At 56.6% G+C, this 115343-nt stretch carries 92 protein-coding genes, 8 pseudogenes and 1 riboswitch; of the genes and pseudogenes, 34 read left to right on the plus strand and 66 right to left on the minus strand.

Annotated elements, in window-relative coordinates:
* Nucleotides 1-376: 376 nt before the first annotated feature.
* The 9 genes from ACSQ36_RS41170 to ACSQ36_RS41210 form a co-directional block, all read right to left on the minus strand.
* Nucleotides 377-571 carry a hypothetical protein gene (locus ACSQ36_RS41170; RefSeq protein ID WP_436186649.1) on the minus strand — a complete coding sequence of 65 codons (195 nt, stop codon included), beginning with the start codon at nucleotides 569-571 and terminating at the stop codon, nucleotides 377-379.
* Nucleotides 572-815: 244 nt separating this feature from the next.
* A complete protein-coding gene (locus ACSQ36_RS41175; RefSeq protein WP_436186650.1) occupies nucleotides 816-1859 on the minus strand; it encodes a porin in 1044 nt (347 codons plus the stop codon).
* 235 nt (nucleotides 1860-2094) lie between these two features.
* A complete protein-coding gene (hpxZ, locus tag ACSQ36_RS41180) occupies nucleotides 2095-2511 on the minus strand; it encodes an oxalurate catabolism protein HpxZ (RefSeq protein WP_436186651.1) in 417 nt (138 codons plus the stop codon).
* Nucleotides 2501-3268, minus strand: coding sequence for a hypothetical protein (locus ACSQ36_RS41185; RefSeq protein WP_436186652.1), 768 nt, complete (start codon nucleotides 3266-3268; stop codon nucleotides 2501-2503). Before ACSQ36_RS41185 ends, hpxZ begins: the two co-directional genes overlap by 11 nt.
* A 72-nt stretch (nucleotides 3269-3340) precedes the next feature.
* Nucleotides 3341-4699: an amidase gene (locus ACSQ36_RS41190; RefSeq protein WP_436186653.1), complete on the minus strand. Its 1359-nt coding sequence runs from the start codon at nucleotides 4697-4699 to the stop codon at nucleotides 3341-3343.
* Nucleotides 4700-4768: 69 nt separating this feature from the next.
* Complete coding sequence (locus ACSQ36_RS41195) at nucleotides 4769-5761, minus strand: WD40 repeat domain-containing protein (RefSeq protein ID WP_436186654.1); 993 nt, start codon at nucleotides 5759-5761, stop codon at nucleotides 4769-4771.
* A 12-nt stretch (nucleotides 5762-5773) separates the two neighbouring features.
* Nucleotides 5774-6778: a CobW family GTP-binding protein gene (locus ACSQ36_RS41200; protein WP_436186655.1), complete on the minus strand. Its 1005-nt coding sequence runs from the start codon at nucleotides 6776-6778 to the stop codon at nucleotides 5774-5776.
* A 109-nt stretch (nucleotides 6779-6887) separates the two neighbouring features.
* Nucleotides 6888-7820: a cyclase family protein gene (locus ACSQ36_RS41205; RefSeq protein WP_436186656.1), complete on the minus strand. Its 933-nt coding sequence runs from the start codon at nucleotides 7818-7820 to the stop codon at nucleotides 6888-6890.
* On the minus strand, nucleotides 7817-8128 hold the full coding sequence (locus ACSQ36_RS41210; RefSeq protein ID WP_436186657.1) for a Dabb family protein: 312 nt from the start codon (nucleotides 8126-8128) through the stop codon (nucleotides 7817-7819). The genes ACSQ36_RS41205 and ACSQ36_RS41210 overlap by 4 nt, the downstream gene beginning before the upstream one ends.
* A gap of 328 nt (nucleotides 8129-8456) precedes the next feature.
* Here ACSQ36_RS41210 and ACSQ36_RS41215 point away from each other — a divergent pair, with 328 nt between their 5' ends.
* Entirely contained in the window at nucleotides 8457-8996 is a 540-nt protein-coding gene (locus ACSQ36_RS41215) for a MarR family winged helix-turn-helix transcriptional regulator (protein ID WP_436186658.1), read from the plus strand.
* A 70-nt stretch (nucleotides 8997-9066) separates the two neighbouring features.
* Here the strand turns inward: ACSQ36_RS41215 and ACSQ36_RS41220 are convergent, their stop codons facing one another.
* From ACSQ36_RS41220 to ACSQ36_RS41255, 8 genes are all read right to left on the minus strand, one after another.
* A complete protein-coding gene (locus ACSQ36_RS41220; protein ID WP_436186659.1) occupies nucleotides 9067-9366 on the minus strand; it encodes an antibiotic biosynthesis monooxygenase family protein in 300 nt (99 codons plus the stop codon).
* A 101-nt stretch (nucleotides 9367-9467) separates the two neighbouring features.
* On the minus strand, nucleotides 9468-10343 hold the full coding sequence (locus ACSQ36_RS41225) for an ABC transporter permease (protein ID WP_436186660.1): 876 nt from the start codon (nucleotides 10341-10343) through the stop codon (nucleotides 9468-9470).
* Nucleotide 10344: 1 nt separating this feature from the next.
* Nucleotides 10345-10446 (minus strand): hypothetical protein, encoded by a 102-nt coding sequence (locus ACSQ36_RS41230; protein WP_436186661.1) that lies wholly within the window; start codon nucleotides 10444-10446, stop codon nucleotides 10345-10347.
* A gap of 225 nt (nucleotides 10447-10671) precedes the next feature.
* On the minus strand, nucleotides 10672-12111 hold the full coding sequence (locus ACSQ36_RS41235) for a sugar ABC transporter ATP-binding protein (protein ID WP_436186662.1): 1440 nt from the start codon (nucleotides 12109-12111) through the stop codon (nucleotides 10672-10674).
* Nucleotides 12112-12200: 89 nt separating this feature from the next.
* On the minus strand, nucleotides 12201-13283 hold the full coding sequence (gene torT / locus ACSQ36_RS41240; protein ID WP_436186663.1) for a TMAO reductase system periplasmic protein TorT: 1083 nt from the start codon (nucleotides 13281-13283) through the stop codon (nucleotides 12201-12203).
* 115 nt (nucleotides 13284-13398) lie between these two features.
* Complete coding sequence (locus ACSQ36_RS41245) at nucleotides 13399-14883, minus strand: 4-hydroxyphenylacetate 3-hydroxylase family protein (protein ID WP_436186664.1); 1485 nt, start codon at nucleotides 14881-14883, stop codon at nucleotides 13399-13401.
* Between the two features lie 44 nt (nucleotides 14884-14927).
* Nucleotides 14928-15431 carry a flavin reductase family protein gene (locus ACSQ36_RS41250; protein WP_436186665.1) on the minus strand — a complete coding sequence of 168 codons (504 nt, stop codon included), beginning with the start codon at nucleotides 15429-15431 and terminating at the stop codon, nucleotides 14928-14930.
* A gap of 415 nt (nucleotides 15432-15846) precedes the next feature.
* Nucleotides 15847-16404, minus strand: coding sequence for a hypothetical protein (locus ACSQ36_RS41255; protein ID WP_436186666.1), 558 nt, complete (start codon nucleotides 16402-16404; stop codon nucleotides 15847-15849).
* A gap of 251 nt (nucleotides 16405-16655) precedes the next feature.
* On the opposite strand from ACSQ36_RS41255, the gene ACSQ36_RS41260 reads away from it, so the two are divergent.
* The 4 genes and pseudogenes from ACSQ36_RS41260 (at nucleotide 16656) to ACSQ36_RS41275 (ending at nucleotide 19675) form a co-directional block, all read left to right on the plus strand.
* Complete coding sequence (locus tag ACSQ36_RS41260; protein WP_436186667.1) at nucleotides 16656-17540, plus strand: adenylyltransferase/cytidyltransferase family protein; 885 nt, start codon at nucleotides 16656-16658, stop codon at nucleotides 17538-17540.
* A 192-nt stretch (nucleotides 17541-17732) separates the two neighbouring features.
* A pseudogene (locus ACSQ36_RS41265) lies at nucleotides 17733-18272 on the plus strand (SDR family oxidoreductase); the annotation flags it as partial.
* A gap of 180 nt (nucleotides 18273-18452) precedes the next feature.
* Nucleotides 18453-18926: a hypothetical protein gene (locus ACSQ36_RS41270; protein ID WP_436186668.1), complete on the plus strand. Its 474-nt coding sequence runs from the start codon at nucleotides 18453-18455 to the stop codon at nucleotides 18924-18926.
* A gap of 503 nt (nucleotides 18927-19429) precedes the next feature.
* The gene (locus ACSQ36_RS41275) at nucleotides 19430-19675 is read left to right on the plus strand and encodes a hypothetical protein (protein ID WP_436186669.1); all 246 of its coding nucleotides are present in this window, start codon (nucleotides 19430-19432) and stop codon (nucleotides 19673-19675) included.
* A gap of 337 nt (nucleotides 19676-20012) precedes the next feature.
* On the opposite strand, the gene ACSQ36_RS41280 is transcribed toward ACSQ36_RS41275, so the two are convergent.
* The 11 genes from ACSQ36_RS41280 to ACSQ36_RS41330 all read right to left on the minus strand — a co-directional run bounded on the left by ACSQ36_RS41280 (nucleotide 20013) and on the right by ACSQ36_RS41330 (nucleotide 30730).
* Nucleotides 20013-20738, minus strand: a complete 726-nt coding sequence (locus tag ACSQ36_RS41280) for an ABC transporter ATP-binding protein (protein ID WP_436186670.1) — start codon at nucleotides 20736-20738, stop codon at nucleotides 20013-20015.
* Nucleotides 20735-21526 (minus strand): ABC transporter ATP-binding protein, encoded by a 792-nt coding sequence (locus ACSQ36_RS41285; protein ID WP_436186671.1) that lies wholly within the window; start codon nucleotides 21524-21526, stop codon nucleotides 20735-20737. The genes ACSQ36_RS41280 and ACSQ36_RS41285 overlap by 4 nt, the downstream gene beginning before the upstream one ends.
* Complete coding sequence (locus tag ACSQ36_RS41290; RefSeq protein ID WP_436186672.1) at nucleotides 21523-22512, minus strand: branched-chain amino acid ABC transporter permease; 990 nt, start codon at nucleotides 22510-22512, stop codon at nucleotides 21523-21525. Before ACSQ36_RS41290 ends, ACSQ36_RS41285 begins: the two co-directional genes overlap by 4 nt.
* A gap of 1 nt (nucleotide 22513) precedes the next feature.
* The gene (locus ACSQ36_RS41295; protein WP_436186673.1) at nucleotides 22514-23386 is read right to left on the minus strand and encodes a branched-chain amino acid ABC transporter permease; all 873 of its coding nucleotides are present in this window, start codon (nucleotides 23384-23386) and stop codon (nucleotides 22514-22516) included.
* Nucleotides 23387-23407: 21 nt separating this feature from the next.
* Nucleotides 23408-24619, minus strand: a complete 1212-nt coding sequence (locus ACSQ36_RS41300) for an ABC transporter substrate-binding protein (protein ID WP_436186674.1) — start codon at nucleotides 24617-24619, stop codon at nucleotides 23408-23410.
* 154 nt (nucleotides 24620-24773) lie between these two features.
* On the minus strand, nucleotides 24774-25907 hold the full coding sequence (locus ACSQ36_RS41305) for a porin (protein WP_436186996.1): 1134 nt from the start codon (nucleotides 25905-25907) through the stop codon (nucleotides 24774-24776).
* A 235-nt stretch (nucleotides 25908-26142) separates the two neighbouring features.
* Nucleotides 26143-26781: an isochorismatase family protein gene (locus tag ACSQ36_RS41310; RefSeq protein WP_436186675.1), complete on the minus strand. Its 639-nt coding sequence runs from the start codon at nucleotides 26779-26781 to the stop codon at nucleotides 26143-26145.
* 11 nt (nucleotides 26782-26792) lie between these two features.
* Nucleotides 26793-27836: a 2,5-dihydroxypyridine 5,6-dioxygenase gene (locus tag ACSQ36_RS41315; RefSeq protein ID WP_436186676.1), complete on the minus strand. Its 1044-nt coding sequence runs from the start codon at nucleotides 27834-27836 to the stop codon at nucleotides 26793-26795.
* 45 nt (nucleotides 27837-27881) lie between these two features.
* On the minus strand, nucleotides 27882-28712 hold the full coding sequence (locus ACSQ36_RS41320; RefSeq protein WP_436186677.1) for an alpha/beta fold hydrolase: 831 nt from the start codon (nucleotides 28710-28712) through the stop codon (nucleotides 27882-27884).
* Nucleotides 28713-28716: 4 nt separating this feature from the next.
* Complete coding sequence (locus tag ACSQ36_RS41325; protein ID WP_436186678.1) at nucleotides 28717-29472, minus strand: maleate cis-trans isomerase family protein; 756 nt, start codon at nucleotides 29470-29472, stop codon at nucleotides 28717-28719.
* A 46-nt stretch (nucleotides 29473-29518) separates the two neighbouring features.
* Nucleotides 29519-30730 carry an FAD-dependent monooxygenase gene (locus tag ACSQ36_RS41330; RefSeq protein ID WP_436186679.1) on the minus strand — a complete coding sequence of 404 codons (1212 nt, stop codon included), beginning with the start codon at nucleotides 30728-30730 and terminating at the stop codon, nucleotides 29519-29521.
* Between the two features lie 268 nt (nucleotides 30731-30998).
* On the opposite strand from ACSQ36_RS41330, the gene ACSQ36_RS41335 reads away from it, so the two are divergent.
* Entirely contained in the window at nucleotides 30999-31760 is a 762-nt protein-coding gene (locus ACSQ36_RS41335) for a TetR/AcrR family transcriptional regulator (protein ID WP_436186680.1), read from the plus strand.
* Nucleotides 31761-31777: 17 nt separating this feature from the next.
* Here ACSQ36_RS41335 and ACSQ36_RS41340 read toward each other — a convergent pair whose 3' ends face one another.
* The 5 genes from ACSQ36_RS41340 to ACSQ36_RS41360 all read right to left on the minus strand — a co-directional run bounded on the left by ACSQ36_RS41340 (nucleotide 31778) and on the right by ACSQ36_RS41360 (nucleotide 37637).
* Nucleotides 31778-32005: a hypothetical protein gene (locus tag ACSQ36_RS41340; RefSeq protein WP_436186681.1), complete on the minus strand. Its 228-nt coding sequence runs from the start codon at nucleotides 32003-32005 to the stop codon at nucleotides 31778-31780.
* A gap of 334 nt (nucleotides 32006-32339) precedes the next feature.
* Nucleotides 32340-33503: a porin gene (locus ACSQ36_RS41345; protein WP_436186997.1), complete on the minus strand. Its 1164-nt coding sequence runs from the start codon at nucleotides 33501-33503 to the stop codon at nucleotides 32340-32342.
* Nucleotides 33504-33533: 30 nt separating this feature from the next.
* Nucleotides 33534-34631: an NAD(P)-dependent alcohol dehydrogenase gene (locus tag ACSQ36_RS41350; protein ID WP_436186682.1), complete on the minus strand. Its 1098-nt coding sequence runs from the start codon at nucleotides 34629-34631 to the stop codon at nucleotides 33534-33536.
* 11 nt (nucleotides 34632-34642) lie between these two features.
* Nucleotides 34643-36094 carry an aldehyde dehydrogenase gene (locus ACSQ36_RS41355; RefSeq protein WP_436186683.1) on the minus strand — a complete coding sequence of 484 codons (1452 nt, stop codon included), beginning with the start codon at nucleotides 36092-36094 and terminating at the stop codon, nucleotides 34643-34645.
* Between the two features lie 127 nt (nucleotides 36095-36221).
* On the minus strand, nucleotides 36222-37637 hold the full coding sequence (locus ACSQ36_RS41360; RefSeq protein WP_436186684.1) for a purine-cytosine permease family protein: 1416 nt from the start codon (nucleotides 37635-37637) through the stop codon (nucleotides 36222-36224).
* A gap of 395 nt (nucleotides 37638-38032) precedes the next feature.
* Between ACSQ36_RS41360 and ACSQ36_RS41365 the strand changes: the two are divergent.
* Nucleotides 38033-38182: pseudogene (locus ACSQ36_RS41365) on the plus strand (IS110 family transposase); the annotation flags it as partial.
* A 12-nt stretch (nucleotides 38183-38194) separates the two neighbouring features.
* Here the strand turns inward: ACSQ36_RS41365 and ACSQ36_RS41370 are convergent.
* A pseudogene (locus ACSQ36_RS41370) lies at nucleotides 38195-38521 on the minus strand (helix-hairpin-helix domain-containing protein); the annotation flags it as partial.
* Nucleotides 38522-38870: 349 nt separating this feature from the next.
* Nucleotides 38871-39776, minus strand: a pseudogene (locus tag ACSQ36_RS41375) (IS4 family transposase); the annotation flags it as partial.
* A gap of 619 nt (nucleotides 39777-40395) precedes the next feature.
* Between ACSQ36_RS41375 and ACSQ36_RS41380 the strand changes: the two are divergent.
* Nucleotides 40396-40629, plus strand: coding sequence for a hypothetical protein (locus ACSQ36_RS41380; RefSeq protein WP_436186685.1), 234 nt, complete (start codon nucleotides 40396-40398; stop codon nucleotides 40627-40629).
* 908 nt (nucleotides 40630-41537) lie between these two features.
* Here ACSQ36_RS41380 and ACSQ36_RS41385 read toward each other — a convergent pair.
* On the minus strand, nucleotides 41538-41828 hold the full coding sequence (locus tag ACSQ36_RS41385) for a DUF1330 domain-containing protein (protein WP_436186686.1): 291 nt from the start codon (nucleotides 41826-41828) through the stop codon (nucleotides 41538-41540).
* A 216-nt stretch (nucleotides 41829-42044) separates the two neighbouring features.
* Here ACSQ36_RS41385 and ACSQ36_RS41390 point away from each other — a divergent pair, with 216 nt between their 5' ends.
* From ACSQ36_RS41390 to ACSQ36_RS41410, 5 genes are all read left to right on the plus strand, one after another.
* Nucleotides 42045-42212: a hypothetical protein gene (locus ACSQ36_RS41390; protein WP_436186687.1), complete on the plus strand. Its 168-nt coding sequence runs from the start codon at nucleotides 42045-42047 to the stop codon at nucleotides 42210-42212.
* A gap of 325 nt (nucleotides 42213-42537) precedes the next feature.
* Nucleotides 42538-42942 carry a type II toxin-antitoxin system HicB family antitoxin gene (locus ACSQ36_RS41395; RefSeq protein WP_436186688.1) on the plus strand — a complete coding sequence of 135 codons (405 nt, stop codon included), beginning with the start codon at nucleotides 42538-42540 and terminating at the stop codon, nucleotides 42940-42942.
* 1141 nt (nucleotides 42943-44083) lie between these two features.
* Complete coding sequence (locus tag ACSQ36_RS41400; RefSeq protein WP_436186689.1) at nucleotides 44084-44329, plus strand: hypothetical protein; 246 nt, start codon at nucleotides 44084-44086, stop codon at nucleotides 44327-44329.
* Between the two features lie 5 nt (nucleotides 44330-44334).
* Complete coding sequence (locus ACSQ36_RS41405; protein ID WP_436186690.1) at nucleotides 44335-44676, plus strand: hypothetical protein; 342 nt, start codon at nucleotides 44335-44337, stop codon at nucleotides 44674-44676.
* Nucleotides 44677-44789: 113 nt separating this feature from the next.
* On the plus strand, nucleotides 44790-45005 hold the full coding sequence (locus ACSQ36_RS41410; protein ID WP_436186691.1) for a hypothetical protein: 216 nt from the start codon (nucleotides 44790-44792) through the stop codon (nucleotides 45003-45005).
* Between the two features lie 347 nt (nucleotides 45006-45352).
* Here the strand turns inward: ACSQ36_RS41410 and ACSQ36_RS41415 are convergent, their stop codons facing one another.
* Nucleotides 45353-46951, minus strand: coding sequence for a SagB/ThcOx family dehydrogenase (locus ACSQ36_RS41415; RefSeq protein WP_436186692.1), 1599 nt, complete (start codon nucleotides 46949-46951; stop codon nucleotides 45353-45355).
* Nucleotides 46952-47142: 191 nt separating this feature from the next.
* On the opposite strand from ACSQ36_RS41415, the gene ACSQ36_RS41420 reads away from it, so the two are divergent.
* A complete protein-coding gene (locus ACSQ36_RS41420; protein WP_436186693.1) occupies nucleotides 47143-47799 on the plus strand; it encodes a DUF7713 domain-containing protein in 657 nt (218 codons plus the stop codon).
* Nucleotides 47800-47841: 42 nt separating this feature from the next.
* On the opposite strand, the gene ACSQ36_RS41425 is transcribed toward ACSQ36_RS41420, so the two are convergent.
* The 3 genes from ACSQ36_RS41425 to ACSQ36_RS41435 form a co-directional block, all read right to left on the minus strand.
* Complete coding sequence (locus ACSQ36_RS41425; RefSeq protein ID WP_436186516.1) at nucleotides 47842-49338, minus strand: hypothetical protein; 1497 nt, start codon at nucleotides 49336-49338, stop codon at nucleotides 47842-47844.
* 161 nt (nucleotides 49339-49499) lie between these two features.
* Nucleotides 49500-50960, minus strand: a complete 1461-nt coding sequence (locus tag ACSQ36_RS41430) for a MutS-related protein (protein WP_436186694.1) — start codon at nucleotides 50958-50960, stop codon at nucleotides 49500-49502.
* 86 nt (nucleotides 50961-51046) lie between these two features.
* Nucleotides 51047-52582 (minus strand): MutS-related protein, encoded by a 1536-nt coding sequence (locus ACSQ36_RS41435; RefSeq protein ID WP_436186695.1) that lies wholly within the window; start codon nucleotides 52580-52582, stop codon nucleotides 51047-51049.
* Nucleotides 52583-52987: 405 nt separating this feature from the next.
* Nucleotides 52988-53051: riboswitch (Fluoride riboswitch) on the minus strand.
* Between the two features lie 205 nt (nucleotides 53052-53256).
* On the opposite strand from ACSQ36_RS41435, the pseudogene ACSQ36_RS41440 reads away from it, so the two are divergent.
* Both ACSQ36_RS41440 and ACSQ36_RS41445 read left to right on the plus strand, forming a co-directional pair.
* Nucleotides 53257-53425 (plus strand): annotated as a pseudogene (locus tag ACSQ36_RS41440) (IS6 family transposase); the annotation flags it as partial.
* 72 nt (nucleotides 53426-53497) lie between these two features.
* Nucleotides 53498-53632, plus strand: coding sequence for a hypothetical protein (locus ACSQ36_RS41445; RefSeq protein WP_436187013.1), 135 nt, complete (start codon nucleotides 53498-53500; stop codon nucleotides 53630-53632).
* A gap of 114 nt (nucleotides 53633-53746) precedes the next feature.
* Here the strand turns inward: ACSQ36_RS41445 and ACSQ36_RS41450 are convergent, their stop codons facing one another.
* From ACSQ36_RS41450 to ACSQ36_RS41465, 4 genes are all read right to left on the minus strand, one after another.
* Nucleotides 53747-55027: a porin gene (locus ACSQ36_RS41450; protein WP_436186696.1), complete on the minus strand. Its 1281-nt coding sequence runs from the start codon at nucleotides 55025-55027 to the stop codon at nucleotides 53747-53749.
* 1258 nt (nucleotides 55028-56285) lie between these two features.
* Nucleotides 56286-56591, minus strand: a complete 306-nt coding sequence (locus ACSQ36_RS41455) for a DUF4148 domain-containing protein (protein WP_436186697.1) — start codon at nucleotides 56589-56591, stop codon at nucleotides 56286-56288.
* A 932-nt stretch (nucleotides 56592-57523) separates the two neighbouring features.
* Nucleotides 57524-57868, minus strand: a complete 345-nt coding sequence (locus ACSQ36_RS41460; RefSeq protein ID WP_436186698.1) for a BON domain-containing protein — start codon at nucleotides 57866-57868, stop codon at nucleotides 57524-57526.
* A 471-nt stretch (nucleotides 57869-58339) separates the two neighbouring features.
* Complete coding sequence (locus ACSQ36_RS41465; RefSeq protein WP_436186699.1) at nucleotides 58340-59530, minus strand: porin; 1191 nt, start codon at nucleotides 59528-59530, stop codon at nucleotides 58340-58342.
* A 2374-nt stretch (nucleotides 59531-61904) separates the two neighbouring features.
* Here ACSQ36_RS41465 and ACSQ36_RS41470 point away from each other — a divergent pair.
* A complete protein-coding gene (locus ACSQ36_RS41470) occupies nucleotides 61905-63185 on the plus strand; it encodes a porin (RefSeq protein WP_436186700.1) in 1281 nt (426 codons plus the stop codon).
* Between the two features lie 442 nt (nucleotides 63186-63627).
* Here the strand turns inward: ACSQ36_RS41470 and ACSQ36_RS41475 are convergent, their stop codons facing one another.
* Nucleotides 63628-64107 (minus strand): hypothetical protein, encoded by a 480-nt coding sequence (locus ACSQ36_RS41475; protein WP_436186701.1) that lies wholly within the window; start codon nucleotides 64105-64107, stop codon nucleotides 63628-63630.
* A 1584-nt stretch (nucleotides 64108-65691) separates the two neighbouring features.
* Nucleotides 65692-66870, minus strand: coding sequence for a porin (locus ACSQ36_RS41480; RefSeq protein ID WP_436186702.1), 1179 nt, complete (start codon nucleotides 66868-66870; stop codon nucleotides 65692-65694).
* Nucleotides 66871-67396: 526 nt separating this feature from the next.
* Here ACSQ36_RS41480 and ACSQ36_RS41485 point away from each other — a divergent pair.
* Both ACSQ36_RS41485 and ACSQ36_RS41490 read left to right on the plus strand, forming a co-directional pair.
* The gene (locus ACSQ36_RS41485) at nucleotides 67397-68320 is read left to right on the plus strand and encodes a LysR family transcriptional regulator (RefSeq protein ID WP_436186703.1); all 924 of its coding nucleotides are present in this window, start codon (nucleotides 67397-67399) and stop codon (nucleotides 68318-68320) included.
* A 27-nt stretch (nucleotides 68321-68347) separates the two neighbouring features.
* The gene (locus ACSQ36_RS41490; protein WP_436186704.1) at nucleotides 68348-69022 is read left to right on the plus strand and encodes a response regulator transcription factor; all 675 of its coding nucleotides are present in this window, start codon (nucleotides 68348-68350) and stop codon (nucleotides 69020-69022) included.
* 140 nt (nucleotides 69023-69162) lie between these two features.
* Here ACSQ36_RS41490 and ACSQ36_RS41495 read toward each other — a convergent pair whose 3' ends face one another.
* Entirely contained in the window at nucleotides 69163-69411 is a 249-nt protein-coding gene (locus ACSQ36_RS41495; RefSeq protein ID WP_436186705.1) for an IS4 family transposase, read from the minus strand.
* A gap of 70 nt (nucleotides 69412-69481) precedes the next feature.
* On the opposite strand from ACSQ36_RS41495, the gene ACSQ36_RS41500 reads away from it, so the two are divergent.
* Nucleotides 69482-70927 carry an IS1182 family transposase gene (locus ACSQ36_RS41500; RefSeq protein ID WP_436186706.1) on the plus strand — a complete coding sequence of 482 codons (1446 nt, stop codon included), beginning with the start codon at nucleotides 69482-69484 and terminating at the stop codon, nucleotides 70925-70927.
* Between the two features lie 78 nt (nucleotides 70928-71005).
* On the opposite strand, the pseudogene ACSQ36_RS41505 reads toward ACSQ36_RS41500, so the two are convergent.
* Nucleotides 71006-72142, minus strand: a pseudogene (locus tag ACSQ36_RS41505) (IS4 family transposase); the annotation flags it as partial.
* 281 nt (nucleotides 72143-72423) lie between these two features.
* On the opposite strand from ACSQ36_RS41505, the gene ACSQ36_RS41510 reads away from it, so the two are divergent.
* From ACSQ36_RS41510 to ACSQ36_RS41520, 3 genes are all read left to right on the plus strand, one after another.
* Nucleotides 72424-72696: a DUF4148 domain-containing protein gene (locus tag ACSQ36_RS41510; RefSeq protein ID WP_436186707.1), complete on the plus strand. Its 273-nt coding sequence runs from the start codon at nucleotides 72424-72426 to the stop codon at nucleotides 72694-72696.
* A gap of 692 nt (nucleotides 72697-73388) precedes the next feature.
* Nucleotides 73389-73673, plus strand: a complete 285-nt coding sequence (locus tag ACSQ36_RS41515) for a DUF4148 domain-containing protein (RefSeq protein ID WP_436186708.1) — start codon at nucleotides 73389-73391, stop codon at nucleotides 73671-73673.
* 258 nt (nucleotides 73674-73931) lie between these two features.
* Nucleotides 73932-74108 carry a hypothetical protein gene (locus ACSQ36_RS41520; RefSeq protein ID WP_436186709.1) on the plus strand — a complete coding sequence of 59 codons (177 nt, stop codon included), beginning with the start codon at nucleotides 73932-73934 and terminating at the stop codon, nucleotides 74106-74108.
* A gap of 270 nt (nucleotides 74109-74378) precedes the next feature.
* On the opposite strand, the gene ACSQ36_RS41525 is transcribed toward ACSQ36_RS41520, so the two are convergent.
* The 3 genes from ACSQ36_RS41525 to ACSQ36_RS41535 form a co-directional block, all read right to left on the minus strand.
* Nucleotides 74379-74699, minus strand: a complete 321-nt coding sequence (locus ACSQ36_RS41525; protein ID WP_436186710.1) for a hypothetical protein — start codon at nucleotides 74697-74699, stop codon at nucleotides 74379-74381.
* A 674-nt stretch (nucleotides 74700-75373) separates the two neighbouring features.
* Nucleotides 75374-75661: a DUF4148 domain-containing protein gene (locus tag ACSQ36_RS41530; RefSeq protein WP_436186711.1), complete on the minus strand. Its 288-nt coding sequence runs from the start codon at nucleotides 75659-75661 to the stop codon at nucleotides 75374-75376.
* A 251-nt stretch (nucleotides 75662-75912) separates the two neighbouring features.
* Nucleotides 75913-77058 carry a porin gene (locus tag ACSQ36_RS41535; protein WP_436186712.1) on the minus strand — a complete coding sequence of 382 codons (1146 nt, stop codon included), beginning with the start codon at nucleotides 77056-77058 and terminating at the stop codon, nucleotides 75913-75915.
* Nucleotides 77059-79162: 2104 nt separating this feature from the next.
* Here ACSQ36_RS41535 and ACSQ36_RS41540 point away from each other — a divergent pair.
* The 4 genes from ACSQ36_RS41540 to ACSQ36_RS41555 are packed head-to-tail and all read left to right on the plus strand — an operon-like array spanning nucleotide 79163 to nucleotide 86003.
* A complete protein-coding gene (locus ACSQ36_RS41540; protein ID WP_436186713.1) occupies nucleotides 79163-82324 on the plus strand; it encodes an efflux RND transporter permease subunit in 3162 nt (1053 codons plus the stop codon).
* 50 nt (nucleotides 82325-82374) lie between these two features.
* Entirely contained in the window at nucleotides 82375-83604 is a 1230-nt protein-coding gene (locus tag ACSQ36_RS41545; RefSeq protein ID WP_436186714.1) for an efflux RND transporter periplasmic adaptor subunit, read from the plus strand.
* Entirely contained in the window at nucleotides 83604-85100 is a 1497-nt protein-coding gene (locus ACSQ36_RS41550; RefSeq protein ID WP_436186715.1) for an efflux transporter outer membrane subunit, read from the plus strand. The genes ACSQ36_RS41545 and ACSQ36_RS41550 overlap by 1 nt, the downstream gene beginning before the upstream one ends.
* Before the next feature lie 33 nt (nucleotides 85101-85133).
* Entirely contained in the window at nucleotides 85134-86003 is an 870-nt protein-coding gene (locus ACSQ36_RS41555; protein WP_436186716.1) for a universal stress protein, read from the plus strand.
* Between the two features lie 264 nt (nucleotides 86004-86267).
* Here the strand turns inward: ACSQ36_RS41555 and ACSQ36_RS41560 are convergent, their stop codons facing one another.
* The gene (locus tag ACSQ36_RS41560; protein ID WP_436186717.1) at nucleotides 86268-86540 is read right to left on the minus strand and encodes a hypothetical protein; all 273 of its coding nucleotides are present in this window, start codon (nucleotides 86538-86540) and stop codon (nucleotides 86268-86270) included.
* Nucleotides 86541-86759: 219 nt separating this feature from the next.
* On the opposite strand from ACSQ36_RS41560, the gene ACSQ36_RS41565 reads away from it, so the two are divergent.
* The 3 genes from ACSQ36_RS41565 to ACSQ36_RS41575 all read left to right on the plus strand — a co-directional run bounded on the left by ACSQ36_RS41565 (nucleotide 86760) and on the right by ACSQ36_RS41575 (nucleotide 89530).
* On the plus strand, nucleotides 86760-88181 hold the full coding sequence (locus tag ACSQ36_RS41565) for an ATP-binding protein (RefSeq protein ID WP_436186718.1): 1422 nt from the start codon (nucleotides 86760-86762) through the stop codon (nucleotides 88179-88181).
* A gap of 382 nt (nucleotides 88182-88563) precedes the next feature.
* Entirely contained in the window at nucleotides 88564-88890 is a 327-nt protein-coding gene (locus ACSQ36_RS41570; RefSeq protein WP_436186998.1) for a winged helix-turn-helix domain-containing protein, read from the plus strand.
* Between the two features lie 301 nt (nucleotides 88891-89191).
* Nucleotides 89192-89530, plus strand: a complete 339-nt coding sequence (locus ACSQ36_RS41575; RefSeq protein ID WP_436186719.1) for a DUF4148 domain-containing protein — start codon at nucleotides 89192-89194, stop codon at nucleotides 89528-89530.
* A gap of 836 nt (nucleotides 89531-90366) precedes the next feature.
* Here ACSQ36_RS41575 and ACSQ36_RS41580 read toward each other — a convergent pair.
* Both ACSQ36_RS41580 and ACSQ36_RS41585 read right to left on the minus strand, forming a co-directional pair.
* Nucleotides 90367-91932 carry an efflux transporter outer membrane subunit gene (locus ACSQ36_RS41580; protein ID WP_436186720.1) on the minus strand — a complete coding sequence of 522 codons (1566 nt, stop codon included), beginning with the start codon at nucleotides 91930-91932 and terminating at the stop codon, nucleotides 90367-90369.
* A 395-nt stretch (nucleotides 91933-92327) separates the two neighbouring features.
* The gene (locus ACSQ36_RS41585) at nucleotides 92328-92462 is read right to left on the minus strand and encodes a hypothetical protein (protein WP_436186721.1); all 135 of its coding nucleotides are present in this window, start codon (nucleotides 92460-92462) and stop codon (nucleotides 92328-92330) included.
* Between the two features lie 1785 nt (nucleotides 92463-94247).
* Here ACSQ36_RS41585 and ACSQ36_RS41590 point away from each other — a divergent pair.
* On the plus strand, nucleotides 94248-94487 hold the full coding sequence (locus ACSQ36_RS41590; RefSeq protein WP_436186722.1) for a hypothetical protein: 240 nt from the start codon (nucleotides 94248-94250) through the stop codon (nucleotides 94485-94487).
* Between the two features lie 1727 nt (nucleotides 94488-96214).
* On the opposite strand, the gene ACSQ36_RS41595 is transcribed toward ACSQ36_RS41590, so the two are convergent.
* From ACSQ36_RS41595 to ACSQ36_RS41645, 11 genes and pseudogenes are all read right to left on the minus strand, one after another.
* Nucleotides 96215-97636 carry a sensor histidine kinase gene (locus ACSQ36_RS41595; RefSeq protein ID WP_436186723.1) on the minus strand — a complete coding sequence of 474 codons (1422 nt, stop codon included), beginning with the start codon at nucleotides 97634-97636 and terminating at the stop codon, nucleotides 96215-96217.
* Between the two features lie 1762 nt (nucleotides 97637-99398).
* A complete protein-coding gene (locus tag ACSQ36_RS41600) occupies nucleotides 99399-100082 on the minus strand; it encodes a response regulator transcription factor (protein WP_436186724.1) in 684 nt (227 codons plus the stop codon).
* Nucleotides 100083-102604: 2522 nt separating this feature from the next.
* A complete protein-coding gene (gene istB / locus ACSQ36_RS41605; RefSeq protein ID WP_436186725.1) occupies nucleotides 102605-103378 on the minus strand; it encodes an IS21-like element helper ATPase IstB in 774 nt (257 codons plus the stop codon).
* Complete coding sequence (gene istA / locus ACSQ36_RS41610; protein ID WP_436186999.1) at nucleotides 103368-104885, minus strand: IS21 family transposase; 1518 nt, start codon at nucleotides 104883-104885, stop codon at nucleotides 103368-103370. The genes istB and istA overlap by 11 nt, the downstream gene beginning before the upstream one ends.
* Nucleotides 104886-104983: 98 nt before the next feature.
* On the minus strand, nucleotides 104984-105121 hold the full coding sequence (locus tag ACSQ36_RS41615) for a hypothetical protein (protein WP_436187000.1): 138 nt from the start codon (nucleotides 105119-105121) through the stop codon (nucleotides 104984-104986).
* Between the two features lie 134 nt (nucleotides 105122-105255).
* On the minus strand, nucleotides 105256-106125 hold the full coding sequence (locus ACSQ36_RS41620) for an ADP-polyphosphate phosphotransferase (protein WP_436186726.1): 870 nt from the start codon (nucleotides 106123-106125) through the stop codon (nucleotides 105256-105258).
* 155 nt (nucleotides 106126-106280) lie between these two features.
* Nucleotides 106281-106421, minus strand: coding sequence for a hypothetical protein (locus ACSQ36_RS41625; protein WP_436186727.1), 141 nt, complete (start codon nucleotides 106419-106421; stop codon nucleotides 106281-106283).
* On the minus strand, nucleotides 106418-108652 hold the full coding sequence (locus ACSQ36_RS41630; protein ID WP_436186728.1) for an HAD-IC family P-type ATPase: 2235 nt from the start codon (nucleotides 108650-108652) through the stop codon (nucleotides 106418-106420). The genes ACSQ36_RS41625 and ACSQ36_RS41630 overlap by 4 nt, the downstream gene beginning before the upstream one ends.
* Nucleotides 108653-109300: 648 nt before the next feature.
* A pseudogene (locus ACSQ36_RS41635) lies at nucleotides 109301-110031 on the minus strand (IS6 family transposase).
* 146 nt (nucleotides 110032-110177) lie between these two features.
* Nucleotides 110178-111500 carry an ABC transporter substrate-binding protein gene (locus ACSQ36_RS41640; protein ID WP_436186729.1) on the minus strand — a complete coding sequence of 441 codons (1323 nt, stop codon included), beginning with the start codon at nucleotides 111498-111500 and terminating at the stop codon, nucleotides 110178-110180.
* Between the two features lie 413 nt (nucleotides 111501-111913).
* Nucleotides 111914-112887, minus strand: a pseudogene (locus tag ACSQ36_RS41645) (IS3 family transposase); the annotation flags it as partial.
* Between the two features lie 224 nt (nucleotides 112888-113111).
* Between ACSQ36_RS41645 and ACSQ36_RS41650 the strand changes: the two are divergent.
* The 3 genes from ACSQ36_RS41650 to ACSQ36_RS41660 all read left to right on the plus strand — a co-directional run bounded on the left by ACSQ36_RS41650 (nucleotide 113112) and on the right by ACSQ36_RS41660 (nucleotide 114757).
* Entirely contained in the window at nucleotides 113112-113615 is a 504-nt protein-coding gene (locus tag ACSQ36_RS41650; protein WP_436186730.1) for a GNAT family N-acetyltransferase, read from the plus strand.
* A gap of 414 nt (nucleotides 113616-114029) precedes the next feature.
* The gene (locus ACSQ36_RS41655; RefSeq protein WP_436186731.1) at nucleotides 114030-114497 is read left to right on the plus strand and encodes a hypothetical protein; all 468 of its coding nucleotides are present in this window, start codon (nucleotides 114030-114032) and stop codon (nucleotides 114495-114497) included.
* Between the two features lie 41 nt (nucleotides 114498-114538).
* Complete coding sequence (locus ACSQ36_RS41660; protein WP_436186732.1) at nucleotides 114539-114757, plus strand: hypothetical protein; 219 nt, start codon at nucleotides 114539-114541, stop codon at nucleotides 114755-114757.
* 76 nt (nucleotides 114758-114833) lie between these two features.
* Here ACSQ36_RS41660 and ACSQ36_RS41665 read toward each other — a convergent pair whose 3' ends face one another.
* Complete coding sequence (locus ACSQ36_RS41665) at nucleotides 114834-115109, minus strand: HU family DNA-binding protein (RefSeq protein ID WP_122181174.1); 276 nt, start codon at nucleotides 115107-115109, stop codon at nucleotides 114834-114836.
* Nucleotides 115110-115343 lie beyond the last annotated feature (234 nt).

The following is a 115343-nucleotide window of genomic DNA, read 5'->3' on the forward strand; positions in this document are numbered from 1 at the left end:
TTTACATCAAGGGCTTGTCATTTTCCATACCAACGAGATGATACCGGAGACGCGGAGTTTTGGAGCGGATGCCGAACGCATTTTGACAGCGATTTCACATCATCAAGTCTGCCGTTACATGGAGTGCCACTAAACTTCGGGGATAGAGCGCAGAGCGTCCGGGAATCCGCTCAAAGGCCCGCGCACACGGCATTGTGCCTTGTCCCGCTTCGCGCCCGAGCTCGTCACGCGGCGTGGTTCATAAACCGTGCTTTTTGCGTTACACGGCACTGCCGCTGCGCGCACGATAGCGAACAGCGCATGACGCGTTGCCAGATCAGGGCCCGCCAGTGCCAGGACGTCGCGCTCCAGCCAACGGGCAAGCGTCCGAAGGTCCTCAGCGAGCTGATGCGCCCGTGGCTTCGAGGCAAAGCAGTTCGGCAAGCCGGGCGATGAGCAGGCTGTCCTGAGAGCGTTGACGGGGGTTGGCGAGGCGGGCTTCGAGTGTTTCGCGTTCCGAGCATACGCCGCTGGCGATGCGTGCCCAGATAGTGACGAGGGTACTGCTGATGGATGTGGAACACGTCGGCATGACACGGAGCACCGGGCCATGCGAGTTTCTGGCCGGCGCAGACCCGTGCCGGCGTCGGCAATTGTGTAATCGGGGTTCAGTCCCTGCGCCTGAAGATCCAGCAGATGGACAGCCCAGGCGCCGCCTGTCGCGATGCTCTTCGGCGGCAAGCAGATAGCAATAGGTCGCGGCGGCGGCGATGCCGGCGAGCACGGCCAGCGGCCGTGACACCTTCCCCCGATTGCGAGCGGTCAGAGAATTTAGCCTAGAAAAGCTGATTCAAACCGATCATGACGCCCGTTTGATCAAAGCCCCCCGGCGAATTAAAGTCATAGGTATTGAGCGTGAATGACGTCCCTCCGTGATTCTTGAGAACGCCGCCATAGGCATAGAGGCTCGTTCGCTTAGATATCGAATAGGTCGCCCCGGCTATAAACCATGTGGGCTGACCTTGGTTGTCATTCGTATGATAGTGGGCAGCTTCACCGATCAGGGCCAGCGCCGGAGACAGGCGATACTGCAAGCCGCCGTAGTAGGTGTAACCAGCCGGCGAGAGATGCAGGTCACCACTGATGTCCGTATAGCCGCCGTAGACGGTAGCAGCGCCGATCGAATAACGCAGTGCGGCATTGACGCGGCGATCGACTTCCGACGATAGATCAGCGCTCGTAGTCACCGACCCGCGACTCTGTTCAAAGACAACGTGCGCGCCGAATGAATTGTTCTCGTACAACAACGCCCCGCTGGTGAAGCGGCCCGCGGTTGCGTTGCCGGCCACTTGCTGCCCGAAGCCATACATCAGTATGCTGGAAAAGCCGCTGTAGACCGGACTTGACCATTTAACCGAGTTGTTCTGATTCAAGCTCGAAACTGGAATGTAATTGGTAGATTGCGATGAGTATTCGGCCAGATAAGTCGGGTCATAAAACAGCGATTGCTCGAACAATATGCTCCGCTGACGGCCGAGCGTAACAGTACCAAAGTTCTTGGTGCTCAATCCCACGTATGCGTATCGGTCGAACGGTGTTCCAGGAATAGTGTAGTTGCCGGTGCCCAAATTGAAGCCGGACTCGAGCTTGAAAACCGCGGCGTACCCCTCTCCCAGATCCTCCGTTCCGGTAATACCGAAGCGGCTCGGCTGCTCGTTACCTGACTGGAGGCCGATCGTTCTTTCGCCGCCGCTACCCGCGTGCGTCAGATACTGAATCCCAAGGTCGACGTCCCCATAAAGGGTTACGGACGATTGCGCGTGTGCTGACGCGACAAGCGAAAGGGAAAGAAGCGCAAGAGTGCATGTAGAAGTTTTCATCTTCGTATGTCTTGATCCATATTTAAGGGCTTGATAGACGATGTTTGATGTCATGGATTCTAAAAAAAATTAAATTGGATTACTAAATAAATATCCCGCTTGCTTTAACTTCAAATGCGCTGTCCGCTGCGACCATAATTCGGTCGCGCGGTCAGTCACAAACCTTCGGCTGGTTATGAAATTCGCCTTCTCATTGAGGCGTGTTTACCGCGGCAGAACCCCGAAGCATTCTTGATCATTCTTCTTTCATGACTTGCTCGGCCAGAAACGAAACATGCGCCGAAACAATCTTCCAACCTGCGAGGGTGCGCACCCATGTTTGGCTCTGACGTCCGAGGCGGCTTTCGTTCTCGTTACGGAACTCAGCGTTCACAGTCGCAAAATCCCGTCCATAGGTCGTAGTCACAACGCGAAGCAGTTCTCGCGGCCGCGGTCCTTTTGGACGGCCAGCTCGAAACGAAGCAATCTGCGCGGCGCCGTAGAGATTTTCGGTATCGCCGTATCGTAAGGTTAGCGGATCATTCCAAAAGAGCTCCGTCAATGTAGGGACGTCGTTCTCGACCAGGGCTTGCTCGTAACGTGCGAACACCACGCCCACCTCGTTTAGTACCTCACTGAGATTGATATCGAGCACTGGCGACCTAGAGCGCATCGCGCTCTAACCACTCGATATGACGCCGCACTGACGCATCGAATGCGTGCTCGCCGTTTTTTGCAATGACCCGGTCCCAAAAGGCACCATACACGGCATCGAAGTGCCAAGGTTTAATACGATCTGCTATCTGCTGGACCGCCTTTACACCAAGAGGAATAAAATTCGGGTAGCTTCGCATGAAGCCAAGATGCTTACGGTCCGCGACCACTTGCAGGATATCGCCCGAAAGCAGTGCGCCCTTGCCACCGGCGCCCTGCGCCCAGTGCATCACGGTTCCACCTTCGAAATGACCGCCGGCCCGCAGCAGAGTCAGGCCCGGCGCAATTTCCTTCGTGTTGCCGTCCCAATACTCGATGCAGGAATCGCGGTGCATAACCCATTGTTGGTCCGCCGCGTGAAGATAGACAGGTATGTCGCCGAAGGCTCTGCTCCACTCGACCATTGTCGCGTAGTAGTGCGGATGGGAAATGGCAATTGCCTGCACGCCTCCCAAACCGTTCAACAACTCAACCATCGTGTCATTGACCAGACTGACGCAGTCCCATAGGACGTTGCCATGCGGCGACCGAACCAGCAATGCACGTTGGCCGATTGCAAAGGATGGACTCGTGCCAATTCCAAGCAACCCCGCATCGTCACGAAACGTGATCTGGTGACTTTGACTGAGCTTGGGAAGCGTCGTCCAGCTCTGCCCGGCCGGCAGAACAAATTGACGCTCTTCCTCGCAAATAACACAGGCCTCGGGCGGATTCACCGAAGGCGAATATTGCGATCCGCACGTTGTGCAGATATATGAGTTCATCGAATGCAGCCTCCATGGAATGTGTTAAGCGGATACGTCCGGATCCATCGCTGCCTCGATCGCGGCGGCAAGGTTGAGGATCGATTCGTCTTTTTTGCCAATACCGGCGACTGTCAGACCGACCGGTGCATCACCCGCGCGATGAACTGGAATTGATACCGCGCAGCCATCGAGGAAGTTGATGACAGTCGAGTTTCTCAACACCAGCAAGTTAGTCGACGCAAAAAGGTGGTCATCCCTTTCCAGCGCGGAAATACTGGGCGCGATAATCGGCACGGTGGGGAAAAGGACCGCGTCGTAAGGCGCCAGATCGCGTTTCATCGCGCGGATAAATCGTTTCCTGTTCTCGGTCAAATCGAGGTAATCGGCGGCGGACTGCTGCCCGCCTCTAAGCAGGCGCGAGCGCACGCGCGGGTCATAAGCGTCGCCGCTCGTCTCCAGCCATTCGCGGTGTGTAAAATATCCTTCCGCTGCTGGAAAACCACCCTTGGAATTATAGGTACCCAGGTTCTCTAGTGCTGGAAGCTCTCCTTCAACCAGCGTCGCTCCGGCGCGTGAGAGGCCGCTAAGCACCGTTGCAAACGCTTCGCTTACCTGTTTGTCCATATCGTCGACAAGATAGCGGCGAGGGACGAGCAGGCGCACGGAGCGCAGATCAACCGGCGTCCGGATAACTCGCGCGGAAGCCATGACGGAAACCAGGGTAGAGCAACAAGCAACGCTGTTGCCTAGCGAACCGATGGAATCCAGAGAGTGGGAAAGCGGCATGACTCCGCTGCGCGGAATGCGCGAGGCAGTAGGCTTGAATCCTGCGATACCGGTGAACGCCGCGGGAATCCGGCATGAGCCGCCTGTGTCCGTGCCGATCGCCCCAAGCGCCATGCAGTCCGTGATAGATATTGCTGCGCCCGAACTGGAGCCGCCAGGAATGCGGCCGGTTGCGCGGTCCCACGGATTCTTTGGCGTGCCGTGGTGCGGATTCAGGCCGAGTCCCGAAAAGGCGAACTCAGTCATGTTCGTACGCCCAATGACAATGAAGCCTGCGCGGCGCAGACGCCTTACCGCCATGGCATCACGTGTCGCCCGCGCTGCTGATTGAAGGAAAGCAGAACCCGCCGTCGTTACCTGGCCTGCTACGTCGAGAATATCCTTGACCGAGATAGGGATACCCGCGAATTCGCTGCAATGGACACCGTGCGCGCGGGCTGCATCGACGGAGTCCGCCTGCGCCCGAACCGCGTCCGGCTCCACATAAATGAACGCCCGGGCGCCTTCGCCTGACTTATCGCTGATTCTCTCCAGGCAGCTTTCGACCAGTTCCCGGCTCCGGATCTTGCCGTTGTTCAACTGTCGTGCAACCTGCGCTATGGTCGTATGTGGCATGTCGGAAAGTTGATATTAACTAAATGACTGAATGCGCTCAGCACGTCGACGTCGGGCACATTTCGCCGGTCATCGAAAGAACAGTAGTTGCGCCTTCCCGTCGCTTGTCACCACCGCTAGGCGCACGCCGTCCCGATCCCATGCAAGCGAACAGACTGAGCTTCCCCGCGGAGTGGCCAGAACAATCTCAGCGCCATCCCTGACCCTGACGAGCAGCAGCAGTCCGTCCGCATAGCCCGTTGCGACGATTTCTAGTACAGGGTTGCAGGCGACGATCGTTACCCTCTCCGAGTACGGTGCCCACAGTAGCGGCATGGTGGGGCCACGAATGCTTTGATCGACTTGCAAAGGCCACAGCATCAATCGCTCGGCACCGGAGGTCGCCAGCCAACGTCCGTCGCATGTCCAATCCATGCTTCGCACGCGCTCGCTGTAGCCCGCAAATCGAATCGACTTTTTATCGGCGAGATGCCATCCGTTGACGACCGATTCCTGCATCGCGCTCACGAGAAACCTGCCATCCGCACTAGCCAGGAGTTCCGTGTGCACGCCCGGCTTCTCGAGGGTTTCCGGAGGGCGATCGGGCGACCACAACGTTATCCCGCCAGAATGCGCGACCGCGAGGCGCGCATTCTGGCCAAGAAATGCCATGCCACCGCCTGCTGAATCGACCTGAAACGACGCTTCGCTACCGGCCTCGCTTCTTACGGTCACATCCTTGCCCGCTGACCACGCGACGAGCGAGGAAGAACCGAGTGCTACACGCTCGATCCATCGCCGCCTTGCATCTTTCCCGATGACATCGCTCGTCCGCAGATCCGAACTCGATACAAGGAGCCCGTTGTCGCAACCTGCCACCAGTCTCGAGTCATCCGCGGTGATGCAAAGAATCGCGCCGGGACCGCAATTCAGTTGCCACTGATCACCCCGCTGCCCGATGCATTCGGCGCCGCCGCTTGCACGCGTGAACACGGCATCGCCGCGAAAAAACGTTGCGGCGACGATTGCATCGCTACTTTCGACGGTTCGGACGCTGTCGACGAAAAACTCAGTCTCTAACATGTGCGGGCGCCCCTAGCCGCTCACTAAGCATTCATCGAAGGCGCTTTGAATCACAGCCACGGGAAGATTTCGTCCTATAAAAACTGCCCGGCTCGAACGCGGTTCACCATCACGCCACCGACGTTGGTGGTTCGCTTCGAGAATCATATGGACACCTTGGAAGACAAAGCGTTCGGGATCGTTGACGAGGGAAAGAATACCCTTGCAACGCAGCACGTTCCGCCCTTGCGCGGCAATGAACGGCTCGAACCAAGCCATGAATTTCTTGCCGTCGACGGGGTCGTCGGCGAAAATACTCAAAGACTGGATGTCGTCGTCGTGAGCATGATGATCGTGGTGATGGTGGCCGTGGTGATGAGTGCCGGTAGGCTTCCGGGCGGGCACATCCGGCTCTATATCTTCGATGCGGGCGACGTCGAATGCCCCCAACCCGATCACGTCCGACAACGCCATCGAGCAGCGTTGCGTCCGGTGAATCTTTGCCAGCGGGTTGATCGCGCGGATGCGGCGCTCTGTCGCTTCAAGCGAAGCGGGTGTGACCAGATCGGTTTTGTTGAGCAACACTACATCGGCCATCGCAAGCTGGCTTCGCGCTTCGGGCGCATCATCCAGCCGGTCGGACAGCCAGCGCGCATCTGCGACGGTAACCATTGCGTCTAGCCGGACGAGGCTGCTGATTGCATCATCGGCGAAGAAAGTTTGAGCAACAGGCGCAGGATCGGCAAGACCCGTCGTCTCCACAATAATGGCGTCGAACTTGCCCTTGCGGCGCATGAGACCTTCAATGATGCGTATGAGATCGCCGCGCACATTGCAGCAGACGCAGCCGTTGTTGAGCTCGAAAACTTCCTCGTCCGCTCCCACGACGAGGTCGCCGTCGATACCGACCTCACCAAACTCGTTCACTATGACGGCGTAGCGCTGGCCGTGCGGTTCCGTGAGAATGCGATTCAACAGCGTTGTCTTGCCCGCGCCAAGGTAACCCGTGAGCACGGTGACCGGAACTCTCTCATCCATTTACTTGACCCTCGTAAGCCGGACTCTGCCCGCATTAGACATTCCCGGATGCTGACTGCCGCGGCGCCTGAAGCGCGCGGGCAGGCTTCAGATGGTGACAACGCTTGAGCTAAGCACGAAGCGGGAAAGCTAAAGGGCGAATAGGCGAGCCGGTTGCGCCACGAAGGCGAATCGGCGCTCCGACGAATGCAAATTCGTACACCTGATCACGAGATAGGCTTTCGAGGTCGAGACACTCGATCTGTGGAACACCCGCTTCGGTAAGGAAATGGATGTGACCCGGCAGCCATAGATTGTCGTTGTTAGCGGGGGTGCGTTCGACTGCCTCATTGTCCGCGCCGACGACCACGGCCTTTTGAGCGGTGATCCACCTTGCTGTCTCCACGGTGACGCCCGGGCTATCCCCGAATACCTTGGAACCATCGGGCCAATATCGCATACGCCCGGTTCTCAGCAACACGACATCTCCTTCCCGCACTGGCGTGCCCTGCCGCTTTACCGCTGCCTCGCAATCGTCGACGGTAATGCCGTAGGACGGCGGTAAACAGTCGACGCCCTTGAGTGCGGCGATATCGAGCAGCACGCCGCGCGCAACGATAGGGCTGATTTGCTCGCTACCGCCTTTCTGCCAACCGCGGCTGCCGAGATGCGTGTCCGCATCGAAACCGTTGTAAATTTTGCGGCCATAGCCGAAATGATTGAGCGCATCGATGTGGGTACCGGTGTGCGTATACATCAAGACCACGTCGCCCGAATATCCACAGCACCTGTTGAGTCGCTCGCCAGCGCCGTTCAGATTGTCGACGACCGTCCCACCCGGCGTGTGCGTCATCCACATCTGATATGCGGGATCCCCGGCAGCCTGAAAGCTGGGCATGCCGAGGAAGTAGTCGACGCTCAGGTCATAGACACGCGAAGCATCGACACGCGACATGATGGCGTTGCGCGAGTCGGCGGTCATCAGATTCAACGCGCCCTGCTGGTCTTCCGGTCCCCAGGGACTCATTCCCACCGAAGGAGTTTCGTTGGCCGTTGTGCTCACGAGGCTTCTCCTTCGGGCGCCAAAACGTAATCACACACAGCACGCGCTGCGAACATGGGCAGCAAACGTTCGACCGCTTTAGTATGAGCCGGATGGTTGGAGTATCGTTCGAGATCCTCGAACGAATCGAAGTCGGTAGTCAACCCGTAGTCCCACAGATCTCCGGACGCGCCCGGCGCGCCTTCATGCTTGCCGATGCTCCACCCACGCGTGCCTGGAATGACACGCGGCAGTTCGTTCAGGATTTGCACGACTTCTTCCGGGTCCGCACCCTTAACGACATTCCACAGGAAAATATGACGAATCAATTAAACACCTCACTAAATTATCCAAGCGATCACGCCCGTGGGCTCCGAGTACATGGGCGCCAGAATTGCGCCGTCTGTCCGCCGCAGAAGTTCGAGTCGGCATGGTCGCAGGCCCCACTCGCGACACCTGCTTCCGCATGAACAAAACTTCAGACCACTATCTCCATGTACCTTCGTAACATAGCTATCTATAATATCTTCGTCAAGGCGTTTATACGACAGCTCGCGGTTACTTCCGAATGTATTTTGACGCGTGGACGCGAGGGTTGCGCGGGGTCGGGAAAGCGTTTCATAATAGTTAATTTACATCGCTAGGAAAGGAAAACGAATGGCCAGAAAGTCAACTCCAACGGTGACGCGCGAGGAACTGCTAGACGAGGGAGCGGATGCGGAATTCCGCGTGCTCGTACATGACTTGCTTGCATTCTCTGCACGGATAGGCGCCGTCGAGTCGGGTTTGGGAAACCTTATCGGAATGACGCAGACGCAGTTCCGGATCGTAATGTCAACTGCATATCTGCAGGCATCTCACGGCGTCGGCGTCAATGCGCTGGCGGAACATCTTCATTTCAGCGGGGCTTTCGTCACGAGCGAAGTCAACAAACTGGTATCGAACGGTACCATCGAAAAAACGAACGATCCGGTGGATCGGCGCCGGGTACGCCTCAAGTTGACGGCCGCCGCTCGCCGCCACCTGGAGGATCTGAAGAAGTTTCAGGCACCCGTGAACGACGTGCTTTTTTCGAGCATTACGCGAGATGAATTTGTCATGCTCCGCTCGGTGATGAGCCGGCTCGTATCGCATGGCGACGAGGCGCTTGCGCTCCTGGATTTCTATTCGAAGACGGAGCGCAAGGAAGCTGTCTGAGGGATCGGCAATCGCACTGTCAGGGGACCAATCCGGCGAGGCGCCGGTCCGCATCCGTGCAATCCGACGATTAGAAGCCGCTCACTTTCTCCACCGTATGCTCCACAGCCGGGGCGCCATCAATCAAATGGCCGATCAAACCGCGCAACGCCTGGAAGTCGGCAGAGTTGCGGAACGTCGCGAGGTGGTCGTCGACGTGCTCCCACTTGACCATGAAACGATATCGTCCCGGCCGCTCTATTGATCCGCGCAATTCCATGCCCCTGCAACCGGCCGCACGCTGAAAGAAAGGCACGGCCTTGGCAACCGCCGCTTCAAACTCTGCTTCAAGGCCTGGCTTGATATCCATCTGGCAGATTTCTAAAAACATCCTGTGATTCTCCAAAGACAAGGATTGCAAACGGGGCGTGAATCCGCTGAACTGCTGCGCGACTTTAAAGGCGCTCGTTCAACGCTCGGCCTCAAAAAAGTTCAGCGAGCAGCAGCACGCGATGAAGTCTGATAGCGGTCGAGGAGCACCGCGCCGACCAGTACGAGTCCGATGAGAATCATTTGATAATTCGACCCAAATCGCAGCAAGTCCATACCATTGGCCAGGATTGTCACGAAGAGCGCGCCCAACACAGCGCCTATGACCGTCCCTTGGCCACCTCGCAAGGAGCAGCCGCCTATAACGGCTGCAGCGATGGAGCGCAACGGGAATTCCGCGCCAAGCTGCGGTTCTCCCGACGAAACGCGAGCGGTGAGCAAAAACCCCGCATAAGCCGTGATCACCCCGCACATGATGTAGGTGACCGCCAGCGTCCCCTTGACCGACACGCCGGCAACGAAGGCCGCACGCGGATTCGATCCGGTTGCAAACAGGAAGCGTCCATAGCGCGTCATGTTGACCGCGAAATAAACGAGCAGGAGCACGGGCAATGCAAGCAGCACGGCAACCGGCACTCCGCCAATAAAGCCCGAGCCGATTGTGTACACGAAGGGATCCGGAAGGCCTCCGACCTGCACACCCTGACTGATAATCAACGTAATGCCCGACAAGATGGAGGCGGACGCGAGCGTGACGATGAACGGATTGACGCCCAGCACGCTGACCCCGATCGCGTTACACGCGCCGGTGAACAACCCGACCACGACGGCAGCGCCGCCACCGGCCCAGACGGCCAGGATCGGGCTTCCCGGCATCCATGTTTGCACAGCGACCATGGCCGTTGCGCTAACGATACTTGTCAGTGCCACACCTGCGCCGACGGAGAGATCGAAGCCGCCCGAGACTAGGACCAGCATCTGGGCGACGGCAATCAACATAAGATAAATGCTCTGCTGAAAGATATTGAGGACGTTCACCTCACTCAGAAAGCGCGTGTTTCCCAATTGAAAAACCAGAATCGCAAGCAGGATCAGCAACGGCAACACGCCTACTTTTCCAACGACGCGCTGTAGATTCCAACCGCTTCCCGATTGACTCTGGACCCCGGGCCCGACGGGCAATACCGACCGTTTCTTCATTTTCTTCCCCTTATCAACTCACCTGACTCGGCACCGTGCGCGTTAAGCACTTCCGGCGAAGCCACAGCCAAAAAATGTTCATCAGGCTGAACGCCGCCCAATTCCCGCTGTTGAAATACTTCGGTATCTATATTGAAATACCGACATATCCCCTCTCTCAAACTGGTCAGGCGGCTACTGCTTCATCACCGAACGCATAGCGGACGACAGTCTCTTCCGTACATTCATCGCCAACGAGTTCGGCTGCGATCTTGCCCCCATGCATCACATAGATGCGGTGTGACAAATGAATAAGCTCCTGCAGATCCGACGTAATCAAAAGGACAGCGGCGCCAGCTTCACATAACAGCTTGATCTGGTTATAGAAATCGAGCCTTGCGCTGACATCGATACCGGAAGTAGGTTCGTCGAAGATGTAAACGTCACGGTTCAGCGTGAGCGCACGCCCGAGAACGACCTTCTGTTGATTCCCCCCGGACAGGCTCTCCACGTTGACGCGCCCATTGGTCGGACGAATATCGAGCCGCTGGATGATGCCTTGCACCAGTCGTTCCAATGGCTTTGCCCGCAACCAGCCGAACACGCTGTAATCGCGCGAACGAACCACTTCGAGCACAATGTTCTCGCCGATGCTGCGATTGAGAGCCAATGCCTCGCCGCGCCGATCCTGCGGCAAATACACGACACCCTTCGCAAGCAATTGTGCTGGCTTCTGTCCCGCGACCGATTCGCCTTTTAGTTGGACGACCCCGCCTTCGGGCTTGATTAGCCCGAAGGAAACACGGCCAAGCTCGGCCTTCCCGCATCCGACCAGCCCACCGATGCCGACTACTTCACCGCGGCGGACGCGGATGCTGGCGCCGTCGAGTTTTCCGTCGGACGTGCGCACTTCGTTTAGTTGAAGCGCAACCTCGCCCGGATTCGCGATGATTTCCGGATAAAACGTCGTCAGCGGCCGTCCCACCATTTCCCGGATCAAATGCTCATCGTTGACACTCGCTATGTCATGGACGCCGATGAGTTCGCCATTGCGCACCACCGTCACCCGGTCGCCGAGTCGACGCATCTCTTCGAGCCGATGAGTGATGTAGAGCACTGCCCATCCGTCGTGCCTGAGCTGATCGACAATCGAGAAAAGGCGCTCGCTTTCCCCGTGACTCAGGGCAGCGGTGGGCTCATCCAAAATGAGCGCACCGGGGACCCCGCCAACCGCACGCGTGATTTCCAGAAGCTGCTGTTCCGCCCTGCTCAGCGCCGAAACGGGTTTGTTCACATCAAGATCGACACCAAACTTGATCAGCCTTTCGTTCACGAACCGGCGCATTTCCGCCTTCTTCAACACGCTGAACCGTGTTGATTCGCACCCCAGAAAGTAATTTTCCGCAACCGTCAGGGACGGCGCAAGACTGAAGTCCTGAAGCACCGCGTTGAGTCCCAGACGACGCGCATCGGTCGGCGAAAAATGTTCTACCCGGCGGCCGCGAATCGTCAGGGAGCCTTGGTCGAGCGAGTGACTGCCGATCAGCGCACCCACGATAGTGGACTTGCCAGCGCCGTTCTCGCCCAGCAGCATATGGACCTCGCCGCTTCGCAGGGAAATGTCCATACCCCTCAGCGCCGCGAAGGAGCCATAGTATTTCCATGCGCCTTGGAGAGAAGCAATCTCCTCCCCTTTAATCGCCTGTCCGGACCCACTCATTTTCCGTCAACCGAAAAGACCGCCTTGAAGCCCACCGGGGCAAACATTTCTTCACGCGGAATTGAATTAATGTTGTCCTTTGTCACGATGGTGAGACGCGGGCCGGAATAGGTCGAAGGCAAGGGTTGATGTTCTAGCGTGCGTATCGCCATATCCACCGCCATGCGGCCCTGCATGGCGGTGAAGTCGGTCACGGCAGCCTCTGCCGTACCGCGAGCAATAGCGTCGTACACCGGCGGGATGATCACGTACGAGGCGATTTGCACCTTGCCGGTCAAATTCGCGTTGCGGGCTGCCACGACCGCGGCTTCTGCGGCAATATCGACACCCACCAGATAGTTGATGTCCGGATAGGCCTGCAGTGCGTTCTGGATCATGTCGAGCTGCACATTGAGGCTTGTATCTCCACGACGTGTCACAGCTACCTGGACATTGGTCGCCGGCTTGAGCGCGTCCGCGAGACCCCGCACTGCATCGTCTGAGAAGCCTGCGCCTTGAGGGCCCGGAAACCATCCCACCACCACCTTCTTGTCCTTGTTGGAGTTGGCAATGTACTTGCCTAACGCGTTGGCCGCCTGATACCAGCTGACGAGTGCATGCGCGGAAACCAGCTGGCTCTTGATGCCGTTACTGACATCGATAACCGGAATGTTCGCCTTCGACGCCTTCTCCACCAGCCCTCCGACCCCGTCTGAACTGATGGCGCCAATCACGATAGCGTCCGCACGCTGTGCGATGCAGTTGTCCATTTGGTTTAGCTGCGTCGACAGATTGCCGTAGCCTCCCGCCTCGTACACCTGCATGGTGGCGCGATCGCGTGACGCCTCGGAAGTCACGCCGTAGTCGACTGCCATCCAATACGAATCCTTGAGGTGCGGAAGCAGCACGCAGAGATGCCACGGCCTGGTGATCTTGTTCTTGGCGATCGGCGTCCAAACCCCGTCGACCTGCGCGCCATTGATAGTATTCGTCACTGGAATCGACCAGTCTTCGCTGGTCTTTGCCATCGCGGTATCGCCAAATGCAAGCAAGAATCCTGCGAACAGCAGGCTGCATTTCAACAAGTTCCTCAGAAACATTGCATTCCCCTTCGATAGGTGTGGTTTGGAAAAGGCGGTCACTACTATTCACAATTTTTTATAAGCATAACTTACCAACAAACTTGATCCATATTCGAAAACATTTTGCCCGCGGTCAGGGTGCGGCACGCTTTGCGAAGGCACTGGGCGTCGGATAGCTGTTGAGCAAGCGATTCAGCAACGCGGCGCCGTTGGTCCAATCAAACGTTCTATAGGCATTCGCGCGAGTGACGAAATTCGCGCCGTTATAAAACATCTCGTACTGCAAATGGCGAGATCCGAATTCAGAGCCAACGGCGTCCCACGCAAGCTTGAAGAATTTGACGCGCTCTTCCGGAGATACGGAGGAAGACTTTTGAGTCTTGTAAATGATTTCAGCCAGCATTGGGTTTGCGAAGTCTTCGACGCTCGACGGCAACATGATCATGCCGCCGCCCGCCAGTTCGCGCAGCACATGAATGACCTTTGGGTACAGCTGTTGCGTCAGGACCTGCGCGGAATAAAGCAACGCCCGGTCCGGCATGAAATAGCCGCTCGCCATCTGGCCTTTCGCTTCCATCCCGTACATCAGACCTTCTACGAGTCCCACTTCCGCAGCAAGCTGGCCAAGTGTCTCTTTCACTTGCGGAAAGTTGTTTGTGCCATTCACTTCAGTCATCTTTTTACCAAGTGCCGCCAGAAAGCGCATCTTGACAAGAAGCCGAATCTGGCACTGATAGTTTTGATAGACATGTACCGGGATATCGTGGAACTGCTTGTGCGTCATCTCGATGTCCTGATTGACGAACACGCGGTCCCATTCCACCTTGACATCGTCGAAATAGACGATCGCATCGTTCTCATCGAAGTGACTGGAGAGCGGATTGTCGAACACAGAGGTAGCCGACTCCTCGTAGGACTTGCGTGAAACGATCCGCAGGCCCTTTGTGTTCATCGGCACTGCAAATGAAACCGCATACCGTTCGTCGCCCGCCCGCATCGGTTGAACGCAACCGACAAACAGCTCATTGGACATGATTCCGGCTGTGGCGAGCATTTTTGCTCCGCGCACGGTAATGCCCTGCGCGTCTTCATCGACCACGCCCAGCGTGAGATACGGGTCCGCTTGCTCATGCGTGGCGCGTGACTGATCCGCTTGGGGATTGACGATCACATAGCTGAGGTACAGGTCATTGTCGCGGGCGTACCGATAATATTCACGCACCGCCTGTGCGCGTCTCTTGTCGTATTGCTCGAACAGATCAATTCCCATGTACATCCCGCTGATGCAGCATGCAACATGATCTGGCGAGCGTCCCAGAAACCCGAAATGTACTTCGGACCATTGCTCGAGGGCATTTCTGCGCTCAACCAGCTCACGGTAGCAGGTCGGCAACTGCCACGCGCGATTGACCCGGTCGTGGGTATCCGGACTGACATAGGTCATCAGGTCGATATTCTCGGGCGCTGCCTGAAAATCGTACAGCGATGCCGCGGTCTGCACGGAATTGCGGAACGCTGCGTGAGTGGTGACATCGTCAACGCGACCACCATTGATGTAAACGTCGCGGCCGTCCTTTAAACTTGCCAGATGCCTGGAACCATCCTTAACCCTAACCATAGCGAACTCCGTTGTCGGCGCACAATGACGGCGCCGTGTTTGATTTAACATTCAGCGATTGCGTGGTAGCCGCCACGAAAGAACAACAGGGGCCGGCGACCGCCGTTCTTCACAAATCGGCTGACTCGACCCACGAAGATCACGTGATCGCCCCCGTCGTATTGTGCGAATTGCGTGCATTCGAAGACCGCCAGCGCATCCGGAAAAATCGGGCTTCCATTTGCAGAACTAGTAATCTCGAGTGATGCCCATTTATCGGCCAGTGCGCGTGCAAACCGAGAGGAAACGTCCACCTGCTCGGCATGCAGCAGATTCACCGCATACCGTTCAGCGCGCGCGAATGCGGACAAACTGAACGCACTACGAGCAATACTAAACAATACGAGCGGGGGCTCCAACGAAACGGAGTTGAATGAACTTACTGTCATGCCAATACGTTCGCCATCTTCCGCCGTGGTCGTGACAACCGCAATGCCCGTTGCGAACTCAGACAAAGCGTCGCGAAATGCACGTGGATCGATGTCATCTACCTTTGCTGCGATGTTCACGATTTCCCCTTTCATTCCGGTCCAATGGCTTCGTCATCCGACACGCTCCGGCGTCGAACGGCGACTGTCTGCTATGGCATCTCGGCGACCTCATGGGCAACCCAATGAAGAACCCAGTCAGTAACATTCCTGCATAAACAGCAAACTACCTTTGTAAGTTAGCTATTCAAAATAGCAATGTCAAGAATTTGTACTTTCCGGATAGAAATGTTTGGTTGCATCTCCCTTGGCGCTCTTTGGGTGCAAACGTGCGGGGGAACTGGAACCGCGTAAGCTTGCTACCCCGGCGGACGCGCGACGCGCTCGGCATAGGAAGCGTTTGAAGATTCCGGTGGGGCGTGATGCCCGGCCGACTGACTTTTGAAGCGCGAATGCGCTAGCTTGGCGGGTGGCGGCGACTATTGACGGTCCGCGTTCAGGATCCGCGGACCAGAAACGCCACCACGTCATCCAGCCCACCTAGTTTGCGCAAGCCCTCGACCGCTTCATCGGAGGCGCACCAGGGATACGCCAGCGACTCGGCCCAATCGATGACTGGATCGCGAGCGCCTGCGGGCAGCTCCGTCATTGCTTCTATTACAATTCGAAACCTCTCGACGCGCCGGTCTGCGGCGGCTGAAAACTTCCACGTGTATTCGCCACAGCCCACACGAACCGCGCCATCGGACTTGTTTGACATGCATACGAACCAGTCGCACGTGAATTCATCCCACTTCACTGCGGGCGGCGGTGCTCCAAGGCAGAAGGTGTAAATGTTTTCGTAACGCGTCGCAAAGTTTCGAACCAGTTCTTGCGCAATGGCATCCACGCCCTTCAGCACCGAGGGAAACTGGATAGTCGAGGTTTTGACGTGCATGTCGACCACAGCGTGACTGGCGAAAGTGCGATAAGCCAGACTGGGCCGATTGCCGTCTTTGGCGCGGATATAGGAGTGGATGCGCTCACCGGGAGTGGGTTGATTCTGAATCGCCATGAGAGAAGGCCCTTATCGATAGTTGGGGTTTGAAGATGTCGCTGGATGGAAGGCACAGGGAGCGCCGGAACAAGGTGTCCGCCGGACGACCGTTGAGATGAGCACCCCGCCTACTTGACTTAAGCGCCTCATATAGCTATGTTACATAGCTATTAATCGATACTCAATCGTCGTGGAAAAATCTGTGCCGCAGGGCAAAGATGAGTAGCTGCCCATGTTTGTCTACGCATTTTATTGAGATGCTTCGAGACGTGAAACTAGTTCGCAATTTCCGCAGAAACGCCGACGACCTCCCGATCGCGATGACGATAGGAAAGTTCGATGGCGTGCACCTCGGGCATCAGGCGCTGCTTAAGAAGGTAAAGCAGGCAGCGACCTGGTTGGGCATCGAGACGGCAGTGATGACCTTTTCCCCGCATCCGCGCGACTTCTTTGCCAATCGCGGGTCTGCCAGTATGCATTGCGCGCGGATCGGTGCGCGCATATCAAACCTTCGGGATACGTTTGCTGCTCTCTCGGAAGCGGGCGTTGACCGGGTTATCTATCAACGTTTCGACGAAACGTTTTCGCGGATGACCGCCGACGCGTTCATTCGTGACGTCCTTGTGAAGGCCCTTCATGTGAGATGGATAACAGTCGGCTGTGATTTTCGCTTTGGCGCCGAACGCAAAGGTGACGTGGACAGGCTCAGGCGAGCGGGACGTCTTTACGGTTTCCATGTTGAAGCCGTCCCGTCTCTTTATGTCGAGGGTCAGCCGATCTCGTCGTCTCGAGTACGGATCGCCCTTCAACACGCAGATCTCGACAGCGCACGCAAAATGCTGGGGCGTTCATACAGCGTTTCAGGACGACTGACTCCAACGCGGGGAAGCTCGCCCTTGTCCGGCAAGGATCCTTTGAAACTCCACAGTGCTGCCAAGACATTTTTACCCATCGGCCTTTTTTCAATACGTCTGCATGGAGCTGCTATCGAGCCGATTCACGGGACACTTCGAATAGTGCGCGGTCGTCAAGATGACCCTTTTCCCGAAGTGGGTGCGTGGATTGAGCTTGAAGCGTCGATCGCAGTCGACCGTAAACGAATCGTTACGATTGAAATGTTGAGTCCTCTAGAAACGAACGCGCGCGTAAGATGAAGCGTGCAAGCCTGATCGACTTGAAAGGAGCGTTGGAGCCTTGGCTGCCGGCGAGCGACGGCTTCAAATGGGTGACTGAAGCAAGCTTTGAGGTTTAAATAACTTCGCGATTCTCGAAATGGGCAAAAAACATCTGCGTGACGATACGGGACCCAGTGGGTCGTCGGCCGCCGTTGTGCTCCGCAGACAGTCGGCGAGGTCGACATTCTCGTGAACAATTCCGGAGGCCCTCCACCCACGTCCGCTGCCGGGGTTGACCCGGCGGGCTGGGAAAAACACTTTCGTTCGATGGTCCTCAGCCTAATTTCGATTACTGATTGGGTCTTCCCAGGCATGCGCGCGCGCCGCTGGGGACGCGTGATTACCAGTACGTCCTCGGGCGTAGTCAGTCCAAATCCGAACCTCGGCCTTTCGAATGCGTTGAGGTCGACACTAGTCGGATGGTCAAAGACCCTCGCAAATGAAGTAGGAGCCGACGGTGTCACCGTCAACGTGATTTTGCCGGGGCGAGTCGCGACAGGACGCATCCGCGAGCTCGACGAAGCGCGGGCATTGCGCGAAGGCAGAAGCGTCGAGGAGGTCGTTGGAGAAAGCACCCGTAGCATCGCGGCGAGACGTTACGGCAAGCCGGAGGAATACGGAGATGCCGTGGCATTCCTCGCCAGCGAACGGGCATCGTACGTAACGGGTTCGGCGATCCGGGTAGACGGCGGCCTGATTCCATCAATCTAGAAACAACTGAAGAACATGGCGAGACAACCGTCTTTCATCGAAGTTACCAGTACGCCGCCTCAAGTCCGAGAAGCAGACGGCGCGGGAACATGGATTATCCGGGGAGCGAATCTTGTTGTGGCGGTGTCGGAGGTGAGCCCCGGACAATCGTTTTGTTGCAATAGCGGACCCGATGAGCACATGCTGCTACTGCCGCCCGGGGTGAGCGCGGATGTTTTGGCCGGCGGTCAAACACTGCAGATCGCCCCCGATTCTCTCGTGATCGTGCCACCGGGCGCGAGCACGACTACCGCGATTGATCACGGTTTCATTGCACGGATCTTTTCAAGCCGCGCCCATCCGTTCGCGGACTTAGCAAGTAATGCAGCCGCGTACGCGAACGGTGCGCCCGAGGTTGCACCGCTTATCGACGGACCGGTACACGCGAACATCATGCGTCTGAACGTCTATCCGCTTGACTGTGAAGCCCGTGGCCGGGTATTCCGAAGCACTAACCTGATGGTCAACGTATTCGAAAGAAAAACCGTACGGCGGGATGCGCGTCGCCTGTCGCCCCACAGTCACGAGAACTTCGAACAGATAGTCCTGACCCTCGCTGGGAACTTCGTCTATCACCTGCGCACCCCTTGGACCGCCGACTCGACCGCCTGGTAGGACGACCTGCATCTTGATGCTTGGTAGTCCATCAATGATAGCCATCCCCGCTGGCGTAATTCATACGTCACAGGATATAAGCGAAGGCGTGACCTGGATGATCGATATCTACGCACCGCCGCGTGCGGATTTTTCCGCGCAACCTCGCCTGACCTTCAATGCGGACGACTACCCAATCACCGGTGTGCACACACCGGGAAAAGGTAGCACAAGCGGCCCATAGTTTTTCGGCGTGGTTAATTAACACGGTTATGGCTGCTCGAACGGGGCAGTCCACGACGCCAGACTTCGATTCCCCGCCCATCTGCTGGAAGCGACGTCGACGTTCGCAACTGTCTGGCTTTTGCAGAAGGATGTCTCGATCGTCCAGCTCGCATCGACCAACGTTGCGGGCTGTTGCATCGTGCACGGCATTTCCTGTGCGCTGCCGCTGCGGTCGTCGTCACAGAGAAACCTATGAAGTGTTGACAGGGCGCAACGGTTCCTTGTCCTCTGGAGCGCGCATGCTGATGCTGATGGGAAATAGTCGCCGCGGGCGCGAGATAGTTCTCGCCATCGCGACGGGCGGCCCGCAGGATATCGCCCAATGGCGGCGAACTAATAAACCACCGGTCAGAATTTGGTGTTTGTCGACACCCGGCAGCGGCTGGCTAGTGGCCGTTGCCTGGCGTCGTCAGGCGCCCATGACAGTGGGCGAGGACGGTTTCCCGCATCGTCTCGATTGGGCGCGACTTTGTCCCGATGCGTAGCCATGTCGTGTTCGCTCGCGTCTCCTTGGCGGGGCACGACGCGGTCAACCTGGTGCTGATCCTTCTCGTCGATTTCGTTCAGTTCGCCGCCGCCAGGCGCATGGGAAGCGTTTTTGGATTTGCCATTCGGTTACCTCTGAGGTCATCATTGAGAGGGGTCAAACACGGAGCAACGATTGTTCCCGAGGCCATTATTCTTGTTCCGTCGCGCCAACGCAGCAGGAGTAGTCCAATCGCGTGCAGCGCAGGATCCGATCCGTGAATGCCTCGACGTGGCGGAGCCCCCCCGCACCGTCCATCCGCCGCCCCGTCCACACTCGCCTGAGACGACGACGCGTCAACCGCCGAGGTAAGCGGCCAACACCTGCGGGTCGTCAAGCAGGCTTGCCGCACTTCGTTCAGCAATGACTCGGCCGGTCTCGAACACATATGCGCGCTCCGCAACAGCGAGCGCGTTATGCACGTTCTGCTCGACCAGCAATACGGTTACACCGTGAGCATTGATCTCGCGGATCACATCGAGGATTTCCTGCGCCACTCGGGGGCTCAAGCCGAGGCTGGGTTCGTCGAGCAGCAGCATGCGGGGCTCCGACATCAGCGCCCGGGCGATCGCCAGCATTTGCTGCTCGCCGCCGCTCAGTGTGCCTGCCAATTGGCCACGTCGTTCGCGCAGGCGCGGAAAGCGCTCGAACGCCAATTCCATGCGACTTGCCACGAGTTCACGCGAACGGCAGAGATACGCACCCAGCGCGAGGTTTTCAACCACCGTCATCACGGGCCAGATATGCCGCTCTTCCGGGCAGTGCGCGATCCCCGAGGACACGATACGGTCGGCCGCCACGCCCCCGACGGGGTTGCCATTCCAGGTTATCGTCCCTGAACTGAGCGGCAGCAAGCCGGAAATGGCGCGCAACATCGTGCTCTTGCCCGCACCGTTTGCGCCGATCAGCGCAACGATTTCGCCCGGCGCCACTTCAACCGAGACACCATGCAATGCGGGCGTTTTTCCATAGGCGACGTGGATATCGTAGGCCGCGAGGATAGGTTGGGTCGGAGCACTCATGCGGCACGCGCCTTGCCGAGATAGGCTTCGATCACCAGCGGATCTTGCAAGATAGCCGCAGGACTGCCCTCGGCGAGCTTTTCGCCAAAGTGCATCACGACCAGGCGGTCGCAGGTACTCATCACGAGATTCATGTTGTGTTCCACCAATACGATCGAATCGACTTCACTGTCACGCAGGTGGCGCAGCGCCTTGCCCAACGCCACGGCCTCCTGGCTGTTCAAGCCCGCGGCTGGTTCATCAAGCATCAGCACGCTCGGCTTCGCGGCCAGCGCTACCGCCACCTCGAGCAGGCGCACTTCGCCACACGACAGCAGATACGCAGGTGCATGGGCACGCCTGCTCAATCCCACCAGTTCGATGATTCGCCAGGCGTCCTTGCGCGCCTTTTGCTCGGTCTCGTGCACGCGTCGATTGGGCAGGAACACGCGGAACAACGACTGACGCGCGGCCAGGTAACCTCCGGACAGAACGTTCTCGAAGACGGACAGTTGCTTGAGGACATTGGTCTTCTGGAAACTGCGGATCACGCCTTGCCGGGCGACGACATGGGGCTTGAGTCCCGTGATGTTCCGGCCGCGGAATATCACCTCGCCCGCGCTCGGCCGATAGAAGCCCGTAATCAGATTGAAGCAAGTGGTTTTACCCGCCCCGTTCGGTCCAACCAGACCGAGTATTTCGCGCGGCATGACGTCGAAGCTCACATCGCGCACCGCCGCTACACCGCCGAAATGTTTCGAAAGGCCGCATGCGCGAAGTAACGGCTGGCTCGTATCTGAAAATGTCATGCCGTGCCTCCCGGCAGCGTTTCGTGTTTGACGACGTCGGGCGCATTGGCGCTGACCCGTTCCCGGCGGGTAGAAATGAAGCCCATCGCTCCGCGCGGCAGGAACAGCACGATCAGAACGACAATCGCGCCGAACAGCGTTAATCTCAGCTCTTGCGCTTCGCGCAGACATTCCTGCAGCCCGGTCACCAGCAACGCGCCGAACAGCGGCCCAAGCAGGGTGCCCTTGCCGCCGACCAGCACCATGATGATCATGGTTGCCATGAAGCCGAAGCTGAATACTTCACTGCCGACGAACGATATGTAGTGCGCATAAAATCCGCCGGCCAATCCGGCCAGCGTGGCGCCCAGTACGAACGCCTGCAGCGCTTGCGCGAACGGCCAAATGCCGACGGATTGCGCGACGTAGCGGTTTTCACGCACGCTCACGGCCGCCCGTCCGGCGCTCGAATAAACGAAGCGATAGGCGAAATAAAGCGCGGCAGCCGTGATGCCCAGCATGATGTAGAAATAAGCTGTCTTCGCCTGGAGGTTGCCCGCGCGTGCAATCCAGTCGGGCTGCAGGACGCCGGCGATACCCATCGGTCCGTTGGTAACGGCGATCCAGTTATCCGCAATCAGCCTCAACACTTCGGAGAAGGCCAAGGTCACGATCACGAAGAACGGCCCCTGCAAACGCAGCGTGATGGCGCCGATCACCGCGCCCGTGGCCATCGCCACCAGCGCGGCCAACGGCACGGTGCACCAGATCGGCACGCCATAGCGAGTCGAGAGAATCGCGGCCGTATAGGCGCCGATACCGAAAAATGCCGTGTGTCCCAGCGAGAACTCGCCCACATAGCCCGTGACCAGATTCAGGCTCGTCGCCAGCACTGCATAGAACAGCGTCATGACGCCAAGGTGAACCAGATACGAGTCGTGGACCACGAGCGGCAACAGCGCCGCCAGAAGGCCGGCGATCAGCATCGCGTTACGTTCGAGTTTCATCTCAAGCCCTCTCCGCGCGTACCGAAAACAAGCCGTACGGCCGGAACAACAAAATGGCGATCACCAGCAGGAAGCCGATGATGTCGACGAGGTTGGTGGACACATACCCTCCCCACATCGCTTCGGCAATACCAAGCAGCAGGCCGCCGACGATGGCGCCGGCGAAGCTTCCCATCCCGCCGAGGATCACCACGACAAATGCCTTCAGGCTGACCGCCCCGCCGACGGAGACCTGGGTCGAATAAATCGACCCCAGCAACATGCCGGACAACGCCGCGAGCGCGGTGCCGAGCGCGAAGGTGGACGCATAGACGTGTTCGGTCTTGATGCCGGCAAGCCGGGCCGCCATCGGGTCCTGGAACGTCGCGCGCATGGCCCGCCCGAGCGTGGTGCGACGGATCAGCAGATGCGCGGCTGCAATCAGCACCGCGCACAACACGACAGCCATTAGCCGCATCCGCGTGAGCACGATCGGGCCAAGGAAGATGGGGCCGTCCGCCATCGGTCCCGAGACCTTGTGCGGCGCGGTGCCGACCACGAGCAGCGCGGCATTCGCGATGAAAATCGACAAGCCGATCGTCAGCAGGATGCCCGCCTCCTCACCCTGGTCGCGGACTCGTTCGATCAGCAATCGGTCGATCACCCATCCGAGTGCAGCCATCGTCACCGCGACGATCACGAGGCCGGAAAAGAAATCGAGTCCCAGGCGGGTTGTAAGAAACCAGCCGAGCAGACCTCCCATCATGTAGAACTCCCCGTGCGCAAAATTCACCACGCGCATGAGGCCGAAGATCAGCGTGAGTCCTAGCGCGGACAGCGCATAAAACGCACCGATGACAATCCCGTTGGCCAGGAACTGAAGGCAGAGATCCATGAACTAATCCTGTTTCAAATTTCAATGAGGTGCACTGACCGTGGCGGTGGAGATGACCTTCGGCGCCTTGGCATGAATTTGCACCAGCACGACGCTGAATCCATAGGCCTGGCCTTTCGACGTGAACAGATACGTACCGTTCGGCGCCTGATAGTCGGTTTGCGTCAACGCTTGACGAATCTTTTCCGGATCGGTGCCGCCCGCGCGTTTGATCGCCTCCAGCAGGATGTTGACGGCGTTATAGCCGGAAGCGCTGTATTTGCCGGGCGCCGACTGATAGGCCGCGCTGTATTTGCTCACGAACGCCGTGTTCGCCGGTGTCGGAAGCGACGAGGCATACGGCACCGCGGCGTAGATTCCTTCAGCGGCGGGACCGGCCAGTCCGACGAAGTCGGACGTGGCCCACGAGCCGACGCCAAACACCTTGATGTTCAGGCCAAGCTCCTTGATCTGCTTGACGAGAATCGAGCCGTCCTGGGTTTCGGCGGCGACGAACAGACCGTCCGCTTCGGACGCGCGCAACTTGGTCAGCAGTGTGTAGAAGTCCGTCGTGCCGTGATCGAAATAGTCGACGGAAGCCGTTTTTGTGCCGACCTTCTGCAAGGCCTGCTGGAATTCCTGGACGCTGCCACGGCCCCAGTCGTCGTTGACGCCGACATAGGCGACTTGCTTCAACTGCAACTGCTTCGCCAGCAACGGCGCAAACGCCTGTGCGAGCAAGCCGTCGGTTTCGGCCGCGCGGAAGAAGTAATGGTTGCCGCGTTCGGTCAAGTCCGCCTCCGACGACACGCCGGTGATCAGCGGGATTTTGTACTTGCTCGCGACTGGCATGATCGCCGCCGTGGACGAACTGCAAAATGCACCGATCAGTGCAACGACCTTATCCCTTCCAATCAGCTTTTCTGCAGCATCGACCGAATTGGCGGGATTGCACTGGCCGTCTTCGACGATGAGATCGACAGGCCGTCCCAGCACCCCGCCCGCCTTGTTGACCTGCTGCACCGCGAGTTTCGCCCCGTTGACATCCGCCTGGCCGTTATAGGCGACCGAGCCGGTCAACGGCTGGATCAGGCCGATCCGGATCGGCTCCGCTGCCTGACCCGGAACGGTGAATAAAGAAGCGCTCGCCGACAGGATTACTCCGGCTGCGAGTGCGGGCGTGAAACCGGCACGGCGCGGCGCGCGTGCAATAAGCGTGGCGCTGCGGCCGGCGGAAAAAAAATAGCTGAGCATAATGAGGATCGGATCAGTGGATCAGTAATTGAGGTGAAGTGCCGGGCGGTACGCTGATGGCGTGCCGCCCGCCCCGCCGCAGGTAAAAGAATGTGCGCGGGTTGTGCGCAGCTTGTGCGCAGTTTGTGCGCGGGTCGTGCGAGCGTCGGTCCGGTCAGAACTTATGAACCATTCCAACCCGCACCATCAACTGCTTGTCGGTCGATGACGCGCTCGCAATCGCACCGTCCACGATGTCGGCAACTTTCGCCGAGCCCGCGGCCTTCTCGTAAGCACCAAACACATAGACCTCCGTTGTTTTGGATAACTTATAGTCTCCCACAAGCCCAAATTCGTGGTACTTCGGCTCCTGTCCGTTGTAGTCGACCTTACCTGAAGAGAACGTATACACGCCGCCGACGGTTGCCGCAGCCGTCAGTTGGAAATTTCCCCAGGCTTCATAATTGTCGAATTTAACGGCATCTTCCGTGCCGTTCGCGTCATCGAACGATGTGTGCGTGTAATCGAGACCCAGCGTGGCGGTCCCGATCTTGTAGCTGCCGCCGGCACCGAAGATTTGTTGACTCTTCGGATGTCCCAGGTAGCTGAAAGGCCCACTTGCACCGATAGCGGCCCCGCTCGTATTCGCGTCGAAATTGCCGTCCACGAACAGGTCCGCAGGATTCTTCGCGTAGAAATAGGCCGCACCCAGCGTCAGGTTTGCATTGGCATAGCTCGCCCCGGCACTCCACATGCCGGTCGTCGACGTTCCCGGTGCATTCGAATTCGAAAACGCGTAGACCCCTCCGAACGTCAAGCCGTTAAGGTTGGGGCTCACATATTTGACGGCGTTGTCGACACGAAAGGAATTTGCCGTGTTGTCAATGTCGCCGGCGTGAACGAAGGGACCGCCCCACTGGCCGTTAAACGTGATTGGCTGCACATAATCGACCACCGAATCGTACTGGCGACCCACCGTCACGGTGCCAAGGTGATCGCTGGCCAGACCTACATAGGCCTGACGCCCGAACTCGAGGCCGCCCTGGCGCATCTGGCCGTTCTCGAGACTGAAGCCGCTCTCGAGCCTGAATACGGCTTTCAGTCCGCCGCCAAGATCTTCGGTCCCTCTCAAGCCCCAGCGGCTGCCGTAGATGCCGTCATACGTGCCGTCGCGCATCCTCACAAGAGAACTTCCGCCACTGTTGTTGACGTAGTCGATCCCGGTATCAATCACGCCGTACAGCGTGACGCTCGATTGCGCGTGGGCCTGGTGAAAAGCGAGCGGAAGGCAGACAGAAGCGGCCATCATTGCACCGGCGCAGACCTTCCTGGTCGGGCCGCCCTTAAACGTCTTGTTCATGTAATGAGTCATCCTATATTTAATATTTTTTTGAAAACAACTTCTTTACTTCTCCACTTCGCTTCATGTCGCTGGATCGCCCCTCCACACTTCAATCCATGTACGCCTCGTCATTATTATATGACCGTAAAAATAATATTTGCAAAGCACAAAAGTTTTCACGCAATGCGGGGAAGCGGCCCCTTTAGTTGTCTGGGTCTGCGTGGACGTTCAAACGGTCGAGGAACACAGCAGCATCCATGACCGCGGCATATTTCTGCGCCATATCGAACAGGTTCGCGTCATGTGGACCGATCGCGCGGTCTCCCACGCAGTCGGATAGCACTACCGGGCGGAAGCCGAATTGCATCGCATCCACCACGCTTGCGCGCACGCAGCCGCTCGTCACGGCGCCGGCCACAACAAGCGTTCGTACGCCGCGCTGAGCCAGCCAGGCGGCAAGCGGCGTGCCGAAGAACGCCGACGGCACGGTCTTGCGGACGACCAGTTCACCGGCTAAGGGGGCGAGTTCATCCACGATGGCGCTGTTGTAGTCATGCTCCTTGAGAGTCAGCATGCCAGGTACTTTCAGGGAGAAAATGTTCTCGTCGGCGTCGTCGTCGGCAAACACGATCCTGCTATGCGCGATCGGCCAGCGACGCTCTCGTGCTTCATTGAGCAATGGCACAGTCCTCGCGATAGCGTCCGGGATATTGCCTCCCCCGAACACTGCGGGATCCGCGAAGCTGTTGACGAAGTCGACGATCAGCATCCCGAAAGGGGGCAACAGCTCAAGCGTGCTGCCAAAACCCTGGCGCTGATAGGTCGCAATCTCATCGTGCATGGTGGGCCTCGTCAAGCAGTCGGGTTGTGGCACACTTGGCCGCCGGTGACGACGTCGTGTCCGTCCAGACGTACAGTGCAATTGCGCATTGGGATATCGATGTGGCATGCGGTGGTCCGACTGCCGCCCGCCTCGTTGTTCGGACCGAGTGAAATCAGGAAGTTGCCTTCAAAGGCACGTGCGTCCATCCCGATGGTTGCTTCCCGGTCGTAAAGGCCCAGCGTGGACCAGCGCGCCCGGGGCTGAAGACCCCAGCCGATGTGGGAGATTGCATAGGCTTCCGCATCATCGAATGACGCCATGTATTCGGCCAGCAACTCGGCGTCCACTCCGCCTTCGATCTTAGTCGCAAACCCGTTGCTCACGGTCAGGCGGATCTCTGTCGTGATATACGACTTCTGCGGCAGAAGGATGTCGCCGGGAGCGAGCACCACGGTGCCGCTCGCAGCGCCTTCGTCGGGCCAGGTGAGTACGAAACCGCTGGGCCAATGGTCCCAGCGTCCGGGCTCGTCGACAAAGCCGTATTCGCTGATGGCAGGAAATTCTCCCAGCGGGCAAATCAGGTCGGTGCCCGCTGCGGACAACACCCGCATCTCCTTCGCGCGCGCGAGGCGTTCAGCAGCCGCTTTCACCCGCGCCCGGTCCCTGGCCGTCGGCACAATGCGTGCGAGCACTTCGGGCGGCTCCGCCGCCAGGAGGATTTTGGTGCCGCTCTTGAGGATCTCGTGCTGCTCTGGTGAGAACAGCAGCGTCATCAAGTCGAGGACGAGATCGCTTTCCTTGAGTGCCGCAATCGCCGCCCGATTGCCGGTGAGCGGGGTGCTGCCCAGATAGGCAAGTGCGTCGCGGCTCAACGCCTTGTCGCCGTTGACGGGCGGCAGGTCGAGCCGGTTGACGACCGCGCCCATCGCTGCAGCGGCGGTCATCGCCGTCGATACCGTTTGCGGATGGCTCGCAGCGCCGGTCAAGACGGTGACCGTCTGGCCGGCTTCAAGTTTCGACAGCGTCAAGACTTCTTTCCACGCTTCAAGCATCACATGATCGCTGACTGGCATAGCTTCTCCTTTTCAATCCGATGTAAGGTTCAATGCATCGCGTTTTCACACGAGCGGCGCGCCGAGGAAGGTGCCGAATGCCGCATGGAAACCCGCTTCGTCGTCCCACGGAATCATGTGGCCCGCTTCGGGCACCCGCGCTATTTCCACGCGACGATTCAGCGCGCTTATTTCCTCTATATCCCCGGCACCAACCACATCGCCGCGACCGGCCACTATCAGGAGCGACGGCACCTCGATCGCGGGAATGTCGGCGTGAATGTCGTCAGTCTGAAACCCGTCGAAGCTCGCCCGCACCGCGCGTTCATTGCAGGTATGCAGCCATTCGGCGCGCAAGCGCAATTGCTCGTCGGTCCAACTCGGGCAGAAGGTGCGCATGGCGTCAAGGTCGGCGCCTGCACTACAAAGCCTGATCGAATCGACATACCAGGCTAGTTTCGCCGGATAGGCGCGGCGCCCGGGACCGGACACTGGCGGATCAATCAACACCATTCGCGTCAGACCAGGCGCTCCCAGGCGCGCGGCGCGAATCGCAATTCGCGCGCCCATCGAATGCCCGACGAACGCGTATCGCTCAAGACCCAGTGCGACGGCAAACGCGATTGCGTCGGCGGCCTGCGCATCGAGGCTGTAGTCAAGGGCGTCGTGCGCCTCGGACAACCCGCGTCCGCGTATGTCGAGCACATAGGTGTCGAACTGTTCACCAAGCCGCTCGCCGACGAAACCCCAGGTCACGGCGGGACTCGTGATGCCCGGAAGCACGATCAGCGCGTCGCGCGTTGCGCGCGCACCAGTGGCGCCGCCATAATGCAGATAGTGTTGGCGGATACCGTTGGCGCGCACGTTGGCGCCGTACAGGAAGGAACTCATGGTCATGCCCTCAGTAGGCGCCCGAAAGCAACGCGCCCGCGCCGGGCACCACGCGCTCCAGGCCCAGCGCCTTGAGCATCGCGTAGGTGGTCGCGATCGCAGCCGTGACCACGGGCTTGCCGGTCATCGCTTCAACGCGGGCAACGGCCGGCAGCGACGGCATCTGGACGCAAGCGGACAGCACGATTGCATCGGCGTCGCGCGTGTCCATCTGCGAGACGATCTGCGGCAATCTGGCGGGATCGTGGCGGCCGACTTCCAGGTTGTCGGGAATTTCGAGGGCACGATAGTCCAGCACCTCGTATCCCTCGTGGCGAATGTAGTCGACAACCAGTTCAGTCAGCGGCTTCATATAAGGCGCGACGACCACGATCCGCTTGGCCCCGATAACCTTCAGCGCATCGATCAGCGCACCCGCGCTGGTGATCACCGGGGCATCCGCGCCGTTCTCCGTGGTATGAGCCTGCAGGCGGCGCTCGGACGCGCGGTGGTAGCCATGTCCCATCGCCATGATAGCGACCAGGCAAGCGTAGCCCAGCACGTCCACGCGCGCATCGCTCAGTTCGAGCGCGCAACGGTCGGACTCGGCATCCATGGCCGCCAGTTCCTCTTTCACCACCTTCTTCATCCGCATGCGGCTCGAGTGGAACGTGAAACGCTCGGGACGGATCTGCTGGCGCGCCAGCAGCATCGCGGGGATTTCCGTTTCCATGGTCGTATTCGAGCTGGGCACGATCTGGCCAATGCGATAGGTCTTCTCGGTCATGTTTCGTTAGTCAGGAATAGAAAGTAAATTTTCAGGACCGCGTAGTTCACGCGGCAGCGACGGGATGCGCCTGAAAGTCGGCCGCGTTATACGAATAGACCCAATCCGCCTGGATGCCCGACGCGTGCGGATTCAGATAGGACTTGAATTTGTAGACGAGGTCGCGCTTCTTCTGCGCGAAAACGCTCGGCATGTGATAAGTGCGGCCACGTTCGCGCGACTCGATCTGAACGCGGCTCGTGCGCGGCAGACGTTCGGCTTCGTAATCGCACAGCGCGGCCGCGACGTCAGTACCGTGCGCGGCAAGCGACCGTGCCAGCACGTAACCGTCCTCGATCGCCATCGCGGCGCCTTGTGACAGGAACGGCAACATCGGATGAGCCGCATCGCCTAGCAGCGTCACGCGTCCTTTCGACCAGGCCGTCATCGGATCGCGATCGAACAAGCCCCACTTGAAAACCGAGTCAGCCCGCTCGAACAAGCGAATCAGGTTCGAATGCCATCCTTCGAACGTCGTCAGCAATTCTTCCCGGCTGCTTGGCGCATTCCACGATTCCTCGACCCAGTCCGCGGTCTCGGTCACCGCCACGATATTCACCGCCGCGCCGCGGCGGACGTAATAGGTCACTACATGCGCCTTCGGCCCGAGCCAGAAAGACGAATCGGGGCTGACGAATTCGGGCGCCGTATCGAACGGCACTACCGCGCGAAAGCACATGTTGCCCGTAAAGCGCGGCGCTTCCTCGCCAAACAAGGCATTGCGAACGATCGAACGCACACCGTCGGCGCCGACAATCAAATCCGCTTCGAATTCACTGCCATCCTCGAAGGTAGCCACCGCGACATCGCCCTCCTGCCGCACGCCGGAACAGGCCGTGGAGAGCTGCGCCGATCCCTGCGGCACCAGTGACGCGAGCAATTGATGCAGATCGGCACGATGCACGTGATAGAACGGCGCGCCATACAGGCGTGGACATTCTTCGGCAAGCGGCGTGCGAAAGATTTCCTTGGCGGAATCCCAGTTGCGCCCGACGATAGCCTGCGGCAGGAACGCCATCGAGCGCAGTCCGTCGCCAATGCCGAGCGCTTCCAGGACCTTGACTGCATTGGGCGTCATCTGGATGCCCGCGCCGACATCTCCAAACGCGCTGGCGCGCTCGAAGATGCTGACATCGAAACCTTGCCGCGCAAGCGCGCCCGTGAGCGCCACACCGCCAATCCCGCCGCCGATCACGCCGATTCGAAGTTTTCTACCCATCTCTTGGTCTCTTCCGAAAAATTGGTTTAATAATAGCCAGTGAGCCGATATTATATGTCCGTATAAATAAATACAAGGAGGTACCTTCCCTATCTGGGCATCGTTATCATGGCGCCCTCCCCCGCAGGGTTGCCGCGAAGCAATCGCGACTCGCCATGCCAGCGGCTGCCTCCGTAACACTGGACGTACAATACCGGCACGCAGCTGATCTCATGCCCTGCGCGCTATCCTTGACGGCGAACCTGCCTCTCACACGGCCTGAATACCTATGGCAAGAGACACACCAAGCAGCTCATCTTCACGCGCTGCGCCGAAGCGGCGCAACAGCCCCGGTCGGCCAGTGGGCGTAAGCAATCTTCGGGAAAAGATCCTCGATGCCGCCGAAGTCGATTTCGCCGACCGCGGTTATGCCGGTACGGCGTTACGTGAAGTGGCGACCCGGTGCGGCGTCACACAGGCACTCATCACTTATCACTTTCACACCAAGCAGCAACTGTTCGAGGAGGTCTTTCTACGCCGCGCCACGCGCATTTCCGAGCAGCGCCTGGCGTTGCTCGGCCAACTGCGGGCAAGCAAACCCAGGTCCCATCCGACGGTGGAGGAAGTGGTACGAAGCTTCCTTCAGCCAATGCTCGAACTGCGTGGTTCGCCAGGAGGGGGCGCGTTCGTCCGCCTTCACGCCCGGCTGCACATGGAGCCGCCGGAAATTTCCTATAAGCTGCGCAATCTCGCGTACGGCGAATCCACTCAGGCTTACGTCGAGGCGCTTCGTCAGGCACTCCCGAACCTTCCCGAGAAGGACTTGTACTGGCGGGTTACCTTGATGATCGGCGCTTATCTGTATGGCTTCTCCGACAGCCATCGTCTCGAGGTCTTGAGCGACGGCGCGTGCAATCCGGGCGACCCCCTGGAAACCCTGGAGCAGCTCACTGCGTTCGTGGTCGGCGGATTGCAGGCCGGGAAGGTTGAAAAGCCAACCGCGCCGGCTGTCCCGAAGGAACGCAAGCGCCCGGCTCGCGCGGCCAGCTGATCGCCGGCCGCGGTGTCTTAACGATGCAGCGACACCTGTAGCGAGCCGATGATCTGGCTCATGGTCGCGTGCATCGACTGCGTCGTCGGACCGGGCAGCCCGGAACTGCCGGTCGCGGCGATCATGTCGTTCAGCAGTTCCGCGGCATCGGCGGATGCCTCGGGCGGCAACACCGACGCCAGCGCGCTGAGCGCCGCCACGAGGCCGTGAATCTGCCCTCGCAATACTTCAAGATCGTTTTCCATCAGCTCTCTCCAGTCAAAAAATTATCGGGTGTGCAATGGCTTGCGGTATCCCGCTCAACCAGCGACGACGTACCTCGGCGCCGACCGGGCGATACAGTCATTTCGACGGGCCCCAAGTGGACATATTTACCGTCGCAACGGTGCGATAATTGCTACGGCCTAGCGGCGAAGGTTTATTTCATTCGCCGAACGTCGAGCTATCGTATGAACCGATCGGACCTCATGACCCGGCGTGCTTCGTCAGGTCTAAGCTGTACGCGCGCCGGAACGGTCCGCCGCGCGTACAGCGGGCCGATTCATCTCACTGCTGCGTCTGCGCGTGCAACGCGTTCTCTCAGAAAGCGTGGCGCAATCCGGCAATGACGGCTGCCTGCGAGCCCGTCGAGGATGGCGACAGCGTGTTGATCATCGCATTGCCGAGCACCGAGTCGGCGGGAGCGCCGTGGACATGCTGATACACGCCTTCCAAATAGACATCCGTCCGCTTGCTGAGCGCGTAACCAGTCTGCAGCATCGCGGTGTGCCATATTGGCGACGCGTTTGTCGTGCCATCGCTGTATGCACCGTCGGTGAAGGTGTACGCGGCCGATACTGTCCAGGCAGGTGTCAGCGAATAGCGACCGTTGATCTCGTAGTTGTCGACGCGCAGCGCGCCGGCAAGTGGCATGTAGCTAGCGAGTCCAATTGACAGAACGCTCGACATGTCGTCGTTCTGCGTATGGGTCCAGACCGCCCCCACCGTGGCCGCGCCGAAGCTATAGCTGCCGCCCGCGCCCCAGATACGCTGACGCCCGGCGATAAAGTTCGCGCTGCCATCCGAGGATGACACGGCACCGCCCGGATTTACCCCAGTCATCCCGCCGCCCGCGTCGTTGAATTGCAGGTAGCCCGCCGCGAGTGCCAGCGGTCCTCGCGCATACGACAGGGCGAAGCCATAAGCGCGATTGTCTGCGAAGGCGCCTGCGGCATTGCTCATCGCGTACATGCCTTCGACGGTCGCACCGTAGAACGTCGGGCTCACGTACTTAACGGCGTTGTTCGGCACCACCGAATTCGCCGCCAGGTTGTCGTTCTCGAACGGATGCGCGGCCAGGCTACCACCCCATGTGTTGAAGCTCGACGACATCGGCCCGAGCTGATCATTGACCACGTCGAACTGGCGGCCAAAGGTGAGCTTGCCGTAAGTGTCGCTTTGCAGGCCGACCCACGCTTGCGAGCCGAAGCCATCGCCGGCGAACGCCTGCGTGCCGTTGTTCGAGTTGAAGCCCTGCTCGAGGGCGAACAATGCGTGCAGCCCGCCGCCCAGATCTTCCGTGCCCTTCACCCCGAATACCGTGTTCTGCGTCGAACCGCTCGAGAGCTGCAAGTTCCGATGACCGGATTGGTTGTTCGTATAGATGATGCCGGTATCGATCAATCCATACAGGGTGACGCTGCTCTGCGCCTGCGCGCCGGCGCCGAGCGCTCCGCACACGGCGCCAACGCCCACAGAAAGCATTTTAGTTTTCAATTTGTAATTCCTTTCAAATCAGAAGCGCAGCACGGCTTTCACGACCTTACCGGTCTCGGAATCGTTCATCGCTCGATTGATGTCGCTGAACGGGTAGAACGCGATCAGCTTGTCGAGCGGGAAGCGCCCTTGCCGGTATAATTGAATGAGGTGCTGAAAGAACACATCAGGGTTGGATTCGCCCTGAACAATGCCGCGGAACGTCTTTCCGTGCGTCATCATGTCGACGATGTCGAGCGTCAGCTCTTTGGCTCCGGCCGGCACGCCGACCGTTCCGCACACGCCGCGCGGCGCCAGCGCATCGACGCATTGACGTAGGATCCTGGCGTTGCCTGTCGTATCGAATGCATAACCGACCCCTGGACCGGTCAGCGCCTTGATTGCCTGGACTGCGTCCTGTTCGGCTGCGTGAATCGTACCGGTCGCACCGAGCGTGCGTGCCATCTCGAGCCGGGCCTGATTCAGATCGATGGCGAGGATCTGCGTCGCGCCCGCTGCATGCGCGGCCATGATCGCCGCGAGACCTACGGACCCCACACCGAACACGGCAAGCGAATCGCCCACTTTCACTTTCAGCGCGTTGATCACGGCGCCTGCGCCGGTCTGGATGCCGCAACCGATTGGCGCGAGGACGTCGAGCGGCAAATCGTCGGCGACTTTCACGACGTTACGTTCACGGCACAGACTGTAGTTGGCAAACGACGATTGCCCGAAGAAGTTCGCGAAGACCGGCTCGCGGTCGGCGCGCAACGTCGCGGAACCGTCGCCGCGCAAGCCACTGAAATTGAACTTGAAGAAGTGATGGCAGTAAGCGGGCGCGTGCTCGACGCAACTCGGGCAAACGCCACACGAGTCATAGTGCATGATGACGTGGTCGCCCGGCCCTACCTTGCGCACGTTCGGACCGACGCGCTCGACAATTCCTGCGCCTTCATGCCCCAATACGAGCGGATGCGGCACTGGGAACTGACGATCTCGCATCGCCGCGTCCGTGTGACAAATACCGGTGGCGACGAGCTTGACGAGGATTTCGTCGTCGCGTGGATCCTCGAGCTCGAAGGTCTCGACGGAGAGCGGCGCCTGAATGTCGCGCGCAATCGCTGCAGTGATTTGCATGGTTGTGTTCCTTAGAAGGGGTAATGAGGCTGGCCCGTCTCGATCGTGACCCAGCGAAGTTCGGTGAACTCCTGCACGCCCGCGCGGCCGCCGAGACGTCCGTAGCCGCTCGCCTTCACGCCGCCGAACGGCATCGGCGCTTCGTCATGCACGGTCGGGCCATTGATGTGGCACATGCCGGATTCGATCTGTCGCGCGACAGTGAGGCCGCGCGCGCCGTCGCGGCTGAACACACCGGCGGTCAATCCATATTCGGTGTCGTTGGCGACACGGATCGCTTCCGCATCATCCCGCACGCGCACGATCGACACGACCGGCCCGAACGATTCCTCGTGATAGATGCGCATATCGGGCGTCACGCGATCCAGCGCCGTGGCTTGCATTACTGCACCGTCGGCTTCGCCGCCCGCAAGCAGCACCGCGCCCTTCGCGCGCGCATCGTCGAGGAGTTCGCGCAGGCGCTTGACGGCTTGTTCGCTGATCAGGCTGCCGAGCTGCACCTTGCCGGTACGCGGATTGCCCGCCTTCAGCGCTCGGGCGCGTGCGCCGAACTTCTCAGTGAACGCATCGGCCACTGCCTCCTGCACGACGATGCGCTCGGTGGACATGCAAATCTGCCCTTGGTTGAAGAACGCGCCGAAGATCGCGGCATCGACGGCCGCGTCGAGGTCCGCATCGTCCAGCACGACAAGCGGCGCCTTGCCGCCGAGTTCAAGCACCACGGGCTTCAGTTCGCTCGCGGCAAGCTGCGCGATGATGCGGCCGACGCGCGTCGAACCGGTGAAGCTCACGCGCCGCACCGCCGGGTGCGCGATGAGTGCCTGTACGACGTCTTGCGCGTCTTCGGGCGCGTTGCTCACGACGTTGACGACGCCCGGCGCAAAACCGGCTTCCTGCAGCACGTCGCCGATCAGCGCATGGGTCATCGGACAGAGCTCCGACGACTTGAGCACCACCGTATTGCCGCAGGCGAGCGGCAATGCGATGCTGCGCACGCCGAGGATGATCGGCGCGTTCCACGGGGCGATGCCGAGCACGACGCCCGCCGGCACGCGGAGCGTAATAGACAGGCACGCGTTACGCTCCGACGGAATGACGTCGCCCTGTATCTGCGTGCACATGCTTGCCGCTTCTCGCAGCATGTTCGCGGCTAGACGCGTGTTGAACGCGGCCCAGTCCGCGGTCGCGCCGGTTTCCAGCACCATCGCCTGGACCAGCCGCTCCTGCCACGCTTCAAAGACGTCCGCGGCCTTCAACAACAGTGCGCGCCGTGCGCTCGGGCCGAGCGCCGCCCATGCCGGCAGCGCGGCGGCGGCCGCGTCGGCTGCCGCCAGCGCGTCGGACGCGACCGCGGCAGCGGCAATGCTCGCGACTTCGCCGGTCAACGGATCGCGCCGTTCGAAGCGCCGGCCGCCGTTTGCAGCGCGCCGCGTTCCTCCAATCAATAGCAATGCTTCCAACACTACGTTCTCCATGAGTGTGACCGCCAACGAACGATGTCTCGCTGGCGTCAGGTTCAACGCCGAAAGATTAAACGACAAACATCCACACCGCCGGCCGTTCCCCTGCCCTGCGGCTGCATCAGACCGTTCAGTCCACCTGCGGACGGGTCGGGGACGCGACGATTCGGTGTCCTCCCATATACTTTGCAAGCCAGTAGTAGATGGGTGAGACCGCGGCTACTCCGATGAGCCAGGAAATGTCCGCGCCATGCAGCATCTTTGCGACGGGGCCGGTGTACAGCGCGTTCGAAACGAATGGCACCTCGACGACGATTCCAATCACATAACAAGCGAGGGCAGGACCGTTATATTTTCCGTAGATGCCGCCATCCGGTTTGAAGAACGCATCCACGTCGTAGCGGCCTTTGTGAATCAGGTAGTAATCGACGAGGTTGATCGAAGTCCAGGGAATCAGCACGTAGAGCAGCAGCATGATGAAGTTCTCGTAGTTCTGCATGAAGTCTTCAGTCGCCGCGAGCGCGACGCCCATGCCGACGACGAACAGTACTGTGCTGATCACGGCGCGCGCACTGGCGCGGGGCTTCCACTCGGGGCGAAACGTCTGCGCGATCGTGATCACCGAGAGGGTGCCGCAATACAGATTCATTGCATTGTTGCACGCAATACTCAACGAAAAAATGATCACCACTGGCAGCGCTGCGGCGCCCATCGTCGCGGTCAGGCCCGACACGGCATCTCCTTTCGCCGCGACGATGCCCACCACTGCGCCCAACACCATCGGCAGGATCGAGCCGAGTGCGGAGCCGGTGTAAGTGGCCCAGAAGGCGGTCTTCACGCCCGTATCGGCGGGCATGTAGCGCGTGTAGTCGGAGACGTAAGGCGCGTAACCGAGCTGGTAGAGCGTCGCGACGGACAGCATGCCGATGAAGCCCGTCGTCGTGAAGCTGCCTTTGGCAAGCGCGCCAGCAGGCACGCCATGCACGTAGAAGAGCCACACGAATGCGACGACTAGTGCAAGACCGGACACGTAGGTCAGGATCCGACAGTAAGCGTGGATCAGGTCGTATCCGTATATGGCCGCCGCGAGGCTGATCGCACCTACCGCGATCAGCACCGGACCGCCGTGCGTGATGTGCAACGCATCCGCGATCGACAGTGCGCCAAGCACCGCATTCGCGGCGAAAAAGCCGACGTACATGAAGACCACAACCGCGATCACGAAGATCGCGCCGACAGCGCCGAATTGTCCGCGCGTCTGGACCATCTGCGGCACGCCTAGGCGCGGGCCCTGCGCCGCATGCAGCGCCATCAGAATGCCGCCGAGAAGCGTGCCGGCGATGATCGCAAGTAGCGTCGATCTGGCATCGAGCCCGAAGAGCGTCGTGCCCAACGCACCGGTGATGATGGTTAGCATGTTGATGTTCGAGCCGAACCAGATTGTGAACAGATCCTTGAAGCGCCCATGACGCGCTTCCGCAGGCACCGCGTAGATGGTTTGCTGCTCGACCCCGAATGCGGCTTGGGCCTTGTGTGACGTTTTCATTCCCAGCATCGTGCTCCCCTTTTGCAGCAAATGAATCGCCGGGACTCCGTGCGCGTACCCGCCGATTCGGACTCTTAACGCCTGGCGTCGCATTCAGCATGCGAACCGCCCAGGTTACTGACAGCGTCTTAATTATATGTTCGTAAAATTAATTTGTGCAAGCTGGTGAAAAAGATTTCGCGCCGTCTTCAACTGCCTGTCAGAAGCGTCTCTCTCACCGTTCCAAAAGCCGGCAACTTTGCATTGCGCTTCCCCCGCGTGCGAGCTCGTTAAACGCTCGAACGGGTTTTACGGACCAGTGTCAGAGCGCAGATGCCGCGACGAAAAAAAGCGTCAATGACGAATATGGCACGAGCCAGTCCGGGCCCTGATTCAGTATCGGGACAAATGTATAGGCCTGTCACGGTTCGCATTTCTGGGCGCGAGAGTTGTCCTCGCTAGGGCACACGGTGCGCTTGTTGCCCACGCAGTATGTAAAACCGTTTCTGGTGGGCGGAAAGAACGCAAATGACGCGGCGGCCATCTGTTCTGCGGTATCCCGGCCCCCGCCGTTCGACATCCAACGCGACCCCGAAGTGCTTCTGTGCCAATTGATCCAGCGCCGGCCAACTCATGCCAAACGCCAGCAACCGATAGGTATCGGCATTTATGGCCTTGAGAGCTTCGCCGCCATAGACGTCTGGGATTTTGCGGGATAGGCGCAGGTCGAGCCCGACATCCTGGAACCATCGCAGTGCATCAGCCTTACCGTACTGTCGCCAGCCACCAAGGAGGATGTCGGCAAGGTCGTCGCCGATGACTTTCGCGAGCGTGTGATGGTCGGCATTATCGAGACAGTCGTAGAGTGACCCGCCCAATCCTTCCCACAGCCAGGGCAATCGCATGAAAAATTGTTTACACACAATGGGTTACGAATGGGGGTTGTAAACTGCTGCGAAGACCTTACTATTACCCACAATTTTCACGCCCCAGCCAATATCCAAGCTGGATGTCCATGAGACGATGCATACCTCGCCAGATAACCGTGTTGCCCGGTGGGGGATCATTGGCGCGCGCGAGATAACCGCCGAGTTGCGCGAGCTTGATTAGACTGCGTGACAGCGGAGGTGCCTGTGCAGTGCGTGCGGTATCTTTGACGAGTCGCTCGAGGAAGTCGGTCTCTGTTTGTGTAAGCGCCGTTTGGGGTGGCGCGTCCGGCGCGCATCGGTTGAGTTCGGTCAGCCAGAAGACCCGTCATGAAAGGATGCAGAAGATGGCGATCAGGTTCGTCAGCCGGCTTGCGGTGCGCAGTTGCGACTCTTCAGCCTTGCAGCCGGACTTCAGGATCTTGTGGAACGTCTCTATTTTCCAGCGCATCGCGTACCAGTCGATCTTTTGGATCGCCTCGAGACGTGAGTTCACCGGCCGGTCTGTAATCAGCTTCCATTCGATACGTGGTCGACCCACTGGCTCGCCTCGCTCCAGCGCATGAATCACGGTCAGCTTGAGTGCCGGATAGTGCCGCTGCTTGCTGACGGGCGGTAAGACCGTGATGCGCCGATATCTGATTTCCAGAAGCGCTTGCTGGGGACACCCCTTGGAGTCGCGAAACTCGATCCAATGCAATCCCTTGACCCGCACCTCCGACATCTCGTCCGCAACGGTATGTTCGCCGTCGCCAGCCAACCTGTTAGTACAGGTGCGCACCAAAAAATGCGTTCCAACCTCGCCGGCAGTGCAAAACAGTTCAAAGATGTCGCTCTCCCTGTCACCGATATGTACACAGCGATCCGGATCACCGAGTCGTGCCGTGGACTGCCGAAGGTTCTCAAGCCAGCGGTAGCTCTCTTTCTTCTCGATCGGTACGCGCGTGAAATTAACCTTGCGGTTCAACTCCCTGGTGTTCTTGAACTCTTTTCGACTCCAGAATTTGATGGCCGTCAGCCCGAGCGGCAACCCGTCTGTTGTAACCGCCAGACTCGAATGCATCAGGACGCCGCATTGGGAGCTTGGCTTGGGACGGCCTCGACGCTCGGCGGCGGTTATCGTATTGCTGGCGTAACCGATGAGTTCGGGGTGCTCTCTTTCATACAGGAACGCGCTCGTGTCGTGAAGCACAAGAGCCGGCCCTTCGGTCACTGCAAAGCGCTGCGCCGTTGCCTGAAAATGACCGCTTTACGGTTAATATTCCCAACTAAATTTGACATAAATAGAATTTATCACCTTTTTACATAAATGTTCTGCTAATTGGTAGTCTATTGCATGCCAGTGCATTTTTAGGACTGTCGTGTTTTGATGCTGCTGCGATGCTGGGAGCTCCGATCCATCGATGGCAGCTCGCCATGCAGTCAACCGAACTGGTTGGGCCGTCACGACCTTAATCGAAGCGGTATCCAACACCAGCCGTCCGCCTGCTGCACACGGGCCGAAGTGGCCGCCACTGAGACGACTCAGTCGTTTCAACGTCATGAATCGAAAACATAAAAACATGCTTTCAGGCATAGCATCCTCCCGCAGTCGGACACGACGCAGTTCGCGACGCCTGGCATTTGCTGGGCTGAGACTTTTTCGCAACACTCCAGATCTTAATGCGCCGATCGGCATTGTTTTACGCTGAACTTTGTTATGTTTAGATGGAAGTTGTAAACGGCAAGATATCAATCGCTCGGATGCGGTCGTCTGCTGTCCAGACGCAAGCGACCGGACATAGGGCGACGCGGCGGGAGAGATCAATATGTTGCGATGGATAGCGAACTGGGCGGCGCGTTGTGCGCCTACTGTGGAGCAGCAGGCGCAAAAGGCTTTGCCTGAACTACGTCTGGAGCTTTTTCAAGCCGAGCAACGAATTCTTGATGCACAAGTGCACGCGGACTACTATCGCGCGCGATTAGCGTTTTGCGAATCGGTGCTGAAAAATGGTATTGAGCATGTCAGCGACAAGCGAAAGGAGCCGGAAACGGTAGTTGCGACGTTGCGCAGCGGCCCCAAGCTAACAGCAGCGCAATCGGCTTGATGACGTCCCGACACACGACGTGAAGAGTGGGCTACTGTTGTCGTGCGGTCGGGGCTTCGCAATTGCGCGTTAAGGTCAGCGAGGCGTTCGCGGGGAAAAGCCACTGCGCAATGACCGCTTAAACCGACGCCGCACCTTGCGCCGATCTTACTACGTCTCGCACCTATATTTAGCATACCTAAGAATGACGATGTGGGCTGTGCTCCGCCCAGTGATGGCCGGCAGGCGGCGAACCAAGCGTACCCAGGTCACCGAATCATCCGCTGGCGATCCGCCATTCACCGTTGACGGATCCCACCGGGGAATGCCCGGCGCGGCGCAGTCATCGATAGAGGCGGTTGTCTCCGTGTGATATACATCGACCCGTCGAAATTCGCACTCGTCTTGCGGAAACTTAATCATCAACGGGGTACGCTGCGCCGTCTCAACGTCGGGGAAAACTTGCGCGTCGTCTAGCCCCGCCGGATTGCAGGCTAACAAAAAAGGAATTCCATGATCTTCACGTAAGAGGGTTCCGCAGTGAGCGCTGTGTATGACTTAGCCTACCTTACGTTCCCACGCGATTGCCAGAAATCCCTGCTCGGACGCTGAACGCGCAGCGTTCACCATAGTTCTTGTCGTGAGCTTCGCATTGATGGATCGAACGTATTGGCGCCGCAACGCGTAAAGCGAAATATCTAGACTCTCGGCGACCGAATCGATCCGTTCACCGCGTGCGATAGCGTTCAAGATTTGTAGATCGAGCGTCGTGAGTCCGCTATTTTTTTAGCGCCAACGCCTTTCGACGATGCGACCGCTTATGGACGGGGTCTTTACGGACGAGTTCGAACAAGCTGCCAAGTCGTCGCGTAGATTCCGTGGAAGCGGTTGAACTGGCCAAGCGCCATGCGCTCGCATGGCGTGTATTGTCAGACGCCTTCAACAATGCGAAAGTCACGCTCTGCGGCGTTCGCGAATACCTTGAGTGCCTCCTGATAAGCGGCAGTGTCGCGGGCTGCGATGGCAGCCCGCACACTGTCGAATTCTACGACCGTAGTGCGTTGCTTCAGGCCTGCTTCATACACTTCGGCAGCTACGCCGCGGACAAGGAAGCGTCCGCCTGCCGCCTCGACCGCTGGGCCTGCAAGCTTGGCATAAGCCGCGAGCGCATCTGGGTTGGAGATAGAGCGGTAGGTGCTGATCCAATAACCTTTTGCCATACAATTCCTTTAAATTGGAATGCCATTCGATGCAGCATCAGGCATGCGTGGTCGTATGTTCCGGCGTTGCCCCCGAGAATTCGAGAGGAATAATATAGTGCCATGGATCGGGTTAAGACGCTGGACTTAGGCTTGTGGGTTTCAAACCCGGATAGCGCAGACTCGCCGTCTAGAAGCCAGTCGACGCGGTAACTGCCGTCAGTGAAAGCAGCCTTCATGAGCTCGTCAATCGTCCTGTCGTCCTCAGCAGGCAAGACTCTCGTCAACCGCTCCTCGCATGAACCCCGCTGGCAGATGGGCGGACGTGCAAGCGCAGAACGGCCTCGGGCGGCGACGCTAGCCAACCTCTTTGCCTATGTTTCTCAGGAGGATCTCAGGGCGTGATACGGCATCACTTCGCGCTCAAGCGGCATCTATTGCGCGCCTCGCTTAACGCACACAAGCCTGCGAACGCTTTGTCTCGTAGCATCGCTTTATTCAACTCGCCCACAATCAGTCACCTGCTTCATGACATGTCACCCGCCTCGGTCGGTAATGTGCACGTTCGCCTCAGGTTGATAACGCCTCAGAAAGGTCTTGCATATCCGTGCGTAGCGCGTCTAATGGCGGACATGATGAATGCCTGTGTCGCACACAACAACCGCGAGCACAAGCGTTTCGCTGCGCAACGAATCATCCGGGAGCGGCCGGTGCAAATTGGGGCACAACTATGCAATATCCGGTGTACGTCCACCGCGACACAGCCACGGCTTTTCGTGCCAGCTTCCCCGATTTTCCCGGAGCGGATGTAGCTGGAAACTCGCTGGAAGAGCTGAAGCACAACGCGCAAAATATCGTGGAACTGAAGTATGACGGCAGCGAGCAGCTCATTCCAACTCCTACCTGCGACACGTCGGAGTTGCGTAGGCTTGAAATGGACGACGGTGAAGGCATCTGGATGTTCTTGGACATCAATATGTCACGGGTGACTTCGAGGGTCGTAGGTCTTCACATAAGCCTCCGTGAGACCGTTCTTAATCGAGTCGATTCTGCCGCACGAGAGCGGCATTTGACGCGTTCGGCGTTTTTCACGCTCGCCGCCTTGCACGAGTTGGAAACCCAAGCAGGACGATGATCGTCTTCCGGTGCCGCGCTGACGACGAATCTGCGCACTTTCGGCGTCAATGTTCGCGCTGCGACGACGCATGTGCGGACGGTAAGGTGCGCGGGCGGCACCACTCCGCGTACGCCAGCGATCGCCCGGCGCCCTGGCGACGCCTTCTGCTTTATGGAGAAACATATGAACTTCACCCAGACGTTCCCTTCTAAACCCAATCAGACACGGTCTGTTGCCATGCCGGCGTCCCGGCCGACAGCCGAGGCAACCCCAACGCCAGCGCGGAAGCCCGCAGGCGAGCCACCCTTGTCGCCGTCCGAAGCGGCCCGAGAAGAGCATGAAAAATCGGTTGAACACACGATTCCGGACGACCCGGTCGGAGACTATGCGTAGGCCGACATAGCGTCACACTGAGAAAAGCCCGTGCGAGCTTCCGCTCGTAGCGTTGGCCCTAGTGGTGCGCGTCGCGATCAGCAGGTTTGAGCTAAGCGGACTCTAAACCGTCGCGATGTGGAAGGAAAAATGAAAAGCCTGATTGTTCCAGCATGCTTGCAATGCTGTCTATTTCGGCCCGCTCGTCTACGTAAAAAAGCGGACCGGCGCAATAACCTCGTAACATGGTGTTTGTCTCTCGGCGCTTCAGGCGACTTCGTTGGGACGGACATTTGCTGTTTTGAAGATGAAGTGGAGCATTCGAGCTTCAGTAAATTTATGCGCCAAAACCTTCTTCACGGAACATAGATTATCCACACGTGTTCGTCAGCCAACGCTGTCAGTAACACGAAAAGACATCATCAATAAGAATACCTCACCGACGGTACTGTGCAGCTTTTCAAGTACCGAAACACGACCATCGCGAGCGTTCGCCCCCCAACGGATTGACTTGCGCCCACATCACCAACGAATCGACAGATCGTAGCGCGTATAGGTTCGCGACTCTGATTCCGGTGCAGTCCCCGTCTCAGATGAATGTCCGGCCGCACCGAATGGTTGGATCGTCCAAGGTCGCGTCGGTCGCGCTTAGTTTGAGCACTATGAACAACGCAGCTTCCCGTTTCGAAAACCCTACTTGCCCGCACGAGTCAACGAATATCGGTAGGAACGGCACGGGCTAATGATTGGGCTCATACTAGGATCGCCCAATCAAACGAGGTAGCCTATGAAAAATTCGTTTGTGCACAAAGGCTTTACCGTCTCGATGAACGCGGTGAGAAATGACACCAACCCTGAGCGTGTGCGTTTCGATGTCGCTGTTTCCATTGAAGACATCTCCACGGGACAATTTCTTCTCAACGAAACCCGGCCGGTGGAAGCATTGGACGAGGAGCAAATGACTGCGGAACGCGTGTTGAACCACTGTGCCCGCGAGGCGCGCAACTTGATTGATGGTGGACACAAAGCTTGAGACAGGTGACCGCCTCACTCGTTTCCCTGGGTTTTCGTCGTAGCAGCGTCGCAGCCCAGTGGCGCTATCGCTTCGTCGAGCATGACGCCGCTGACAAGGATGGAGTATTCAGTCATAGTTGGGTTCTTGAGGGCAGGAAGGAGTCGGGCATGCCAGAAGAACTCAGTGCCAAAGCGAAAGCCGCGCTACTGGGGCTCAACGAACGCGCCGCGAGCGACCAACCTCTCATGGTTGAGTGGGACATCCAAACGGAACTGGAAAAGAGCGAACTGGTTTCGGCGGTTCCGCACGGTGGATGCCTGATCACCGAAAAGGGACGAGCATATGTGCGAGAGATGAATGGCTGATTCAGCCACACGTTTCGCAGACAGACGCGCCAGAACGGCGTGGCGCGAGAGGCAACGACCGAAGGAGCCCTCCCTCATACCAAGATCCCTCCACCATAAATACGGAGACCACCATGGTGTTCAAAGAAACGAAGGGCAACAAGACCGTCGAGGTGTGCGTGATGCCCGCGCCCGGCGGGATGTTTAAAGGCTATATTCGCATCACATCGAAGCGAGGTAGCCACACCATCGAGAGAACGATTGGGCGCGGCTGCGGTCGTCCGGTGAACACCGAGCAGGAAGCGCTGGAGTTGGCCAAACCCGAAGCGCGACGAGTGCTGGCCCTGTAACGCTCATAACCTCTCCGCAAAGCCGTCAGGCGTCGCGTAGGCGGTCTCTGGCTGCTCGACCGTCCTCCGCGTCCTTGCCTCTATTGCGTCGGCTTTCGCGACAAACTAGGCGGCAATCAGATTGCGGACTCAGTCCACTGCACACGCATCAATCTGTTTGCACTAAGCGATCACAGCTCATGTCCCATCGGCTCCTCGTTGAACTGGTCCTAAACGTCTCTTCAGATACATGTAGAGTTTTGCGGAGGACTAACGAGAGTGACAATTTTCGAACATGTTTAGTACATGATCAACTACGCTGCTCTGACGCAAAACCTACAGCCATAATGGAAAAACCAGCGCGCCGGTCAAGGTTGAACCTGATACGGCGGAAATGCGGACAGGCGCTGGTCGTCCACCGCACCACCGACGGTAAAGTGATACAGGCTTTGCCAGGCGTGATCCTCCACCCCGAGCAGTGTGTGCATTTCATCATCGAAAAAACAGCCAATCCCCGTGGCGCGTACGCCGGCGGCTTCGGCTTCAAGATAGAGCGCTTGGCCGAGAACGCCACATTCCCAGAAGAGGTGGCGATAACGCCATGGTTGCTTCAACGCGATGTCGAATGTCGCGATCATCCCCAGTGCAAAGCAGGAATCGGCGGCGATATCCTGATGGCAGCAGATCAACTTTGCCACGGCACGCAAATCGTAAGGCAGCAAAAAATAGAGTGGCAGATAGTCCGGACCCGTCTTCTGCCACAGCCATTCTGGGCGCATAGATTGCTTGAGAATCGGCAGCGCTCCCGGATTTCTCACGAGCATATACAGGCCCGGCTCCAGGTCATCGACGCGATGCACCAATAGCGCTGCATGCACCGCGGCAGGAGACAGCAGTGCATTCCACGGCGGCGTGTTACGGCGTACCAACAGGCACGCCAGCATGCTAAAAAAGGCTGCGGCGGTGATGCGCGTCACGCCATCGAAATTCACAGCGCTGCGACGCTGCCGGGCGATCCGGGAAAAGCTGAGATCGACGGCAGGCATCTCGGGCGACGGACATTCATTCGGCGTCAGCAAGCTCGGCTCGCGAGTACGAGACTTATGCGTGACGCGATGAATCGAATCGATATCCGGCCACGTCACATGTCCCAAGCTTAGCTGATTCGCGCATCCGCGCCATTGCGCCCTATCCAAAACAGTCAGCATGCGCTCAAGATCAGGTCGTAGTTCGGGCTTGCCGATCCAAAGCAGGACATCTGGCGCCTCTCTTTCGGCCGCGCCGAAATCTTCGCTGCGGTCCAATCCAAGCAATCCGGCGACTGCATCATCTGCAGCTACCTCCACCAGCCGCGTCTGCCAGCCGAGCGCTGCCGCTGCATAACTTACCGCTGCGATGACATGGCCGCAATCCTGCTGACAATAGCGCCAGGCGCGCATGCCGTATTTCCACGCCTCGCGCCAGTGGATCGAACTTATGCCGACCAGAACACCGCCGTTCGAGAACGCCTCGGTCCATCGCGGATCATCCACTGCAGCGCGATGTTCAAATACATGGTCTCGGCTCAGGTAGTGGTAGACCCCTGCGGACAACCCGGACAGAGGCGGACACAGAAGATAGCTTTCCGTTGGATGCAGATTCCCGCTCGACGGGTTGCAGCGCAGCGCCCACCGCTGGGCGTCATAGGCTTTCCAAGCCGACAGGCCCAGCGAGAGTTCGAACAGGATTGCCAGATTGGAAAGATCAAATCTGCGCGGCGGTGGCAGGGCGCCGCGGCGCAGCTCGTTGTAGCGTGTAGAGAGCGTATCTGCGGCTAAGGGCAGACCGATGCGCGGTGCGCCGCGAAAGACCCGGAACGGATCCGGCTGGTTTGTCCAGTCAAGTCCCCTGGGACCAGGAGCGTAGTGGTCGAGGCGATGCTTACTGCGTTCGTGATATTCAAGCAGCTCATGTTGTAACCGATCCATATTCCCCTCGGCTTAGGAGTCTCCGGATATGTTGTGCGCGTTGCCCTGGGTGTGTCGTCTCGAGTGTCTTCTCAGACGTGACAAAATAGGCCCATCGCAGACGAATTCGATCTTTTGTGCTGCAGCACGCGGCCGCGAGGTGGCATGCGTTGCGCAGCGCGCTGCTTATTCGATTCACCTGGAGTTCCGTCATGTCCGTCAGCCAATGCGCAGCTTGCGGCGCCATCGTGCCGCAGCACGACACCGTCAATACCGTCAGCGAGGGACATGGCGACCGATTGTTGTGCACCGCCTGCTTCAACCGAGAAATGGCTCACCACACCGGTCTTGATGATTTCGGTGAAGTCAAGTTTAAACCAGTGCACCTGTCCGATGCCAATGGAACCGCCCACGAGTTCCATTTTCGAAGTCTTTTGTTTGGCGACAAACTTTCTCTGGAGGCATTCGACTCGACGAGCGAGGAAGAACCATCGGGATATCGCTTTCAGATCCTCGGCGATCCGCTATCGGATCAATTCGTTTTGCTGGGAAAGCTGATTGAAAAGATGCGCCGTTTGCTTGCGATCGCCCACGTAAGAGACGGCGATCTCGGATTGCAGATCGTCGACGAAACCGTCCGCGGCAGAATCGAATGGGACGGCGTCGAGGATTCACGTCGGCCATGCGTCGTCATAGATGGTCGCCGCGTCGAGTGGGACGAACTCGGACGCATGCTGATGCCGTTTGAAGGATGGCAGTTCAAGCTCGAAGTGCGCGATCCGAGTGACGAGATTTGGCGTGGTTCAAAACCCGTGTTTTTTGCGTTACACAGACGAGCTGACTCGTCCTGCGTTTTCAGGCAGACGTAATATGGAATACGAATCAATTTGAGGTTTTTCGACCTCAGGCGATCAACTTTGCCGAGGCTGAAGCGGACCGAGTCCGAGTAGTGTCAGCCAGTGCGGATGGTCCTGGCCGGTCATCGCTTCACGCGGACTTTTGCCGATCCGCTCGCTGCACCGGCTGCGCATGAAGCGACGGTGATTGAAGAAGAACTGCAGCAGGCCCAGCCAGGCGCGGCTACCGTTCAGATGGCGCCGCAGCGTCAGGCAGTTGCGCAGCCGGGAGTTGAGGTTTTCAACCAGCGAGCTGCTGCGTGGCGTGCTCTGCATGGCTTGCGAGACCGCGGTCCAGACCCCGTAGAACTTGCGCCCCATAGCGGCATGCAGCCGGTTCCAGCCTTGCCAGAAGGCAGCCGAGGTGTCGGGCTTGCGATGCAGCATGCACGTTGCGCGGACCAGATAGTCCGGTACTGCCGCCGTGCGCGCGATAGCGGCCAGCTTGTCATCGAGCACGCCGACGAAGGCGAGCAGGTCGTCGCGCTGGTTCTGCAGGGCGACGCGCATCGTGCCGATGCGTGATGGATCTTCAGGCTCACGTTGATGAAGTTCATCGACGATGAAGTCGAACAGCTCCTGACGGGCGGCCCGCTCAGGACCCGCCAGCGACAGAATGTCACGTTCGAGCCACTGGGCGAGGGTGCGCAGGTCGTCCGCCCGCTCAGACGAGCGCGCTTCAAGCTGACGAAGCGCGACCAGCTCAGCCACGAGCAGGTGATCCTGGCAGCGCCGGCGCGGGTTGGCGAGCCGGGCTTCGAGTGCTTCGCGTTGCGAGCGTACGCCGCTGGCGATGCGTGCCCAGATGTTGACGAGGGTTTCGAACTGCTGACAGATGTGGAACACGTCGCCATGACACGGAGTGCCGGGCCAGGCGAGTTTCTGGCCGGCGCGCAGACCCGTGCCGGCGTCGGCAATCGTGTAACCGGGATTCAGTCCGCGCGCCTTCAGGTCGAGCAGATGGACGGCCCAGGTGTCGGCGTCGCGATGGTCTTCGGCGGCCAGCAGATAGCAATAGGTCGAGGCGGCGTCGATGCCGACGAGCACGGGCTGCGAGCCCTGAAAAAGCTCATCGTGCAGTCCCACCCGGATCGCCGACAGCTCAACGCTGTCTCTGATGACGATGGCGTGCTGCGCCGCCCGTTGGTGGATATTGTGCACGGTGCCCAGACTGATGGACACGCCCAGCAGATCAGTCATGAACTCCATGACGCCGCGCATCGAGGCGTGAGCAACCATCGTCAGCGCCAGGGTGACCTGCTCCAGCCATCGTTTGGTGACCGGCAGCGAGAACAGCACCTTGTCTTGGCCGTTGTCGCTCTGCGCCGGCGAAAAGAGCTCGTCAAGCGCGGCGCGGGCCTTGTCCATCTGCCGGTAGACCAACGGACGACTCACGCCGTGCCGGGCGGCCAGCGCACTGATCGGTTCAGCGCCCGCCAAAGCCCGAACGGCCATCACCTTACGGTCGTCGGTAGTCAGTTTTATGGAGGCTGCGCAAACGGATAAATTCATGGCGACGTGGCGTTGAAAATGGGGTCGCATTATCCCGCATTATTCTTCGCTCCCTCGCATGTGTAACGCAGCTTTGAACCTCGCCAATGCCATCTCCGCCAGTCGAGTGTAACACTCGTGATTGACCACTGCGCGTGGGATATGCGTCCTTAAGAGTCCAACTATTCAACTTTCGACAGGCTGACGGATATGGGCTCAGCATGCTCTTCAGATTCGTCTTTCGAGAGGAATATCCGCCTGTACAGATCTTCCCCATAGCTGGTATGCAAGGGCTCCGCTTCAGTCAACTTGAATGTGCGCTCGCCGTCCGCGCGCCGCTCCGCTCTCAGGAACATTATGCCCTGCGCCTTCTGCTCATACAGTCCGTGAGCCAGCGCGTACAGATGCGTCACCAAGACGATTTTTACACGCTTTCGCAACAACGCCGCGATGATCTGGCGCGCGATCTCGGAACCCTCGCGCTCGTTGGTTGCCGCGAATGACTCGTTGCACAGCAGCAGCGAGTGTTCGCGAATGTGATCGACGATTTCGCTCATCCGCTTGAGTTCCTCGTCGAGCTTGCCGCTCTTCATCGACGCGTCTTCTTCGCGCTTGTAGTGCGTAAATATCCCGTCACACACGTTCGCTGAAAACGACGCCGCCGCAACGAACATTCCGCATTGCATCATGACCTGCGCCTGCCCGACGCCGCGTAAGAACGTCGACTTGCCACCTTGATTTGCACCGGTGATGACAACGAGGTCGCGGCCATCCCCAGTTACGTCGTTGCCGACAGGCGAACGCGCGGTGCGCAATGCGATACTGGCGTCATACAGCCCATCAAAGGCGAGCCTCCTTTCAGTACGTTCGCGTGGCACGGGAACGCACACGGCCAGGCGCAGCCGCGTCAGTTGGTGATGCAGATTGACGCATCCGATGTAGAAAGCCAGTTCAGTGCGCAGCATCGTAAAAAAGCTGAGTATGTGTTCCGCTGACTGGGCAAGTGCATTCGCGACGAGATTGATGCCGCGTGCCTCCAGGTCCGACAATGCTCTGGCGCCAGCCTCATCCCGGTCCGCGATGTGAAACGTCAACGAGCGCGGCCGTTTTGCGAATAACCGCCTCAGAAGATTGGAATCCTTCTCGTGAGGTTTCCGAAGCACGTAGTGGATTCCCTTGTTGCCCTGGCCCAGCCCCGCACTGATTAGCACGCCGTGGTTGAACCTGAGCTCCTTGAGGCAACGCTGAATTATCACGAAATACTCGTCCGTCAACTCTCGCTGGATCATCGAGAAGAATTGAGCAAACCCTTCCGATTGAAACTGCTCTGCCTGCGTGTCGGCAACATCCCGTAGCTTCTTCAATACGCCCACGAATTGCTGAATCAAGTCACGTGCGCCGTGCAGCACCGAACTGGGTGACCCCGAAAACACGCCGTAGTAGCACTTTCGCTTGGTTTCGATCCCCTCGATCGCGATAGCGTATATCTGCCTCACTACCGCTTCGACGATGATGCAGTCGCTAAGGATTGCCTGACGATAACTAATTTCGTCCAGGTTGATAGAGCTCGCCGGGACCACCCGTTTGGTCACGTCGTAGACGAACGCATCGCCCTGCGCCATCGCTTGGTAGAGCGTGTTCAATCTCAGGTCCTGTACGAGTGCTGGCTCATTCCACACGGCCTCCTGGCACATATCCAAGTCCCGGTCCCGGTATAAAAGATAGGCCTTCATAGTCCGAGCCGCTCCGTCAGATGATCATAGGTCAGGCCATAAAGCTCTGCGACCGACACTGCATACGCCCGGCCATCGGCTGACCTTCTTCTCACCCGGAAGGTGCGAGAAGCCGGGTCCTCGGGCTTGACTTCGCTCACCATGCTCACAGCCCAATCGTCGAGATGAGCGAGCTCTTCGATGAAGGTCACGCAAACGCACAAGGCATCGCGTTCCAGTATCTCGCCGATGATTTTCTTGCTCAGAAACAGCGCGTCGGTCAGCGTTGTAGAACTGAATATTTCGTTCATGATGATGACGCTTCGTGACGTGGCGTGCGCCAGGATTTGATGGACACGCATCAGGTCGTCCTGGAGCTTGCCGCGCAGGTCCTTCGTATTCTCTTCGCGCTCGAAGTGCGTGAACAGCTGGTCGCACAGAAAAAGCGCCGCGTTCCGGCCCGGTACCGGACAGCCTATCTTCGCCAGGTAATGCAGTTGGCCGAACGTACGGGCAAATGTCGTTTTCCCACCGTTGTTGGGACCCGATACGACAATCAGGCGTTCCTCGCCATCGAGATGGCAATCGTTACAGACCACGTGTGACTTTTCGATAGCGAGCTTGTGCGCGAGCGCCAAATCAAACGTCTCGTCGCAGTGCGCCGCTTTGCTGGTCGACGACATACGGGGGTAGCAAAAGCTCAAGCCCGCAGATTTGCAGGTGCCGATGTAGTCTCGGTACGCCAGGTAAAATTGAACTTCACGATCGAACGTCTGGATGGTGGCGTCGAGATAATCCACGTTGTTCACGCAATAGGTAGCGAGTTCGACGAACACCTGAGGATGCAACTGGGCGACAAAATCTAGTACACAAGCTTCGACATGATTCATGTCCAACCAGTCGCGCAGCTCTGCGCTGTGATCCTTGACCTCCCCTTGCTTCAATTTGTCGAAGATCCTCAGCACGTCGGCACTTTGATCGATTTCTGAATCATAGTGAAGCACTGTGACCGCGCTCCCCTTGATGCGAATGCAATACCGAATCGCCGCCAGATTCTCCTTGATATGGATCGCGTCATGCGTGAGCGACTGAAAGCGAGCTGATGCAACATACCCGCTCAGGGTTCGATGAAACTCACGCAGACCTTTCGAGCCCGGCGCGGCCAGCGGCAGATCATGGGCAAAAGTCTCGAGTGTCTTGCAATACACCGCGATCGCTTCGAGAAACCACCACTGACTTTGGCGCTGGTAGTGGAGCTTCTCCGCCTGTGCCAGATGCTGGCGCATCTTGAGCATACCCGTGGCGAAAGCGTTGATGCTGTCGAGCACGGCGACATTGTCGAGGTCGCGCATGACCTCATGCCGGTAGGTGATTGCTTCCTCGCGCGCCAGCTCGGTGTGGAAGAAGGGCTTAAGCGTGTAATCGTCCCGCCCCAGCGTGACCGCCGCGACGATCTGGTCGAGATTGAGGTCGCCGAAAAACGCCGGCTCCGGCGTATCGTCGCGCCTTGGGCCGTCTTCCGGCTTTTCGAACAGGATGCTGTGAAAGACCACGCGTATCCCCTTCTTGTTTGAAGACTACTTGCGCTCCCGGCAGATCAACGAGGCCAATAGCCCGTCTGCAGGACGCCTCCACGTTGATTCAGGCAGGCCATGCCGCTAGCGGGCTGGCGCTGAACCGGATAACGCGACACCATGCGGCGCAAAAGGGCACTCCGGGCAGCGCGCACCCGTGCGCCCCGATCGAATGGAATGTCGTAAAGAGAGGCTCGTAGGCCGATATTCGAGAGATCGTCGATCCATCATGCTTCCTTGTTCACCGGGCAGCCTAGGCGATCAAAGCGGATCGCTAAGAAACTGGCCGGACGGTGATGGAAACTGGGATCGTGCGCCGAGCTAACGATGGCGCATGTTTAAGGCAAGTGAAGCCGTTGGACGCGCACCCACAGTGCCATACCCAGGCCTGTAGGCATCATCAGCCCGTTGCGGGCGGTTGCGGAGGAATGCCATCTCCGACGTCACTTAAAGTCTACGCCTTGTAAGATGCGGACACAACTCTCCCTGTCTGGCAGCGGTCACGTGCTCGTTTATTCCGTGAAGGATGTCCAGTTAGCTATGCTGTTCGATTGATTCCTGGCGCTGGCTACTCGAGCAGATAGTGACGGACGTCTCAATTTGATGGAAAAGACCAATTCTATTTTCTCGTGAACGGATATTTACGGAAGGTCGATCACCGGGCGATCGACCGCCGAACCGGGCCCCTGATGAGCTTTAAGGATTCCGGTGTGCCCGCATCATCCCCTCAGGGATTGAGACAATGCACATAATCAGAAAAGGACCGATGACGGACGACGGCGTCACCGAACAGCTGACGCGCTGTTTTATTCTCTGATGGCGTACGGAATCCTTACCCTAGAAGAGTTTTTCGCGTTGTCGACCTTATTGCGGCACAACCGTCGTGGCCGACTCATGTACCAACCTGCATCCCGCAATGGCATGCTCTCGCCGGACATCAAAATTGGACTCGCCGAGAAGTGCAAAGCGGGTGAAGATCGTACGGCCGGCGGTATTCCTCAGCGCATGGGACAGGACGACGACGCGTAACTTGGGGGTGGAAGACCTAGCCTGGGAGTCCAGTACATGCCAAGGCGTCGCTGAGCTGATCCGCTTTCGCTGTCGCCTCACGTCCACGATGAATCGAAGTCGCCTGTCCACCGGTCAAAACATCGTCCGGATTCCAGTCGCTACGATGTAGTTGTTTGACTCTGATCCAATAAACGCTGCGCCGTTAAATTTAGAAAACATAAATCCGGCGTAGACATCAGTACGACGCGTAAAGCTATAGTCAGCAAGTACCGAGTATTGAAGCTGATTGCCACCGGCAACACCTGTCGACTGAACCGTTTGCGTATCGTAGACGCCTGCAGCGACATCGAAGGCTGGTGTGAACTTGTAATCACCGCCGCCGAAATAGACGTTAGTCTTCGTCGGATGAACAGTATTGGTCAATGTCCCAGAAAAGCCGAAGTAGTCAGTCGTGCTACCGGCAGAAGCAGGGTCCGATGGAGCCTTGAGTTCGTAATGCTCATAGCCGGCCTTGATTGTCGCAGCGCCAAATGCGTACTTGGCGGCGATCATCACGTCTTCGTCGTTGTTAAGCGTCAGTGTCCCTACGTTCGTACCGGTTAGGGCACTGCCCACCGGATTCGCGCCGACCAATGCGCCCGAATGAACCGCATCGCGGGCACTGTAGTAAGTCGCCTGAACGCCGAAACCGCGGTCTTCATAGCCCAAATTTGCGCCAAAGGTCGACCCCGCTCTAAAATTGCCGGCGACTCCGCCTAAGCTGTATGAAAGGCCATAGTTGATCGGGCCCGTGTGGTTCGTATATTTGATGTTGTTGTCGGTGCGTGAGCCCTCCGTAATGCCACCAGCTGAGTACGAGCCGGAAAAGCCGAGCGGAGAAAATAGCTGTGCCGCAAGCACCGGGTCATAGTTCACGATTGTGTCGTAGCCGAGCGTCGTTGTTCGCCCGAATGCCAGGGATCCGTACTGGTCCTGCTTCAATCCCACAAAAGCGCCCCGGTTAAAGAGCTGGCCGTTCAATGCCGACGCAACCCCGACAGTCTTGTTAGAACCCGCTATCGAACCGGCCGCGTTGTTGAGGTTACCCGATGGAACATTGATCCCAGACTCCAAGCCAAAAAAAGCATGCAAGCCTGCGCCCAGATTTTCGGTTCCGCGGATGCCCCAGCGCGAATCGGATATCCCGCCGTTAAACATTCCGATTACCGAATGGTTGAAGGCCGTGCTAACTTTGCTCACGGGATTTACCGTAGCAGGGAATAGCGCGCTGCCATTCGCGCTATGCTCAACTGCACCGACTGCCACGTCCATGATGCCGTAGAGAGTGACGCTGTCCCCCTCGTCGGCGTGAGCGAAGCCAAAAAATGCACTAAGAATCGCCGAAGCGAGCAAACGTTTCTTCATGGTTTTCATATATAGGTCTCTTGAATGCCCGAGCACAAATTCATTGCTTCATGCAGCGTCACGCAATAAATAAGGCTTGCGTTGGTTAAGTCAGTGCAATATTTTCTATAAAAATGCGGCCGAAGCTGGCTCTTTTCGTACTTTTCGCCCCGCCTTCTCAACACAGTGAGACGTACTCGTTCCGGAGAGTCAGCAGAGAACGCACGTGAATATAGCGACACTGCGCCCTAGTGCACGCGCAAATCTGCCTTTCAGAAAATGTGTTGGAACGGGGCCAACGCTGACACGAAATTGACCAATTCCAACGTTAAAGAGCAGGCGCTCATTCGATGGTAGCCGCGACGATGCGCTTACGTTTTATTGAAATTGAGAGGCAGTGACCAAGGAACACCGCGATTCGATCATCCCGCGACCCGGTTCATCAGGCGAATCGGCCAGACGCTTACGAGCGAACGCAAGTGAGATGACACCCGATCAGCAGCAGAGGCTCGGGACCGAAGAAAGTTGACCGAGCGCGCACGATATCGAGTACATGTTTCTCAAACAGTTACGCGAAGGCTGCCGGTGACCGCGTTCAAACAGCCCATTGCACTATCTTCTTGGGCAGTGACCACTGTCGATTTGATGTGTATAGAATGGCGCTCGGGCCGCCTCTGATAATTCCTGCGAGCACACTATTCGCTCGTCTACCGTTGGACGGAGCAACCGGCTTTTTCCACGATATCTTCGCTGGCGCCCAAGACAGCTCTATTCAATTCTTGCAGATATACGTCTGCGAGGCCAACGCGACTGATGCTCATCCATGTCTCGTGGCATTGCTTAGTATCCCTACTTTCTCTCAGATGTGGACGACTACGGCGCACTTACGGCTTTGCGTGCTTGCACCGTCAGTGTCCACACCGCAGGGCATGTTCAACTGTCTGGGCGTAAAGCCAGTTGTCCCATGCACGCTTACATTAAGGAGGAAGCGCCAGATGCTCCACGAGGCTCCCAGCTTCGTCAAATTTTCATCCGTTCAGAATCGGAGCATGAGGCGACGGTCAAATAGCGCAGTGGTCCGAATGAGCTCGTTCAATACGCTGCGGGATCAATGCTTCCGCGATCAACGGTCAAGTCGATCAAAACGCCAGGGACGAGATAGACATGTCGAATAATTTTAGAATGCAGTCCCGACCTAAATATCCCTATCGGAGAATTGTCTCTCTCTATAAGGATCGCCACGGCTTGCGACCGTAGAAAAAGCACATCCGATCAGCGATGTCTGCGCTTATTTCGACTCTGTCCGCGGCGGACCGCCATCGGTTTGGGGTGCACAGTCTCTTCGATACTCTGCTTGCAACTTGCCTTCGGCACTCATCAAGTCCGTCGGATAATCGTTGTCGTCGGCTGTCGGGTCGTATCCCACCGCCTCCAATTCGGCTAGCTCCTGCATCAACTGAGCATGCGTGATCTCGCCGCGGGGCTGCCTGAATGGGTAGTCGTTGCATTGTTGTGGCGTAAGCGACGGGCTTGCGATCACTGCACCGCTCGCAAACAGCAGCGAAGATAGAATAGTCGTTCTGAAGAATCTCATATCAGTTTTCCTAAGTGACTCGTTGATCCTTTCTATTGCCTCGGAAAGCAGGAAATATCGCTGAAGGCTTATGTCACGAAGGATAACGACTGCGGACCTCTGATTCACTTTCATGAAAATGAAGAGTTTTTTATCTGCTGCGGAAGTGCTTTTCCAGCGATCTTAGCCTCAAAAATCCGGACGTGCGGTCAGCTAGGAGAAACCCGCTCACAAGAATCAGCAGAGCTACCGCGGGACGCTGGTCCAACCGATCCCTTTCAGTTCAGGCCTAGCTCAGAAGAAACCGATCGACCCGTTTATTCCGATAGGCGTATCAGGGACTCACGACGCGGTCAACTTTCAATGATCCGTTTCTAGAGCACTTGCTGGACCGCAAGCACCCCACAACCACCCTGCGATCGAGCGGCCCTGTCGCAATGCATGCATGCCTGAATCTTACTCGCGGGTATGAAACCGCGCCTATCAATGGTCCCCGCCAGGGCGGATATTATTGCCTAGTCGTTGGGTCAAACCTCTAGCGTGATTCGGCATTCACGCTTGTAGAGCGTTACGCTATCAGGAGTCGTACCCATATACCGTCAATTTCGTCCAGGCGCGCCGGGCTGCTAGGCATTCGACATTCCCCTGGGAACCCACGCACCTCAAGCCGCCGTCGATGTCAGTCCTGTTGATATATTTAAAAAAGAGCCCGCTGCGAACAGCGGGCAATCACCTTCGTGAAAACGTCAGGGTAAAGGGAATCTGGTCGAGGTTGTCTAAGCAAACCGGAATAAGCGTGACATCGCCACCCGTTACCACTCACTCGTCCAAACCTGCGACTACCGACGCCGACATCCATGCTCGCGCAATATCACCAAGCTCATTCAAGCCTTTCCACCTCCCGACGAGCCTCGATAAGGCGTTGAACATTGGCCGCATTCGTAATACATCTTTCAGCTAGGCGCCCGAACGGAGATTTTGTTCGTCACGGACGTCACGCCATCCACGCTTTGTGCCGCTTCAGTTGCTAAGTCGATCTGGGCCTGGCTCACCGCCGAGCCTGTCAACGTGATAGTGCCACCAACAGCCTTGACGTAGATGTGAGTTGGATCAAGACCTTTTTTCTTGGAAAGTGCACCGTGAACCTTCCTTGCGAGCGCCCGATTTAAGGCCTTAGTAGATGGAGCCGCCGCTGTAGATGAAGTTTTCGACGTGCCGCTGTCAGCTGCATACGCATTCAGCGTGAATAGCACAGCAGCGATGCAGCCCAAGGCCTTCACGATTTCCATTGATTTCATCAATCTTCTCCTCCGTTGCATTAGAAAAATGTGCTTACCTAAACTCGAGCGTTCCATTCTGCTTACCCTAAGAATCGGCCGCCCGGCTCGGAAATCGACGTGAATTTGCGCATCGATCTCGTGTAGATGGGGCGCAGGCCATCATTAAATTATCAATTGCTCCTTTAGTGCAATGCACTTATGACCTAGCGTGCCCCGCCTACTCAAATGACGCACATTAAAACGTTGTGGTCGGCATCGACTGATGCCGATAACCTCCCAGAGGACGTTCATCCTCTAAATTTGTCGCAACTACTTGCCGTCAGTGAAACATATTTCGGAGCTAAAACCGAGTCCGCAAGAAGAGGGGAGACAGCATCGCCCACTCTGTGAAGCAAACAGACATGACGGCAACATCCCAACGCTCCAATACCGGGGAAGTATTAAGTTGCACGTAAACTTCTCTTGGGCCGTTCGCACGGCAAGACAGATTTAGAAATTAGTCATGATGCCTGCGAACACGCCGACCTGCCCGTGACCATAGTTCGGGTTAGTTGTGCTGTTTGCAGTTGCGGGATCGTTGTTTGCGTTCGCGCCGTACGGATCGCTGTAGCCGTCACCCAGCCCGATGTTCGATGTCGAGCTATTGTGAATATAGCCGACCTCTGAGTACAGAAAAGTCCTCCGCGAGAGATTATATTGTCCCGCCAAGGTGTACATCGTTGCATTGCCGTTACCGTTGTTCGCATTCGCGTGATAAACGGCAGCTGTGACGCTCGCAGCGGGAGAGAATTGCCACGCGGCCCCAGCGAACTCATGATCGACCGCCGTCGGCAAAGAGGTGCCCCCAGGCAGGGCAGTTGGCGTTGCAGTGCCGTAATACCCGGCGTTCGAGGCGTTGGGTGCGCTCAAGTGCTGATAACCTGCATATAGCTTCACTGGCCCAAGGGTAACGTTGCCACCTGCCAAGGCGGAGCGCGATGCGAGATACACGTTACTGAACTGGCCGTTTTGATCTCGGATCTCATCGTAGATAGCCTGCAACTCGAAAATCGACGCGTTGTACTGTGCCTTGATCCCGCCAGACCGTCCTTGTGCACTTCCCAGCCCAGTCGACGTACCCAACTGACCTGGCGCGCTGCCTGGACTTCCCGCATTCCACGTGTAACTGTTGGTCAGATCGTACTGCCCTTTGATGCTCAATCCGCCGAAGGTCGGCGAGGTATATTCAAGGCCATTGCCTGCTTGAGACCAGTTGCGACCCCGCACCAGGGTTGAGATTGCGAAAGCCTGCATGAGTTGCGGATCGACGTCGAAGCTGTCTTGCTGGATTTCACCCGCGCCCAAATTGCCCATCTTGAACGTTCCGAACGTCTGGTTCGACAGGCCAACGGTCGCGGCCCGACCAAACAGTGAACCGTTTCCATACGATCCATTTTGCGTGTCTATGCCCATTTCCAATTGAAAGATTGCGTGCGTACCGCCACCAAGATCCTCGGCGCCCTTAACGCCGAATTCCGACTGACCAAAATCCCCGCTTTCCGCGCTATACGTGTGGCCGTGCGGAAGACCGGACTCGTACTGCAACCCGTTATCAAGCCGACCATATATAGTGACGCTGCTTTGGGCTTGCGCGATGCTAGCCAATCCAGCCAACAAAGTTGCTAGGATAGTTCGTTTCACTACGTTCTCCTAAAAGATTGAATAAACTACGTCCGGGGTACGACCCATCTGAAGTGACGCCGGAAAGAGCTTTCTGATTTCTCCCGACACACATCGGTAGTGAGTATAGTTTTCATAAAGCGCCGTTCAGATATCGGGCCGCCTTCGGACAAACACCAGTGCGAATTGAATTGCAAACATTTTTTCGACACTGTAGACGGAAGGTGCGAGCTAATTCTGAAAGAATTCTAAAAAACGAAACCCAGTCGGATCAGGCAGTTGCGATATATTTATTGACGCAAATTACAATTATTAATTCATCAATACAAAACTAAAACGTTTTTTAAATTAAAAATTGGAATAATCGTTAAAAATCAACGTTCTTATTGAAATAATGGAGTTTAAGTGCTGCGATTTTTTTTGTGCACCGTTGCTTAACCGCAACCTTGGCTTACCCGTCGCTCTGGGCGTGCGGGTGCAGTGGGCCGTCTAACTCAACGTGATGCGCGCCCGACGGCAATGTGACTCAATCGATTGCCCCACGATCCGGAGTTCATACCCTGTGCAAAGTAAGCTTCCTTAGCTCGGTTCTGAGCATGCTATCCGGGCGATAAAAACAAGCGGCAGTGACTGAGTAAAATGGTCACAATTATGAACATTCGAAGATAGAAAAGATTGCGCAAGTTGTAATATGAATCACGATGTAAAGCACGATAATAATGACAAAAATTACTTTTACTTCACAATTCCCACACCAAAATAAACGATAAAAATAGTTTTTATCAAAACTGTTCATATGGCCTAGTTTTTGGACTAGATTCTTGCATCTAGACATAACACACGTCCACCAACTCGCTCTCAGCGCACCCATCATTTACTCGCATGGTCGATCGCAGGTTTATTCGATCTCTATTCTATTTTAGAGAATCAGTTTTAGCCATTCAATCTTGGTTTTGTAGAGGATAATTAAGGCCCGTGCATTCACTGAAGTTTCGGTTGTCGCCCTTACGATACCGGTCGGGGCGGTAGGCCCTATCAAAGGGGTTGTTCTGCAAACTTTCTTTCAGTTGGCGGGAAATTTTTATCATTTCGATGTTATGCCTGTTGTACCTTTATTCCTAGTGGAAGCGGGGAGCTGCTATTTTTCAGATTCATCAAGCGGCTGTTTTCGTTGATGAGATAAATATTTCATTAGCAATATTGATAAGCAACTGGATGCGGAGATGCCCCATCGTTTCTGGCGCGCACCACCGGAACTTCATGCCCACTCTGAGCAAGCTCTAGGCAGGTATTGAATCAACCTTCCGATTATCGACCTCCGTTCAAAATCAGGGAGCTAACGCTGCCAGATCTGGATACCCCTCAAAATTCGGTGAATGATCTTTATCATCGTTTAATGAAGATGACTACTCCGCTGAGGTTGCAGCGGACCACAAAGCGTAACCTGCTCAAAATTTTGCGGAGTTCAAGTTTCAAGATAAGCGTCCGGAAGGAGGTTCCGAACTCCTCTCCGACGGCTGGGCAGAGGTCCGACTCGATACATTCCTCTTTCATGCCACGGCTGAGCCAATAGCTAGTTTGCTTGTCCGATCTCCTCCAATCCCCATGAGGATGACATTCTTAGCGAACATCTCTGAGACACCTGGGAGCACCTCGCCAAATCCCACAGATTGGCTTTGGTGGTTCAGTACCCTACGACATCTTCATACTGCCTCGAGTGGCAAGGCCTGATGAGTTTTGCTGGTAAGAGCTGTAGCGTGCGACTTAGCGGAAGTTGTCGGCGAGCGCTAACGATATGCGACAGTTAATGCATTCGAGTCTGCCGGCACAACCAGTCGAGTATCGTTGGCCTTTGCGGTAGTCATCGTGGACGGGAAGTAGGTGCAAGGGCTCCTGTACCCGACTAAATTGCTTTAATCCGACTCTAGTACCTAATGTAAAAGCGTAACAATGTCGTAAGCCCGAGAATCGAAGGCAATCAACAAAACCGTTCATTTATCGAATCAATGCGACACTATAAATAGTCGTGAAAGCAAAAAAGTTTCGACCCGCCGTGCGCCATGCCTTACCTTCGAGCGGCCGCTTGCGTACTGCCCTTGCCGCCTCTAACGACATCTCCATTCTATGCGCGACTAGGGAAATCCCGAATAAAAAGATGCACACATTTAACCGTCTCAATAAGCTATCTGAATTTTAGTTCCGTTCACAGCCTAATTATCAGCCGTACAACACTTTTTCCGAAAAATAGAATTGCGTTTTAATTTTATTAAAAAAACATATATTACAACGCATTCCATACGGAATACCCACGACTGATCGCACACCAGACGATCACCGCTATAACACCTATTGCGCACGCTCTTTATGAGCGACGCCATATACAGAGGAGACATTTATGAAAATCACAAAAATGCACATATTCGCATCGTCGATCTTAGGATTATGCGTCGGTGCGGCGCACGCGGACGACGGGAATAGCGTGACTTTATACGGCATTATCGATGTTGCAATCGGCGACGTTCAACATAGTCCGAACGGAAATGCGCTCTTTCCTGCGACAATTAACCCCGTGAGCAAGGTCAGCACGAAGTTCAACAATAACGTCGTTGGTATGTTTAACGGAGGCATGTCTGACTCGCGTTGGGGCATCCGCGGTAAAGAGGACCTCGGCGCTGGACTCCATGCCTTCTTTGGTTTGGAATCCGGATTCAATGTTCCCTCTGGCAATCTTAATAACACCGCTGGGTCGATCGCCGGTGCGAACAATTCGGTTGGAGCTGCCTCAGCGCTAAACGGACAATTATTTAACCGCGGAGCGTTCGTGGGGTTGCGGCAAGACCGGTATGGATCGCTGGCCTTCGGTCGCACCACGACACTCGGATTCGATACGATCGTCAATTATGACCCGGTTTTCGCGGCACAGTTGTTTTCCCCAATCGGCTTTTCAGGGTCATACTCCGCCGGTGGGATCACAGAAGGTTCTCGCACTGATAATAATATCAAGTACACGAATATCACCGGTCCAATCAACTATGGTGTGTCCTATAGTTTAGGCGGCGTCGCCGGTAACTTCAGGGCGGGGTCAACCTTCGGAGCTAACGTCGGGTATGAAGCTCATAATTTTGGCATTCAGGCGACATATTACAACGCCCGCGACGAACTACATTCCGGAGCGCTCGTGGGCGCGAACGCCGTCGGGAGCGCTTTGATCGGAACGAACGTCGGTGCGCTGACGCTAAACAATGACGAGGATGTGATGATCGCAGTCAAATACACAATTGGAGATGGAACAATCAAAGGGGGATACGAACACTACGAGCTTAAAGCGCCATCGGATCCAGTCGGAACGGGCGCCACCGCGGACTACTTTGGCTACAGCGGAACGGTGACAAATACAGTGCACCCGACGAAGGTCAATGTGTACTTCGCCGGCGGAGACTACAAATTCACCCCGAGCTTTGATGTGGGCGTCGGTGTCTACGATACTCAGACCATGCAGTCCTCAGCCGTCGCGGGGGGCAACCAATGGCAATACTCAATGCTAGCGGTCTATAGTCTGACGCGCCGTACGGATGTGTACGCCGGCTTTATGTATTCAAAGTTTAACGGCGCAGCGTTTATCGGCTCGGAACCGACCAATTACATCATTGCGAGCGGGATCCGCACGTTGTTTTAACTTTTGTCCGTCCGGTGTCGGTGGGATGCAACGAGACCGTACAAAACCCGTGCACGCATGAATGTGAGTGATCCGAATAAGCTCGGCCTCAATCTCGCACGAGTAACGCGGCGGTCCAAGCCGACATACTCCGCGATCATTCCAATCATGCGGCGTTGACAACACGGTGACCCGGGGTGCCCAGGGCGTTTGCTATCGCGCCTTCCCTATCGCATCGCACGGTCCCAATTAGATTTAGCCGTCTGCATGTACGCTCGCGGCTCGAATCTGAGTGGGATTTAATGCTGCACCGACACCAGCGACGCCGATGGTGGGAAGTTTAGAAGCCACCCGTCGGGTACCTACGCTCAATGCTCAATGCTTATTGCTGATTGCTGGCTTGAAAATTTCGAGGTCAAACCAACCTTCTAACGCTGAATTTTAAATCCCGAACAAAGGCAAATCATTTCGGTGCCAGGGAGAGCTTGTTGACGCTAGAAATAGTGACGTCGGCAAACTTATCATTATCGAGCAAATGATGAAGCGTCAGCCGTGCCTTTGCGATCAAATACGCGGGCATCGACTGCATTTGCACGTCATGCAAAGTCACGACTTGCTCGAGACACCAACTATCGTTTTGGTCGATCCGCCAAACGCCGTCACGCTTAGCGCTGGCCACGCTTCTCCTCAGTACGTCCTGGGTAGTATTGAATGCTCGAAGCTTAAGCTCACCCAGCGGCTCCTCATGTAACAAGTAAGCCAAGTACATCACTCCGAGCAGGTGCGTCGCAATAACGAATGATCCCTTCCCCTCTCGCATTGCCACTAGACCCAGGTGGGCTCGAAGCGACATCGTCTGAGCGCTAATAGCCGGCACCGGCAATAACATGACACGGGGAATATGCGGGTCAGCCCGACCACTTCTTTTCAGCTTCTTCGCCATCTAATCAAACTCTCAGGATTAGTACCCCAATCATTCATTGGGCTTTTAGTGCACCATAGTTGAGTGGGTATAGATTTTTGGTAGCTTGAGAGGTCGAAAGATAGCTAAAATCATATCCTATGGTACGTGTTGCACGGGGGTCGTATTCTTGGGAGCACGGCCATAATACTAGTGGCCATTGTGCCTGCCCGTCACGGTACATCGCAGGCGGAAAAACCCGTCGCGAGCAACACAGTTCATCGCGGGTTCCCATTGTCAAATCGAGCGAGCGTCGGACCGCGCTCTGTGCCGCGATACCAAATCATCACCTTCCTATTTGATACAGGCGGTGTTATTCGTCGATTTTATTTCGAACATGAGCTCGCCTCCACTCCGGAAGTCCGAGACGCTTCGCTCTTGGTTGAACGCAATCTACTGGATGACATTTGGAGTACGCTCTCCACGTGCACATGCGGAAACCGTCTCAATGAACCTCTTAAGGCTGGCTCTCGGTATGGCGAACCCGGCCCAACCGAACCCGGTGTGCCGCATGAAAACGACAGCACCATCGAGTAAGGGGTTTCCTTCCGTGTGCCAAATTGGATTGGTTTCGATCACGTACTTGTGTGACTTACTAATCGACGTAGGCACCGCGGGTTGCAACTTCGTGCGGTAACTACTCAAATTTTCGATCAAAGCATCAATCTCAGATGGATCGAGCAGTACCTGACTCTCTTCCATTGACACTAGCAACGAATGTGCACCGTATTGGTTAAGCAACTCAAGCTTCAGCACGGCTGCATCCTCCATCTCGTTAGGTCAAGCGATGAGACTTAATATGAAGTGCCGGGAAAGAACTAATCGTCGTCGAGACCGTTCAAGGCTCGGCAATGGCATGCCTCCCGAGGTCCGACCCAGCTCTTCTCCCAAAAATACCTCTACCCCGCACATGTCATGAATTGCGCGAAAACGTGCAGCGTCCTAATTTGCGAGGCCAACGGGACTGAGTGGCGCGTTCGCGTAGCTAGAAAGCTCTTCGCAAAGCTTTACAGCTTTGCGTCGCGATATGGCGAAACCTGCCCATCCGATTCCTGTATCCCTCAGAAATACGACTACGGCGTCGGAGGTGGGATGTGGCTCTGCGTACCAACTGGGATCGACTTCGATCGCATACTGATGTGTTCGAGAAACTTTGCCTGGAACAGCAGGCAGCATTGCGGCCCTAAATGCACCCAATTGCTCAATTAGCGAATCGATATCATCCGCATCTAGGTGCACGAGGTGCGAACCGACCTCAAGACGGACAACTTGTGCATCACCTTCATTGACTAGCTGGGTTCTCATTTGGCGCCGCATTGTTACCCTCCGCGTTCAATTACGAAGAATTATGACGCCTTTCGCATCTGCTTTTCTTAAAAAAACAATGCTTAAAGATTAAAGCTGATACATCTTTGGGATTGCAAATCCAGTAGAGTAACTGTCGACTACTTTCGAGTACTTCACAGGCATCACACCTCGATACCTATGAAGTATTCATTGGAGAGCGATGGCGCAATCACGCCACGCTTCATACTCCCCGAGGGATTTCTCCAACCTTAAGGCATGTCAGAACCGGTGACGCATGCCGACCGTCACAGCAACCTGCTTATTTGTCGATGACTGGTCCAAACCGTTGATACTGGCGTCGCCGAGCAGCGTGCCATCCCCACCGGCGGCGTGCTGATATACGCCTTCCAAATAGACATCAGTGCGCTTGCTCAAGTCGTAGTCTGCCTGAAGAGTGACCTGATGATACTTGGGTTTGGCATTTGCCGTCGCCGAGTCGAAAGCACCATCCGTAAATGTGTAGGCACCTGCGAGACTCAAAGCCGGCGTAAGGGCGTAACGCCCGTTCACCTCATAGTTGTCAAAGCGCAGGCTGTTGCCTGCCAACGAGCCATATCCGTCGCCTACATTTACCGCGCCCAGGCCATCGAGCTTGGTGTGCGTCCAGACAAACCCCACGACCGCCGGCCCGAACGCGTAGTTCGCGCCCGCGCCAAAGACACGCTGGCGTGCTGCAATAAAGTTCGCCGTATTGTCCGTGCTGCTCACTGCTCCCGCGGGATTCGCGCCCGTCAGCCCCCCTCCTGGATTGTTAATCTGCAGGAAGGCCGCCGCAACGTTCAACGGTCCGTTGGCGTAAGAAGCGCCAAGACTGTAGGCCCGGTTGTCAGAGAAGCTACCTGCAGAGTTGGAGAAGCCATACAAGCCCCCGACCTTAAAACCGGCGTAATTCGCGCTCTCGAATTTCACGGCATTGCTGATACTGAAGCTCTCCGCGAGATTGTCGTTGTCGAACGGGTGAGCGGCTAGGTTATTACCATAGCCAGCGCCCGCCTCCGCGATAGGAGACAGATAGTCCACCATGAAGTCGTATTGCTTACCGACCGTGACCGTCCCGTAGGTGTTATTTTGCAAGCCGACCCATGCTTGGCGACCAAAGATCTCGTTGGATTGCGTAAATGCGCCGTTGTTCAGGTTAAATCCGTTCTCCAATTTAAAGATCGCATGCATCCCGCCGCCAAGGTCTTCGCTGCCCTTCAAGCCCCACAGTGTTTGGCTGAGGTCGCCGCTGCCCATGCCGAAAACCCGGCCCGAGTTGGTAGATCCCGGTACTTGCTCACTGCTTGAATAGATCAGGCCGGCGTCGAGCACGCCATACATGGTTACGCTACTTTGAGCCTGAGCCGTCGTAGCCGCGAACAAACCCGAAACCGTTGCTGCCAAAAGCAATTTCTTCATTTTCAACTCCATAAAATCTCACGCCGAAATGCGGCGTGATTTAAGCAATAGTGTTCTACGGGGTGGCGAGCCGCACGTTGACGCCCGCCAGCGGTATCCCGTGGACCGAAGTCTACGAACCCTTTGCCGTTGAGTAAGTGCGAAAAAATTGGAAAGCATATTTTCAAAAATTGAAAGAAGCACAACGAATGAACATCCCTGCCCCGCCAGTAATGGTTTTCACCGATTTAAATCCATTGGGTGTGTCGGGCCAAAGACCTGTTGCGAGCGTCGTTGATCCGCAACACCACGTTCGGTCTTTCTGCGAGCGCTTGCCCGGGACCAAAGCGAATGGGAAAAGTTCACCCCAATCTGCGGTGGCTAGAAAATGACGCTTTGTCTGCATAGGCAGTCCCAGTGGACGCATGCTTGCGAAACGAGAAAGAAAGACTCATATCAGAATGTTAAAAAAGACTTAATGCGTCTGATCGTGAGCTTTTTTCCCCTACCTGTGATCATTACCTCGTTCCTTTCTGGGCGACCGATCATGAATCAACTTCAAGCTATGCGGGTATTCACTCGTGTAGTCGATTTGGCAAGTTTCGGACTTGCCGCGAAACAACTTGGAATGTCGGCAGCGGCGGTCACTCGGAGCGTTAGTACGCTTGAGGCACACCTGAACATGCGCCTATTGAACCGCACGACGCGCAACGTTTCTCTCACTGAACAAGGTGAGGATTACGTCGGAATTTGCAGAACTATCATCGATCAACTAGACGATATGGAGTCTTCGCTAGTCCGGTCTACGCGCGACATGAGCGGAACATTACGTATTGCCGCATCGACCGTATTCGCAAATACGGGGCTTACCGGGCTACTAGCGACCTACCGCAACATGCATCCCCAGATCGGCTTTGACGTGACCACGTGTGACACCACCATCAACATGGTCGAGGGCGGCTTCGATGTCGGATTTTCGACCCAGCGGTCTCTAAGTAACTCAACGCTTGTATGCCGCAAACTCACAGCATTCGCCGAAATCGCCGTCGCCTCACCTAACTATCTTGCAAAGTGTGGTTCTCCAGCAAGTGTCTCGGCCCTGAATACGCATAACCTTTTGTCCGCGGCTGATGGCGGTGCTCGGATGTGGGAATTCTCCGACGGACGTGATGTGCAGCGAGTTTCGGCCGGTGGCGCACTTCACGCAACCAGCAGCGAAACCATTAGGGCTGCCGCGCTGGCTGACATGGGTATTGCCCTCTTGCCCGTGCCGCTCGTAAAAGATGATCTTGAGGCAGGTCGGTTGTTGCCCATACTTGGTCAGTACCTAATCACGAGTGGCGCTAGGCCCTTGTCGATCGTATACGCGGGAAGGAACTTTCTCTCTGCCAAAGTTAGGAATTTCATCGACTACACGGTCAGTCAATATCGCGCTCCCGAGGAGGCGGTGATGTTGCGCGTTGTAGCGTAGTTCAACCCATTATCAGGAAACGTCACTATGCCAAAAGTGCTCTCTGTCGAAGACGACGAACTGATGCTTGACGAGATTGTCGGAGCATTGTCCGAGCCGGGCTACGAAATTGATATGGCTCGTTCTGGACGTGAAGGCATCGCAAAGGTCATGACAGGCGACTACGAATTAATAACGCTTGATCGGATGCTTCCCGACCTTGACGGCCTATCTATACTTACCACTATGCGCAGCGTCGGCATAGATACACCTGTATTGGTCATCAGTTCGATGTCCGATGTCGACGAACGAGTACGCGGACTACGAGCGGGTGGCGACGATTATTTGACAAAACCGTTCTCTCCAGCCGAACTACTTGCACGTGTGGAGGTTCTGCTTCGACGCAAATCGCCGCTTCGGGTCGAAGAGACAAGCTTACGCGTTGGCGCACTTCAACTCGATTTAATCAAACGAACGGCAACTTTTGGCAAGCAAGAACTCAGCTTGCAGGCAACCGAATTTCGTGTACTTGAGTTTCTGATGCGCCACCCTGGACAGGTCTTGACGCGCACGATGATATTCGAGGGAGTATGGGGATGCCGATTTGATCCGGGAACCAATCTGATCGATGTCCACGTGGGCCGATTGAGGAAGAAGGTCGAATCGCTGACGGTGCGACCGATGATCCGAACCATACGTGGATCGGGTTACCTCTTCAACTGAGACAGTGATTAGTGGATCGGGAGATTATGCTCACCGCTGCGTCCAATAAGTTAGGTCGCTCTTGGCACAACGCCGTCAGTTTCGTTCACAAAGTCGAGTCAACGATCTATGGCGTTTGGGTCACAGCTAAACTCATCTCGTTATACAGAAGTGTCATAGCCGTCGCGCAAGATCTGGATGGTGATCACAGCATCCATGACTCGCTGCATGCCAATCCACAGGGTCTTCGCGCCTGGTTCGCCGTCGCTCTTGCGCCCGAGAAATCCGCCCAGTGAGCCGACCATTCGTATCATCTGGTTGAGCGTCGGCGGCTTTTTTGGACGCGCTTTCTTACAGAGCACATGGGCGCCGTGTATCTCGTCAGCCGCAAATAACAGCGACGCGTCCAACTCCGGCCGAGGCTGTGTGAAAACGCATTGATCGCCTAAACTGAATCAACGCATTGAGACCGGGTGACTCATGAAGCGATTCGTTGAAGGCGATGACCGCAAGCAGGTTGCACTACTTCCCGAATGTGTTGACGACTACATCGAACAGGACAATCCAGTCAGGGTCGTAGATGCCTTCGTCGACGAGTTGGACCTGGCGGAACTTGGTTTCAACGGCACCATGCCGGCGCTCACGGGCCGCCCGTCCTATCATCCGGGCGTGATGCTCAAGATCTATATCTACGGGTATCTGAACCGTGTACCCTCCAGCCGGCGTCTTGAGCGCGAATGCCAACGCAATGTCGAGTTGATGTGGCTGACAGGACGTCTGGCACCAGACTTCAAGACGATCGCTGACTTTCGCCGCGACAACGGGCCGGCCATTCGCAGTGTATGCCGTCGTTTCGTCGAACTGTGTCGCGGACTGAAGCTACTATCCAGCGACATGGTGGCCATCGATGGCAGCAAGTTCAAGGCTGTGAACAGCCGTGACAGGAACTACACGGCCGGCAAGATCGATAAGCGTCAGCAGCAGATTGAGGAAAGCGTTCAGCGATATCTCGACATGATTGAAACCGCGGATCGGACCAGTCCGATAGGTTTCGATGTGAAGACCGTGCGCCTGTACGAGAAGATCGCGCTCTTGCGCCAGCGGATGCGTGAGCTCGAACAAATCAAAAGGCAGTTGAAGAAGCAACCGGACGGACAGTTGTCGCTTACGGATCCGGACTCCCGTTCCATGACCAGTGGTGGCAAAAGAACCGGAACGGTTGGCTACAACGTTCAGGCCGCTGTGGACACGAAGCATCATCTGATCGTCGAACACGACGTGACGAATGTCGGAAGCGATCAAGGCCAACTCAGCAGGATAGCTTTGTCAGCGAAGAACGCGATGGGCAAGCCGAAGCTGAAGGTGCTGGCTGACCGGGGCTACTTCAGCGGTCCGGATATTCGCGCGTGCGAACTGACCGGGATCAAAGCGTATGTCCCGAAACCACTTACCTCGGCATCAAGGAAGAAAGGGCTCTTTACCAAGCGCGACTTCGTCTACGTTGCAAGGAGCGATGAGTATCGATGCCCAGCAGGCGAGCGCGCAATTCATCGATTCACGACGGTTGAGCATGACATGAATCTGCAGGTGTACTGGCCCAGTGCATGCCCGCGTTGCCATCTCAAGGAGCGATGTTCGTCCAGCGACTATCGCCGAATCCGACGATGGGAGCACGAACATATTCTGGAAGCCATGCAGCGCCGGCTCGACCGGAAGCCTGATGCAATGACCATCCGCAGAAGTACCGTTGAGCATGTATTCGGCACGCTCAAGCAGTGGATGGGTGCCACACACTTTCTGACTCGGACGCTCGGACGGGTGAGCACTGAAATGAGTCTTCAGGTATTGGCCTACAACCTGAAGCGCGTCATGAATATACTTGGGGTTGCCCGGACAATAAAAGCGATGAGGATGGCTGAAACCTAAGGCCCTGCGGGGCTTTTTTTGCGCTCGAGACGTTACGTTAGCGCGGGCTCGACCAACCAAACTCGAATAGTCACGCTGGCGGCTCGCATCCACCGATAAAAAACAGTTTCCACACAGCCTCGGACAGGTTCTGCCCACACGCATGAGCCGCGCGATACGCCACGACACGACCATGTACAGCACGAGCGCCTTTTCCACCCGCTCCATCTGTGAGAGTTGCAGTGCCTCGACCCCGCAGGCGTTCTTCAGGACGTTGAAGAACATTTCTATTTCCCACCTCGCGCGGTACCAGTCAACGAGTTCGATGAGGGCATGCGCATCACCTGCTTCGCGGTTGGTCACAAGACGCCAGATAACGGGCTTCACACCCGCTGGCGCATCCACTTCATACGCCTCGACGCAGGTTAGCTTGACACCGGCACGCCCAGGCAGCGTGACGCGCTCGCTACGCAATTCCTGCCTCACTTCACGCGCCTTCTGTCCGCTGCGCCCGGGCAGCACGAAGCTGATGTGGCCGAGCACCTTACTGGCGTGCACCGTCTCCCACAAACTTGCTTCGCCCTTGAGCGCGCGATTGTGTTGCGAGCGCATCAGCCAGTCCGCCGGTTGACCCAGTTCCTGCGCACGCTGCATGAGCGCGGCGATGTCGCCTTCACGATCGGCCACATACACCAGTCGCGTGTCAGGAAGGGCCCGTGCCTGTTCGGCCACGATCTCATAGCTTTCGATCCACCGCGCACTTTCCTTAACGCCGCCACGCCTGCCGTTTGCATCGCGTGGTTCGCGCGCCCACATCCATGCGTTCATCACACCCAGCGGCTCCCGGTCCGGTGTCACCGCATAGGTCGCGTGAAGATACATGCCTACCTGTGCTTCATAACAGAGCGGGCCAGCCCCTTCGATATCCTGACCGTTAAAGTTCAGCTCTGTCGTATCGGCAGTGCACAGCACCACCGGCAACTGCCCCATGCGTGCCGTGGTACGGTCCCAATGCGGCTGCATCATGTCGCGCCAGTCGATGTGCTCATTGCCCAGAAAGCGATATGCAGCGATCGTCTCTGACCAGCCTTCGCACGCGCCCGGAATGCTGGCCGTGGGCCGGCTGGCGAACCGTTTGAGCAGGTCCTTCGCGCGCCGGTCTCGCCGTGGATTACCCAAATCCAGCGTCTCAAATTCCTCGTCCACCCATGCTCCTGCGTCGTCTCGGATCTTCATGCTGAAAATCCGAGAGTAAACGCGAAATCCGCACAGTTAACAACCCCCTTGTGGCTACTTTTTTACTCCACCATCGTTGCCGCAAGTGTCGAGTTGTGTATAAAGAGATGAGCTAAACTCGCTAAAGACCGTCGAATGGCGCGCTCGCAACCTAAAACATTCTTCATGCTTAGGTATCTTGATCGATACTCCCACTCGCTTATTCTATCTCTACCGAGTCGCGAAGCTGGCTGCGTCTCGCAGTTCGGTCAACTGTGCTCGGCCTCTATCAAGGAGCTCTCATGAAAACGACCCTTATCGCCGCCCTGTTTTTGTTTGTTGCAAGCAACTCGGCATTCGCCCAGACTGCGCCCAGCTCGATGAATCCCGGAACAACCGGCGACTCTGCAGCAAGCCCCATTCAGATGGGCTCGACCGGCCAGGGTACCTGGACGCCCCCGTACGGCCAGGCTATTGCGCCCAAGACACGCGCACAGGTCTACCAGGAACTGGTCGAGGCGGAACAAGACGGGCAGCTCGCCTATTTGAACAGCACGTTGTATGCCCATCACTAAGCAATAGATCGAGATCCCACTCGTGTAAATCCGCATTCCGGGCCTTTTTTTAACGCATGGGCAATGCGGAATGCAAGCCGCAGTTTTGTGGCCAAACCGCGCCATGGACAAATGTGCCCGGATCGGAAATGCTGCATACGCGGCGAACCGGGCACGCCGGGCAACGATCGCGGAACGAAAAACTCTCCCCCACGATTGGTTTTTTTGCCGGACAAACGTGTGCGATTTATCTGCTAACTAATCATTGCTCGGAAAAGCGAGAAGATTGTTGGCTTTCTTCGCGCACGTAGCTGCACGCTGGATTTCTATGCATGTTAGGTCGGTTCGACTCAAAAACGTCTATCGTTTCAGTCGCCCCCTCCGTGCTGACGCCTGCTCAGCTGATGCATCGCGATCGCGTTGAATAAGTGAACAGTGGAGCTCGTTACTTCAGCCGAAACGACATGCTATGAGCCGTTCAGCGACCGCTCAAGAGAATCGCTCGTCCCGGCATTCCCTCCAACCACTTTCGCCATCGCTGGAACTGACCTCGAGAACGACAAGGTCTGGATGAATGAAAAAGTCTTCACCCTCCCGAGCTCGTAATATTCGAAAATGGTCACTACTCTTGGCTATATCCAACCGGTTTCTTGATCTTATAGGCTGGTAGGAGCGAGTTAACTTCTGTGTACCAGATACTTCGGAGAACGTACATGAATACTCTCTGCAAATCACTTCTATTTGGTGTTTTAGCAATTGCGAGCACAGCGGCTGTAGCGGCACCCCAGCTAACGCCACAACAATGCAACGACTATCCGTTCAAACAACCGGTGGGGGAGATCACCCACGCTCAGTTGGCCCAAGAACTGGCTGAGCTTGAGGCAGTCGGCTATCGTCCCGGCGTCGATGACCCGCACTATCCACGGCTAATAAACCGCGCCGAACATAAACTACGGCAAGAATATCGTCGAGATTGCATGGCTCCTGCGCATTCCTAAGTGCGGGGCTCTCGGTTTCGTCACGCCAATAGGCAGCCAGCGCGCTAGAAAACGACACCTCGAGTGACGTACGCTCCCCAAGGGAGTGCGCGCACAAAATCGGGCAAATGTTGATGCCCCAATGCATACGCCATGCAGCTGTTTCATTGGAGCAAATGACAAGCCAATATTGTGCCGTGCGCAGTGATCTTATGGAATACCTATGACGATAGTTCGTTACAACATAGTGCTGTTTTCGTTGCAACACTCGCAAGCTCAATGACGCTTGTGGCAAAGGCCAAACGCCGCCGCAATGCAATGACGACCTGCCCTGGCAGCCAACCGGTTAAATTAACCACGCTCAGTCGATTCGAGAACCAGCAGAGTTTGATGGAGCGGGCCATCTGCTCGCTGTTGGCGATGCAGACAATGATCAACAAAATCAACCTTTCCTGAATGGAAACTACGTTGAGCGCTTAGAAGGTACAGGGACCCTATTTGTTACCGTATCTATAGAATGAGGTGACCGCTATAATTCCCATGGCTTTCGTAGTCGGGCAGATTTAGGAGCGGTAGCTGCGTAGGATGCAATTTCGTCCCTGACCGTTTAAGTGGTGGATTCATCTCGCATCATGCCGTTCAAAGCAATTGAGATCGATTGGACGCATGGACAATCCAGACGACCGCATAAATCTACATCAGGCGCAATGATGTCGACGATAGGAATCATGCCAGAATCAATAGGATCGGATATTTTTGCCAATAACGAATACAAAGATTCGGCCCGCTGACGCGGCTGAGACAAACGTTCGATTCACGGCTAGGCGTTGGCTTATCAGTCTGTGCGCCGTTCTTATAATCTGCGCAGGCGATACGTTTTATCATGCCACCCGCAACAAAGCGCACCAGCTTAAGACCAACGAGACAGCGCAGCGCTGCATTGATGCCGCGCTCGCGAAAGCTTACCGTTATTCCCCGTCGGTACAGAACACGCACGCCGTTATAGAGGGCGAGATCGAGAAATTGGACGACATCGGGGAATCCCATGTTTGCCTAGTTGCGATTGTAAGCCGGAACGATCAGAAGATCTTCCGCTTCGGCGTATTGTTGGCCCCCCACGGAGAAACGATCGTGAGCTTACTCGAGTGAAAAGGCCTGCATTTTAGAACGTCGACTCTTACTAAACATACCGTCAAGATTGGTGTCTCGATGAACGTAAGCGCGGATGCACCTTCGCCAACACGCTAGTGAGTGGATAGGCACGACGCATCCCGCGACAGTTGCGGTGCTACGCCTGAGCGAATGTTTGGTTAAAAACACGGCTTGGCTCAAGGTTCCATCGAAACTCAATCATTCGTGCCGTCGTGCATAAAGTGGACCTAAGTGAGGCAAAATGACAATGTAAATACCTTGAATATGAATGCAGCTGAGTTCATGACACTGGAGATGCGACGGGTGAAGGATCGAGCGCGCATAGCCGGGGAAGTGGGGAACTAGCGACCTCAAACATCTAATGCTAAGTCGGCACACGCTCAGCGTCAGAAGTTCGCCACACGCCGCTTCGACGATTGATTTCATCGAGTTGGCGCATTGTTAGTCTGTTGACTGTATAACCACCTTGTAGCGTTCATCTAGAGCACCTCAATTACGCGTGCCCGCTAGGCGATCATTGCATTCGCGTCGTCCCGAAATACATTCACAGCTCCAGCCTGTTGCGGTTGTCAATCAGGCTGACGCAACTGCAAGCAGTCCCTCTTGTACTCCGCCTGCAGGGTCGCCTCGGCCTGTTGGAGATCGTTTGGATAGTAGGCGTTGTCGTCTCGACCGGAATAGCCTGCAGCCTGTAGTTCGGCCAGCTCCTGCATCAACTGTGCGTGTGTCACCTCGCCCACCGGCCGCTTGAATGGATAGTCATCGCATTGTTGCGGGGTAAGGTGCGCATCTGCAAAGGCGCTTCCGTTAGCAAACAGGAGAATGGACGAAACCGCGAGGCATTGCAAAGTGTTCATGATACTGTCCTAGGTAGTTTGTTGGTTGCCGACCGGCGAGTAAGAAGCGCACTCGAAGCAGCTTGCTAAGTCGGCCGATTAGTCAGAATACCTCTGGCCAAACACCGATTCGCTTTCGGATGAGTGAAGTTTTTTTTAATAGAATTCCACCAGCGAGGCATCTGCCAAAAGCAAATAAAAAGCCCGGACCTGTTGTTGGGCTCCGGGCTTTAATAAAACATCGAATGACGCTGCAGGGTTTGACTTACGAATTAGAAGCGATGCGTCATAGCGACGCGGTAGAGCACTTGGTTTGCGGTTGAAGATATGCCAGCCGACGCAGGAGTTTGGGCAAAGTCGAAATCGGTGCCCGTATTCGCGCTCACAACGTGCTGATAGGCGCCCTGGATGTAGACCGATGTACGTGGGCTTAGGTCATAGTCGAGCATGAGCGATACTTGATGGTACTTCGGACTGAAGTTTCCCACGCTGGAATCGAGTTGAGCTCGGGTATAGGTATACGCTCCGCCGAGCCAGAAGTCAGGCTGGAAGTAATATTGCGCGTTAACCTCAAAATTGTCGAACTTCCATGAATTCCAGTCGCCGCCGGCCGGTTGGGTGGCATTCGCAGTGAAGTAAGCGCTGCCGGTCGGATCGTAGACGTCTGTGTGTGAGTAGGCGAAGCCTACCGTCATTTTCTGGAATTTGTAAGACACTCCCGCATCGATGTCTTGTTGCGACGAGCCGGTAAAGAGACTACCGCTCGTTACAGCGCCCGAGGAGTTGAGGCCCGGGTTGTCAATCTTCATGTAAGCGACCGCCGCCGTCAAACCACCCATTTGATATTGCCCGGCCGCGCTGTAAAGGCGATTGTCTGCGAAGCCCGTGCTATTGCTGAAACCGTACATCGCTTCGCCGGAAAAGCCGCGAAACGTGGGGCTCACATACTTGATGGAGTTGTTAACGCGGAAATCCCAGTCCGAGTTATCGTTATCGAACGGATGCGCCGCAAAATCTCCGGCCCAGTTACCGGCAGCGGTCAAGTCGCTGAACATGTCGATCGTAGGATCATACTGGCGACCGAACGTGACCGTACCATAGTCTTTAGACGAAAGTCCGACGTAGGCTTGGCGACCGAACTCGAGACCACCCTGTCCGAGAGCCCCCGTGTTGGTATTAAAACCATTCTCGAGACGAAAGACAGCACTGTAGCCCCCGCCAAGATCTTCATTTCCTTTCACGCCCCAACGACTGCCGACGACATCGCCGCTAACCATCTGATAAGCGCTATGCCCACGGGCGTTATTGGTAAAGTCGATGCCATCATCGATCAAGCCATAGAGCGTGACACTGCTTTGGGCGTGCGCGACGCCGCAGATGAGTAATGCAGGGATCCATGCACCCCAGTAAGCTTTCATTTTTTTCACCGAAATAGGATGTGGTTGAACGTGTTTGCCGCTCCCATATCTGTCCTGGGAGAAAGCAGTGAAGCGCACTTCTAGAGCGCGGTCAGAGTGTACGTAGCTGAATTTCACACAGGCATCAAAAATATCCGCAAATCTATCTTTCAGAAAATGAAATTACGGAACAGGCCGTTTATTCCTATATTGTGCTAATCAACTTATTCAGAAGATTGAAGAGAAGCGAGCCACCTAAGCACATCGCGCCGGAAGCACCTCTCAAGCAGGGTCAACCTCAAACCTTTACTGCCCGGATGTCTGTGCGGAATGCGTACTGCTTGCTCGCTTTTCTATGGCTTTGGTGCGGATTAGCGTTGGATCTAGGCGATGTTTACCACAGGCCCTTCGCTGTTGACCTCAAGACCGAGTTAGCCGCCTCGAAGTCACGGGCCGCGGCCATTTGGATGTCCAACAGACCGCACTTTCTCAAGTTTTACGAGCTTCCGATTGTATTGATGTCCGAATTGACGCGCTACGCGCCAGTGATGCGGCTTGACAGGTTATACCGTTCTGTTTCGAAATAATTATGAGGAGTACCTATCAGATTGCCCTTCACACTCCAGAGGCGTGCGCCCCTGAAAACCTCGGGATATCGAATGGCTCAAGATCTCGCACGCCCGCATAGCACTTACGTAATGCGGTCATCAGCTTGTAAAGCACCACACTCACCGGATCGCGAATGCCGCCATCCATACCCGGCGGGTGGATAATGCATCAGCGTAGTGTGATGAAGCGAGCGCGCTTCAGCGAATCCCTTCGTGTGATATTTCCGCTACCGCTTCCTAGTTCGCTAATCCACCAAGCGGACCAGCGAACGAACCGAACGGATCCGACGACGCGATCGCCGAGGGTTGCTATCGGGGATAGATATTTTAATGGCATTGTGAGCTATTTTTAAATGCAGTGAAGATGGAGTGAGTCGGCAACACTACTACTCTTGGCCAAAAAACGACGTTGGCGTGGTACTTTGGGGCTAGTGGTAACCTAAGTGTGACCGTGAAATCATTCAAGAAAATTTGCAAAATACTTTTTCAAATTTCGATATCTATGCGTTATGCCGCGGAGCATCGAAACGTTCCACGTGTTACTAACCGTCGAACTTCATCCCACTGTTTATCAGATCAAGCAATAGCCTGCCCTTGGTAACGTCTCCGAAAGGCAAAACCCCGGATACGGATCACCACGGACGACGAAGTGAAACCTCAACTAAAAAAATAGTGAGGGCGCGGGCGACCCGGCCGATGCGCATCGCGCATCGGCTAGACCATAAAAAACTCTTAATCCGTCAGGCGTTGCTATTTTAGACGTCGTCGTTGAACATGCGTCGCTTATTTAGTGAAGAATGCGATATGAATCAATCTCAGTCCATGCGCGTCTTGATCCGTGTTGTCGCCTTTCCCCGGCTCGGACTCGCCTCGAGACAAACGGGTATGTCGTCTTGCACGGCGAGACCAAGAGTTTCCATGTTCGAAGCACATTCTGAGACCCAGACACTGGCTTGGCGGCCCGGACACGTCTCGCTGACCGATGTGATCCAACAATGTCTTGAGGCCTGCTGGTCGCTCATCGGGCAACCCGCAACGCGAATTCCCAATCGGGCTTACTCCAATGGCGAACTGCTTGACTTCGCGAGCATCTCGTCAACGACGATGAAGTTTGTGGCCCTGCTCCCGAACGGTTCGACGTCACCAATAAATCGGGCGCGGTGTGAATTCTGGACTCCAGGCGCAACCATCCGTCGGCCACGGTAGACGCCCTTTCACATTTTGGCAATCTTGAACCGCGCACGCGGGGCCACGCTATGTCTTCCGGCCTCCACAACAACTAACTTAATGGAATAAAAAGATCATGCAGAAAATGGCGTCGGTAGACCGAGACGATCCAATCATTCTAGAACCTTTCACCTCCCGATTAGCCAAGGGGAAATGGTCACTCAAGAGTCCTGACCGCGGCCACCGTCGCAAAGCAAAGAGATAGTCGAGTATAGCCATCCATCACTTATCTTGTTGCTCGCGCAGCGCAGTTTTACGCAGATTTTGTCCGGATTTTCCGACCGCACCCTATGAACGCTCTTGTCCTAGTCGCGCTACGCCGACCTTTGACCTTCGTGGTGATGAGCATCCTGATCGTGCTTTTTGGCGGCATGGCAGTGTTCAAGACCCCGACGGATATTTTTCCAAACATCCGGATCCCGGTGGTCGCCGTCGTGTGGACTTATAACGGTCTCTCGCCACAGGACATGTCCGGCCGTGTTATCTACTATTACGAGCGAGCTCTGACCTCGACGGTCGAGAACATCGAGCATATCGAAAGCCAATCGCTCTATGGGCGGGGTATCGTGAAGATATTCTTCCAGCCCGGCACAAACGTGGCCGCTGCGCAAGCACAGATCACGGCGGCCTCTCAAACCGTTCTCAAGCAAATGCCAGCCGGTATAACGCCACCGCAGGTTCTCTCCTACAACGCGTCTTCCGTTCCGGTGTTGGACCTTCAGGTTTCCGCTGCGGGTATGACTGCCTCACAAGTCTACGACATGGCATCCAACCTGATCCGCCCGCAACTCGTTGCAGTACCCGGTGCAGCGATCCCTACGCCCTATGGAGGCGCATCGCTGAACGTCGAGATCGATCTTGACCAGACCAAGCTGTTGGCACATGGGCTGTCGGCCTCCGATGTTGCACATACGCTGAGTTCGCAGAACGTCGTGCTTCCGGCGGGCGACCAGAAGATCGGTGGTCTCGACTTCATGGTCGAGACCAACGCAAGTCCTATCGCAGTGTCGACCTTCAATAACCTTCCGATCAAGATCGTCGGTGGCGCTACCGTCTATCTGCGCGACGTCGCCTACGTGCATCGCGGCTCGCCACCCCAGATCAATGCGGTTCTGGTGAAGGGCAAACAAGCCGTGCTGATCCAGATTCTGAAGAGCGGTGATGCATCGACCCTCGAAGTGGTCGACGGAATCAAAAAAGCGCTTCCGGGTATCATCCGTACTCTCCCCCCAGGAGTGAAGATCACGACACTAAACGACGCTTCGGGCTTCGTTCGTGATTCGGTGGATGAGGTCGTGCAGGAGATGATCACAGCGGCCATTCTGACCGGGTTGACCGTGCTGCTCTTTCTTGGCAGTTGGCGCTCGACGCTTATCGTCGCTACGTCGATCCCGCTCTCGATTCTGTGTTCGGTGCTAGTGCTCTCATGGCTTGGTCAGACCATCAACGTGATGACTCTGGGCGGTCTGGCGCTAGCTGTCGGTATTCTTGTAGACGATGCGACGGTTATGATCGAAAACATCGACTCGCATCTCGAAGCAGGGGCAGAACTTGAGCCTGGAATCATTGCGGCTGCCAACCAGATCGTCGTCCCTACTTTCGTGGCAACCCTGTGCATCTGCATCGTGTGGTTACCGCTATTCCAGCTTGGCGGGATTGCGGGTTATCTCTTTCTTCCGCTAGCAGAAGCGATCATCTTCGCAATGATTGCCTCCTTCATCCTCTCGCGCACGCTGGTGCCGACAATGGCCGCTTATTTACTCCGGGGCCAGGTCGAGGAACACAAGCATGGTCGTAGGGCCAACCCGGGTTTCTTTACACGATTTCAAAGGGGCTTCGAGCACCGGTTTTCCGACTTTCGCGACAGTTACCGGATTGTATTGACTCGGGTCGTAGCCAAGCGCCAACTCTTTATCCTCGTGTTCGCCGCCGCCTCGTTCGGCTCATTGGGTTTGATTGGCTTTCTCGGGCGAGATTTTTTCCCAAGCATCAAAGCCGGCGAGATTGACCTGCACATGCGCGCGCCAGTCGGTACTCGGCTAGAGGATGCATCCAAAATCGCCGTTCTCGTTAATGGCTCGATCCGGCAGATCCTGCAAGGTCAAGTGAGCAATGTTTTAGACAACTGCGGTCTGCCCGCGAGCGGCATCAACGAAGCGTACAACGCTACCGGCACAATCGGCCCGCAAGACTGCGACATCACAATCAGCTTGAAGAATGATCGGTCGCCGGTTGACGACTATCGATTCAAGCTGCGCCGGCAACTTCCTAAGCTGTATCCAGGTACCACCTTCACTTTCCTGCCGGGCGACATAACGGCAAAAATCCTCAATTTCGGTCTGCCGGCCCCGATTGATGTGCAGATCTCAGGTCGTGGGCAAACCGCCAACTTCGCGTACGCACAAGCCATGGCAGCACGCATACGACGCATCCCCGGTAGTGCCGACGTCAATATTCAACAGACTTTCAATGAGCCGACACTAAAGATTGCGGTGTCTCGATCCTTTGCTTTAGGTACTGGCTTGACGGAATCCGATATCGCCAACAATGCACTGTCGACCTTGTCCGGCAGCGGCCAAACCGCACCCACCTACTGGCTCGACACGAGCTCCGGTGTGTCGCATCTTGTCAATATGCAGACGCCGCAAAACCAGCTCACGTCGATGAACAACCTAGAAACAATACCGATAGACAAGGGTGATGGCGACCCCACCGGCGATGGAACTCAACTTTTAGGGGCACTCAGCCGAATCACCCAGACGGGCACACCGTTGCTTGCCTCGCACTACAGCATCCTGCCGGCGATCGACATTTTCGTAAGCAACCAGGGGCGCGATCTTGGAGCGGTGAGCGACGCTGTCGGACGGGTTGTCGCGGACATGGCCCATGACGTTCCGCAAGGCGCTACGGTGCACCTGCGCGGCCAAGCGCGGACGATGAGCAGCGCCTACATCCAATTGATAAGCGGCCTTGCTCTTTCGATTCTGCTCGTCTATCTGGTCATTGTCGTCAATTTCCAGTCCTGGCTTGACCCCTTCATCATCATCACCGCCTTGCCTGCAGCCCTGGCCGGAATCGTATGGAGTCTGTTTCTTACCCACACGACCTTATCTGTACCGGCACTCACGGGGGCGATCATGTGCATGGGCACTGCAACCGCCAACTCGATCCTAGTGGTCTCTTTTGCCCGAGACCATTTGGCTGAGCATGGCAATCCCGTCGCCGCCGCGATCGAGGCTGGTTTCAGCCGTATTCGTCCGGTCATGATGACGGCTCTTGCAATGATGATTGGCATGCTGCCCATGTCATTCAGCAACACCCAGAATGCGCCACTAGGCCGCGCTGTGATTGGTGGCCTGCTGATTGCAACGTTCGCAACCTTGCTGTTCGTGCCTTGCGTATTCGCTCTTTTGCATCGCGACAAGAACAAAGACATGGAATCACACGTATGACCACCCGCCGAAACACTCCCCTCTCGCGCCGTACTCGAATCCGACTGTTGATGACGATTGCCGTTCTGATCGTTGTTGGACTGGTGGTCCTCGGCATTGTCCAGCGACGCAATGCCGTCGCCAATTTGCGCGACATCGCTGACGAGGATTCCCTACCTCAGGTGCAGGTGATCTCCCCTACGCCAGGACCGGCAACACGCACCATGACGCTGCCCGGAACCATCAAAGCCTGGTATTCAGCGCCGATCTACGCACAAGTCTCGGGCTATGTGCTCAAGTGGTACAAGGATTATGGGGCTCCAGTGCGAGCTGGCGATTTGCTCGCCACTATTGATGCACCCGCTGTAGACGAACAGTACGAGAGCGCGCTAGCGAATCTCGACGTAGCACAGACCAACTATAAGCTAGCGGTGGTGACCGCCAAACGTTGGACGGCGCTCGCGGGCACAGAGGCTGTGTCGCAGCAGGAAGTCGACGTGCAAGTGGCCGGCGCTGCCGCGCAACAAGCCCAGGCACGCGCAGCACAGCATCAGGTTGCGCGCTACAAGGTTCTGGAAGGGTTCAAGAGGATCGTTGCACCGTTCGACGGGATTGTCACGTCACGCAATACCGACGTGGGTAACTACGTCAACGCTGCCGGCGGCGACGTCGGCGCGCGAGGTGCCTCGGATGAGTTGTTCAGTGTCTCTGACATTCACGAGATGCGCGTGTTTGTATCGGTGCCGCAGGACTATTCCGCCATGCTTAAACCGAATCTGACAGCGACCCTCTCGTTGCCTCAATATCCTGATCGGAAATTCAAGGCAGTCTATGAGACCACCGCTAATGCCTTCAACCCTCAAACGCGTACGGTGGTGACCGAACTCTTGGTGCCCAACCCCGATCATCTTATCTGGCCCGGAACGTATGCCGATGTCAATTTCGTCGTCCCGTTAGATCCGAACGTACTTGTGGTCCCGGAGCAAGCGCTGCTATTCCGCGCACAAGGCATGCAAATCGCACTAGTCGGCCCGGGAGACAAGGTGCATCTTCAGAACGTCCGACTCGGCCTCAATCTCGGTCAAACAGTGCAGGTCACGTCCGGCTTGAAGCGCAGCGACCGGTTGATCATCAATCCCTCGGCTGGCGTCCTGGAAGGCCAGCAGGTGCGGATTGTCCCGGGTGTACCCGGGATTGCACCTGAGGCGCAGTTCCGCGTAGATGGGAACGAATCAAAGAACCTGAGCTCAGCACAGCGCGCGAAGGTTGAAGCTGCACGTAACGACGACTCGGACAAGTAATGCTCAGCGCCCGACCTACCGGATACATTGCCTGTCTCGCACTAACGCTGCTTTCCGCCTGCGATCTGGCGCCTATCTATTCGCCGCCACACATGATCCTGCCTGCCCAGTATCAAGGCTCCGGGCCCTTTGTCGTCGCGCAGCCGCAAGATCAGCTCGTGCGGGGTCCTTGGTGGCGGGTATTTGGCAACACAGAACTGGATCGTCTCGAGGCACAGCTTGATGCCGCCAACCCCAACCTGCAGGCGGCCGAAGAAACCTATACACAGGCCCGGGATATTGTCGGCGAAATACGATCGGGCCTTTATCCGCAACTGACCGCCCAGGCATTCGTCAGCGAGAACAAGGAATCCGTTCATACCCTGTTCCACAGTGGAACCGGCCCGATCCAATCTCAGTCGAACGGCTACGGCGCAGTGGCTTCGTGGGAGCCCGATTTCTGGAGCGAAATCCGCAACCGGACCAAGCTTGCCCAGCAGGATGCGCAAGCTACAGCCGCGCAGGTTGCATCGGCACGACTAAGCTTGGAAATGGAACTCGCCAACGACTATATAGCGATCCACGGTCTCGATGCGCAGCATGCCGTCTACTTGCAGACGATTACGTTTTATGAGAAAGCCGTCTCGATCACGCAATTGCGCTTTGCTGGCAAGATCTCCTCGGGCCTGGACGTTGCTCGCGCCGAGAACCAGCTTGCCTCCGCGCAGGCCTTCGACACCGAGGTGCAAGCACAACGGGCACTGCTCGAGCATGCCATCGCGGTCCTGGCTGGCGTCAATCCTAGTACTTTCAAGCTACCAGTGATCGCGGATGCCCAAATCACCATTCCCACGATCCCGGTCGACGCGCCCTCCGCGCTGCTACAAAGACGCCCTGATGTCGCGCAAGCGGAGCGTGCGATGGCAGCGGAAAATTCCTCCATTGGCGTGTCGCGAGCCGCGTTTTATCCGAACGTCCACCTTAACGCGAATGCCGGATTCGAGGATACCGGATTTGGCCTTGCCTCACTGCCGAACGCCCTTTGGGCCTTTGGCGCGTCCGCTGTGTTGCCACTGTTCGAGGGTGGCCTGCGAAAGACAGAATTGCAGCAGAGCTGGTCTCAGTTTTACCAAGCGACGGATAATTATCGCGCGACTTTATTGCAAGCCTTCGAGCAGGTTGAAGACAATTTGACATTGACCGGCAAGCTCTCGACCGAAGCCACTCAGCAGGAAGCCGCGCTGAAAGCAGCGGTCAGAGCGCAAAATATGGCTCTCAGCTTATACACGGATGGGTTGGATAACTATCTGAATGTTACCGTGGCCCAGATCGCTGCGCTGACCGCGCAAATTGCCGAAGTGCAGGTGCAGACTCGACGTCTACAAACAGCAGTTGCCCTCATCGGCGCCTTTGGTGGTGGCTGGAGTAGCGCCGATTTGCCTACCGCAGAACAGACCCTGCCCTTCAATCCGCTTAGCCCGCACGACGCCCCTGGCGACGTGCATGAGCCGCACTAGATCATTTCACAAAATCTGGGGATGGGCCGCGAAATGGCATTCAAGGATATTCTGGTTCACGTGGATTCGAGCGAGTCCGGCAGGATGCGATTGCGCCTCGCTGTCGACCTCGCGACAAGACATGGCGCACGGCTGACCGCTTTACATATCCGGCAATACAGCATTGCCCAGCAGCGTAGACTTAAGGCGTCGGAGTTGGGACTGGTACCGGGCAAGAAAACGGATCGACTAAACCACCTGATCGAGGGCGAAATCGACACCAGTATTGACGACCTGCACAAGCTACTGCAGCAACTAGAGCAGGACCCTGCAGTCGACGTAAAATGGGTCGGTATTGAGGGCCAAGCACATAAGCTGGTTCCCCAATATTCGCGCTATGCCGATCTAACGATCGTGGGACACGACTCATCCGAGAATGCGGACCTTCCGGATGAGTATTCGTTTGCCGAAACCATGATTTTTACTTCCGGGCGACCACTGCTCATAATTCCCTCGGAGGCGGCGACGGCTGTGAAGCCCCAGTTGGGGCAACATATCGCAATTGCTTGGAATGGCAGTCGTGCATCCGCACGGGCATTGTCCGACGCCCTGCCACTAATTGAACAAGCGGAGCGCACGAGCGTGCTGCTCGTCGATCCGCATCCACGCGGGCACCTAAACAGCTTGCCAACGGCCTCTATTCTCGAGCATATCGGTCGCCATACTGCGAACCCGCATCTTCAGTCGCTGCAAGCGACAGACCTCTCCACTGCCGACATGCTGCAGTCGGCGGCGCTCTCACTCGGAGCCGATATGCTGGTGGCTGGCGCCCACGGTCGACCGGGACTATGGGAGAAGATGCTGGGTGGGGTCACTCGTGACCTTCTAGCCCGAATGCGCCTACCGCTCCTGATGTCATATTGATCAATCTGCCTGTTCACGTCGCGCGATGAGGAGAAGGTTCGACTGTCGGGCACGTCCAACCCTCCGCCGTCGCCCCCTACATGCATCGTTCGTCCATACCTGATTCCGTACCGTTGCAGTGGGATTGCGCTCCAAGTATTGTGCGCCGCTGACAAATCGTAGCTGAACTTACACGTCGCGATGCAAGGAACTCGGCTTTCGGGACGAGCTGCGTTTGATCGTGATGACGGACGCCCTCGGATGCCCAATCTTCCCCAATTGCCTTCAAGAACGGAGCGTCAATAGTGCGAAAGCGACTCGGATTGCGAATTCGACAATATAGCTCCGCGCCTGAAAAACAAATATTGATAGTTTTTCCCAGAAGGTGTGCTGTTGGCTCGATTTCATGCGCAGATTCTTGGCGATCCATTTGGCGCGGCCGCACAAATCCGAGCGTTTATAGAGCATCCGCGTCGTCGCTGATGAATGATTCTTCATGTTCATGAAACGACAATCATGTTCATGCGCATTTATCATCAGCACGTCTAATGTTGCCATTCTGAGTCGCAGATTTTTGCTTGACTCGCGTGAAATGTTCGCCGTCGTCAGCAATCTTTTTTCCGTTACTTGTGCCTCCCGGCCTCGTGGTGTCGCTTCTTCATGCTCAGCAGAAAGCTGCTCTCAATACTTTCGTAAGCAGAAGCGACCGTACACGATGCACAGAATAACAATGCAACTACTGTTGAGCCAATGGGCACCAAACGCAGAAGAATCGCGATGAGCTCACCCAACTCATCGCGCAGCGGTTCATTTATTTCACTCGGGCGCGGATGGCACACGACGACTTTCAGATGGCTAACGGTGTACGCCGTTGTGTTTACCATATCGATCATGTCGCTGCTTGCTTTCGTCGAGCAGTCCGTTACCCGTGCCATGGAAAACGAAGCGGACAGCGGCGTTCGCTGGCAACTTCGTTATTTCGATTCGATTACCGACGCAGATCTCGCGAGCGCTATCGATAAGCGCGTGCAGCATGAACAGCACCGGTCGAACTATTACGGTCTATTCGCCGCCGATGGGCGTCGGCTCGCCGGAGACATTGTGACGTTGCCGTCGCCCCTTTCGATCACACAAACCGGAGAGTCACGCAACGATGCAATCGGGCAGACCGTGTCGCTCGCTCACAATCCTTCGATGCCGACAGTGCGCGCGTTAGCTGAACGCCGGGCAAGCGGCGTTCAGTTAGTCATAGGCCGGAGCGTAGCCGATATTATTGATATCAGGGATGAACTGATCAAGGCGCTCGTGTGGGGAGGCCTGTCTTGCGCGGCCGCGAGTCTCGTGACCGGATTGTTACTGAGCATACGCCAAATAAAACGCGTTCAGGTCATTCAACGCGTGACGACGCAAATCGCCCAAGGCGATATCAAACAACGCTTGCCAATCAATGGCGGGGACGAACTCACGTTACTCTCGCATCTTGTTAATTACATGCTCGATGAGGTGGAGCGACTGATGACCGAAGTAAAGACTGCATGCGACGGAATCGCGCACGATTTGCGAACGCCACTTGCACACGTTCGCACGCTGTTGACAAACATCGCGGAGCGCGCGAGCGTCATCGGCGACAACCAGGTGCAAGACCTCGCCAAGCAGGCATCTCTCGAGGCCGATTCGCTTCTGGGCCGTTTTCGAGCCCTTCTGCGGATGTCGGAGATTGGTGCACTCAAACGGCGCGAAGGCTTCCGGTCACTCTCTTTGCCGACACTTATCTTCGAGCTATGTGAACTATACGAGCCTTTAGCCGAGGAGATGTCTATTCGCCTCAGGTGGAACGCGGAGTCGATGGAACCCATCTATGGCGACCGAGATTTGCTATTCGAAGCGTTCAGCAACCTGCTTGATAACTCGATTAAGTTCACACCCGCAGGAGGTGACGTGAGCGTTGAGTTGACATCTTCGACATTAGGTCCACGGTTAGTTGTGCTCGACAATGGGCCGGGAATTGCGGAACACGAGCGCGAAGCCGTGCTGCAAAGATTCTATCGAGCTGAGAAGACGCGGCATGTGCCAGGTTCGGGTCTTGGCCTCGGCATCGTTTCGGCGGTCATGCGCATGCACGACTTTGGGCTAAATATTCGCAGCGCAAACCCGGGGGCAGTCTTCGTTGTGGAGTGTTGGCCTCACTCTTTGCAATAGGAACCGTCTCGCGATGCGCGTGCTACTGATATCTCCACCGGAGAGGGAGGCGAGGTACTTTCACAAGGCGCTCGGAGAGAGTGCCCACAGCGTGCGGGCTGCGGATGATCTCCGACTTGGCTTGTCTCTCGCTTCGAGGGAAGAGTTCGATGCGGTGGTCATTGCGGCGATTAGCCCAATTCCTTTAGCAACTTTGCTCGAGGTAATTCCAGCCTTCGCTCGTCTTCCTGGTCCACCAGCGATTATTGTCGTACGCACACATGCTACGTCACAAGAGCGTAGCCTGATGTTGCGCGCAGGGGCGGACGCATGTTTCGTGCAGCCGTATTCGTTTATCGAGATCCATGAACGGATGCTAACTCTGCGGCACACGTCATCGCCTATGAACGACTCGCGTTCTGCAGTGGCCGCGTTAAAAATCGATTCGCTTACACACGAGCTGATCGAGGGGAGCAGGCGGCTACTTCTCACCAAACGCGAATACCTGCTCGTAGAATGCCTCTTACGTCACAACAACGCACCCGTAGCGCGGGACCAGTTGATTGAGTATGCGTGGCCCGAAAAGGAAGATGCGGACCCTGCCAGTGTGAACCTGCTTGTATCGCGTTTGAGGCAAAAGCTAAAGGTCCAGGGGTTTGAAACGAGGATCCTAACGGTCAGCAGATATGGCTACCAACTCAATACAGATCGGGCCTCTGCATCGAGCTAATGAGCTTTGGCACTAGTGGCGTACTCAAGCGGACACACTCATTAATTGAAAGACTTGCCTCAGGTTCCGGCGAAAGAACACGCAGTGGCGGTTCTTTGCGTGCATCTCCCTCGCACCGGGCCTCTTACGGCAAGCTAACGAGATCGGGGGATCCTGCCGCTAAGTAATATTCGCATATTTCACAATTGTGTATCGTCGAAACGAGGGTTTTCCCTATCTTGAATCTAATCTATGCTCCTTCCATTCGCTTCTCATACAGCCTGTGTGAGTGAAGCAAAATCGCTTCTGGAGGTAGATGATTATGAGATCTTTAATCAAAGCTGTTGTGTTAACCATTGCGATCGCCGCTCCGGTTGCATCCTTCGCGCAATCGAAGCAATCACCTGTGACACGCGCACAAGTGCGCGCTGAACTTGTTCAGCTTGAGTCGGTTGGGTACAAGCCAGCTGCCGGTCGGGATCCGTACTATCCGGCCGATGCACAGATCGCGGAAGCACGCGTGGCCGCTCAAAACGAGCCGATACAAGCGGGAGTCGCCGAAACCAGCTACGGTACGTCCTCAAGCGGTTCGTCACAGTCGGGGCCCGCAACGCCAGCCGGCCGGTCGCCGTCGCAATCCATCTACTTTACTGGTCGATAGTCGACGCCAGGCACGGCAGTAGCACGCACGGAAGGCATAGCTGAAGGCTCGCGCCGTGCTCGTTAGGTGGGACGCGGCGCGGCATCCTGAAGAGGTTTCTGTGCCGGACTGTCTGTGACGCCGGGGGAGTGCGAAGGCTGTTTTAGCGATCGCAATGGTTTCACATTAATGCGTCCGGAAAAGATCTTGCGATCGACGTCAGCTCGATAGGGCGCATATTGGACACAGTGCGCGGTTGGCTTTCCCCGTCACTCTTTCATTCCCGTCGGTGCGCCGCGCGGCGTGCTTTGGGGGGGTATCCTCTGCTCTCGCGGCCGCGGCGGCGAGCACTGACCTTCTGATGTGACGGCATTCGCGCCCGCGGCGAGTTTCATCGTTTCTGCACCGCTTGCGGGGTTGGACCTTTGCGTGACGATTCGAGGGCTCAAGCTGCCGTTGTTCGCGCTGTTTTGAGCTAGTGCACCCGTGCTTCCGAGTGCACCGAGTAAGTACAACCCTATCACCGATATTTTCACGATTGCCTTCCGTCCGGGGACCGTTGGGGCCGATATCATACGATTCCATAGAAGCAGCAGCGCTTATGCTCCTACCCACGCGGGGGCGTGAGCCGGCATATCGTTCACCCGTTTGTGCCTGACGCCGCGCTCCGCCGCATTACGATTTGTTCCGCGCGATTTCATCGAGCGCGTCAGACAAGCGACAGATTCGAAGTCGCATTTCCCGCTTCGACGCTCCGGATGTACCACGGAAATCACGCTCTCTCAGATCTCGCGTATTTTGCCAATTTCCGCCCGATCAAATTGCGCGACAAAACTCGCGGCCTCGCGGCCTCGCGGCTAGCTTGCCGGCTTTGTCTGCGTCACGTGTGGCACCGGCATTATCGATACCGACGAAACCGGACCCTTGCTGTTCGCGCTCGAGTTGTAATACGGAGTTGCATCGGGCTGACGTGGTGGGTCGCCCGCGTGCTCGATCCACCCCCCACCGAGGGATCTGTACAGGCCAACCAGGTTCGTTGCGCGCTGATATCGCGCCGTGATCAACAACTGCTGAGCCGTGTACAAATTAGTCTGCGCTGTCAGCACAGCAAGATAGCTGTCGACGCCATTGGTAAATCGCAATTCCGCTAACTGCAACTCGCGTCTTTGCGAATACACGTAGCGTTCCAGCGACCTGATCTGGTCGTCGTAGGTCCCGCGCGCGGCCAAACCATCGGCTACTTCCCGGAACGCCGTTTGGATCGCTTTCTCATAGTTCGCTATCTCGATGCGTTTCTGTACCTCTGCCAAATCCAGATTCGCGATATTCGTACCACCCTCGAAAATCGGTAGCGAAATCTGAGGGGCAAATGACCATGCTGCCGTCCCGGACTTAAACAATCCACCCAACGAAGTCGAGAGCGTACCGAAACTGCCTGTCAACGAAATCTTTGGAAAAAATGCCGCCCGCGCTGCTCCGATGTTCGCATTCGCCCCACGCAGCGTCTGCTCGGCCGCTACGATGTCCGGACGCCGCGTCAGCAAGTCAGAAGGCAAGCCCGCGGGGATATCGGCAAGCATGTCCTGATTATCGAGCGCTACGCCCGGCGGCAGGTCGGCCGGCAACTGCTCGCCGACGAGCAGCACCAGAGCATTCTCGTCCTGGGCCTGCGCCCGCATTTGTGATTGCAAGTTTGCCGAGACTTGCTCTAGGATGCCTTCCGACTGCCTCACATCGAGTTCCGTACCCACGCCGTTATCGAACTCCAGTTTAGTAAGCCGAAACGACTCCTGCGCCGTTTTTAGCGTGTTACGTGTGACGGTGAGTTGGTCGCCGTCGGCGAGCATCGACAAGTACTGGTTCGCGACCTGAGACACCAGCGCTATCTCCGCTGCCTTACGCGTTTCCGCCAGCGCAAAATATTGCGCGAGCGCCTGATCCTTCAAGCTGCGGATCCGGCCGAAGAAGTCGATTTCCCACGACGCATTCACGCCCACCGAATACTCGTTAACGATCGTACCGGGGAAGAACGAAAGGTCTCTCGGCGTGCGTTGCTTGCTCTGAGACCCTACCGCGTTGAGCGTCGGAAAGAGGCTTGCGCGCGTAATCTGGTACTGCGAGCGCGCCGCCTCCACGTTCAGCATCGACACGCGCAGGTCGCGGTTGTTCTTAAGTGCCATTGCGATGATTTGCTGCAAGCGTGCATCGGCGAAGAAATCCCGCCAGCCGACATCAGGTGCTGGAGTGCTCTGTGCCGTGCGTCCAACTGACGCCTGCGAAGACGAGGCCGCCTGCTTGTCATAAACACCGCCCGTCGGAAACGACTGACTGACCGGGGCCGCCGGACGCTCGTATTTCGGCTGCAAGGTGCAACCGGCTCCAAGGATTGCAACGACCATCGCAGTCAAGGAAGGATGTCGCATCTCAATGCTCTCCCCGCATCTGGACCTGAATCGGCGAACCGCTGCTATTCCCGTGTCCGTCATTTCCACCGCCACTTACATTCAGGCCCCGCGGCGCACCCTTACTCTTCGATATCTTGCCGACCCTGATCAAGAACGACGGGATCGTGAAAATCTTGAACCGCATTCCCGTCAGCATCGCGCCAATCGCGGTCATGCGGACCGTATGCGGGGTGGCTGAACCGCCACCGCTCCTACGGGAGCGCTGCAACATCCCAGCAAAGAGCAACTCGCCCGACACACCGTACGCAACGGGCACTCTAGTCAGCGACAGCTGCCAATAAGCCGCTCCTCGAGAGCCGCTCGACGCTGCCGCCGGCACGATCCTGTTCACACCGGCGCAGCGGCGAAACAATTCAACACCCCAAAATCTCCTGTTCATCGCCCGTGCCCACCACCGCGGCCGCCATGCCCCGCGCTTTGGATAGCGCCATTGGCATGTCCGCGCCCAGTCCAACGACCATGGCTATGGCTATAGCTATGCCAACCATTCTTACCATGCCGATAACTGGTGGCATCCCATCCCTGGCTTCCCCCCCAAAGACCAAATCCCGGATACGCGGTCTGGGAATCGATCGCATACGGATCGACATACTCATTAGGTACACTGAATGAATATTCGGATTCGAGATATTCCTCGTATCCATGATCTGGTGCGGTAGCACAACCGGTTAAAGCCCCTACAATTCCTAACATGACAACAATGCTAAGCACGGTCCTTTCGTCCAAAATGATCGCCAAAACAGACGTACCTCGTTCAATTCCGAGTGCATCCAACGTGGATGGCCTAGTTGCAACTTAGACGTTGTTGGACTCATTAAGCTGCTCGGCATACCAAAGATGGCCTTAGTTGTGTTGAGCATTTGCATATACGTCGACGATATCAAATGTTGTTCGCCATTTTTCTAACTTGAGCAACTGCTGGCATCCATCCGATCGAGTAGCAAGTACGGTTTCGCGGACGTCACGGTAAGTGCAGTAGAAGCGAGGCCAACAGCGCGCGTAGGAGCGTCGCGACAAATTAGAATCATGAGGAGCCTCCCAACCTACGAAAGCTGACGGACAGAAGCGCGAAGCCGTCTAAAACGCATCGGCAACAACTTCCATAACAAAAATCTGAGAGATGTAGCGACGGCAGAAGCAGACCACCAGCAACGTCGCTTTTCAAAGCGCTTCCATCTGGAAACAATGCATCGATTCAATACTCTGCGAAGTCAGTGTAACCTTGATATCAACCGAAGAAGCTGACGCTAGTTCGGCAACGTTTTACCGCTGAAGAGCCATCACATCTGTATAGCCAACCGCAATCTGCAGTACCGCTAGAGAGGAGGATCAGCCACATCTTTTCGGCGTCAGTTCTGGTGCCACGACCACGATGGCATTGAAGACTGCCAACAAGACGATCGCAGCAGTATTGCGACTGCAGCTTCACGCCACATCACTCAATTTCAAGCGGGAGCAATGTGAAACTCCTCATCAGGTGAAAATCTTTAAACTACAAAGACCACGAGTGATTGCTCGAAAGACGCTGCGCCATCGAACTGCCCTAGTATAGTTGGTATCAGTTTGAAAGATGTTTCACGATGGTGAAGCTTGCTTCATCTCCCGTATACGAAACGTAACGTGCGTAGAGGCCTAGATTTGAGAAGCCTTAGTTTCGATAATTTGAAGACTGAGATCGGCTCAAGAAAAGTGGACATCACCATTCGGTAAAATTGAAAGAATCGAGGCACAGACGAACCAGTTCTCCGAAGCGCTGTACGCGGAGGACTTGCAAGTTCAGAGTGACGACCAATTTGACGCACAACCTGCCGGCAGCGCCGAATTACTGGATCAACACTTCAGTGCCAACGCGCCGGATCAAACGTAGTGTTACCAGAGTATCTGCACCCCGACTGATGACGGCCGGCTGCTTATGACTTGGACCGCAGGCACGGCAAGTCAGCACTAGCCATAGATGATCGCAGCGGCCTTCGTACCGGAGACAGAGTCTGAGAAGAGCCAGTATTTTTTGTCATGAAAAGACTTGCAAAACAGCTTATCACTTTACATACATGGAGGTTGACGGATAGGCCGCGTCAGCCGCGGCTTAGGTTAGGGCATCGTGGAAATCACGCTACTCAACTGCACTTCGCAAGGTCAAGGGCTTCGGCAGGAACCGACGCTCCAAGGCAACTCGACATCGTCAAGACGAAGCCTGCAGAAAAGCATAGCTCCATCTGGTTTGACAAGAGCGTTCATGCTAGGCTTCTTCTATACTAGCCATGGAGGTCTCTATGTCCGACGCCGTGTTTTCCGAGGAAGGTGACTATTTTACGTTTTCACGTGTATTCGAAAAAGAACCCGGACTTTTCGAAGCCTCCATTCTTTTTGAGCGCAAAAGTGATCATGTACATGTGCGCGTACCAGCGATGCGCCACAAGCTAACAACGACATTCAGCGACCGGAATGAAGCGATGCAGGCAGCGTTGAATTACGCTCGAGAACATGCCAAAAGCAAGGACGTAGGCGTCTAAACGCATCACCGTACCCTTGTGCAACCCGATTTCTGTGATGCCAGACTCCGATTCCCGTGGCGATCTAGCACGATCGATCCAACATCCAGGGCCGCTTTCCCTCGTTTTAAATCTTGGTTGCTAGCAGCAACGTGGCAGATCACCAACTATTAGTATAGCAAATTGTAGTACTACGAAATTACAGAGTTCGACGGGAAAAACGGATCATCGTCGAACTCTCCGACAGGCGCTACGCCGCTCGGTCAGCATCGTAGCTTCGGATCCGCATCCCGGATCTCCGCGCAAGTTCCGCTTACCGTTATTCCGAAGCAAGACACTATTGGACTCGTGGGCATTGCCCGTGCGAGGCGAAGCGCCCACAGCTGGTAATGCCGCCAAGTTACTGGTTGCAGATCTGATGAATGACGCATCCCTGCGGATGTGCCAGGCCGCCAGTAATCGACAACATTGCCATCCGTGCCTGATTGTCGTCCTCTCTGATCCTCCCGCGCATCCCGGACTTCGACAAAGGTGGCCGGTGTGCGGAATAAATCCGGCGATAAGGAGCAGAGTCCCAAAACAAAGTTTCTTCGAATCGAACACTGGATATCCTTTGCCGTTGTCTTTGTGCTTGTCCGCGGAAACGCCTTATTTAAAAGGATCTTGCGATCAAGTTCGACACATACGACATAGTGGGGACTTCCAGTGCATCCCCCAAAGCGTCGCGTCCGAGTGGTCGATCCAGAGATGCTCGATTGAATTGAAATTCTATTCGGGGAATCCTTCGATTCAAGCGGTCCGCCTGAGCCCAGCTGACTGGCGATAAGCGGTGTTTCAATGCCAAACATGCTCGTGAAGCGACGGATCATTAAGAATTTTAAGGGGCAGGAAGCAACTGCTATTAACCATCTGATTACGCTGCGTTGTGGCGACATATCACGATCTCCTGATTCGATCTTGCGAAGCACCGCACGCTCGCACCTGCGCGATGACCCGATAGCAAGCGGCTAGTGAACAGACCTCTATCTGTCGGGACCCGTGTTTGAGACATCGCGGATCCTCACTGAGATAGTCGTTTAGACTGCATCTCTCAAGGCAGTTCTCCTAAAAATCGGACAACTCCGCCATCGATATTTAACGGTTCAATAATCGTCTGCTACCATGATCAGCAGCTTGAACCTGAGCGCGTCGGGATGCCATTCCATTGCAATGACAATTGTTTTATTTATGGAACAATCCACTGCGGCCGTCAACACGAGAACCACTGAGACGCACACATCGCCCCCGGAGGAACATAGTCACGGGCCCAAGAAAAATCTCATTGAATATGAATTTCATAAAGAATACAGGAGATCACATACCGTCGAGTCTGTTCGCCATGTGTGCAACGGCCGCGCAGTCTGCTGCCCGACGGAACATCGGCGAGCACACAACCGCAAGGCCAACTCTAGTTCAGACGACCGAGATCTGTCCGGAAACCAGCGCACAAGTGCGGACGGTAATTCAGGAACAGAACGATGGTTAGCTCGCTTACTTGAAGAAGACGGCGCTCCACCATCAATGCTTGAATCAAGGAAACGATAACTGAAGCAGCGAAACCGATTTCATCGTCGGGAACTTGACGCCCCGCAAGATTGCGAAAATGCGAACACTGGCCCGGTAAAAAAAGGGCTACGGCCTTTTCGAATTTCCGCTGCAGGCCCGCGACCCGATGTTCCGGCGACGTCGAAACATCACTTCGCGAGAGGTTATTCGAGGGTATGTGGCCAGCACTCAACGGTGATCGCCGCACCGGGATTCGCGCTACCGATCCTCACGCCGAAGTCATGCATCCGGATGATCGCCGACACGATACCTAGACCTAGTCCAACACCGGCCAAATGCCGAGCCACCTCACCCCGGTAAAAGCGTTGAAAAACGGCGGTGCGCTCACGCTCGGGAATTCCTGGCCCATTGTCCGACACGACGAGCGAGGTACCAACAGCGCTGGATTCGAGCTCGACGCGAACGGTGCCCCCTTTGGGAGCAAACTTGATTGCATTGTCGAGTAGGTTGCTGAACGCCTCAAACAGCAATGCGCGATCCCCGTGGATAGGTAACTCCATATTCATACTGCTTTCGAGGCTTATGAGCTTCTCCTCCGCAAGTGGCCGATAGAGATCACATAGTTCATCGACAAGACCCTGCAAGCTCAACATGTCGAACCCGCCTCGTCGATGTAGCGCTCCGATCTCTGAAATCCGCAACATAGCTCGGAATCGATCAAGCAACGAATCAGTCTCGAGACGTGCTTGAGCGAACATGCGTGCCACGTCTTCATCTCCCAGGTCCTGCGCTCGAACAGCGATGTTGCCGAGCAAAGTACGCACATGTGCGAGCGGCGTGCGCAAATCGTGTGCAATACCATCGCAGACGCCTTTGACCTCGTGCATAAGTCGCTCGACCTCGTCCAGCATGTGATTAACCAAATGGGAGAGCATGTCGAGTTCGTCCCGACCTCCCACTGGCAGTCGCAGCCTCAGGTCGCCTCGTGCGATCTGCAAGGTGGCGTGCTGTATGTCTGTTATTCGACGCATTTGTCGCAGGCTCAGCACTAGACCGGTTGCCAAGCTGGCCACGAGACAGAGGATGCCGCCGAGGAGCAAAGCCTTGATCAGCTCCGCACGAATGTGCCGGACTTCGGCAAGGTTCCGGGCCACTACCAATTTCGTTCCATCAAACCGGCGCTCGGCGATGGCACGCACGACCGAAGTTGATGCGCCCTGCCCAAGCGTCAACGTGCGGCCTTCGAATAGGCTATGGACTTGCGCTGCACTGTCGAGCTTAAGGCCATCAGGGAAGGAGGATATGTTGCCAGCGAGGTACCGACCGTCAGAAGCGAACAGGCCATAGTAGTCGGAGTGCAACTGCTCTCGCCCGATTCTCTGCGCCACGACCATGGAGACGTCCGTATCATCCAGCGAGTCGAAATAGCGTAGTTGCCAACGAATCCCAATGTCCGCCTCCTGTTCCATCGCGTGAGTCGCCGACACTTCTATGCAACCCAACAGCGACATGCTCGACAAGATAAAAATGACCGCATATATCGATAGCCAACGAAATGTCGAGGTGTGCCAACGACGCCCCAACCGGGAGGAGGGAACGGAATCCTTCAAGTCTGTTGCAATCATTGGGTCCTCGATTTCGATGCATTCGGCGAAAGCGCCGCCAACGTCAGGTCTGCAGCGGTCGTCTGCGAGATTGGTAGCGTCGATGTGTACAAGGCTACAGCGTACACAGCATGAAGCTGGATCGGGCCGATCACGGCCTTGGGTCGATGTGACGTCTGCCGTGATCCTATCCAACTTCTGCGCACAATGTCCGGCGACACGGCTGTAAAAAACTCATGAAAATGAAGATTGATTTAAGCCAGTTTGCATGACGGGACCACGATGCTTTTCACCGCAAGAACAAGCGATACTTGCGCTTCGCCCTCATCGAAGGCGACTTGCTATTCCTAATACTGATCCCACACCCACAAGCTGGAAACACTCTAACGAACTCAGCTATCGGCATGCTTACGCAAGCTCATAAGCAGCAGTAAAGCGCTCTTTTAAAAAGAACTCTTAACGAAAATGAACTGCCCTTGTTTCGTCCCTCCGATTATGCGTTAGCTCAAACCTGACGGGCTCGTCAAGTTGGGCCAACGTCACGCCATGCGTGTCTTTGCTCACGTAAACGACCTCGCAAGGTTGGGCCCTGCCATTTGGTTGCTTGAGACATTTGCTGCCACAACCACCCCGAAGCATCAACCTGCTAGAACCGCCTCTTGGCGTGAGGCTATTCGCCGTTCCACGCGAATGCTATACCTTTCGGAATCGCACAGTACATAACTCGAAGTGTGCAGCACGATTGTCCGAAAACTCGGTGCGCTCGAGTGCAGCCTGACAAGCGAACGCGCGAGTCAGTTGGAAAATTCAGCATTTTCGCCGCTACCACGTTCGCAGCGAGCTCCGGGTCTTGCTTCGGCCCTCTTGCTGCCATCGGTGGCGCCCCCTGACCCCGTTCCTTAACCCTGGCATTGTGAAAAACGTTTCATTATTGCGTGCCCGTTTCGACACCGTTTGAGCGCTAATGTATCCAAGACATTGGGCGGTGTATAAAGCGCCGCGTCACAGACAATCTGCTAATTCAGCTCTGAGGAGAACATATTGCAAAAACTATCTGCAATCCACACACGCAGGCGCAACATACTTTGTTGCGTCGCAATCGTCTTTCTAGTGTCGGGTTGCGCTTCCATGAATGGAAACTCAACGGACCCTAACCAGTGTGTCGGCCCACCAGGTTTCTGTACGCCGTATTTCGGATCGTGACCCGCGTGAGGCCGGCTGAAAAAAGTGGACACCTCCATTCCGTAAAATTAATAAATGGAGGCGTGGATGATCCGCATCCCCAAGGCTGTGTGCACGAAGGAGTTGCGTGAAGAGTAGTAGAGCTGGCAATGACCGAAGACATCGGCATGTCCGAACCCGCGCGCTGACTGCCAATACCGATGAAGACTTTGGCGAACTGCATGCGTGCAGCAAAGGCTCGCAAGCTGAAGAGCGTTGGGCAGTATCGGAAGCCCCTGACGGAGGTCGAAGTTGAGGCTGAACTCGGCTGGGTCAAGCGGGAATCAGTCGAAGTGAAAATGCGGTGCGATTTGCTAAACAAATTCCTGAGGTACTTCGCGAAGGAGCCATGGGGAAAGCCGGCGTGATTGTAATAGCGCTATAAGCGCCCGACTGGCGCAGTATTGTGCGTGATCGCGTTTGTCGCCGATCAGCCAACGAAGCCGATCCACAACGTTGCGAATCGGTGATCGAAAGCCAGCGCAAGCTGGGGCGTGCCAGCCGCGCCTGGGTTGCAAGGGAAAAATCTCGGATGAATGGAACATGGCTGATCAAGGAACGTTTATGCCAAGATGTACCCGGAGCCCCGAACCGTCTGGATGAGCGCCTTGGTGCCCTGCTGATCAATCTTTCTGCGGAGGCGCCCCATGTGAACGTCGATCAGATTCGTACCCGGGTCGAAGTGGTATCCCCAGACCACTTCAAACAGCATCGTCCGCGTGATCGTCTGACCAGAATGCCTGACCATGAATTCAAGGATGCGGTATTCAGTTGGCAACAATGCAACTTCCACTTCATTGCGAGTGACCTTGCGGGATACCAGATCGACCTTTAGCGGACCCGCCTCAAGAACCGTTGTGTGGTTCGGTAAGTGATTAAGTCGTCGGCGCAACAGCACGCCCACACGCGCAGCGAGCTCCTCAGGATCGAAGGGCTTAGTAAGATAATCATCACCTCCGGCTCGCAGACCGCGTATTCGTTCGTCAACATCTCCGAGCGCGCTAAGCATCAGCACAGGTACTTGGATACCGGCGGCACGGATGGCGGTAAGAATCGTAAGGCCATCCAATCCCGGAAGCATCCTGTCCAGCGTGATAATGTCGTGTTCGCCTCCCATCGCCCGGACAAGGCCATCGTGGCCATTGCTGACGCACTCAACGGCGAATCCACCTCTCTCGAGCTCCGCGACAATTTCGTTCGCGCTCACTGGATCGTCTTCTATAGTCAATACGCGCGCTTTGGTCATTTCCCCCGCTCCCTCGATTGCGCCGACAGAAAGGGAGACGCCGTTCCCAACCACTGTGCAGAAACGATGTCGCGTGCGGGCCGTCGGCAGGACGCCACATACAGGCTACAAGAATGAAGTCGATAACCGACCTGTGGGGGCCGCAGGCTTAAACACGGAGGATGCGTACCAACATGATCAGCATGTCGGCCGAAACGTCGAAGATCAAAACCGGCATTCAAGGAACGCGCGTACCGGTCGATATGGTCAGGTGACATCTTCCCTGCCTGTCTCATTTATCAACTCGAAAGCAGTATGAAGGTGAATCTGCAACAACCTTACGATATTGTCGGCAGCTTCACCAAAGCATTTTCATGAAACTTTATTTAAGTTACTGATTTGACGATGGAGGCTTCGTCCTGACGACTGAAGTGTCTGCGGACGAACAGGCTTAAATCACCGATAATTTTCTCGGAGGTTTTAGTAGTGTTGGTAGATTTCGATGCCTGCGTGACTAAAGAATGATCAGCAATCTTTGGCCGTGGATTGCGTATGCGGCGTACTGACAGGATTGCAGCGGACTGCGAAAACGCTTCCCTTGGCTTGAGTCGCGCGCCTGCCTCCATCCTGTTGCCAGGTTCGTATGGCCTCTTCATACGTCCAACGTCCAGCGCAAATGGAGACCGGAACAAGCGCAGCGGACTAACGCGCGACTGGCACCCCACGGAATCCAAGTTTACAGCTTGAATTAAAACTCCTCAGAGGTGATGAGCCCCGGTCGAGCTCACCCTCGGTGAGCCGATGAAACCGCCAACATGAACAAAAATTCACTTAAAGGTAGCAGTGGCCTAAAATATCAACTGAGTCGTCAAGGAGTTTGATATGCCTCAGTCAATGATTGGCTTCGTGGTGGGCCTGGCAGTGCTTTTGGTGATCGCCCTCGTGCCTGGGCGCCGTTATCGGCAAGGAGGCTCCCGAGAGCCTCTTGGAGGACGGAGCGACGCTGAAGGATCAACCGATGCGAAACGTTGAAATTTTCATGAATAGCTAGGAACCGCTGAGAGATTCGCCGGTTGCGTCGAAGTTCGTGGGCCTGTAAGGACGCACCTTGAGCGAGACGAATGGTTCTCTATCGCGGTAGGGAAAAGCGGGGGATAATCGGGACGACGCGAATACATCATGGACTTGCGCGTCTGCAGGGCAGTTCGCTGCGTATGTACCCTGTAACTAGCGCGATCGCCATCATCCTAACGAATTGCTTCATTTTCACTTCATAGACTGGATTGCGAACCCAACTTGGCCCTCCGGCCACCGGCCCCACAGTCGCTGCATACGCAACGTAGCTTTATTGAACAGATGCTTTTTTGTGATTCTACGCTCTGCAGCCGGATCGTAATGGCCAGGTCTTTTTGAGCGGCGTTGGTGAAGAATGAGCGAGGGGCTGTAGAACGGGCGCCGCCCAGCAATTTCCGACCGGCCCGTCGCTCTGTCCAGCTGTCTGCACGAGACGCTCCGCATCGAACTATCAGCGGAGTATCAGACGAGAAACCGGATGCGTCATCATGCTTCGCGGCGCGGTGTGACCAGACCGCTTTACAACGAAGCAAGACAATGCGTCAGGGAAACGATTTTGCCCATCTACCTCGGCCTTTCAATGAGTGGCCTGATCAATTTGAACGATACCGGTCGAGATCGATCGAATCGCGCAAAGCTAACCGAACCGCAAATTTCATATTCGTGATCGACGACTGCCTCTTTTGTATGCTGGCCGCCTACGTTCACGAGCCATGGGCGGCCAGCTACAATTTTAGGAGTCCGATGACCGTGCAGCTCCTGAAGTCACTCACGCCGGCACTGCACTCTTGCTCGATAGCAACGGCCACTCCGCAATCCTATTTTCAACAGCACGCTGACAATAGCGGCAGTGTGGCGAATGGTCATTCCCCGAAAACATTGGTTTGCCAATGAAACGTCAAACCAAATTATGCGGAAAGCGCGTAGCAGAAGTATTCAGCCGGTTAGCCCTCTCCGAGGGCTGATACGGGGAAATGCCGCTCTGGCTCAATTGAACTGACGCTTTGGCCTAGTGATGAGGATACAGCAGACGAGGTGCCCGGTATTTCAGCTTTGGAGTAGAAGTCTCATAGGACCCTCCATAAGAAAATCCGTAACCAGAGCTTGCGCCCCCGGAAAGTGTGCTTTTCGGTTGCAATGTTCTAAAAGGTCTGAGAGAGAGAAAACAGCACCTAAGCCCATGTCCGCCACTTTTGTGAACGTGCGGCGGGTAGCTGGAAGACGCCGGCGATTGATCGAGCTCCACAGCTAACGCTAGCGGTATCGGTGCAGCAACCACTGCAGCTGCAATCAGCAAGGCTCTCACAGTATCTCCTGTCACATAACCCGTTGGTACGAACCAACACGTGGTCAGACTAAGTGTGGCATCAGCGATGGTATCGGAAGCCAGTTGGGCTGTTGGTTTGCACTGAATCCTGACCCAGGATTTGCATCGAATATTGACCCACCCTTTGGACCGGTTTTCGGGGTTAGGTAGTGGGTGTTTGGGTCTTTTTTCTCTCCTTTTTAGGTTGTGTCGTGCTGTTCTTGAAACGATAGCTATCGTTTCCGGTTTCCACAATGTGGCAGTGATGCGTGAGCCTATCTAACAAGGCGGTCGTCATCTTCGCTTCGCCAAAGACACTTGCCCATTCCGAGAAGCTCAGATTGGTGATGATGACGCTCGTGCGCTCGTAGAGTTTGCTCAGCAGGTGGAACAGCAAGGCGCCGCCGCTCTGGCTGAATGGCAAATAGCCGAGCTCGTCGAGGATCACGACGTCGGCATACATCAGACGCAATGCCAGTTGACCCGGCTTCCCCACCAGCTTCTCTTGCTCAAGGGCGTTGACGAGTTCGATGGTCGAGAAGAAGCGCACACGGCTTCGATCTTGTTCGATCGCCTGTACCCCGATCGCTGTCGCCAGATGCGTTTTACCAGTGCCAGGTCCGCCGACCAGGACTACGTTCTGAGCTGATGCCACGAACTCACATCGGTGCAACTGACGCACGGTCGCTTCGTTGACGTCGCTGCATTTGAAGTCGAAGCCGTTCAGGTCCCGATATGCTGGGAAGCGAGCGACCTTCATTTGATACGCCAGTGAGCGTACCTCGCGAGCGGCCATTTCCGCTTTGAGCAATCCGGCCAGCACCAGAGACGCGGACTTGTAGGCAGGCGAATCCTGTGCGGCCAACTCGCCTAGCGCCTGCGCCATGCCGTGCAGCTTCAGTGACTTAAGCATCTCCATCATCGCGTCAGGCTGCATGATGATCCTCCCGGTCTCTCAGGCGGTCATAGCGGCTGACGTTGGCTTCGGGCTCGACCCGCAGGGCGAAGGCTTGGGGAGCCTGTAGCGGCGGCACTGGTGCCCCATCAAGCAGCCGGCTCAGGAAGTTCAGAACTGTTTGCTTGGAAGGCGCTCCTGCTTCGAGGGCTAGTTCGACGGCGGTGAGCACGGCTTGCTCGTCGTGAAGCAGAACCAGCGCCAATATCTCGACCATCTCCCGATCGCCGCCAGGGTGCTTTAAGAGGATCGCTTGCAGCCGCTTAAAGCCCGCGGGGAACTCAGCGAACGGCGCGCCGTTGCGCAATGCACCGGGTTTGCGCTGCAAGACTGCCAAGTAATGACGCCAGTCGTAAATGGTTTCACCACGATCATGGCTGCGGTTGATGCACCGGACGTGTTCGGCGATCACCTGACCTTCGGCGACGAAGACGAGCTGGGCCGCATAAACATGCAGGCTGATGGGCCGGTTGGCAAATGCCGCAGGCACGCTGTAGCGATTGCGATCGAAGCTCACCAGGCAGGTTGGAGAGACGAGCTTGGTGTGCTCGACAAAGCCGTCAAACGCCTGTCCCACCGGCATGAGATGAGGGCGCTCGATCGACCACGCGTCCCAGATCGTCGTGTCCTGCTCGGGGTGCTTGGTCTGCTGCCAAAGCAACACGCATTGATCCGCCAACCAGTCGTTCAATGCAGCAAGCGAACCGAACGCCGGCACCCGTTGCCACAGCCGATGGCGACTGTCCTGAACGTTCTTCTCGATTTGGCCCTTCTCCCAGCCGGACGCTGGGTTGCAGAACTCAGCATCAAACAGGTAGTGACTGACCATCGCGCCGAAGCGCGCGTTGACGTCCCGAAGCTTGCCGCGGCGGACCTTGTCCACGGCGGTCTTCATATTGTCGTAGATGCCTCGGCGCGGAATACCGCCCCACGCCACGAATGCGTGGTGGTGCGCGTCGAACAGCATCTCGTGCGTCTGCAGTAAATAGGCGCGTAGGAAGAACGCTCGGCTATGACTGAGCTTGAACTGCGCGACCTGCAACTTGGTGCGCTCGCCGTTGATGACGGCCCAGTCCTCGCTCCAGTCGAACTGGAAGGCTTCACCGAGCGCAAAGGTCAGCGGCACAAAGGTGCCTCGCCCAGCGGTTCGTGCGTGCTCCTGCTGCTCCTGGCGCCAGCGCCGCGCGAATGCGGCGACCCGATCATAAGAGCCGGTGAAACCCAGCGCGCTCAAGTCACCGTGGATCTGCTTGAGCGTTCTGCGCTGCTTGCGCGGTCGCTTGGCCTCCGTGTTCAGCCAATCGGCGAGCTTCGCGGCGAATCCATCGAGCTTACTGGGGCTCTGACGTTCGGGATAACTCGGCAACACAGTGCCGGCGCGGATATAGCGCCTGACCGTGTTTCTCGATACGCCGAGGCGTTTGGCGATCTCGCGCAACGAGACATGATCGCGATAGTGCCAGCGTCGAATGATGCTCAATATTGCCATGTCGATCACTCCGTTCTCCCGCTCGTCGCTTGAGCGGACCAGTGTGTTCTACGTGGGTCAATATTCGATGCAAATTACCGCGTCAGGTGGGTCAGAATTCAGTGCAAATCAACAGGCCAAGCGGCAACGTTGAATGGCGCAGGTGTGGGCTCCGTCTTCCACATCACCGCCATTGCGGCGAGTTTGGAGGGCTGGGCGTGACCGCCGACAAATCCTAGCGCGTCACCCAGCGTAATGACGCCCGCCCTAGCGTTCGCCGCTTTGTTTCGCGTCGATTCAGATCACTTCGGCTACGTGGCGCCCTTTCATGCGACTATGCAGTCGCATGAAGCGTCAGAAGCAATACAGATGCGCGGACACAACTTCACGGTCACTTCGCGAGCCGCTTGCGGATAGCCTGTAATTCCTGCCGTCGCTTTGCGGTCGTTGTTGGATAAGCCATTTTCAGTTCTTCCAGTGCATCGAGCAGAATCTGGGACACGATCAGGCGCGCGTTCTCCTTGTCATCGGCAGGAACGACATACCAGGGCGAATCCCGGGTGCTAGTCGCACTGAGGCACGCCTCGTACGCTGCCATGTACTGTTTCCAGAATTTCCGCTCCTCGATGTCCGCACCGCTGAATTTCCAGTTCTTCTCCGGATCGTCGATACGTTCTAGGAACCGCTTGCGCTGCTCCTCCTTCGAGAGGTGGAGGTAGAATTTTATGATTCGGGTCCCATTAACGCGTAGGTGCTTTTCTAAATCCACGATCGAGCGATAACGGTCGTACCAGACTGTCTTCTCATCGAGCAGTGCCTCCGACAATCCTTCGCCGTGAAGGATCTCGGGATGCACACGGACAATCAGTACCTCTTCGTAGTAGGATCGGTTGAAGATGCCGATCCGCCCGCGTTCCGGTAGATCACGGGTGGTGCGCCAGAGAAAATCGTGCTCAAGTTCGGTGGCGCTGGGATGCTTGAAGCTGAATACCTGGCAGCCTTGGGGGTTGACCCCAGACATCACGTGCCTGATCGCACCATCTTTGCCCGCCGCATCCATTGCCTGGAAGATCAGCAGGATGGCACAGCGGTTGGACGCATAGAGAAGCTGTTGCAGCGAGCTAAGCTGCGCGACGTGCTCCCCGAGTAGCTTTTGATAATGTTCCTTCGACGTGTATATGGGCTTTATCCTCGTTGGCCACTTCCGGAAGTTGACCTCATCGCCTTCCGGCACGCGAAATTCGCTTGATCTGATTTCCATTCGTATCCTCTAGTCTGCGCGGCCAACCCGAGTCACTTTCATCGTTTGAGGTACCCGATCCCGACCTCTCCCGCTGCATCACCTCCACCGATCGATTCTCGTGACTAACGCCACCACATTGCAATATTGAGACCCGGGAAGGCTCGGATAACGCTCTACGCGACCCTGAAGTGAGCGAATACGGGGACCTTCACCAGGCCCATGACTAAAGCGAAAGCAGCAGCCGCGGCAAGCACGCCCGCCACCATTGAAACCGGCAGAGGCGTCATAGCGATCCCGCCGATAGCCAATGTCATGCGATCACAATATCGGCAACGGACGATACGACGAGCCAGAGGCTCGGCCGGGAGCCCCATATGTGCTGGCGCTCACGAATCGCGTAGAGCATCGCCTGGCTACCGAACACCAGGACAACAAAGGCAACGGTTCTCAGTTCGTCGCTTCCGAGGGCCATCTCAAATTTGCCGATGGCTAACACTCCAACGCAGAAGGTCAACAAGCAAACGCCCAGAAGAACACCCACGATCGTAAGGTTGCCAATGCACCATGCATTCGGCAACTTCGAAGGCTGCACATTGTCCGTCGTCAACGACATGGCAAGGAAGTCGCCGGTGATCATCACAATTACCATCAATAGCGGGTTCAGGATGGCGTGCCCGGTCATGATCAAGCCGAGTACCAGGAAAAGTACTGCCACGACCTTTTTGATAATTGAGTTCAGCGTGTACGTGAGGATGCGCTGGAATGTCACCCGCCCTTCCTTCACTGCCGCAACGATGCCGCCGAGCCCAGGTTCAGTCAGCACCATGCCCGCGGCCGATTTGGCGACGTCATTCGCCGTCGACACCGCGATTCCAATTTGCGCCTGGCGCAGCGCTGGCGCGTCGTTGGCGCCGTCGCCGCACATACCGACGATCTGTCCGCCCGCCTGGAACTGCTTGACGAGTTTGTATTTGTCCTCAGGCAGCACGCCAGCGAAGACCGCGAACGCTGTCGGTTGCAACCCTTCCGGGATTGGACCGGGCGGACATGTGGCGCCATCGAGTCCCACCGCGCGCGCCACAACGGCTGCGGTCGCCGCCGCATCTCCCGTCACCATTAGCGTTCGCACGCCCAATCCGTGCAATTCCGTCACGAGCGCTGCTGAGTCTGAACGAGGTGGATCGCTCAGCGCGACCAGCCCCGCGAGCTTCAGCGCCGCCCCGGATCCCGCCGCGACTGCGAGAACCCGGAAGCCCTGCCCCTCAAGTTCGTTCGCCGCCGCGTCCGCAGTCTGTGATGGTTCTGCGAGCCCTGCGACCCAAGTGAAGGCCCCCTTTACAATCCGTTGTGTGCCCCCCGCCGAATCTGTTGCTATCGCTTCTGACATCTTTTTCGTCGGATCGAATGGTGTGAACTTGATCAATGTAGGCACGTCGGAAACCCCGTTGTTCGAGGCCGCAACCCTAATGGCCCCGTCGACAGGATCCTGTCCGCCATCTGCACTCGCCAGTGCCGCCAGCGTCAGGACGCGCTGCTTATCGAAGTCTGGCATTGGCCAGACGGTGGCGACCGCGAGCGCATTGCGCGTCAGGGTGCCTGTCTTGTCGGCGCATAACACGCCCATGGTCGCCGCTTCATCCACCGCGGAGAGACGCGTCGGCAACACGCCACGCTTTGCCAACTCCCGAGCGCCAAGCGCGGCCGCAAGAGTAAAGGTTGCCGGAAGCGCAACCGGGATCGATGCCAGCACCGCCGTCAGCACAAGCGGGACGATCTCTGCAGTTGGCATTTTGAGGAAGTAGGCATAGACCACCAGCATTGCGATGACAAGACCATTGAACGCCCCGAGATTGCGCACTACGCGCAGAACCGCCTTTTGCTGGGAGCTCACTACGTGGGCGGTACGGACGAGTTCGGCGGTCCGGCCGAACTTGGTGAGCGCCCCGGTCGCGGTGACCACCGCTACCGCCTCGCCTCGCCGTACCAGCGCGCCGGCAAAAGTTTGCGCGTCTACGCCAGCTTCAATCGGCACTGATTCGCCAGTGAGCATTGACTGGTCGAGCAAGACTCCTCCAGAGATGAGCCGCATATCCGCAGCAACTACACCACCGAGCGACAGCTTGACCACGTCTCCTAGAACCAATTCAGCGGCGGGTATAGTCAGCCAGGTACCATCGCGCCTGACCGACGCGGTCAGGGCCAACCGTGATTTCAACGCAGCGAGCGTCGCCTGGGCACGGCTTTCCTGGAATAGACCGAGTGCAGCATTGAAAACAGGCAGACCGGCAATGATTCCAGCTTCGACGAATTTCCCCAGTGCACACTGGAGCACGATGGCAGCTTCGAGCATCCACGGAACGGGCGCCCAGAACTTTTCTAGGGCCATGCGCAACGGGTTCGCCGACGTATCGGGGATCGCGTTCGGGCCCGACGTTGCCAACCGCCGACGAGCTTCATCGCCAGTGAGGCCATCTGCCGAAGCCGCCGTCGAGGTGTGGGCTACACAGACTGTCGACGAGCTCGTTGCAGTGGGCGGAGTAGACATGGCCTTAGCTTGTTTGTTGTGCGAGCACCCGCGACGGTGAACGGTCGAGGGGGCGACGTGCTCTACCATCGCCACCCGCTCCAGCCAGACAGCGTGATCTTTCACTGGAGTTCGCAGATTCGCAGGGCGAGTATACGCTCCCAATTTAGATATCTTATGCTGAGGGGGGCCGGTTTGCACTGCGCCCCTTGTTCTTTGCTTTTCCAGACCGACAATCGGGTGACAACGGTCTTCGCCGCCTGTGGTCTCATGCAAGGCGTCCGATAAACATCCGCCACGAAGCGATTCCGCATGGACGAATAGGACACGCAACCGAAAAGCCAGACGAAAGAGATTCGGAGTGGTTGCTGGACGTCCGTCGATGCCGGAGCACTTGCAGGTCGAGCACTTTGCATTCTTGGACGGTGCCGCCGGCAAGCGCAAAAACCAGCGATAACGGCGGAACAGCCGCCTCCCCCCAAAAAAAGTCCCAGAATCACGTCCCGGCCCCTGAAAGGGGGTTATCGCATGGCTATCTCAGAACGGAACATAACCGCACCGAGCTTGGCCTGCGTTTCCGGCCACCTGAAGTACGCGAGGTACACCGCCTTGGGCTCTCTCAAGTTGGCAGGCTAGACTACCTGTATAGCTGAATAATAGTTATCCTTATCAGATAGCTTTCTCGACTGCATCAGTAACAGTCCAACCATGCCATGTGGCGAACCGTTCCTTGAGTGCGGTACGACGACATGCCGCGTTCATTTGATGTCTGGGCAACGCGAAGTGCTGCCGGATTGGTCCGAAGCATGAGAGAAATGCCTGCATGCGACGCGCATCGCGAAAACCGCACATCTGGCGTTCGCACCTGCGTGTCGGCTGGTGGCTGTCCTCGGCACGGTTGTTCACGCGTGCAGCCGCTTTGACGAAAACGTGCTTCACATGAGCGAGCTCGGGAATGTCAGCCTTCGCCGCTGGATAGCTGCGCAGCTGATCGGTAACGATTCTGTGCGGCACCGGGTTTGAACGCATCCGCCCCGGAAGAAGCGCTTTGCCGCAGCCTTGTCGCGCCTCTTTTGCACCAGCACGTCAAGTTCGGCACCATGCTCGTCGACCGCTCGCCATCACAGATATGTCTCGCCACACAGCGTCACGAACATTTCGTCCAGATGCCATGTGCTGCGCGGCTTGCGCCGCGCCGCTTTGGCGCAATGGGCGAATCCAGCGCCGAACTTGTCGCGCCAGCAACAGATCGTTTCGTACCTGACCACGACACCACGTTCGAGCATTAACTCCTCGATGTCGCGCTCGTTCAGGCTGAACCGGAAATCCCAGCGAACCGCGCAGCTGATGGCAACGGCGGGGAAGCGGTGACCGTGATAAAGCGATTTCGTTTTCTTCATCACTTCATTCGACCGCCGCCTTCCCATCAACCCGACAGAGCCGTCCATCACATCAGAGCCACCCGCACGTGGCTCGAGCGGAACGATAGCGACATGACGGCCCGTGGTGCTGCAAGGCCCGGCTGGCTGGCGTCATCCGGCTTGCTTCACTTCAGATAGCCCGCCTGACGCACGGCGCGCTCGGCCGTGGCCTGCCCGGCTGCCAGCGCCTGATCGACCGTCATCTGTCCAGCGAGCGCGCCCGAGATGCTCTGGCCCACCACGGTACCGAACGACTGGAACTCAGGAATGCCGACGAACTGCACACCGGTGTATGGCACCGGCTTAAGCGTCGGGTGATTCGGATCCGCCGTTTCGATCGCCTTCAGCACAAAGTCGGCAAACGGAGCCGCCGCCTTGTACTCGGGGCGCGCATAGGTCGACTGACGCGTTCCCGGAGGCGCCGAGGCCCAGCCTTCGTCCTTCGCGACCATCTCGATGTAGTCCTTCGAGGTGGCCCATTCGATAAACTTCTTCGCGGCTGCGTTCTGCTTCGACGTCTTCGGAATTGCCAGCGCCCAGGCCCACAGCCAGTGCGAACCACGCGGCGTGACTTCGATCGGCGCGGCAGCGAAGCCCACCTTGTCGGCGATCTGCGACTGCTCCTTGTTATAGAGCATCCCTGCCGCCACCGTCGCGTCGATCCACATCGCGCACTTGCCAGAAGACATCAGCGTCAAGTTTTCGTTGAAGCCGTTCGAACTCGTTCCCGGAGGGCCGTCTTTCTGCAGCAGGTTGACGTAGAAGTTAATGGCCTTTTTCCATTCCGGTGAGGTCAGTTGCGGCTCCCACTTCTTGTTGAACCAGCGGCCGCCGAAGGTATTCACTAGCGTGGTTACGTACGCCATGTTTTCGCCCCACCCGGCCTTACCGCGCAAGCAAATGCCGTAGACGCCATTGGCCTTGTCGGTGAGCTTGTCGGCAAATTGCTGAATCTGGTCATAGGTCGGCTGATCGGGCATCGTCATGCCCTTCGCCGCGAACAGGTCCTTGCGGTAGTACGTCATCGAGCTTTCGACGTAGAACGGCAACGCGTACAGCGAGCCGTTATATGAGAGCCCGTCGCGGGCCGTCTTCACGACGTCGTTCAGATCGTAGCTGGCGGGCAGGTTCGTGAGCGGTGTCAGCCAGCCGCGCTTGCCCCATTGTGGCGTCTCGTAGGCGCCGATCGTCACCACGTCGAACTGGCCGCTCCCAGTCGTGATGTCGGTAGTGGCGCGCTGGCGCAGCACGTTTTCTTCGAGAATCACCCAGTTGAGCTTGATGTCCGGATTGGCCTTTTCGAACGCCGGCGACAGCTTCTTCAGTTCGATCATGTCCGGATTGTTCAAGGTCGCGATCGTCACCGTCGCGGCCGACGCGTTCAGTGCCGCGCACGCGACAGCTGCTGCGCCGACCACCCTGAGCGCAGGTTTAAGGGCTGCTTTCATCACTTGTCTCCTTTCTAGTGCTACATCGTTAAAAAACGAGGAATTACTCGCTCATCTTCAAGGCTTGTGATGAGAGCGATGAGAATTGCAACGGAACGGTTTAGGGGTTGGCCTCCTCGCACCCCAATCGAGTGCTCGATTTTCGTAACTCATTCGCGGCCCGCACGCAAAGAGGAAATCGTGCGTACCGAGACACGACCACCCCTACGTCAGCAGTGCCTCATTGTCCAAAGGTACCGTTACATTGAATCCCCGTGGAGCAAGTTCGAATATGCGGACTCCCGGTCTCACTATGAATGTTGAAGACGCCACCATAGGACGTGTCCGATGTGGCTTGAGTTGGTGAGTCGGCCACATGACGTACTTGTCCATAAGACATGTCGGTACTTGATTGCGCGGACTCGTCGGCGCTCTGGAGCGTTGTCAAAGCAATTCCCCTTACGCGACATTGAGGCCTGCATGCCGAATTGTTCAACCAGCTTCCGATAGTCATGAGCACAGTATTGACTTCCACGGTCCGAATGATGAATCAAGCCTTTCTCGGGGCGTTTGTTGCGCACAGCACGCCACAGGGCTTGCGCCGTGAGTCCTTGTGTCATGCGCTCACCCATGGCGTATCCAACCAACTCACAGGTGAAGACGTCCTTAATGCCGGCGACGTAGAGCCATCCCTCGTCGGTGGCACAATAGGTGATGTCCGTCACCCAGGCTTCGTTTGGCCGCGTTGACGCGAACGTCTGGTTCAGCAGATTGTCGGCGACAGGCAAGTTGTGATTCGAATTCGTCGTGGCTTTGAATTTGCGCTTCTGCTTACAGCGCAGATTCAGCTCTCGGCGCAGGCGGGCGATGCGGTCGCGCCCGGCTATAAAGCCTTGTGCCTCAAGCTCAGGCTGCACGCGTCGCGTGCCATAGGTCTCGCGGCTCTGCTTGTGCACAGCCTTGATGGCGACTTTCAGGCGTTCATCAACCTGCGCACGTGGAGACAGCTTACCTTTTGACCAGGCATAGAAGCCGCTGCGCGAAACCTTAAAGGCACGGCACAGGACAGCAATTGGATAATCGAGTCGCATCGTATTCATGACCGCGTATTTGGCAGCGACTCCTGCGCAAAATACGCTGCCGCTTTTTTTACGATATCTCGCTCCATCCTGGTCTCCGCCAGTTCCCTGCGTAGTCTGGCTACCTCGGCTTCTAATTCGGGAACCGTGCGACCGCCTGGCGCCGTCACGGCGCCATTGCCAAGCTTGGCTGCTTTGACCCAAGTGGCCAAAGTCCCCATCGGAATGGCAATTCGCTTCGCCGCTTCATCTAGCGTCAGGCCCTGTGCAAGCACAAGCTTTACAGCTTCTTCACGAAGCTCTGGTGTGTATGTTCTTGGTTTCGTCATGTGTGCTCCCATTGATAAAGTTTATCAAAAAGGAGTGTCCGGAAAATTCAGGCTACCTCATTTATAGCAGCCCCTTCGTGTACAGGCGAGAGTTAAGTGAACGTAGGCGTGGACGCCGTTATTTGTGAAAAAGAACAATCGCTGGATATACTTCCATTGACGGGCGAAGCCTTGGACGTTGGTTGGTCACTTAATTTTTCCTAATCGGTACCGCGAGATTACATATGCAAGAGATTACAATAAGACACAGCAAAGAGGCCGACATCGATTCAATACAGCAAATTTATGAGGGCCCTAAAGCCTATTCCGGCACGTTGCAATTGCCGTTTCCGTCCGTCGAAAAATGGAAGAAACACTTGAGTGACTTACCGCAGGGTCTTCATAGCTTGGTCGCCGAAGTTGACGGGGCGATAGTTGGGCAAATCGGCCTAGAGACGATGCAGAATCCGCGTCGCAAACACGTCGCCACCGTTGGAATGGCCGTCAAAGACGCGTATCAGAACCAAGGGGTGGGCACCAAATTATTGAGTAGTGCAATTGACCTTGCCGAGAATTGGCTGAACATAAGGCGCGTCGAGCTAACGGTGTATGTCGACAATGATGGAGCTATAGCGCTTTACAAAAAACAAGGCTTTAAAATCGAGGGGGAGTTGATTGCTTATGCATTTAGAAACGGACAGTATGTGAACGTCTATCAGATGGCGAAAATAAGAGAGGGCGTTCTGTAAAATAGGTTAATGTCGCATTGATCTCGCTGCTCGAAATGTCCCCGGATCTACGGCGGGATTGTCAACAATCTAGGCAGCGATGTCGACTGGCCGTAACTGGCCGCTCACTGCCCTTCCGCGTCGGGTGGTCGCGTGCCCTGTTGCGCTAAAATGCGGCTCGCGACAGGGCCTCTACCCCAAACGTGGATAGAGACGTGAGGGCTCCTCATCCACGGGTACCGTGTGCGATTCACGGGAGGCCCTCCAGCACAAGTGATGAAAATGGTAGACACCGGGAACTTACAGTAATATCCGCCGCCAACTAGAACGCGTGCCGGTTCGGCTCCGCCCTCGCGCACCAACGACGACCAGTAGATAGCCCAGATGTCGACAGCCGGCTGACCCAAATTTTCTGAACTTTGCCTCGAAATGCGCATGGCAGGAACCAAGCGAAAAGCCACCCGGCCCGGTGCCAACCGAAAACCTCTGAGCAAGTCGTTGCTGCTACCGATGTCGGCGCAATCGGCACGCGAGATGTCACTCGCCCACCACCTCGCGCTGGCTGCTTGCCGAGGCGACAGTGCGAACCGGCATCAGATCAACGAACTGGTCCGTTCGGTCTATATGGCCTACTTCCTTCAGCGCATGGGGTATGGCGATTTGCCGTTTGAGTGCTACGAACGCGCTGAGGCGGCGTTCGAAAACGCTCTAGCGGTGGCCGCGAAAAGTGCCCGGTGGATGATCAGCGACCAGGACGCGCCCGTGATCGAACGCTTGCTTGCGCTGCACGACCAGCAACTGAGTGAGGCGCCGATGCACCGAGTAGTGGAGGCCGAAAAGCAACTGCGTCAATTCCTCGCCGGCACCGGCGTGTCGCCACTGGTTCGACCGAAATCGGATTAACGGGCGGTCTCCCTTCCAATGCACGCATTCACTTTTCAGTCATGCCGCGCAACAAACGTGTCAGTTCCCGCGGCCGCCTCCTCCTGAAGACACGTCCCAAGCGCGGTGCGCTGGTGCGGTACGGCGACCGAATTGCTGAGGTGCTGGGTGAGGTACGGGGCGAGCGCGTCATGATCCGTTCGCTGCACGCCGATGGTGTCGAGCGACGCAGCGCGGTGAAGTGGAAAAATCTGAGGTTGCTCGACGATCAATTGTTCTAGTGTGAGCCCGCAGGTATCAAGCCGAGCTCATTGCCACCGCCTGCGACCCGCGCAGGCGGAAAACGCGTTTAACGCTCTACTGGTTCACTGCGTCTTTGAACGCTTTGCCGGCCGTAAACTTGACGGTCGTTGACGCCGCAATTTGAAGCGCCTCACCAGTCTTCGGGTTGCGACCCGCACGGGCCGCACGCGCGCCCGTGCTGAAAGATCCAAACCCGATCAATTGAACTGGGTCGCCCTTGACCACCGCGTTCGTCACGGTCGCCAAAAATGCGTCGATCGTTTCTGCTGCGGCGGATTTCGCGATGCCCACTTCGCTGGCCACTGCATCAATGAGTTCCTGTTTGTTCATGTTCGCGTTCTCCGATTTAAGCGAAAGACAACCTATGTACCTGCAAGGTCCGGAGGATACCGCATCGGTCATACCTCGTTGGTGCGAGGCAGCGCCGGTATTACGGTGGGAGCGCCCTGCGCCCGCATTTGAGTCGACTGACCGCGGCTAACCTTCGGCATCCGCATAATATTGTGCGGATGCATCGAGCCCAGCTTAAATACGCAGCGTGCATCAACTCGTTGACGATGAAGT

It is taken from the genome of Caballeronia sp. LjRoot34 (assembly GCF_964253815.1).
Taxonomy (GTDB): domain Bacteria; phylum Pseudomonadota; class Gammaproteobacteria; order Burkholderiales; family Burkholderiaceae; genus Caballeronia.

What these genes read in the sequence shown, in the direction of transcription:
- ACSQ36_RS41170 (WP_436186649.1), bottom strand. Translation starts at nt 571, where the DNA reads ATGCCGACGTGTTCCACATCCATCAGCAGTACCCTCGTCACTATCTGG.
- ACSQ36_RS41175 (WP_436186650.1), bottom strand. Translation starts at nt 1,859, where the DNA reads ATGAAAACTTCTACATGCACTCTTGCGCTTCTTTCCCTTTCGCTTGTC.
- hpxZ (WP_436186651.1), bottom strand. Translation starts at nt 2,511, where the DNA reads ATGCGCTCTAGGTCGCCAGTGCTCGATATCAATCTCAGTGAGGTACTA.
- ACSQ36_RS41190 (WP_436186653.1), bottom strand. Translation starts at nt 4,699, where the DNA reads ATGCCACATACGACCATAGCGCAGGTTGCACGACAGTTGAACAACGGC.
- ACSQ36_RS41195 (WP_436186654.1), bottom strand. Translation starts at nt 5,761, where the DNA reads ATGTTAGAGACTGAGTTTTTCGTCGACAGCGTCCGAACCGTCGAAAGT.
- ACSQ36_RS41200 (WP_436186655.1), bottom strand. Translation starts at nt 6,778, where the DNA reads ATGGATGAGAGAGTTCCGGTCACCGTGCTCACGGGTTACCTTGGCGCG.
- ACSQ36_RS41215 (WP_436186658.1), top strand. Translation starts at nt 8,457, where the DNA reads ATGGCCAGAAAGTCAACTCCAACGGTGACGCGCGAGGAACTGCTAGAC.
- ACSQ36_RS41220 (WP_436186659.1), bottom strand. Translation starts at nt 9,366, where the DNA reads ATGTTTTTAGAAATCTGCCAGATGGATATCAAGCCAGGCCTTGAAGCA.
- ACSQ36_RS41235 (WP_436186662.1), bottom strand. Translation starts at nt 12,111, where the DNA reads ATGGACATTTCCCTGCGAAGCGGCGAGGTCCATATGCTGCTGGGCGAG.
- torT (WP_436186663.1), bottom strand. Translation starts at nt 13,283, where the DNA reads ATGTTTCTGAGGAACTTGTTGAAATGCAGCCTGCTGTTCGCAGGATTC.
- ACSQ36_RS41245 (WP_436186664.1), bottom strand. Translation starts at nt 14,883, where the DNA reads ATGGTTAGGGTTAAGGATGGTTCCAGGCATCTGGCAAGTTTAAAGGAC.
- ACSQ36_RS41255 (WP_436186666.1), bottom strand. Translation starts at nt 16,404, where the DNA reads ATGGCGATTCAGAATCAACCCACTCCCGGTGAGCGCATCCACTCCTAT.
- ACSQ36_RS41270 (WP_436186668.1), top strand. Translation starts at nt 18,453, where the DNA reads ATGCTGCTACTGCCGCCCGGGGTGAGCGCGGATGTTTTGGCCGGCGGT.
- ACSQ36_RS41275 (WP_436186669.1), top strand. Translation starts at nt 19,430, where the DNA reads ATGCTGATGCTGATGGGAAATAGTCGCCGCGGGCGCGAGATAGTTCTC.
- ACSQ36_RS41280 (WP_436186670.1), bottom strand. Translation starts at nt 20,738, where the DNA reads ATGAGTGCTCCGACCCAACCTATCCTCGCGGCCTACGATATCCACGTC.
- ACSQ36_RS41285 (WP_436186671.1), bottom strand. Translation starts at nt 21,526, where the DNA reads ATGACATTTTCAGATACGAGCCAGCCGTTACTTCGCGCATGCGGCCTT.
- ACSQ36_RS41290 (WP_436186672.1), bottom strand. Translation starts at nt 22,512, where the DNA reads ATGAAACTCGAACGTAACGCGATGCTGATCGCCGGCCTTCTGGCGGCG.
- ACSQ36_RS41295 (WP_436186673.1), bottom strand. Translation starts at nt 23,386, where the DNA reads ATGGATCTCTGCCTTCAGTTCCTGGCCAACGGGATTGTCATCGGTGCG.
- ACSQ36_RS41300 (WP_436186674.1), bottom strand. Translation starts at nt 24,619, where the DNA reads ATGCTCAGCTATTTTTTTTCCGCCGGCCGCAGCGCCACGCTTATTGCA.
- ACSQ36_RS41305 (WP_436186996.1), bottom strand. Translation starts at nt 25,907, where the DNA reads ATGATGGCCGCTTCTGTCTGCCTTCCGCTCGCTTTTCACCAGGCCCAC.
- ACSQ36_RS41310 (WP_436186675.1), bottom strand. Translation starts at nt 26,781, where the DNA reads ATGCACGATGAGATTGCGACCTATCAGCGCCAGGGTTTTGGCAGCACG.
- ACSQ36_RS41315 (WP_436186676.1), bottom strand. Translation starts at nt 27,836, where the DNA reads ATGCCAGTCAGCGATCATGTGATGCTTGAAGCGTGGAAAGAAGTCTTG.
- ACSQ36_RS41320 (WP_436186677.1), bottom strand. Translation starts at nt 28,712, where the DNA reads ATGACCATGAGTTCCTTCCTGTACGGCGCCAACGTGCGCGCCAACGGT.
- ACSQ36_RS41325 (WP_436186678.1), bottom strand. Translation starts at nt 29,472, where the DNA reads ATGACCGAGAAGACCTATCGCATTGGCCAGATCGTGCCCAGCTCGAAT.
- ACSQ36_RS41330 (WP_436186679.1), bottom strand. Translation starts at nt 30,730, where the DNA reads ATGGGTAGAAAACTTCGAATCGGCGTGATCGGCGGCGGGATTGGCGGT.
- ACSQ36_RS41335 (WP_436186680.1), top strand. Translation starts at nt 30,999, where the DNA reads ATGGCAAGAGACACACCAAGCAGCTCATCTTCACGCGCTGCGCCGAAG.
- ACSQ36_RS41340 (WP_436186681.1), bottom strand. Translation starts at nt 32,005, where the DNA reads ATGGAAAACGATCTTGAAGTATTGCGAGGGCAGATTCACGGCCTCGTG.
- ACSQ36_RS41345 (WP_436186997.1), bottom strand. Translation starts at nt 33,503, where the DNA reads ATGCTTTCTGTGGGCGTTGGCGCCGTGTGCGGAGCGCTCGGCGCCGGC.
- ACSQ36_RS41350 (WP_436186682.1), bottom strand. Translation starts at nt 34,631, where the DNA reads ATGCAAATCACTGCAGCGATTGCGCGCGACATTCAGGCGCCGCTCTCC.
- ACSQ36_RS41360 (WP_436186684.1), bottom strand. Translation starts at nt 37,637, where the DNA reads ATGAAAACGTCACACAAGGCCCAAGCCGCATTCGGGGTCGAGCAGCAA.
- ACSQ36_RS41385 (WP_436186686.1), bottom strand. Translation starts at nt 41,828, where the DNA reads ATGGCAAAAGGTTATTGGATCAGCACCTACCGCTCTATCTCCAACCCA.
- ACSQ36_RS41390 (WP_436186687.1), top strand. Translation starts at nt 42,045, where the DNA reads ATGAGCTCGTCAATCGTCCTGTCGTCCTCAGCAGGCAAGACTCTCGTC.
- ACSQ36_RS41395 (WP_436186688.1), top strand. Translation starts at nt 42,538, where the DNA reads ATGCAATATCCGGTGTACGTCCACCGCGACACAGCCACGGCTTTTCGT.
- ACSQ36_RS41400 (WP_436186689.1), top strand. Translation starts at nt 44,084, where the DNA reads ATGAAAAATTCGTTTGTGCACAAAGGCTTTACCGTCTCGATGAACGCG.
- ACSQ36_RS41410 (WP_436186691.1), top strand. Translation starts at nt 44,790, where the DNA reads ATGGTGTTCAAAGAAACGAAGGGCAACAAGACCGTCGAGGTGTGCGTG.
- ACSQ36_RS41415 (WP_436186692.1), bottom strand. Translation starts at nt 46,951, where the DNA reads ATGGATCGGTTACAACATGAGCTGCTTGAATATCACGAACGCAGTAAG.
- ACSQ36_RS41420 (WP_436186693.1), top strand. Translation starts at nt 47,143, where the DNA reads ATGTCCGTCAGCCAATGCGCAGCTTGCGGCGCCATCGTGCCGCAGCAC.
- ACSQ36_RS41425 (WP_436186516.1), bottom strand. Translation starts at nt 49,338, where the DNA reads ATGAATTTATCCGTTTGCGCAGCCTCCATAAAACTGACTACCGACGAC.
- ACSQ36_RS41445 (WP_436187013.1), top strand. Translation starts at nt 53,498, where the DNA reads ATGTACCAACCTGCATCCCGCAATGGCATGCTCTCGCCGGACATCAAA.
- ACSQ36_RS41450 (WP_436186696.1), bottom strand. Translation starts at nt 55,027, where the DNA reads ATGAAAACCATGAAGAAACGTTTGCTCGCTTCGGCGATTCTTAGTGCA.
- ACSQ36_RS41455 (WP_436186697.1), bottom strand. Translation starts at nt 56,591, where the DNA reads ATGAGATTCTTCAGAACGACTATTCTATCTTCGCTGCTGTTTGCGAGC.
- ACSQ36_RS41460 (WP_436186698.1), bottom strand. Translation starts at nt 57,868, where the DNA reads ATGAAATCAATGGAAATCGTGAAGGCCTTGGGCTGCATCGCTGCTGTG.
- ACSQ36_RS41470 (WP_436186700.1), top strand. Translation starts at nt 61,905, where the DNA reads ATGAAAATCACAAAAATGCACATATTCGCATCGTCGATCTTAGGATTA.
- ACSQ36_RS41475 (WP_436186701.1), bottom strand. Translation starts at nt 64,107, where the DNA reads ATGGCGAAGAAGCTGAAAAGAAGTGGTCGGGCTGACCCGCATATTCCC.
- ACSQ36_RS41480 (WP_436186702.1), bottom strand. Translation starts at nt 66,870, where the DNA reads ATGAAGAAATTGCTTTTGGCAGCAACGGTTTCGGGTTTGTTCGCGGCT.
- ACSQ36_RS41485 (WP_436186703.1), top strand. Translation starts at nt 67,397, where the DNA reads ATGAATCAACTTCAAGCTATGCGGGTATTCACTCGTGTAGTCGATTTG.
- ACSQ36_RS41490 (WP_436186704.1), top strand. Translation starts at nt 68,348, where the DNA reads ATGCCAAAAGTGCTCTCTGTCGAAGACGACGAACTGATGCTTGACGAG.
- ACSQ36_RS41500 (WP_436186706.1), top strand. Translation starts at nt 69,482, where the DNA reads ATGAAGCGATTCGTTGAAGGCGATGACCGCAAGCAGGTTGCACTACTT.
- ACSQ36_RS41510 (WP_436186707.1), top strand. Translation starts at nt 72,424, where the DNA reads ATGAAAACGACCCTTATCGCCGCCCTGTTTTTGTTTGTTGCAAGCAAC.
- ACSQ36_RS41515 (WP_436186708.1), top strand. Translation starts at nt 73,389, where the DNA reads ATGAATACTCTCTGCAAATCACTTCTATTTGGTGTTTTAGCAATTGCG.
- ACSQ36_RS41520 (WP_436186709.1), top strand. Translation starts at nt 73,932, where the DNA reads ATGACGCTTGTGGCAAAGGCCAAACGCCGCCGCAATGCAATGACGACC.
- ACSQ36_RS41525 (WP_436186710.1), bottom strand. Translation starts at nt 74,699, where the DNA reads ATGGGATTCCCCGATGTCGTCCAATTTCTCGATCTCGCCCTCTATAAC.
- ACSQ36_RS41530 (WP_436186711.1), bottom strand. Translation starts at nt 75,661, where the DNA reads ATGAACACTTTGCAATGCCTCGCGGTTTCGTCCATTCTCCTGTTTGCT.
- ACSQ36_RS41535 (WP_436186712.1), bottom strand. Translation starts at nt 77,058, where the DNA reads ATGAAAGCTTACTGGGGTGCATGGATCCCTGCATTACTCATCTGCGGC.
- ACSQ36_RS41540 (WP_436186713.1), top strand. Translation starts at nt 79,163, where the DNA reads ATGAACGCTCTTGTCCTAGTCGCGCTACGCCGACCTTTGACCTTCGTG.
- ACSQ36_RS41545 (WP_436186714.1), top strand. Translation starts at nt 82,375, where the DNA reads ATGACGATTGCCGTTCTGATCGTTGTTGGACTGGTGGTCCTCGGCATT.
- ACSQ36_RS41550 (WP_436186715.1), top strand. Translation starts at nt 83,604, where the DNA reads ATGCTCAGCGCCCGACCTACCGGATACATTGCCTGTCTCGCACTAACG.
- ACSQ36_RS41555 (WP_436186716.1), top strand. Translation starts at nt 85,134, where the DNA reads ATGGCATTCAAGGATATTCTGGTTCACGTGGATTCGAGCGAGTCCGGC.
- ACSQ36_RS41560 (WP_436186717.1), bottom strand. Translation starts at nt 86,540, where the DNA reads ATGGCAACATTAGACGTGCTGATGATAAATGCGCATGAACATGATTGT.
- ACSQ36_RS41565 (WP_436186718.1), top strand. Translation starts at nt 86,760, where the DNA reads ATGAGCTCACCCAACTCATCGCGCAGCGGTTCATTTATTTCACTCGGG.
- ACSQ36_RS41570 (WP_436186998.1), top strand. Translation starts at nt 88,564, where the DNA reads ATGAACGACTCGCGTTCTGCAGTGGCCGCGTTAAAAATCGATTCGCTT.
- ACSQ36_RS41575 (WP_436186719.1), top strand. Translation starts at nt 89,192, where the DNA reads ATGAGATCTTTAATCAAAGCTGTTGTGTTAACCATTGCGATCGCCGCT.
- ACSQ36_RS41580 (WP_436186720.1), bottom strand. Translation starts at nt 91,932, where the DNA reads ATGCGACATCCTTCCTTGACTGCGATGGTCGTTGCAATCCTTGGAGCC.
- ACSQ36_RS41585 (WP_436186721.1), bottom strand. Translation starts at nt 92,462, where the DNA reads ATGGTTGGCATAGCTATAGCCATAGCCATGGTCGTTGGACTGGGCGCG.
- ACSQ36_RS41590 (WP_436186722.1), top strand. Translation starts at nt 94,248, where the DNA reads ATGTCCGACGCCGTGTTTTCCGAGGAAGGTGACTATTTTACGTTTTCA.
- ACSQ36_RS41595 (WP_436186723.1), bottom strand. Translation starts at nt 97,636, where the DNA reads ATGATTGCAACAGACTTGAAGGATTCCGTTCCCTCCTCCCGGTTGGGG.
- ACSQ36_RS41600 (WP_436186724.1), bottom strand. Translation starts at nt 100,082, where the DNA reads ATGACCAAAGCGCGCGTATTGACTATAGAAGACGATCCAGTGAGCGCG.
- istB (WP_436186725.1), bottom strand. Translation starts at nt 103,378, where the DNA reads ATGCAGCCTGACGCGATGATGGAGATGCTTAAGTCACTGAAGCTGCAC.
- istA (WP_436186999.1), bottom strand. Translation starts at nt 104,885, where the DNA reads ATGGCAATATTGAGCATCATTCGACGCTGGCACTATCGCGATCATGTC.
- ACSQ36_RS41620 (WP_436186726.1), bottom strand. Translation starts at nt 106,125, where the DNA reads ATGGAAATCAGATCAAGCGAATTTCGCGTGCCGGAAGGCGATGAGGTC.
- ACSQ36_RS41625 (WP_436186727.1), bottom strand. Translation starts at nt 106,421, where the DNA reads ATGACATTGGCTATCGGCGGGATCGCTATGACGCCTCTGCCGGTTTCA.
- ACSQ36_RS41630 (WP_436186728.1), bottom strand. Translation starts at nt 108,652, where the DNA reads ATGTCTACTCCGCCCACTGCAACGAGCTCGTCGACAGTCTGTGTAGCC.
- ACSQ36_RS41640 (WP_436186729.1), bottom strand. Translation starts at nt 111,500, where the DNA reads ATGAAAGCAGCCCTTAAACCTGCGCTCAGGGTGGTCGGCGCAGCAGCT.
- ACSQ36_RS41650 (WP_436186730.1), top strand. Translation starts at nt 113,112, where the DNA reads ATGCAAGAGATTACAATAAGACACAGCAAAGAGGCCGACATCGATTCA.
- ACSQ36_RS41655 (WP_436186731.1), top strand. Translation starts at nt 114,030, where the DNA reads ATGGCAGGAACCAAGCGAAAAGCCACCCGGCCCGGTGCCAACCGAAAA.
- ACSQ36_RS41660 (WP_436186732.1), top strand. Translation starts at nt 114,539, where the DNA reads ATGCCGCGCAACAAACGTGTCAGTTCCCGCGGCCGCCTCCTCCTGAAG.
- ACSQ36_RS41665 (WP_122181174.1), bottom strand. Translation starts at nt 115,109, where the DNA reads ATGAACAAACAGGAACTCATTGATGCAGTGGCCAGCGAAGTGGGCATC.